General features: G+C 71.8%; 56 protein-coding genes and 1 pseudogene (1 of these 57 only partly in view). 24 read left to right on the plus strand and 33 right to left on the minus strand.

What is annotated here, in order from left to right:
- Positions 1-160: the end of a class I SAM-dependent methyltransferase gene (locus QSK37_RS44150; protein WP_285633808.1), read on the plus strand. 557 nt of this gene lie to the left of the window's left edge; 160 of the gene's 717 nt are visible here — the last part of the coding sequence; the start codon falls outside the window, past its left edge; its stop codon occupies positions 158-160.
- Complete coding sequence (locus tag QSK37_RS44155; protein ID WP_349498041.1) at positions 157-1,707, plus strand: hydroxysqualene dehydroxylase; 1,551 nt, start codon at positions 157-159, stop codon at positions 1,705-1,707. Before QSK37_RS44150 ends, QSK37_RS44155 begins: the two co-directional genes overlap by 4 nt.
- Here QSK37_RS44155 and QSK37_RS44160 read toward each other — a convergent pair.
- The 3 genes from QSK37_RS44160 to QSK37_RS44170 are packed head-to-tail and all read right to left on the minus strand — an operon-like array spanning position 1,680 to position 4,081.
- Positions 1,680-2,672: a Rieske (2Fe-2S) protein gene (locus QSK37_RS44160; protein WP_285633810.1), complete on the minus strand. Its 993-nt coding sequence runs from the start codon at positions 2,670-2,672 to the stop codon at positions 1,680-1,682. The genes QSK37_RS44155 and QSK37_RS44160 overlap by 28 nt on opposite strands.
- A gap of 60 nt (positions 2,673-2,732) precedes the next feature.
- Positions 2,733-3,341 (minus strand): hypothetical protein, encoded by a 609-nt coding sequence (locus QSK37_RS44165; protein WP_285633813.1) that lies wholly within the window; start codon positions 3,339-3,341, stop codon positions 2,733-2,735.
- The gene (locus QSK37_RS44170) at positions 3,338-4,081 is read right to left on the minus strand and encodes a hypothetical protein (RefSeq protein ID WP_285633816.1); all 744 of its coding nucleotides are present in this window, start codon (positions 4,079-4,081) and stop codon (positions 3,338-3,340) included. Before QSK37_RS44170 ends, QSK37_RS44165 begins: the two co-directional genes overlap by 4 nt.
- Before the next feature lie 142 nt (positions 4,082-4,223).
- Here QSK37_RS44170 and QSK37_RS44175 point away from each other — a divergent pair, with 142 nt between their 5' ends.
- From QSK37_RS44175 to QSK37_RS44185, 3 genes are all read left to right on the plus strand, one after another.
- Positions 4,224-5,672, plus strand: a complete 1,449-nt coding sequence (locus QSK37_RS44175; RefSeq protein WP_285633819.1) for a hypothetical protein — start codon at positions 4,224-4,226, stop codon at positions 5,670-5,672.
- Between the two features lie 204 nt (positions 5,673-5,876).
- Complete coding sequence (locus QSK37_RS44180; protein WP_285634110.1) at positions 5,877-6,761, plus strand: AraC-like ligand-binding domain-containing protein; 885 nt, start codon at positions 5,877-5,879, stop codon at positions 6,759-6,761.
- A gap of 265 nt (positions 6,762-7,026) precedes the next feature.
- Positions 7,027-9,726: a LuxR C-terminal-related transcriptional regulator gene (locus tag QSK37_RS44185; RefSeq protein WP_285633822.1), complete on the plus strand. Its 2,700-nt coding sequence runs from the start codon at positions 7,027-7,029 to the stop codon at positions 9,724-9,726.
- A gap of 481 nt (positions 9,727-10,207) precedes the next feature.
- On the opposite strand, the gene QSK37_RS44190 is transcribed toward QSK37_RS44185, so the two are convergent.
- Complete coding sequence (locus QSK37_RS44190; protein WP_285633825.1) at positions 10,208-11,869, minus strand: glycoside hydrolase family 99-like domain-containing protein; 1,662 nt, start codon at positions 11,867-11,869, stop codon at positions 10,208-10,210.
- A gap of 164 nt (positions 11,870-12,033) precedes the next feature.
- Between QSK37_RS44190 and QSK37_RS44195 the strand changes: the two genes are divergently transcribed.
- On the plus strand, positions 12,034-12,465 hold the full coding sequence (locus QSK37_RS44195) for a hypothetical protein (RefSeq protein ID WP_285633828.1): 432 nt from the start codon (positions 12,034-12,036) through the stop codon (positions 12,463-12,465).
- Here the strand turns inward: QSK37_RS44195 and QSK37_RS44200 are convergent.
- Positions 12,376-15,126 carry an ATP-binding protein gene (locus QSK37_RS44200; protein ID WP_285633831.1) on the minus strand — a complete coding sequence of 917 codons (2,751 nt, stop codon included), beginning with the start codon at positions 15,124-15,126 and terminating at the stop codon, positions 12,376-12,378. The genes QSK37_RS44195 and QSK37_RS44200 overlap by 90 nt on opposite strands.
- Before the next feature lie 157 nt (positions 15,127-15,283).
- Between QSK37_RS44200 and QSK37_RS44205 the strand changes: the two genes are divergently transcribed.
- Complete coding sequence (locus tag QSK37_RS44205; RefSeq protein ID WP_285633834.1) at positions 15,284-15,475, plus strand: hypothetical protein; 192 nt, start codon at positions 15,284-15,286, stop codon at positions 15,473-15,475.
- Here QSK37_RS44205 and QSK37_RS44210 read toward each other — a convergent pair.
- The 11 genes from QSK37_RS44210 to QSK37_RS44260 all read right to left on the minus strand — a co-directional run bounded on the left by QSK37_RS44210 (position 15,459) and on the right by QSK37_RS44260 (position 31,931).
- A complete protein-coding gene (locus QSK37_RS44210) occupies positions 15,459-15,851 on the minus strand; it encodes a PPOX class F420-dependent oxidoreductase (RefSeq protein WP_285633837.1) in 393 nt (130 codons plus the stop codon). The genes QSK37_RS44205 and QSK37_RS44210 overlap by 17 nt on opposite strands.
- 44 nt (positions 15,852-15,895) lie before the next feature.
- Complete coding sequence (locus tag QSK37_RS44215; RefSeq protein ID WP_285633840.1) at positions 15,896-19,018, minus strand: glycoside hydrolase family 2 TIM barrel-domain containing protein; 3,123 nt, start codon at positions 19,016-19,018, stop codon at positions 15,896-15,898.
- A 117-nt stretch (positions 19,019-19,135) separates the two neighbouring features.
- Positions 19,136-19,576 (minus strand): DUF6010 family protein, encoded by a 441-nt coding sequence (locus QSK37_RS44220; RefSeq protein WP_285633843.1) that lies wholly within the window; start codon positions 19,574-19,576, stop codon positions 19,136-19,138.
- A gap of 153 nt (positions 19,577-19,729) precedes the next feature.
- Positions 19,730-22,324: a rifamycin-inactivating phosphotransferase gene (gene rph / locus QSK37_RS44225; protein ID WP_432705664.1), complete on the minus strand. Its 2,595-nt coding sequence runs from the start codon at positions 22,322-22,324 to the stop codon at positions 19,730-19,732.
- A gap of 128 nt (positions 22,325-22,452) precedes the next feature.
- Complete coding sequence (locus QSK37_RS44230; protein ID WP_285633846.1) at positions 22,453-23,574, minus strand: glycosyltransferase; 1,122 nt, start codon at positions 23,572-23,574, stop codon at positions 22,453-22,455.
- Complete coding sequence (locus tag QSK37_RS44235; RefSeq protein WP_285633849.1) at positions 23,567-26,422, minus strand: bifunctional glycosyltransferase/CDP-glycerol:glycerophosphate glycerophosphotransferase; 2,856 nt, start codon at positions 26,420-26,422, stop codon at positions 23,567-23,569. The genes QSK37_RS44230 and QSK37_RS44235 overlap by 8 nt, the downstream gene beginning before the upstream one ends.
- Positions 26,423-26,616: 194 nt before the next feature.
- Entirely contained in the window at positions 26,617-27,030 is a 414-nt protein-coding gene (locus QSK37_RS44240; protein WP_285633852.1) for a BlaI/MecI/CopY family transcriptional regulator, read from the minus strand.
- 209 nt (positions 27,031-27,239) lie between these two features.
- Positions 27,240-28,217 (minus strand): lysylphosphatidylglycerol synthase transmembrane domain-containing protein, encoded by a 978-nt coding sequence (locus tag QSK37_RS44245; RefSeq protein WP_285633855.1) that lies wholly within the window; start codon positions 28,215-28,217, stop codon positions 27,240-27,242.
- 141 nt (positions 28,218-28,358) lie between these two features.
- Positions 28,359-29,621, minus strand: a complete 1,263-nt coding sequence (locus QSK37_RS44250) for a cytochrome P450 family protein (protein ID WP_285633858.1) — start codon at positions 29,619-29,621, stop codon at positions 28,359-28,361.
- Between the two features lie 28 nt (positions 29,622-29,649).
- Entirely contained in the window at positions 29,650-31,038 is a 1,389-nt protein-coding gene (locus tag QSK37_RS44255; RefSeq protein WP_285633861.1) for an FAD-dependent oxidoreductase, read from the minus strand.
- A gap of 41 nt (positions 31,039-31,079) precedes the next feature.
- On the minus strand, positions 31,080-31,931 hold the full coding sequence (locus QSK37_RS44260; protein WP_285633864.1) for an SAM-dependent methyltransferase: 852 nt from the start codon (positions 31,929-31,931) through the stop codon (positions 31,080-31,082).
- A gap of 245 nt (positions 31,932-32,176) precedes the next feature.
- Between QSK37_RS44260 and QSK37_RS44265 the strand changes: the two genes are divergently transcribed.
- The 3 genes from QSK37_RS44265 to QSK37_RS44275 all read left to right on the plus strand — a co-directional run bounded on the left by QSK37_RS44265 (position 32,177) and on the right by QSK37_RS44275 (position 35,700).
- Entirely contained in the window at positions 32,177-34,597 is a 2,421-nt protein-coding gene (locus QSK37_RS44265; protein WP_285633867.1) for an ATP-binding protein, read from the plus strand.
- A gap of 99 nt (positions 34,598-34,696) precedes the next feature.
- Positions 34,697-35,056, plus strand: coding sequence for an STAS domain-containing protein (locus QSK37_RS44270; RefSeq protein WP_285633870.1), 360 nt, complete (start codon positions 34,697-34,699; stop codon positions 35,054-35,056).
- Between the two features lie 29 nt (positions 35,057-35,085).
- Entirely contained in the window at positions 35,086-35,700 is a 615-nt protein-coding gene (locus QSK37_RS44275; RefSeq protein WP_285633874.1) for an Rv1733c family protein, read from the plus strand.
- Positions 35,701-35,714: 14 nt separating this feature from the next.
- On the opposite strand, the gene QSK37_RS44280 is transcribed toward QSK37_RS44275, so the two are convergent.
- Positions 35,715-36,923, minus strand: a complete 1,209-nt coding sequence (locus QSK37_RS44280) for an FAD-dependent monooxygenase (RefSeq protein ID WP_285633876.1) — start codon at positions 36,921-36,923, stop codon at positions 35,715-35,717.
- Between the two features lie 168 nt (positions 36,924-37,091).
- Here QSK37_RS44280 and QSK37_RS44285 point away from each other — a divergent pair, with 168 nt between their 5' ends.
- Complete coding sequence (locus tag QSK37_RS44285; protein WP_285633879.1) at positions 37,092-38,039, plus strand: TetR/AcrR family transcriptional regulator C-terminal domain-containing protein; 948 nt, start codon at positions 37,092-37,094, stop codon at positions 38,037-38,039.
- A gap of 12 nt (positions 38,040-38,051) precedes the next feature.
- Here QSK37_RS44285 and QSK37_RS44290 read toward each other — a convergent pair whose 3' ends face one another.
- Positions 38,052-38,267: a hypothetical protein gene (locus tag QSK37_RS44290; RefSeq protein ID WP_285573244.1), complete on the minus strand. Its 216-nt coding sequence runs from the start codon at positions 38,265-38,267 to the stop codon at positions 38,052-38,054.
- A 155-nt stretch (positions 38,268-38,422) separates the two neighbouring features.
- On the opposite strand from QSK37_RS44290, the gene QSK37_RS44295 reads away from it, so the two are divergent.
- A complete protein-coding gene (locus QSK37_RS44295; RefSeq protein WP_285633882.1) occupies positions 38,423-41,215 on the plus strand; it encodes an ABC transporter substrate-binding protein in 2,793 nt (930 codons plus the stop codon).
- Positions 41,216-41,329: 114 nt separating this feature from the next.
- Here the strand turns inward: QSK37_RS44295 and QSK37_RS44300 are convergent, their stop codons facing one another.
- Positions 41,330-41,815: an LURP-one-related/scramblase family protein gene (locus tag QSK37_RS44300; protein WP_432705665.1), complete on the minus strand. Its 486-nt coding sequence runs from the start codon at positions 41,813-41,815 to the stop codon at positions 41,330-41,332.
- A gap of 198 nt (positions 41,816-42,013) precedes the next feature.
- On the opposite strand from QSK37_RS44300, the gene QSK37_RS44305 reads away from it, so the two are divergent.
- The 3 genes from QSK37_RS44305 to phoA all read left to right on the plus strand — a co-directional run bounded on the left by QSK37_RS44305 (position 42,014) and on the right by phoA (position 45,598).
- The gene (locus tag QSK37_RS44305; protein ID WP_285633884.1) at positions 42,014-43,633 is read left to right on the plus strand and encodes a CehA/McbA family metallohydrolase; all 1,620 of its coding nucleotides are present in this window, start codon (positions 42,014-42,016) and stop codon (positions 43,631-43,633) included.
- Positions 43,634-43,713: 80 nt separating this feature from the next.
- On the plus strand, positions 43,714-44,112 hold the full coding sequence (locus tag QSK37_RS44310) for a hypothetical protein (RefSeq protein ID WP_285633887.1): 399 nt from the start codon (positions 43,714-43,716) through the stop codon (positions 44,110-44,112).
- Positions 44,113-44,239: 127 nt separating this feature from the next.
- Positions 44,240-45,598, plus strand: a complete 1,359-nt coding sequence (gene phoA, locus QSK37_RS44315) for an alkaline phosphatase (protein WP_285633889.1) — start codon at positions 44,240-44,242, stop codon at positions 45,596-45,598.
- 15 nt (positions 45,599-45,613) lie between these two features.
- Here the strand turns inward: phoA and QSK37_RS44320 are convergent, their stop codons facing one another.
- The 5 genes from QSK37_RS44320 to QSK37_RS44340 form a co-directional block, all read right to left on the minus strand.
- Positions 45,614-45,991: a MerR family transcriptional regulator gene (locus QSK37_RS44320; protein WP_285573223.1), complete on the minus strand. Its 378-nt coding sequence runs from the start codon at positions 45,989-45,991 to the stop codon at positions 45,614-45,616.
- A 65-nt stretch (positions 45,992-46,056) separates the two neighbouring features.
- Positions 46,057-47,550 (minus strand): purple acid phosphatase family protein, encoded by a 1,494-nt coding sequence (locus QSK37_RS44325; protein WP_285633890.1) that lies wholly within the window; start codon positions 47,548-47,550, stop codon positions 46,057-46,059.
- 264 nt (positions 47,551-47,814) lie between these two features.
- Positions 47,815-48,015 (minus strand): hypothetical protein, encoded by a 201-nt coding sequence (locus QSK37_RS44330; protein ID WP_285633891.1) that lies wholly within the window; start codon positions 48,013-48,015, stop codon positions 47,815-47,817.
- 103 nt (positions 48,016-48,118) lie between these two features.
- Positions 48,119-49,891: a beta-glucuronidase gene (uidA, locus tag QSK37_RS44335; RefSeq protein WP_285633892.1), complete on the minus strand. Its 1,773-nt coding sequence runs from the start codon at positions 49,889-49,891 to the stop codon at positions 48,119-48,121.
- A 43-nt stretch (positions 49,892-49,934) separates the two neighbouring features.
- Positions 49,935-51,173 carry an MFS transporter gene (locus QSK37_RS44340; RefSeq protein WP_285633893.1) on the minus strand — a complete coding sequence of 413 codons (1,239 nt, stop codon included), beginning with the start codon at positions 51,171-51,173 and terminating at the stop codon, positions 49,935-49,937.
- Positions 51,174-51,337: 164 nt separating this feature from the next.
- Between QSK37_RS44340 and QSK37_RS44345 the strand changes: the two genes are divergently transcribed.
- A complete protein-coding gene (locus QSK37_RS44345) occupies positions 51,338-52,141 on the plus strand; it encodes a class I SAM-dependent methyltransferase (RefSeq protein WP_285633894.1) in 804 nt (267 codons plus the stop codon).
- Positions 52,142-52,313: 172 nt separating this feature from the next.
- Here QSK37_RS44345 and QSK37_RS44350 read toward each other — a convergent pair.
- A pseudogene (locus tag QSK37_RS44350) lies at positions 52,314-53,738 on the minus strand (IS1182 family transposase).
- Between the two features lie 222 nt (positions 53,739-53,960).
- Between QSK37_RS44350 and QSK37_RS44355 the strand changes: the two are divergent.
- Positions 53,961-54,719, plus strand: a complete 759-nt coding sequence (locus QSK37_RS44355) for a hypothetical protein (RefSeq protein ID WP_285633895.1) — start codon at positions 53,961-53,963, stop codon at positions 54,717-54,719.
- A gap of 78 nt (positions 54,720-54,797) precedes the next feature.
- On the opposite strand, the gene QSK37_RS44360 is transcribed toward QSK37_RS44355, so the two are convergent.
- Positions 54,798-55,964, minus strand: a complete 1,167-nt coding sequence (locus tag QSK37_RS44360) for an ROK family transcriptional regulator (RefSeq protein ID WP_285633896.1) — start codon at positions 55,962-55,964, stop codon at positions 54,798-54,800.
- Between the two features lie 147 nt (positions 55,965-56,111).
- Between QSK37_RS44360 and QSK37_RS44365 the strand changes: the two genes are divergently transcribed.
- The 4 genes from QSK37_RS44365 to QSK37_RS44380 all read left to right on the plus strand — a co-directional run bounded on the left by QSK37_RS44365 (position 56,112) and on the right by QSK37_RS44380 (position 63,769).
- Complete coding sequence (locus QSK37_RS44365; RefSeq protein WP_285633897.1) at positions 56,112-59,414, plus strand: glycoside hydrolase family 97 N-terminal domain-containing protein; 3,303 nt, start codon at positions 56,112-56,114, stop codon at positions 59,412-59,414.
- A 370-nt stretch (positions 59,415-59,784) separates the two neighbouring features.
- Complete coding sequence (locus tag QSK37_RS44370; RefSeq protein WP_285633898.1) at positions 59,785-60,600, plus strand: hypothetical protein; 816 nt, start codon at positions 59,785-59,787, stop codon at positions 60,598-60,600.
- Entirely contained in the window at positions 60,597-61,517 is a 921-nt protein-coding gene (locus tag QSK37_RS44375; protein WP_285633899.1) for a hypothetical protein, read from the plus strand. The genes QSK37_RS44370 and QSK37_RS44375 overlap by 4 nt, the downstream gene beginning before the upstream one ends.
- A gap of 104 nt (positions 61,518-61,621) precedes the next feature.
- Positions 61,622-63,769 carry a hypothetical protein gene (locus QSK37_RS44380; protein ID WP_285633900.1) on the plus strand — a complete coding sequence of 716 codons (2,148 nt, stop codon included), beginning with the start codon at positions 61,622-61,624 and terminating at the stop codon, positions 63,767-63,769.
- A 1,142-nt stretch (positions 63,770-64,911) separates the two neighbouring features.
- On the opposite strand, the gene QSK37_RS44385 is transcribed toward QSK37_RS44380, so the two are convergent.
- The 3 genes from QSK37_RS44385 to QSK37_RS44395 are packed head-to-tail and all read right to left on the minus strand — an operon-like array spanning position 64,912 to position 69,889.
- On the minus strand, positions 64,912-65,958 hold the full coding sequence (locus QSK37_RS44385) for a hypothetical protein (RefSeq protein WP_285633901.1): 1,047 nt from the start codon (positions 65,956-65,958) through the stop codon (positions 64,912-64,914).
- 32 nt (positions 65,959-65,990) lie between these two features.
- Entirely contained in the window at positions 65,991-69,674 is a 3,684-nt protein-coding gene (gene fxsT / locus QSK37_RS44390; RefSeq protein WP_285633902.1) for an FxSxx-COOH system tetratricopeptide repeat protein, read from the minus strand.
- A complete protein-coding gene (locus QSK37_RS44395; protein WP_285633903.1) occupies positions 69,671-69,889 on the minus strand; it encodes a hypothetical protein in 219 nt (72 codons plus the stop codon). The genes fxsT and QSK37_RS44395 overlap by 4 nt, the downstream gene beginning before the upstream one ends.
- A 130-nt stretch (positions 69,890-70,019) precedes the next feature.
- Here QSK37_RS44395 and QSK37_RS44400 point away from each other — a divergent pair, with 130 nt between their 5' ends.
- Entirely contained in the window at positions 70,020-71,210 is a 1,191-nt protein-coding gene (locus tag QSK37_RS44400; RefSeq protein ID WP_285633904.1) for an FxsB family cyclophane-forming radical SAM/SPASM peptide maturase, read from the plus strand.
- On the opposite strand, the gene QSK37_RS44405 is transcribed toward QSK37_RS44400, so the two are convergent.
- From QSK37_RS44405 to QSK37_RS44420, 4 genes are all read right to left on the minus strand, one after another.
- Positions 71,200-76,086: a DNA repair ATPase gene (locus tag QSK37_RS44405; protein ID WP_285633906.1), complete on the minus strand. Its 4,887-nt coding sequence runs from the start codon at positions 76,084-76,086 to the stop codon at positions 71,200-71,202. The genes QSK37_RS44400 and QSK37_RS44405 overlap by 11 nt on opposite strands.
- A complete protein-coding gene (locus tag QSK37_RS44410) occupies positions 76,083-78,089 on the minus strand; it encodes a flotillin family protein (protein ID WP_285633908.1) in 2,007 nt (668 codons plus the stop codon). Before QSK37_RS44410 ends, QSK37_RS44405 begins: the two co-directional genes overlap by 4 nt.
- A 33-nt stretch (positions 78,090-78,122) precedes the next feature.
- Complete coding sequence (locus QSK37_RS44415) at positions 78,123-78,701, minus strand: hypothetical protein (protein WP_285633910.1); 579 nt, start codon at positions 78,699-78,701, stop codon at positions 78,123-78,125.
- Between the two features lie 150 nt (positions 78,702-78,851).
- Complete coding sequence (locus tag QSK37_RS44420; protein ID WP_285633912.1) at positions 78,852-79,340, minus strand: pyridoxamine 5'-phosphate oxidase family protein; 489 nt, start codon at positions 79,338-79,340, stop codon at positions 78,852-78,854.
- A 129-nt stretch (positions 79,341-79,469) separates the two neighbouring features.
- Here QSK37_RS44420 and QSK37_RS44425 point away from each other — a divergent pair, with 129 nt between their 5' ends.
- Both QSK37_RS44425 and QSK37_RS44430 read left to right on the plus strand, forming a co-directional pair.
- Positions 79,470-80,531 carry a hypothetical protein gene (locus tag QSK37_RS44425; protein WP_285633914.1) on the plus strand — a complete coding sequence of 354 codons (1,062 nt, stop codon included), beginning with the start codon at positions 79,470-79,472 and terminating at the stop codon, positions 80,529-80,531.
- Between the two features lie 308 nt (positions 80,532-80,839).
- The gene (locus tag QSK37_RS44430) at positions 80,840-81,169 is read left to right on the plus strand and encodes a hypothetical protein (protein ID WP_285633915.1); all 330 of its coding nucleotides are present in this window, start codon (positions 80,840-80,842) and stop codon (positions 81,167-81,169) included.
- Positions 81,170-81,305 lie beyond the last annotated feature (136 nt).

An 81,305-nucleotide genomic window follows, 5' to 3' on the forward strand; every position in this document is an offset into this window, starting at 1 on the left:
CTACCTGTGGCGGAGCGCGCTGGACTTCGACCGGCCGCCGGAGTTCGCCGAGCGCCTGCGCCGCGCCGGCTTCACGGACGTACACGCCGCCACCATGACCGGCTGGCAGCGGGGCATCGTGCACGCGTTCGGCGGCCGGCGACCGGGCCCGGCGTCGTGACCGCCGGGCGCGCGCCGGGCGCCGACCGCCGCCGGGTGCACCATCCGCCGCCGCCCGGCGTGCCGGACGCCGGCCGGCTGTCCCGGCGGCCGCGTGCCGTGGTCGTCGGCGGGGGCATCGCCGGGCTCACGGCCGGCGTCGCCCTGGCCGAGCGCGGCGTCACCGTCGACCTGTACGAGCGGGAGAGCCATCTCGGGGGCCGCGCGGGCGGCTGGGACGCCGCGCTGCCGGACGGCACCCGCGTCGGCATGGGCCGCGGTTTCCACGCCTACTTCCGGCAGTACTACAACCTGCGGACGCTGCTGCGCCGCGCCGACCCGGGGCTCGACCGGCTCACCGCCGTGCCGGACTACCCGCTCGTCGACGCGGAGGGCCGTACCGACACCTTCCGCGGCCTGCCCCGCACCCCGCCGTGGAACGCCCTGCTCTTCGCGCTCCGCAGCCCGACCTTCCGGCCGCGCGACCTGCTGCGCCTGAACGCCCGCGCCGCGTTGCCGCTGATCGGGGTCAGCGTCCCCGGCACGTACGAGCGGCTGGACCACCTGGACGCCGAGACCTTCCTCGCCCGGCTGCGGTTTCCGCCGGCAGCGCGCCACCTGGCCTTCGAGGTGTTCTCCCGCAGCTTCTTCGCACCGCCCGGCCGGCTGTCGGCGGCCGAGCTCGCGGTCATGTTCCACCTGTACTTCCTCGGCTCGGCCGAGGGGCTGCTGTTCGACGTGCCCGGTGTGCCGCCGCCCGAGCTGTGGACGCCGCTCGGCGAGCACCTCACCTCCCTCGGCGGCCGCGTGCACCCGGGTACGCCGGTCACGGCCGTACGGCCCGGCGAGTCCGGGTTCGCGGTGGACGCCGCGGGCGGCACCGTGGACGCCGACGCCGACGCCGTCGTCCTCGCCCTCGACCTGCCGGGCCTGCGCGACCTGGTCGCCGCCTCACCGGGGCTCGGCACCCCGGCCTGGCGGCGGCGGATCGCCGCCCAGCGGACGGCGCCGCCGTTCCTCGTCCGCCGTCTCTGGCTGGACCGGCCCGTCGCCGCCGACCGTCCCGCGTTCCTGGCGACCGGCGGGCTGCCGCCGCTCGACAACGTCAGCGTGCTCGAACGCTACGACCGGCAGGCGGCGGCGTGGGCCGCCACCGCCGGCGGATCCGTGGTCGAGTTGCACGCGTACGCGGTAACGGGCTCACGGGAGGATGCCGCGGAGCGGCTGCTCGACCGCCTGCACGAGCTCTACCCGGAGACGGCGGCCGCCAAGGTGCTCGGCGAGTTCAGCGAGTGGCGCGCCGACTGCCCGCTGTTCGCGCCCGGCACGTTCGCGGACCGGCCCGCCGTGGCCGGACCGGTCCCCGGCCTCGTACTGGCCGGCGACGGCATCCGCGTCGACCTGCCCGTGGCCCTGATGGAACGCGCCGCCACGACCGGCTGGCAGGCCGCCAACCTGCTGCTGTCGGACTGGGGCGTGGCCGGCCATCCGCTGACGACCGTGCCGCTGCACGGGCGGCTGCCCCTCCCCCGGCCGCGGTCTCAGAGCGTTCCGGAGCGCAGCGCGTAGCGGCGTTCGGCGTAGGCCAGGTCGTCGCGCCACAGGCGGGCGGCGGCCCGGCTCATGGCCGGGCGGATCAGCGGGGCCATGGCGCGGGCGGCCGCGAAGCCCGGCCGGCCGGACGTGGCGACCACCGCCTCGACCACCGCCGTACGCGGGCGGCCGTCGCGGCCCGGCCCCAGGGGCGTCGCGTGGGTCTCCACCACGCTTCCCTCACCCTCGCCCTCGACGATGCGCATCAGGACGGTGCGAGGGTCCGGGCAGAGGAACTCCGCGAGCACCGGGACGCCCAGCCACGGCCCGACCCGGAAGGTCACCCGCACCAGGAAACGGTCGTCCGTCTCGTCCGGCGTGGACTCGACTCGCAACCGGGTGAAGGAGTACGGGTGGAACCAGGCGCCGTGCCAGGGGTCGAGGCGGTTCGCCACCACGTCGCCCGGTTCGCAGACGCCGACCATGCGGGCGACCGCCCCCACGCCGCCGGCCGGGCGCGGCCGGGCGGCGGCCACCGGCACGTCGAGCGGGGTCTCGCCGCCGGCCCGGTCGTGGCGTACCCACACGAGCACGCCGTCGTCGTACGCGGGCAGGGTGCGCCACTCCTCGGTGCCCTCGGTGGGCAGCCGCAGGCCGTGCCACCGGCACGTCAGGCAACCGTCGATGACGCGCCCCTCGGCGAGCCGCGCGCCGAGATGCGGGCACGCGCCCGGACCGGCCACCGGCCGCCCCGTACGGTCACGCCACAGGACGACCTCGCGTCCCGCGACCTTCGTGCCGAGCGGCCGGTCGGCGCGCACGACCCGGCTCGACGCCACGACGAACCAGTTGCCCGACGGCCGTGCCTGGGCACGCTTCAGCGCCGCCGTGATCAGCGCCGGGTCGGCGTCGTCCGCGGTCGGTGTCTGCGCCGACCACCGCCCACGGGGCACGGTGCGCAGCGGCCACCGTCCGGGACGCAGGGGCTGGTCGTCGGCCATCGGTCCACGCTCTCTCTCGGCGGATTGCCCACAAGGTCACTCTGCCCCGTACGGACCGTTTCAACGGGGTTGCGACTGCCGGCTTCGCGCCCGCCCCACGCGCCGTCCGGCCAGCGGGTCGCGGAGCATCAGGGTGGAGCCGTCCGTGAAGTCGACGCGGATGATCTGCACCGGCGGCACGCTGCGGCCGGCGTACGGGGCCGAGTAGCCGAGCACGGAGCCGGACGGCTGCTCGGCGAACGTCTGGAACAGCGGTTCGCCGGGGGCCGGGGTGTGGAAGAGCCTGGTCGTGTAGATCACGGCGACCCGGTGACTGGTCAGGACCAGGCGCGCCTCGCCGCGGCTGTGCGCGAGGTGGTCGCCGAGCCGGACGGCCTGCTGCTCCGCGTGCGCGGCCTCCACGACGAAGGCCACGGTCGGATCGTCGGTCCAGTGGTCCGGCTCGACGTCCGCCGGCAGCGGCCAGCGGCACCGCCCGAGGTCGAGTTCGGGCACCGGGCCGAGGGGCTCGTACGGGAGCCGGAAGTCGGTCCCGATCCGGGCCGCGACGTACCCGCGGATCGGGGCGCAGCCGAACAGCAGCCGCTCGCCCGGCCGGATCCAGTGCTTGGGCAGCTCACGCTCGACGATCTCGTCGTCCTTGTCGTGGCCGCGCTGTACCGGGGTCATCGGCCGCTGACCAGGACCGCGAGATGCTCGACCATCGCCGGGTCGGCGGTGGGCAGCAGGAAGTCCAGGCCCGAGCCGTCGGCCAGCACCACGCGCAGGCAGGGCACGGTGCGGCGCCCCTGGGCCCGGGTGTCCGGCCCGACGCTGACGATCCGCTCGCGGGCGAACTCCTGGACCGGCGACCACTCGGGCAGGGCGAGCGGCTCGCCCTCGATGTTGTCGCCGTACCGCTCCCGGGAGTCGGCGAGGATCCGCCCGATGTCCCGTCCGGTCTCGACCAGGCCCTTGCCGAATCCCGCCGCCCGCCTCGCGAGCGACCGGTTCTCCTTCTTCTTCGGCGGGTCCGGGGGCGGCGCGACGGCGAGCACGCCCAGGCGGTGGGCGGTGAGCGCCCACAGGCGCCGGCCGCTCGTGCCCGGCGTGCCGAATTCCGTCGCGGCCCGGTGGGCCAGGCAGCCGGGCGCGGGCCCGAAGACGATCAGGTCGGGCGGCGGCGGCCGGTCGCCGCTCTCCCCGCCCTCGTCGTCGCCGAGCATGACCTCGACGCCGTCGAGCAGGAAACCGCCGAAGCCTTCCGCGCCCCGCCGCAACAGGCTCTTGCGGGGCTTGCCGTACGGGTCATGGCCCAGCAGGTCGAAGTAGAAGACCCGGCGGTACGCCGCCCAGAGCAGCTGTTCGTCCGGCCGGCAGAACCGGTGCCGTGCGGCGGTGGCCGCGCCCAGCGGTTCGGACATCGCCATGCCGCCCACAGTAGCCGGAATGATCACGGCGGCTTGCGACGGTCGCACGGACGTTGAAGTGTTTTGTTGCTCATGGTGGCTTTTGCGAATTAAGGCGCTCATCATACGGATGCCCTCTCGTTTCTCCCCGCCAGGAGGCACCGTGCAGCGTCCCTTGTTCCGCCGCGCCAGACGCACGTTGATCTGGTTCGCCGCGCTCGTCCTGACCGTTTCCGTCAGCGCACCGGCCGGCGCCGCGCCGCGCACGGCGGCGCCCGCGGCCACGACGCACCGGATCCTGTTCGACAACACCAAGGCCGAGACGGCCGGGAACGCCGACTGGATCATCAGCACCAGTCAGCCCGACCCGCTGCAGCAGGACGCGTCACCGCAGGCCGAGACCGACTGGACGGGCGCGCTGTCCTCCTGGGGAGTGGCGCTGCAGAAGACCGGCCAGTACACCCTCGACACGCTCCCGGCCGGCAACACGATCACGTACGGCAACACGTCGAGCGCGCTGGACCTGTCGCACTTCGACGCGTTCGTGCTGCCCGAGCCCAACGTCCCGCTCACCGCCGCGGAAAAGACCGCGGTCATGCGTTTCGTGCAGAACGGCGGCGGGCTCTTCCTCATCTCCGACCACACCGGCAGTGACCGCAACAACGACGGCTGGGACTCCCCCAAGATCCTGAATGACCTGCTGACGAACAACGGCGTCGACGACACCGACCCGTTCGGGTTCTCGATCGACAGCCTGAACATCACCACCGACGACCCGGTGGCGATCCACGACGGCTCCAACTCGATCCTGAACGGCCCGTTCGGCACGGTCACCGGGAGCATCCTGCGGAACGGCACCACCTTCACGCTCCACCCGGCCGACAACCCGAACGTGCGCGGCCTGGTCTGGCTGACCAGCGCGAACCCGTCGGGCACCACCGGGGCGTTCCTGGTCAGCAGCACGTTCGGCAGCGGGCGGGTCGCCATCTGGGGCGACAGCTCCACCATCGACGACGGCACCGGCCAGTCGGGCAACACCCTGTACGACGGCTGGAACGACCCCGAGGGGACCGACGCGGCCATCGCCCTGAACACGACCGCGTGGCTCGCCGGTTCCGGCGGCGGCACGTCCGGCGGCGGAGACGGAACCCAGCTGCTCGGCAACCCCGGCTTCGAGACCGGGAGCGCGGCGCCCTGGACCCAGACCGCCAACGTCGTCTACAGCGGCACGAAGGAACCGGCACGCTCCGGATCGTGGGACGCCTGGCTCGACGGGTACGGCACGACGACCACCGACACCCTCGGCCAGCAGGTCACCATCCCCGCCACCGCCCGCTCGGCGACCCTCTCGTACTGGCTCCACGTGGACACCGCCGAGACCGGCACCACGGCGTACGACACGCTGAAGGTCCAGTTGCTGAACTCGTCCGGTGCCGTCCTGGCGACTCTCGCCACCTACTCCAACCTCGACCACGTGAGCGGATACGTCCAGCACAGCGTCAGCCTGAACGCCTACGTGGGCCAGACGGTCACGGTGCGGTTCACCGGCGCCGAGGACTACCAGAAACAGACCTCGTTCGTCCTCGACGACACCGCCCTCACGACGTCCTGAGACGTACGCGTGTCCCCGAGCCGCCCCCTCCGGGCTCGGGGACACGACGGCTCAGGAGTGCAGGGCGTCGTGCAGGAACGCCGAGGCGACCGGATCGGCCGCCGGTTCTTCGGCTTCGACTGGTGTGGACGAGGGCGATTCGTCCTTCATTCAGGTTGACACCCCTCCACGTCAACGGTTCTACTGAGGACCGTGTCCACTGTTATGGAGACCAAAGCGACTCCTTCCACAGCAGTCAACGCCGCGCCGTTCCGGACACACGTGGACTCCGCCCGCGTCGGCCCGATGTCCGTGGCCCGGATCCGCGGCGTCTTCCCTCAGACGGCGTACGAGATGCGCCGGGTCGTCTCCGCCGAGCGCGGCCGATTCGCGGTGGCGCTGTATCGGAGCGGCACGGCGCACGTGGCGCAGGACGACCGCCGCTTCCAGGCCGGCCGCGGCGACCTCGTCGTCCTCGACACCGGCAGGCCGCATGAGCTCTCGATGGCCGGCGCCTGCGACATCGTCATGATCGAGCTGCCGCACGGCATGCTCGGCGCGAACGCCGACCTCGTCGGCCGCCACGTCGCCACCCCCCGGCGGTGCGACCACGGGGCCTGGGCGGTCCTCGCCGCCTTCCTGTCCGGCCTGGCCGATCGCATCGACGGCCTCGTCGGCATGCCGGACATCCACCTGGCGGACGCGCTGGTCTCCCTGATCGTCGCGGCCTTCGCGGAGCCGGCGCCGGAATCGGCGGAGGCCGGCGACGCCATGACCGACCAGATCCTCGCCCACACCCTGGCGAACCTCAGCGACCCGGCCCTGTCCGTCGATTCCGTCGCCCGGCGCCACGGCATCTCCCCGCGCTACCTCCACCAGCTGTTCCAGCGGCGCGACCTCACCTTCGCCGCCTGGGTCAGGCACGAACGACTCATCCGCATCCGCCGGGACCTCATGGATCCCGCGCTCGCCACCCGGACCACCGCGGTGATCGCCGCTCACTGGGGGATCCATGACCACGGGCATCTCAGCCGGGCGCTGAAGAAGGAGTTCGGACTGACCGCGGCCGAGTTCCGCCTCATGGCACGGGCCGACCGGCACAACGCGTGACCTGCCTGGTCGCGGTGCACGGAATGGCGACCCACGGGGATCACGGTGTCCGTCCTCTGCCTGGCGACGCCCGGCTGGATGCTCGCGAAGACGAGCGCCTGACGGCCGCGGTGAGCGGCGCGGTTCTGGCTTCCTTGGAACGAGCGACCCGGCTCGCACGGCCGCATAGTGTCACGGCCGGATCAGTCCACGGGGAAGCAGGGGATCACCTGGTCGGCGGAGGCGCCGTTCGGGTCGGCTACCGCTCGGGGATTCCCGCCGGCAGGTGGGGCGCTTCGAGCTGACCGTGCACGCCGACGGCGAGGCGCGGCTGGACCACCGGGATCCGGCCAGGGCGCGGGCGTGGAGCGGGCGGATCGAGCCCGCCGTCTGGCGGCGGCTCGTCGAGGCGCTGGACCCGTCCGGATTCGCGGACGTCGAAACCGGACCGATCCCTCCGGACAGCGCACTGCGGGAGCTCGCCGTCGATCCGGGCGGCACACTGACGGTCGGCTGGAACGCGGCCGTACCGCCGGCGCTGGGCACCGCCTTCCGGATTCTCGACGCGCTCGTACGGCAGGTCAGCGGCGGCGCGCTGCGGTCCACCGCCGACGCGCTCCCGCCGGTCGTGCACCGGCGCGTGCCCGAACTCCGGCGGCGCGCCACGTCCGCCGGGGCGGCGGCGTTCGGCACCGTCGGCGGGCGGCCCGCGTACGCGATCCTCGACGGCGACGGTGACGGCGCGGTCTTCTCCGGGCACGACCGGACGGCCCTGTCCACCGGTGGCCAGGCTCCGCCGCGAGCCCCGGCCCTGACGAGCGGGGACGGCGACCTCCTCGCGACGGCCGGCGACGACGGGGCGATCAGGGTGTACGACGCGCGTACCGGCCGGCCGCCGCACGCCCGCGCCGGTCATGACGGCCCGGTGACCGCGGTGGCGGCGGCCGCGTTCGCCGGCCGGCGGGTGGTGCTGTCGGCCGGGGACGACGGCGACGTACGGATGTGGGACGCCGAGACCGCCGACGACCTCGGGTCCGTCTCCCTCGGGGACGCCGGGGTGACCGGCCTCTGGCACGCCCGCGTCGCGGGCCGCGCCCTGGTCTGCGCGGGCGCCGACGACGGCGTCATCCGGGTGTGGAGCGCCGATGACCGCGACGTCATCGGCACGCTGCGCGGTCACTCCGGCCGGGTCGGCGCGCTCGCCATGGACGGCGACCTGCTGGCGTCGGGTGGCGCGGACGGGACCGTACGGCTGTGGGAGCTGCCCGCCGGACGGGAGCTCCACGCGCTGACCGGGCACGACGACAGCGTCACCGGCGTGGCGCTGACCAGGGCAGGGGACCGTACGCTCGCCGGCTCCTGCTCACTCGACGGAACCGTCCGCACCTGGGACGCGCGCACCGGCGAACCGCTGGCCGCCTGGCCCGCGCGGAGCGACTGGCTCGCCGCCATCGCCTTCTCCGGCACCGACGACGGACCGGCCGTCGTGACCGCCGCGACCGACGGCGGCGTACGCCTGTGGGCGGCACTGACCGGCGATCCGATCGCCGTGCTCGCCGACGGACCCGCCCCGAGCGCCGTGGCCTGCGGTCGCCGCCTGGTCGCGGCCGGCCGCAAGGACGGTTCGCTGCGCCTCTGGAGCGACGGGACCCTCGCTCGTACGATCCCCGCTTCCGGCGGAGCGGTCACCGCGATCGCGTTCGGGCCCGGCGGCCTCATCTGCGGTACGGACGAGGGCGCGGTGCGGGTGCACGATCTCGACAGTGGCGAGGAGGTTCGGACTCTGACGCCGCACACCGCGCCGGTGTTCGCCCTGGCGTTCGCCGGCGACCTCCTGGTGTCCGGCGGCGCGGACGCCACCGTACGGACCTGGGACGCGCGGTCCGGCGTCCCCCGCGACCGGATGCTCGGCCACACCGGACCGGTCGCGGCCGTGGCGACGGGCGACGCCGGCGGGCGCACCGTGCTCGCCTCCGCCGGATACGACCGGGTCGTCCGGACGTGGGACGCCGCGTCCGGCCGGCCGCCGCTCGCCCTTCACGGCCACCTGGCCCCGGTGTACGCGCTGGCGTTCGGCGGCGGCCTGCTCGCCACGGCGGGGTACGACGGTGTCGTACCCCCCAAGCCGATCGCTCCCGAACTTCCTTCAAGCTGGTCATCCTTCAGATTTCCCGCCCTGAAGACCAAGCACTTTCAGGGGCTTGAAAGTGATGTGAGCAAGCGCGGCGAATCGCTATGCGCTCTCGTCGGGCGCGCGGGCGGGGTGATGGACTTCCCGGGCGCAATCCCCATCGTGCAGTGCTCAGAGCACGTGCCCGGATCCAGGCCGCATTTCCAGGTTGTTCGAAAAGTTCGACCCGCGTGCGGCGCGGGTGACAGGCTTCTCATCGCCCTTCTCGTCACCTCTGAAGGCGTCATGGTCACATCTCCGGTCGGCTGTCACGACGACCTCGGGCTCGACGACTACCGGCGCATCGTGAACGTCATGGACACCGTCGCCGGCGCGACGAGCCACACTGACCTGCGCGATCGCCTGCTGCGCTCGCTGGCACGGGAGTTCGGCTGGACCGGCGCGTACCTGCTCGACGGCGACACGGCGTCCCGGCCCGCCGCCGGATCGGCCGGCACCGCGCTGCGGATCCGCGTGGCGGCGAACCCCGGCATCACCGCGACGATCGTCGTGCCCCTGGCCGGCGGACGCGACGCCGGACCACGAGAGCGCACGGTCGCCGACCGGCTCGGCCGGTTGCTGGCCCCGTCCTTCCGCGCCCACTTCACGGCCCACCCGCGCCCGGGCGCCGAGTGGTCCCTGACCGAACGCGAATGCCAGATCGCCGAACTCGTCGCCGCCGGAATGACCAACCGCGAGCTGGCGGAGCGCCTGCACGTCACCGTCGACACGGTGAAGAAGCACCTCACCAGCGTGCTGAGAAAGACGGGCTGCACCAGCCGCACCTGCCTGGCCGTCCTATGGCGCCGCACTTGAGCCGGACCTTCGGCCAGCGTTGGCGCGGCGTCGTATGCCGCGCCCATCGGAGTGCCCTGACCTGGAGACCGGTCCGGCGCGACCGATCGCCCGTGCTCGTACGACCTTCGCCACCGTCACCGGTCGGAGACCGCCCGGAACCGGCCGCGGGCGGCGGGCCGGGAGGCGAAGCGTCCACGGTACGCCGCCGCGCGGCAGGGGACCCGGTTCCGGGCGGCCTCTCACTCAGACTCAGAAGTCGCGGTTGCGCATGGCGTGCCTCCCTCCCGACCAGGGTTCCTTGCCCGGAGGGTCTCCCTGACCTCACTCGAGAAGCGCCGCCGCGCGGCAGGAGATCGGGCTCCGGGCAGCCTCTCGCTCAGACTCAGGCGTCGCGGTTGCGCATGGCGTGCCTCCCCTCCCGAACAGGGTTCCTTGCTCGGAGGGTCTCTCCCGATGTCATACCAAGAGCGACATTTCAAGAAATCTCGTAAGCCGGCGGTCAGGAGGCGCAGCCCGAGCCGAGCAGGTGCAGTTTCGCCTGAATGGCAGCGAGATAGGCACAGCCGTCCCGCTTGTTCGGCTCGATGTGGCCGCCCTCGTGCCACTCGTTCCACGCGTACACCAGGACGAAATTGTCGACGGCCGGGGGCCGCGCCGAGGCGTCGATGTCGGCCTGGACGTTCGCCAGCAGGGTGCCGAAGCGGTCGATCGAGTGGTCGTCGTACCAGTGGAAGGACGCTTCGAGCTGCTGCTCGGTCGCGTTCGCGCCGGGGTCGGCGATGGCGATGCCGTCCCGCGGCCGGTCGTCGAAGCCCGAGGAGGCGCAGCGCATGAGCGTACCGGGGAAGTTCGCGAAGTACGCGCGCTGGTTGTCGGCGTAGTGCTGGAAGGACCGGGACGTGTCGTACTGTCCCTGGCACTGGGTGCCGTCGAAGCCGCTTGCACCCGCCGGCACGCCGAGGTCGGCGTTGAGGGTGATCAGCAGGTCCTCGCCGTACTCGTTCCGCGCCTCGGTGCGGAGCGCGTCGGTGAACCGCTTGGTCGCCTCCGCGTCGACGGACGTCGCGGTGCCGTCACCGATCCCCCGGGTGTCGCAGACCTGGATCATGGGGCGGCCGTCGTTGGCGCGCAGGTAGTTCGGCTGCCCGAGATACTCGTCCGCGATGGTCTTGGCGGCCTTGTCGATCTGGTCCTCCGGCAGGTGCAGGGACACGTCGCCGTTCGACCACGGATGCAGGCAGGGCATGACGCTGAAGTCCATGCTCGACCGGTTGGCGGCCTTGAGGAACGCCTTCAGCCCGTCGATGTACTGCTCGGCGCCGCCTCCGGCGGGATTCCAGTACCAGTAGAAGGTGAAGTAGGACAGCCCGGCGGACGACGCGGCGGAGATCTGCTTCTCCAGCGTGGCCGGCTGGGAGTCGTCGTAGTAGCCGATCGACGGTTCCAGGTCCGAGAAGTCGGTCTGGGGCCAGTGCCACCGGTTGACCGGGACGCCGGAGCCGGCGAAGTCCCGTACGCCGCCCCACCAGTCCCCGTCGCGCCCGTAGACGGACTTGACGTGCGCCATGAGGTCCTGGTTGCCGTCGGCGTCGAAGCTGCCGAAGTAGATCGCGCCCACCTGGTCGTAGGTCGGGTACACGTAGCCGAGCGGCCCGTCGGTGCGGTAGCCCTTCGCCGTGAACGCGGCGCGCTGCGCCTCGGGCACGACGCGCCATTCCGATCCGTTCGACATCCGCCACAGCTCGTCCGTGCCCGGCTGCTGCGAGGCGGCGGCGTAGCCGACGATCCCCTCGCAGTCATAGCCTCCGGACTGGTCGAGCGTGTCGCACTCCTGCTTGGAGGCGCTCAGCAGGTACGTCGGCTTCGCCAGAACACGGATCCGGTAGATCGGCTGCGAGCCGCTGAAGGGCTGGGCCCGCAGGTAGCCCAGCCGGGTGTGCTGGAGGCTCATTCCGCTGCTCGCGGCGCTGTTCGCCTCGGCCTCGTTCAGCGTCCAGAACCAGCCGGCGTTCCCCGCGGTGCGCAGCTCCAGCAGCGGCACCGGACGGGTCACCTTGCCCTGCTGGTCCGCCGCGTACGCCCGGTCTCCGGGACGTACGACGACGACCGCGACGGCGACAAGCAGCGCCAGCGCGACGACGGCCCGGCGTATGTACGGCACGAAAGTCCCCCTGCCGAAGGAGAGGCCCCAAAAGACAGTCCGACAGACTGACACGCCAATTACAGAAAGGTCAATTAGCCAAAAGTGGAAGATCTACCACCAATTTCTGCCAATCACCAGGCACTCTTCCGTTCTCGACGCGGGTGTCCGCTAAGTTCCTCTCTGTGGCCGGAAAGACGACGCCCCAGCAGAGAAGAGCGCGGTGGCTCGCGCCGGTCATCGTCTGGGGTTCGCTGTCGGTCGGCGGCCTCATCGTCCTGGCGCCCCCGCTCTGGACGTACGCGCTCGGCGAACCCACGGTCGCGAGGGTCGAGTCCTGCGAGACGTCGGTCCACGTCGACCAGCACGGCAACGGCCACGACGAGACGACCTGCCACGGCTCGTGGACGGCCGGCGGCGCACGGCGGTCGGGCACCATCGATGGCGCACACCGGGGCCTGGTCCACCAGGACGTCCGCGTCCGCGCCCGCGGCGACAGCGCGGCCACCACGAGCACCGTCGGCAGGTCACTCGCGGCCTGCGGCATCGCGGCCGTCATCGGTGTCGTCGCCCACATCGCCTGCTACCGCGCCCTCGCCGGCGGGGCGCGGCGGTGAGGGTGCCTCGCCGGAGGAAGGCGGACGCCCGGGCTCGGTGAGGACGAGGAAACGGAAGCCCTCCCAGGCGTACCCGTCCAGATGCCGGAAGTCGCCCCGGATGACGTCGTCCGGCAGCCGCGCGAGCCACCGGAACCGGTTCTTGTCCGACCGGCCGAAGCACCCGGGGATGTGCGGCGTCCTCGTCTCGGTGCCGGGCGGAACGTCGCCGGCGTCCGGCCGGACGCCGAGTGCCTCCAGGGAGTCGCTCGCCCGGTCCAGGGCCCGGCGCGCCCGGGTGAGGTCGCCGACCGCCAGCAGGCCCCGGCCGAGCGCCCGGGTCGCGTACGCCAGGCGCAGCGGCTCGCCCTGCCGCTCGAAGAGATTCATGGCCCGCGTCGCGCATCGGACGACGGCGCGGCCGTAACAGGCCGGGCAGATGCTCAGGTACAGCACGCTGAGGTCGAGCAGTGCCACGGCCTGTCCGTGGTGGTCGTCCCGCTCCCGGGCCAGCCGGAGGGCGTGGCAGAGGTGCCAGATCCCGCAGCCGCCGTACCACACCGGATTCCAGCCCAGCAGGACGAGCGCGAGGTTGATCCGGGCCTGCGTCAGGCCGCCGGCGTCCTGAAGGTGTTCGAACACCTCGATGGCCCGTACGAGCGACGCGGCCGCCTCCTCGTACTCCTCCCGCATCCGCAGCGCGTCGCCCAGCGCGCAGAGCGACTGGGCGGCGCCGAGCAGGTCGCCGGCGTCCGAGCAGATGCGCAGGTCGTTCCGGTGGCACTCGACGGCCCTGGCGTAGTCGCCGAGGTTGAAGTACACGAGGCCGAGGTCGTGCCAGGCGTTCCCCTCCGCCGGGCGGTCCGGCGCCAGGTCGAGCGCCCGCCGCAGCTGCCGCTCCGCCTCCTCGTACCGCCCGGCGGCCCGGCAGGCGTTGCCGAGCGACAGCGCGGCCGGCGATACGCGCTCGGGCTCCAGGTGCCCGGCGGCGTCGAGGGCCAGGCGGGCGCAGGCGACCCACTCGTCGGTGTGGCGACGGAACTCCAGGTAACGGGCGAGCCTGACGGCCGGCTCGTACGCCCGGCGCCACAGTCGCGCCTCGTGGGCGGCCGCGACGGCGGCGGCGACGTTGCGGTGTTCGGCGTCGAACCAGTCCAGCGCCTCGGCTCGGGAGGCGAACCGGTTGGCGTGGAAGAGGCGGAGCGTGCCGGGGGCGGCGAACCGCCGGTCGGCGTCGGTGGCGGCGCTCTCGTAGTGCTCCAGCAGCCGGTCCAGCGCGCCGCGATACCCTCCGGCGTCGGCGCGGGCGTGTTCGGTCGCGTAGAGGCGGACGAGGTCGTGCATGTCCCACCGGCGACCCGGATGTCCCCGGATCAGGTGGAGACGGGTCAGGTCGGCCAGGAGCCGTTCGGCCTCCGGCGGCGTCCGGTCGAGGACCACGGCGGCGGTGTCCGGCCCGAAGTCCGGGCCGGGGACCACGCCGAGCAGGTCGAAGGCCCGGCTCTGCTCCTCGCCGAGGCGCGCGTAGGACAGGTCGAACGCCGCGCGGACGCCGAGGGCACGGCCCTGCTCGTCGACGTCGTCGTACCGCAGCCGGTCGAGCCGGTCCCGTGCCTCGCCCAGCGCGGCGACCTCGGCGGACAGCGACCGGTGCGGGTCGTCGAGGAGCAGCGCCGCGACGATCCGCAACGCCAGCGGCAGCCGCCCGCACAGCTCGGCGAGCCGCTCCGCGTCCCCCGGGCCCGCGGCCACCCGGTCGTCGCCCGGAACGGTACGCCGCAGCGCCCGGTCGAGCAGGCGCACCGACTCCTCGGCGTCGAGCGGCGTCAGGCCGACCCGGTGTGCCGCGAGGCTGGAGAGCGTGTTGCGCGACGTGACGATCACGTGGTGCGGCGGGTCCGGGAGCAACGGCGAGACCTGGCCGGCGGACGCGACGTTGTCCAGCACGATCAGCAGCGGGCTGCCCGCCGAACCGGCGAGCGCGGTCCGCCACCGCCCGACGGGCTCGGGCGGGGCGTCGCCGGGCTCCGGCTCTGCCACGCCGAGCATGCGCAACAGGCGTTCGGCGGCGCTTTCGGCCTCCAGCGGCCGGCCCTGGCCGAAGCCTCCTAAGTCGAGGAAGAGGATCCCCCCGGAGAAGCGGCCGGCCCGGTGCGCGGCACGCACCGCGAGCGCGGTCTTGCCCACGCCGCCCATGCCGGTGACCGCCGTGACCGTGCCGTCCGTGCTCCGCAGGCGCTCCGCCAGCTCCGCCAGGGCGGCGGCACGGCCGGTGAAGCCCGCCGGGTCGGGCGGCAGCGTCATCGGCCGCGGTGCGGAGCCGCCGGTGGCGCGGACCGTCCTCGTCCTGCGGGGCCGGCCGCCGCGGTTCGCCCGCTTCTCCTCGCGTGCCCGCGCGAGCGCGTTCTTCCAGCCGTCGGGGAAGTGCGCCGACGGGTCACCCCCACGCTCGCGCACCTCCTGCCGGAGGTAACCCACGATCTGGGAGAACGCGCGCTCGGATCGCTCCGAGGGGATGTTCGTCCCGGTCAGCCAGCCGTGGATGGTCGCGTCGCTGGTCGTGACGGGCGGCTTCTGGGCGCGGCAGTGGCGGACGAGACGGTCGAGCGTCGGGCGGCCCGCCGCATGGTGCAACGACCTCAGCTCGGCGGAGAAGCGCTCCACCGCACCGCCCGTGCCCATCGGCTCCCCTCGCCCGGAAAACCGGAGATCTCCCGTCCGGCCAGGGTAGTCGGGGCCGTCGCGCCTGACGATGGATCGCCGGAAACCCTTCGGACGTGGCATTCAGTAGGTCCCCGGCGGGCGAGAGTTCCCGCCTCATTCCCAGGGAGGTCTCCCGATGCTCGCACTGCTCCGTCACGTGTACGCGGCGGGCGGCGCCGCCGGCGTGCTCTACGCGCTGACGGTCGCCGTCACCGCCATCACCTCCGTCGCCGCCCCCACGCCGCGGCGCCGCAAGGACGCCCGTACGACGCTCCGGCTGCTCCTGCCCCACGGCGCCACGCGCCGGCGAGTCACCCCGTCCCGGTGACGGACTCCGGCTCGATGACGAAGATGACGCGGACCTGGTCGCGGCCGCCGTACCAGGGGTAGGGCCGGCCGAGGTACCGCTGGGCGAGCTCCTCGATGTGGGCGGCCGCGCCCTCGGTGGTGACCTCCAGCACGCGGCCGCGGATCTGGACGTAGCGCGACGGCCGGTCCGGGTCCGCGACGGCCACGGCGACCCGCGGGTCACGCTCGATGTTCCGGGTCTTCACGTGAGTCTGGACGCTGTTGATCAGAACGTGCTCGCCGTCGGTGTCGACCCAGGTCTGGGTCACCTGCGGCGAGCCGTCGGGCATCGTCGTGGCGAGGTAGCAGGTGCTCGGCCGCCGCAGCAGCGTGCGCAGATCGTCGTTGAGCTTCACGGCCGGTCACTCTGGCCGAGCCGGGTGGACCGGCGCAAGCGCGGTCAGTCTCCCGGGAAGCGGAGTTCGGCGATCTGCAGGAAGCCGTCCGGCGTGCCGGGGGCGCGGCTCGCCAGGTCCAGTCGCACGCTCGTCGTACGGACCGGGTCGAAGGTGATCTCGGTCGGCTGGTTCGAGCCGGTCGCCCACGTGATGCTCAGGTTCCGCACCGGGACGTACCGGCCGTCGCGCAGGTACGACACGGCGACCGACGCCGGCAGCGCGCAACCGGCGCCGACGGTGAAGTACGGCGTGACGCCGCCGAGCGTGCGGGTCTTCGGCCAGGTCACCGACACCCACTCGCGCGGATGCGCCAGGCTGTACGCCGGCAGCAGGGCCGTGGCGGGCTTGTTGTAGTAGTTCGACCAGCCGCCCGACTCCGTGTCGCCGTCCAGCATGGCGGCCGGGAGTGTGCCGGGCGCGCCGGAGTAGCTCGCGTCCGCGGTCACCGTCGGGGCGGCGGCCGGAGCGGCCCGCACCGGCACGGGCGCCGCGACGGTCACGCCGGGTGTGCCGCCGGTGGCGTGGATGACCGTGGACGCCGGGTGCAGGCCGGCGCCGGTGACCGTCACCGTGATCGGGCCCGGTGCGGTCCCGGACCGTACGATCGCCAGCGCCTTGCCGTTGAACGCGGCGCGGACCGGCGCCTTGTAGTTCTCCGCGCTCTCCTCCTGCCCGTTGTCCAGCCCGGCCAGCGAGCCGCCGGTCACGGTGAAGCGCAGCGAGTCGTCCGCGCCGGGCACGGTCACGCCGTGCGCGTCGACGACGTCCGCGGTGACGTACGACAGCGACCGGCCGTCCGCGTCGATCGTCCGGCGGTCCGGTGACAGGCGGACCGTGTACGGCGCGCCCGCCGTCTTCAGCACGTCGGTCGCCACGACCTTCCCGTCGCGGGTGGCGACCGCCTTCAGCGTGCCCGGCTCGAACGGGACGTCCCAGGTCAGGTGCAGCTTGCCCGCGCTGCCGTTCGGGCTGGTGTAGCTGCCCGGGTACGGCCCCGAGGTCACGGTCTTGTCGTCGTGGGTCGCCTCCGTCGTCTCCAGGTACCCCCGGCCGTCCGTGGTGGTCTTGTGGTCGAACCGGCGGGTGCCCAGCGACCGGCCGTTGAGGAACAGCTCCACGGTGTCGGCGTTGGAGTACGCCCACACCTGTACGGGGTCGCCGCGCCGGTGGTCGGTCCAGTTCATCGGCAGCAGGTGGACCATGGGCGCGGTCGTCCACTGGCTCCTGAACAGGTAGTACATGTCCTTGGGGAAGCCGGCGGTGTCCACCGCACCGAAGAAGGAGGCCTTGACCGGGAACACGTTGTACGGCGTGGGCTCGCCGATGTAGTCCATGCCCGACCACAGGAACTCCCCGGCGTACCAGGCGCGGTCGCGGTCCTTCTTCAGCCCGTACTCCCCGCTCATCGTCCACGAGGCGAGGTTGTTGTCGTAGGAGGAGGCCCCGCGTTTGCCCGGCGTGTGGTTCTCGCCGGTGTTGAGCTGCTGGGGGTCCTGGTAGACGCCGCGCGTGGAGGTCTCCGAGGACGACTCGGACTCGAAGAAGAACTTGTCCGGATAGCGGGCGTGCAGCCCGTCGATCGAGGCCGCGGTGTTGTAGTTGAGGCCGATGCCGTCGAGCATCCGCAGGATCTGGTCCTGGGCCGATCCGGGCGCCGGCACGCTGCGGTACTTGTCCGACCCCATGACGATCGGCCGGGTCGTGTCGACCGCCCGGACGTCGGCGATGAGCCGCCGCGCGATCGGCACGCCGACCGTGACGGAGGTCGAGTCGGGGATCTCGTTGCCGATCGACCACATCACGACGGCCGGTGAGTTCTTGGCCGCGTTCACCATCTCGGTGATGTCGGCGTCGCTGTTCGCGTCGAAGAACCGGCCGTAGTCGTACTTCACCTTCGGTGTGTGCCAGGTGTCGAACGCCTCGACCATCATCACGATGCCGAGTTCCTCGCAGACCCGCACCATCGCCGGCGACGGCGGGTTGTGCGAGGTGCGGAAGGCGTTGACGCCCATGCTCTTCATGATCTTCATCTGCCGGTACAGGGCGTCCTCGGTGACGGCCGCGCCGAGCGCGCCTCCGTCGTGGTGCAGGTCGACGCCCTGCAGCTTCATCCGCTGGCCGTTGAGGGAGAAACCGCCGTCCGGGCTGAAGGCGGACCAGCGGACGCCGAAGCGGGTCGTGGTCGTGTCCACGGTCCGGCCCGCCACGACGACGTCGGTGCGCAGCGTGTAGAGGTACGGGCGGGCGGTGGACCAGAGTTCGGGGTGATCGACGCGCAGGTCCGCCGCCGCGGTCCCCGCCGTCACGCCGGAGGCTCCCCGGGCGACCGTACGGCCGCGGGCGTCCCGTACGGTCGCGACGACCTGCGTGTCCGCGGTCGCGCCGGCGACGTCCGTACGGGCGTGGACGTTCGCGTAGCCCGCCTTCACGGTGTTCGCCAGGTCCGGCGTGGTGACGAAGACGCCGTGCCGCTGGACGTGGACCGGCGCGGTGACGGTGAGGTGGACGTCACGGTAGATGCCGCTGCCGGAGTACCAGCGGCTGCTGGGGAGCTGGTTGCGCACCTCGACCGCGAGCACGTTCGGCGTCGTCCCGTCGGTGTGCGCCAGGTCGGTCAGGTCCACGTCGAACCCGGTGTAGCCGTACGCGTGGGCGCCGACCTGCCGGCCGTTGAAGTAGATGACCGAGTCCATGTAGACGCCGTCGAACTCCGCGGAGATCCGCCGGCCGGCCATCGAGGAGGGCAGCGTGAAGGTCTTGCGGTACCAGCCGAGCCCGCCCTGCAGGAAGCCGGTGCCGGCGTTGGTGCCGCCGTCGGGCGTCGGGTCGCGCTCGATGCTCCAGTCGTGCGGGAGGTTCACCCGGCGCCACGAGGAGTCGTCGTAGCCCGGATCGGCGGCGTGCGCGTAGGCGCCGGTGGGGTCGGTGACGCCTTCCGGGTTGACGAGGGCGAACCGCCAGTCCTGGTCGAAGTCCACGCTCCGCCCGGTGCCGGCCACGTGTTCGGTGACGGCGGATCGCGGAGGTGGCGCGGCGGCCTGCGCCCTGGCGGGGAGGGCGGCGAGGACGAGCGACACGGCCACGAGCAGCCGGGTGGCGAAGGCGGCGCGGAAGGTTCCGGACATCGGTGCCCTTCGGGTGCAGAAGGCGACCTTTGTTCGATATTCCGAACAAAGACTCGCATTACGGACACCCGACGATCCGTCAGGTCAGGGCGATCAGTCAAGAGCCCAAATTGGGCATTACGATCGGGCCATCTGCTCCCGAATCCCCGCCGGGCGCTTCGTGCGACGGAACAGCTCACGCGGCGACCGGCCGCCGCCGAAGCACCACAGGGCGATGACCGGGTCGCAGATCGCGCAGCCCAGCGACGAGTCATGGGCGAACGGCAGGATGGGGTGGCCGTTGAGATGATGGACGACGTCCCAGGCGGTGTGCAGCAGCCAGCCGATGCCGACGAACGTCCACGACTCAAGGCCGCGATAGGCGACATAGACGAGCAGCGCGCCGAACGCGAGCTCCCAGGCGCCCAGACCGCCGCCGCTGAAATAGGTCGCGCCGGCTCCGGCGATCATGAGCGCGTTGACGCGCAGCCGGTGCGGTTCGCGGATGAGGGACATCAGCAGGGCGTACGCGACGCCGATGCCGACCGGCGCGATGAACCGCAGGTAGTCCAATGTCATTTTCCAATGCCGTGAGAATTCAGCGCGGAACCGGTGCGCGGAGGGCACCTCCGCGCACCGGAAACCCAAGCTACGCAGGCCGCAGGACCGCCTCCAGCGGCGTGAGTGACACGTCCCAACGGAAAATCGCCAACGGCGGGTTGCGCTCGGGGTTCAGTCGAGGATCTCGACGTATCCGTCGGTGCCGTGAACGCGGATCCGCTGCCCGTCCCGGATCAGCCGGGTGGCCTGCTCCACGCCCACCACGGCCGGCAGGCCGTACTCCCGCGCGATCACCGCCCCGTGCGTCATCAGGCCGCCCACCTCCGTCACCAGCCCGGCGACGGCGACGAACAGAGGACTCCAGCTGGGATCGGTGTACGCGGTGACGAGGATGTCGCCCTCCTCAAGGTCGGCCTGCGCCATGTCCAGGATGACTCGGGCACGGCCCTCGACGGTCCCGGCCGAGACCGGGAGGCCGGCCAGCGCGCCGGGCGGGGCGTCGTCACGCCGATACCGGCCGGCGATGACCTCGCCGTCCGACGTGATGACCCGGGGCGGTGTGAGCGCCTCGTACGACCGGAACGCCTCCCGCCTCTCCCGGATGAGTCCGGCGTCCGCGTCGCCCGTTCGCGCGACTTCCCGCAACTCCTGGAACCGGAGGAAGAAGATGTCCTCTCTCTCCCGCAGGACGCCGGACCGGACGAGGCGATCGGCCTCCCGCAGCAACGCCTGCTTGTAGATGAAGTAGCGGCTGACCATGTCGTACTTGGGGTACTCCCGGTATCCGGCGAAGGTGCGGACACGGTCGATCATCCGCTTGGTCTCCTCGGCCTTCTCGTCCCCGTCGGGCAGTGCGCGCAACCGCGTCAGCAGTTCCTGTTCTTTCTGTCGCGCCTCTTGGAGTCCTTGTTCGAAGCGTCGCCTGCCGGCGCCCGGCTCGAAGTTCTTGGCGTTGCCGAGAATGGTGGGGACGAGCGTGGCGGGATGCTCGCTCCAGCGCGTCCTGGTGATGTCGATCTCGCCCGCGCAGCGCATGCCGTACTCGTCGAGGTAGCCCCGGATGGCGTCACGCGCCTCCCGTCCGCCGGGCAACCCGGCCAGTTCGTCCAGGAAGCCGTCGCCCTCCCGGCCTTCGTCCACCACACGCTGCAGGAACGCCATGACGTCCGGGTGCGGCCGGACCGTGTCCGCGACGTCGAGGAGCGCCAGCCCCATCTCCGACGTGACGTTGTGGGGGACGGACTGCGTGAGCACGTCGGCCGCGTTCTTCTCGCCCAGCCACGTCTCCAGGTGGTCATTGAGCCACCAGCTCGCCTCCATCCCCGCCATGATCGCCGGGAGGCTCTGTGGATCGGACCGGACGCGCTTCAGCTCCGCGATGTCGGCCAGGATGAAGTCGAACAGCGCCGGCCCGGACAGATCCTCGATCTCGCGCCGCAGGGTGGCGACGGACTCCTGACTCTGCCGGATCAGGCGGGTGACGATGGCCGGATCGGTCTCGATCGGGGCGGGTGGGTCACCGGCGGGTGCGGCGCCGGAATCCTCGTCCTCCGGAAGCGTGCGGACGAAGCCGCGGTCGACGACGGTTCGCAGCGCGTCCCGGATCAACGGGTCGGACCTCCCCAGAGTGTCGATGAGGCGTACGCGACCCGCGTTCGTCGCCAGCACGGGGGCCACGTCGACGAACAACCGGCCGCCCGCCTCGGGCATCGGATGTGGGGTCGTCAGCTGCCACACGGAGAGTCCCAGCGGCTTCATCGCGTCGGTCATCATCTGCTGGTGACCGACGGAGACGTAGACGTGGTTCTCCTGGTCCTCGGTCGTCGGGATGGGGAACAGGGTGGTGATCGGCCGGCTCTGGACGATGTGGAAGTCGTCGCCTGCCCGGCACCATTCGATGTCCTGGGGGCGGCCGAAGTGCGCTTCGATGCGCCGGCCCAGCCGCACCAGGCGCACGACCTGCGCGTCCGTGAGAGCCGGCTGCGTCTGCCTCCGCGGTTCGATCGGCGTGTCCTGAACACCGCCTCCGGGCGACGCCTGGACGGACCGCTCCTTGGTGGCGACCGTCGTGGTGACGACCTGGTCGTCACGCACCGTGTAGACGTCCCCGGCGACCAGACCGGAGACCAGCGCCTCCCCGAGCCCCCACCCGGCCTCGACGGTGGCGGTCTTCCGGTCCGAGGTCACGGGATCCGCGGTGAACAGCATCCCGGCCGCGTCCGGGAACACCATCTGCTGCACGACCACGGCCATCCGCACTTTCCGGTGATCGAAGCCATTACGGCACCGGTAGGTCACGGCCCGCTCGGTGAACAGCGAGGCCCAGCACCGCCGGACGTGGCGAAGGATCTCCGTCAGGCCCACGATGTTCAGGTAGGAGTCCTGCTGGCCGGCGAAGGAGGCGGTCGGCAGGTCCTCGGCCGTCGCGCTGGAACGCACCGCGTAGGAGGCGTGCTCCCCGAGCCGGGTGAGCGACTCGCTGATCGCCGCCACGAGATCGTCGGGCATCGCGACGTCTTCGACGACGCGGCGTATCTCGGCGCTCAGGGTGCGGATCGCCTCGCGGTCGTCCGGTTCCACGCGCGCCAGAAGGTCGAGCTGAGCGTCGATCGACGGCGCCTCGGCCATGATCCGCTGGAAGGCGTCCGTCGTGACGCAGAAGCCGTCCGGCACGCGGACGCCATCGATTCGCGAGAGCTCGCCGAGGTGTGCCCCCTTTCCGCCGACGTCCGCGACATTCGTCGCGTCGATCTTCTCGAAGCCCATCACGTAGGCCAATTCCGTTGCTCCTTGCGTCGATTCGGTTCGCAACGGCGGCAGTATGGAGCAATTTTTGGCGCCTCATGAGGCGCACTTATCTGCTATAAAGTGAAACTGGGGGGAGCGGCCGAGATTCAGCCGGTCCGGCCGTCCACGAGCGCGAAGGCCCGTTCCCAGCGGTCGACGATCGTGTCGGGGGCATACCTGCGGACCGAGACGCGCGCCGCGTCTCCCAGCGTGTCACGGAGTCGCCGATCGTCCATCAGCCGCTCCAGGGCGGCGGCGAACTCCATCACGTTCCCCGGCGTCACGACCAGCCCGTCCCGCCCGTCGGTGAGCAGTTCCCGCACGCCCGGCGCGCAGTCGAAGGCGACCGTGGGCAGCCCGTACGCCATCGCCTCGATGATCGACATGGGGAAGCCCTCCTCCCGTGAGGAGAGCGCGAAGATCGAGGCGCCGGTCAGCGCGCTCTCCAGGTCGGAGGTCGAGCCGGGGAACTCCACACTGGCGTCCAGGCCGAGCGCGGCCGCGCCGCGCCGCAGCGCGTCCTCCTCGGGGCCCGTCCCGTACAGGCGCAACCGCCAGGACGGGTGGCGCGCGGCCACCTCCGCCCAGGCCTCGAGCAGCATGTCCTGCCCCTTCTCGAAGGACAGCCGCCCGAGCCGTACGACCACCGGCTCGGTGCGCGGGGACGGCGACGCCGGTTCGACGTGGAGCGGGTTGGGCATGGCGGCGGCCCCCGACATGTCGTCGAACGCCCAGGCGTCCGCGTCGGCGCGGGTGAGCGCGAGGAACAGGTCCGCCCCGGCGAAGTGGCGTTTCACCCGCCGGTACCGCGACGACCGCCGCGTCGCCGCGTACGACTCATGGCTCATGCCGATGACCGGCATCCCCGCGGTGTCGGCACGCGCGACCCATTCCATCGCCCAGACCTGCGCCGCGATGACGACGCCGCCCGGCCGGGCGGTGCGCAGCAGCGCGCTCAGACGCGCGGCGCCCTGGCGGACCGTGGCCCGGTGGGCGAGCCGGGACACCGGCCCGCGGCGCGGCCCCGGCCGGCGTTCGTGCAGGACGGTGACGGCGTACCGCGGGTCCCGGCCGTAGTCGTGGGACCGCTCCGCGTGCGTCACGCCGACGAGGTGGACGCGGTGGCCGCGGTCGGCGAACAGGTGGGCGATGTGGTGCGCCCACCGCTGGAGGCCGCCGAGCTCCTCGACGTTGTTGCAGACGATGAAGATGTCGCGGGACTCAGTCACGGCCGCCTCCGGTGAAGAAACGCTCGACGATGGCCTTGGCCGCGGTGCCGGTGTCGTACTCGCCGAAGCGCTCGGTGAACAGCCGGCGCCGGTCGGCGTGGTCCCGGTGCACGCGGTCGAGGTCGGCCAGCGCGGCGAACAGCCCGTCCTCGTCGGCGACGATCGGCCCCGGTGCGTGAGCGGCCAGGTCGAAGTACGCGCCGCGCCGCAGGGCGTAGTCGTCGCCGTCGGGCGTGTAGAAGATCATCGGGCGGTCGCGGAGCGCGTAGTCGAACATGACCGACGAATAGTCGGTGACCAGCGCGTCGGCGAGCAGCAGCAACGGCGTGACGTCGTGGACTCCGCCGACGTCGACGACGGTGCCGCGCAGGCCGGGCGGCACCACCGCCGTGCTCAGGTAGTGCGCGCGGATGAGGAGCACGTGCGAGTCGCCGAGTTCGCGCGCGAAGCGTTCGAGGTCGAACGGCGCCTCGAACCGTGCGACCGGCCGCCCCTCCTCGTCGGCACGGAACGTCGGCGCGTACAGCACGACCGTACGGGCGTCACCGTCGAGCCCCAGGCGGCGGCGCAGCTCGGCCAGTTCCTCCGGGTCGCCGCCGCTCACGAGCGGATCGTTGCGCGGGTACCCGGCCCGCAGGGGCGGTGCGGTCACGCCGAGGCCTCCGGCCAGCGTCCGCACGTCGTGCTCGGACCGTACGACGAAGTGGTCGAACCGGCCGGCCATGGTGCGCCGCCGTACGTGCTCGGCTCTGGTGCCCTGCTTGACGGACGGCTCGTCGAAGCCCATGCGTTTGTACGCCGAGCCGTGCCAGGTCTGGATGTAGGTGGTCTGACGGCGCTTGGTGAGCCCGGCGGGGAAACCCTGGTTGTCGACCCAGAACTCGGCGCGGGCCAGCGCGCGGTAGTACGCCCACGACCCGCGCTTGACCAGGACGGCGTCCTTGGGGAAGCCCCGCCTGCTCTGGTCGTAGGACCAGATCGCACGGTATGACGTACCGCGCCGGCGCAGTTCGAGGTGAACGTACTTCGGGTTGTCGGAGTACTGGGCTCCGAGGTGGCTCTCGAAGACGACGGTGCCCTTCCTGACCGGCAGCCGCACGAGCACGCGGTTGAACACGGCGATCTTCGTCGCGCGGCCGGTGAGCCGCCTGCGCAGCGCCTTCTCGGCGCGTATGAGGCTCCGCCAGAACCGCACTCCCAGTCCGGTGCGGGCGACGTCACGGATCAGCGGCAGGACGGCGCGGGCGGGAAGGCTGCGTCCGACGATGCGGAACGCCAGCTCTCCGGAGTCGGCGACGTACGCCTCCAGGCGGTCACCGACGATCCGGGTCAGCCGGGGCCGTACCGGCACCTCGACGCCCTTGTGGGCGGTGCCGGTCGAGGTCAGGCGGACCACGACGGTCTCCTCACCGACGTCGACGCACAGCCAGAGCCCCCAGGTCTGGTCCACCAGCCCGATCGGCCGGATCCGGCGGACCGGCGCGAACCTCGCCTGCCAGCCGATCCGGTCGCCCTCGTGGCGCAACGTCACCGGAACGCGGAACGCTCGGCCCTTCCTGCGGCGGTCCCGGATCTCCAGCCTGCCGGTGAGCTCCGTGGCGGCGCCGATCCGCCCCAGAGGATTGATGAAGTCGCCCGTGAGGGACAGCTCGTGCCCCTCCGTCCTCATGGCCGTCAGCCGGCCGCCGAGCCGGAGGTGCTCGAGCGGCACGGAGTGGATGCCCAGGTCGGTGACGTCGAGGATGCGACGGCCCGGCGCGGTGTCGAGGAAGGCCTCGGACCAGTAGATCAGACCGTCGCGTTCGACCGGCGCGATCGACAGCGTCGGGGGCACATCCCTCCTCGGCGCGCGGTCCGCGGCGGCGATCGCCCCGTCCAGGTCACCCTGCCCGACGAGGAAGCCGGCGATCGCGGCCATCGGGTTGCACTCCTCGAACACCGCGGTGTCCATCGTCGCCAGGTATCCCTGGGCGAGTTCGAGGAAGGCCTCGCGGTAGTCCGGGTCGCGGCTGCGGAGCTCGCGCAGGTAGAGCAGCAGGTCGTGGTTGACGAACTTGACGTTCTTGTGCTTCGCGAGCTCCTCGGCGCCACGGATCCGGAAGGTGGCGTCGATCCGCCGGTGGATCTCCAGCCGGTCGGCGAAGTTGCGCAGTTCGGCGCGGCGGTGCGTGATCGACAGCGTCTCTCCGCGCGGGACGATGAGCCAGTTGTAGACCCGGTGCGGAATGATCGCGATCTTTCGCGCGCTGACGTAGGCCTGCGCGCTGAACAGCAGGTCCTCGTAGTGCAGGCGGTCGACGAACAGCAGCCCCTCGCGTTCGAGGAAGTCGCGCCGGTAGCACTTGTTGGTCGAGAGGGTGTCGTACAGCAGGTCGGGCTCGTCCAGGATGTTCGTCACGACGCGCGACTCGCGGTAGAGCGACGGGTACCAGTTCTGCTCGCGCTCCGGCAGCACCCGGACGCAGCGGCCGGAGACCAGTTCGGCCCCGGTCTCCTCGGCGGTGCTCACGAGGTTCCGGCACGCGTGCGGATCGAGGGTGTCGTCGCTGTCGAGGAACATCACGTAGCGGCCGCGCGCCTGCTCCATCCCGGCGTTGCGGGGGCGTCCGCACCCGCCGGAGTTCTCGGGCAGAGTGATCACGCGGACGCGGTCCGGCCGCCCGGCGGCGAGCCGCGCCGCCACTCGTGGGGTCGCGTCCGTGCTGGCGTCGTCGACGATGACGACCTCCACGCCCGCCAGCGACTGCGCCAGCACCGAGCGGACCGCGCGGGCCAGGCGCCCCGCGTCGTTATAGACGATCACGATGACCGTGACGTCGGGTTCTCTTACCGGAAGGCTCACACTCATCGCCCTGACCGTGAGGAGATATCTACTATTTCGGTAGTACGACCGCGACAGTAGGAGGGCGTGGGTTACCGGAAGGCAAAGGTGTGCTTACCTATGCGGGAGCACGCGTCGGCGCGACGACGATGAGGGATACGCGCACACACCGGACCCGCCCGGCGGCGAACCGGGCGTCGATCAGGCCGAGGGGCCGCCCCTCAGGCGTCCTCGCCGCCGCGCAGCAGCCGCTGCAGAAGCGCCTCGTCCTCCGGGCTCAGCGACGACACGAACCTCGCCAGCACTCCCGCGTGGTCGTGGCGGCGACTCAGCAGATCGGTCATCGCCCGCGCGGTGTGGGAGGCCTCGTCGACGGTGGGGAGGTAGGAGTACCCCTTCTTCACCGGGCGGCGAGACACCAGCCCTTTTCGGTGCATACGCGCCAGAGTGGACATCACCGTCGTGTAGGCGAGCCGGTCGTCCAGCCGGTCCCGCACCTCGGCGGGCGTCATCGCCCGCCCGGCCGTCCAGAGCACGGCCAGCACCTCGTCCTCGAGCATCCCGGGCTGACGCCTGGCGCCACCGCCGGAGGACCGCCCGACGGAGGGCTCGCGCGCAGGGGACTCGGCACTCATTCCGCCGAGCGTACTCTCCGGTAGTACTACCGCGATAGTGAACCCGCTCGCCGCAGCTCAGCGCCGCATTCGCCATATTCGCCGCACCGTCCGACCACCACGATGACGCGGCGCAGGCGACGCCGCACAGGTGGGGCCGATACATCTGACTGAAGGACGAGGACATCGACCGCGCGCTCCGGGTCGAAGCCCCCGGACGGATCACGGCATCAGATGACGCGGCGGCGCAGCAGCACGGCGAAGGTGCACGCGGCGGGTGGCAGCGGCAGCCAGACCGTGATCATCCGATAGCCGAGGACGGTCGCGACGGCGGCCGTCGAGGAGACGCCCGCGGCGACGAGTCCCGCGACCAGGGCCACGTCCAGGCCTCCGATGGCGCCGGGCGACGGGACCACCGCCGTCAGCGAGGACATGCCGAGGTAGACGACCAGCACCGTCCCGGCGCCGATCGATGCCTGGAGGCCGCGCAGCAGCGAGAACAGGATGAACGCGTGGAAGAGCGGCAGAGTCAGCGAGCCGAGCCAGAGCGCGGCGGCCCGGCCCGGATGGCGCAGGACCTCGCCCAGCTCGCGCATCTCCCGTACGAGCCGCCGCGCCGCCGAGGCCACCCGTCGAGCGCGTCGCCGCAGCCGCCGCCTCGATCCGCGCAGCGCGACCAGGGCCCCGGCCGACAGCACGGCCGCTCCGACGGCCGCGAACGCGACCGGCCCATGTGACGACGGCGGGACGATGGTCCGTACGTCCGGCCGCGGCAGGTGGACGCCCACGCGGACCAGCGTCGACGGGGCGACCGCGACGGCGGCCGCCAGCAGCACGACGTGGGTGATCCCGGTGGCCAGGGAGTTCAGTCCCACCGCGCCCACGGCGGCGCCGCGGCTGATCCCCTGTCGCTGCAGGAAACGCACGTTGACCGCCATCGCCCCCGAGCCGGCGGGCAGCAGGTGGTTGGCGAAGGACGCCGCGAACTGGACGGCGAGCACCCGCCCGAGCGGCGGGCGCACCGGGATGGTGCCGAGCAGCGACACCGCGCCGGCGAGCCACATCGCCACGGTGGCGAGCACCGCGAGTACGAGCCACTCCCCGTCCGCCCCGGCCAGGCTGTCCCCGCCGGCGTCGACGGCCGTACGATGCGCGACGCCCAGCACGACCACCGCCAGTGCGGCGCCGGCGCCCAGCAGCACTTTCACGGCGGGCCGCCGGAGAGGCTCCCCGGCCCACACGCCATCGGGATCCGCGGACCGCCGGGACCGTCGCCTCACACCAGCCCCAATCCGCTCGAACCGATCAACTACCGCGATAGTACTTGCAGTCCGGCAGGAGGTTCGTGCTCAGCCGAGGTTCCGCGGTACGCCGTAGCGGTGCCGGCCGGCGGCGGCCGGGGTGAAACGTACGGGCAGCGCGGTCAGGGCGCGGTGGAACGGGCCGGGCCGCCAGGTCGCCTCGCCGCCCGGGAACGCCAGCCTCAGACCGGGCAGGCCGTCGAGCAGCTTCTCGATGGCGACCGTCGCGATGAGGAGCGCCGGCCGCTTCGCCGGGCAGCCGTGCGGGCCCGCACCCCAGGCGAGGTGCGCCCGGTTGCCGACGCGTGATCCCGACGTGGTGTACGGGTCGGTGTTCGCGGCGGAGTAACCGATCACCACCGGCTGGTGCGCGGGCAGGATCGTCCCGCGGAACTCCACGTCGTGCCGGGGATAGGTGAAGCCGAAGTTCGCGATCGGCGGGTCGGTCCACAGCAGTTCGTCCAGCGCGTCCTCGATGAGCAGGTTGCCGCCCCAGACGTCGCCGGCCACCTCCTCGCTGGCCAGCAGCAGGTGGACGCCGTTGGCGATGAGGTTCTGCTGCGGTTCGGCCCCGGCGCCCATGAGGAGGAGCACCTGGTGCAGCGCCTCCTCGTCGGACAGCCCCGCCGGGTCCGCCAGGATCTGGGAGGTCAGATCCTGGCCCGGCCGGCGCCGTTTCAGCGCGATCAGCTCGGCGACGCCCCGGCTGAGCTCGGCGTTGGCCTTCTCCGCGTCGACGCCGTCGAAGATGCCCTTGTACCCGCGGGCCAGCCGCTCGCTGAGGGCGGGCGGACAGCCGAGGAGCCGGTTGAAGAGCAGCAGCGGCAGGGGCCGGGCGAACTGGGCCAGCAGGTCGGCCTCACCCGCGGCGGCGAACCCGGCGATGAGCTCCTCGGCGATGTCGCCCACCTGCTCACGCAGCGAGGACGGGTCGATGAGATCCAGCGCGTGGGTGACCGCCTGCCGCAGCCGCGTGTGCACCGGGTCGTCCGTGTACATGCAGTTCGGCCGGTACATCATCAGCGGCAGCACCGGGCAGTCCGGCGGGATGTGCCGCTGCCACTGGCGCGGGTCCTTGGGGAAGGTCACCGGATCGCGCAGCACCTCGAGTGCGGCCTCGTAACCGATGATGAGGGTCGCCGGCACGCCGGGCGCCAGTTCGACCGGCACGGCCTCGCCGTACTCCCGCATCCGCGCGTAGGCCCACGCGGGGTCCGAGGCGAAGGCCTGGTCGTACAGCCGTACCCGCTCGAGCTGCTCGGCGGGCGCGGGCGGCGGAGCATGGCCGGCTCGGCGGGGCGCGGTGTCCATGGTGGTTCCTTCGATCTGATCGGCGAGGTCAGTGTGCGGCCGGGGTCCGCGCCCGGGTGGCGCGTACGGCGCGGAGCAGCAGACCGGGCCGGATGAGGGTGTTCGGGTGCGCCCGCATGTGCGTGACCTGGAGGAAGCGGTGGTTGATGTCCGCGTCGGTCACCGAGGCCCTCAGGATCAGGTCGCTGATGCGGTGCGCGACCCGGAAGCCGCGCGGGTACGGGCCGTCGACGTGCGGCAGCCCGAGGTCGTTGGTCGTCGAGGTCTGCCAGGCGGCGTCGACGACGATCCGCACCAGGTCGAAGTAGCCACGTGCCGGCGCCGAGATCGTGGGTCCCGACCGCAGGTAGGCCGACAGGCAGGAGGCGTGCAGCGCGGCCGAGGACATGCCCTGGCCGTACACGGGGTTGAACGAGGCGACCGCGTCGCCCACGGCCACGAGCCCGGCCGGCAGCCGCCGCGACGCGTGGAAGTCGCGGCGCCGGGAGTCGGCCTGCCGGTAGGTCGCGACCGGACCGATCATCGGGCATCTCTCGGCCACGCTCGAGAAGATCTCCGGGAGCCGCCGGCAGCGCGCGCGGAAGTCCTCCGGGTCCCGTGTCGGGTGGTCGTCGGCGAATCCGGACAGCAGCATCGACCAGCGGCCGTCCTCCACCGCGGTCAGCACGCTGACTCCCGGGCGCTGCCCTGAGCCCGGCAGGACGACCGCCTGGACGGTGGAGGCGCCGGGCCGGGCGTCGTCGCGCCGGAACTGCGCGGTGGCGTAGCCGAGGTCGATGCCGACCCGCTGCATCGGCGGCCGGGACCAGCCGGCCTGTTCCAGCCAGTCGCCGAGCCGGCTGGAGCGGCCCATCGCGTCGACGACGAGGTCGGCCGGCAGGTCCGTGACCCGGTCGGCCGGATCGCCATCGGCGGTGTACCGCACGCCGGTGACCCGGTCCCCGCTGAATGTCAGCCCACGGGCCCGTGCCGGGACGAGCCGGACGTTGCGGAGGGCGAGGGCACGGGCGCGTACGCGGCTCTCCAGGAACGGCCGGCCGGCGCTGAGGATGTCGCCGTCCGCCGGCACCTTGAGGTTGCCGTCGACGTACATGCGGATGGCGTCGCTCTTCGACAGCACCGCGCCGTCGGCGAGCATGCTGTGGGAGAACCCGGGGAACCAGCGGTCCAGCTGCACCCGCCCGCCGTCCAGCAGGACGTGCACCTGCGTGCTCTGCGGCACCCCGGGCCTGGTCCGGCCCGGGTCCTGGTCGTCGCGTTCCAGGATGATCACTTCGGCGGCGTGGTCGCTGAGGACGCGTGCCGCGAGCAGCCCGGCGATGCTGCCGCCCAGCACGACGGCGCGTCGCAGCAGGACCCTGGTGTCGGCCGGCGGCCGTGCGGCTCCCAGTTCGCGGAAACGGCGGACCGGTCTCATAGGCGTTCGTTCTCCGATGTGTGGCTGGTCGTGGTGCGAGGTCAGGCTGAGGGGGCGTCCGGCTTGCGGGCGACACCGCCGAGCTGCCAGACGCGTTCGGCCACCCGGTGCGGCACGGCGAGGTCCGGCCGCCAGGACGGCAGCCAGGTCAGACCGGGTTCGGCGAGGGAGAAGTCGCCGAAGAAGCCGGTGATGCGCTCGCGCTCGCGCGCCGTGGCCGAGGACACGATGGACCGGTAGACGTCCATGACGCGTCCGACCTGCCCCGGGCGCGTCTCCGGGCACGCGTGGGAGATGACGAGGTGGCTGCCGGGGGCCAGTGCGTCACGGATCGTCCGCACGATCTCCTCCGGGCGGTCGGCGTCGGAGAGGAACTGCAGGACCGGGGTGAGCAGCACCGCGACCGGCTCGTCCAGATCGATGAGCCGGGTGAACTCCGGGTGGCCCAGGATCCCGGCCGGGTCGCGCAGATCGGCGCCCACGACCCGGACGCGGTCGTTCTCGGCGAGCATCGCCTGACCGTGGGCCACGACGATCGGATCGTTGTCCACATAGAGCACGCGGGCGCCCGCGTCGTCGCGCTGGGCGATGTGGTGGGCGTTCTCGGCGGCCGGCAGGCCGAACCCGATGTCGACGAACTGGGTGACGCCGCACTCACGGACCAGGTACTGGACGGCCCGGCGGGCGAACCGGCGGTTCTCGACGATGACCTGCCGGATCCGCGGGTCGGCGGCGAGCGCCGCCGCCGCTCGTTCGCGGTCGACGCGGAAGTTGTCCTTGCCGCCCAGCAGGCAGTCCACGACGCGGGCGATCGATGGGGCCGCCCACGTCACCGTGGGCCGGGGGGCGCGGATCGGCCCGTCGGCACGCCGGAGCGGTGTCTCACCGCTCATGGGCGGCAGGTGGTCGCGGACGGTGCCGCCGGAACGTGATGCACCCGGGAATGGTGTCGCCGCACGGGTCCACGGGGCATCCGTCGATGTACGGAGTCCGGTACGTAATCCCCCATACCGGGGTCTCCCGCCGACGGTGAAACGGATTGCCGACTCGGCCACGGGACGGCGGCGGAATCACTACCATTCAGGTGATCATGTGACGTACGCACACCCGCGGCGGGGCGCGAAGACGGGCGGATCGAGTGACGGAACGCACGGCGGACGGCTGGCGCGACGGCTACGTCCCGGCCGAGCTCAACGGCTTCGTCGGCCGCCGGGAGCTGCTCTCCTCGGCGAAGGCGCGCCTGTCCGACCCGCGCGTCCGGCTGCTGTCCCTGACCGGCGCCGGCGGTACGGGCAAGACCCGGCTCGCGATGCGGCTGGCGAACGACGCCCGCCGCGCCCACCCCGACGGCGTGTGGTGGGTCGACCTCGCCTCCCACACCGACCCGGCCTCGGTCGGACGGGTCATGCTGGACGCGCTGCCCGTCGACGACGTGTCGGCCCGGGAGCCCGGAGACGTCCTGGTCGCGGCGCTGAGCAGACGGGCGGCCCTGCTCGTGCTCGACAACTGCGAGCACCTCATCGGGACCCTTGCGCCCCTCGTCGTCCGCCTCCTGCGCGGCTGCCCCGACCTGCGGATCATCGCGACCAGCAGGGTGCCGCTCCGCTGCGAGGGCGAGCATCTGGTCGACGTGCCGCCGCTGAGCGTTCCGGCCGACCCCGACCGCGCGGTGGTGACCGAGTACGAGGCCGTACGGCTGTTCGAGACGCGGGCCTCCGCCGCGCGCGCGGACTTCGCGATCACGCCGCGGAGCGCGGCCGACGTCGCGCGCCTGGTGCGGATGCTGGACGGCATCCCGCTCGCCATCGAGCTCGCGGCGCCGCTGGTGCGCGTGATGTCCGTCGCGGAGATCGTGTCGATGCTGTCGGTGTTCCGGCTGCGCACGCTGTCGGAGGGCGTGAACGCCCCGACCCGCCACCGGACCCTCTGGGACAGCTTCGAGTGGAGCTACCAGCTGTGCTCGCCGGCCGAACGGCTGCTGTGGGTCCGGCTGGCGGTGTTCGCGGGCGGCTTCACGATGGACGCCGCGGTGGCCGTCGCCGCCGGCGGCGAGCTGGAGGCGGGGCAGGTGCCGATGGTCCTCGGCGAGCTGGCCGCCAAGAGCATCATCGTCGCCGACACCGACTCCATCCCGACCCGGTACGCCATGCTCGCGACCGTGCGCGAGTACGGCCTGACACGCCTCGGCTCGCGCACCGGGGACCTGCCGGAGCCGGAGAGCCGGCCCGCGCCGCCGTCCGACGACGAGATCGAGGCGCACCGCCGGCTCAGCGCGCACTTCCTCGATCGCGCCGAATGGTGCAGCCGGCACTGGTACGGACCGGACGAGGCCCGGTACCTGTCGGAGGCGCGCCAGGACCTGCCGAACCACCGGGCCGTTCTCGACCGGTGCGCCGCCGCGACGACGCGGGAGGACGCCGAGGTCGGCGCGCGGCTCGCCGTCGCGCTGACCGAGATGCGGCTGTGGTTCTTCGGCGGAACGCTCGGCGAGGGGATGCGCGCCCTGACGCGGGCCGAGGAGGCCCTGGCCGCCAACGCGGCGGCCGCCCCCCTCCGGCTGACCGCGCTCTCGCACGCGGGCTGGATCGCGCTGTGCCTGGGCGACGAAATCAGCACCGAGTCCCTGCTGCGCCGCTGCCGGGCGCTGGCATCGGAGGTGTCCGGAGCAGACGAGGCGGCGTTCGCGCTCGCCGTCCACCGCTACTTCATCGCATCGACGGCCCTGATCCTCCACGGCGACTCGACGGCGCTCCCGCTGTGGGCCGGCGTACGCGACGAGCTGGCCGCGATGAACGACACACGTGTGCTGCCCATGGCCGAGATGTTCCACGCCATCGCCGCCGCGTTCACCGCGCCCGCGCCGGACGCCTTCGCCGTCACCGAGCGGCACCTCGCCGACGCGCGCGCCCACGGCGCGCCCTGTGCGACCGCCTGGGCCGAGTGGGCCCGCGCCCTGGCCGAGCTCCGTCACGGCGACGCGGGGTCCGCCGTCGCGCTGTTCCGGTCCGCGCTGCGCTCCCAGTGGGACATCGGGGAACGCTGGGGCGCGGTCTGGTCCATGGAGTCGCTCGCGTGGTGCGCGATGGCCCGCGGCCACCACGAGGAGGCGGCCCTGCTCCTGGGCGCCGCGCGGAACATGCAGGAGACGCTCGGCGTGGCCATCCACCGGCTGCGGCCCTGGGCCGAGGCGCACTCCGCCTGCGCCGAACAGGCCCGGCTGGCGCTCGGCGAGGCGTACGACGTCACCGAGAGCTACGGCGCGGAGATGGAGCTCGGTGCCGCGGTCGACCTGGCGCTGGGCCAGCCGTCCACGCCCCGGTCCGACGCTCCGGCCCGGCGGCGGTCGGTGAACCGGCTGCTCAGCGACAAACAGCGCGCCGTGGCCGAGCTGATCGCCGAGGGGAAGACGGACAAGCAGATCGCCTCGGTGCTGTTCCTCAGCCCCCGTACCGTCCAGTCCCACGTGAGCGCCATCCTCCGCAAGCTGGGGTTCACCAGCCGGGCCGAGATCGCGGCGTGGGTGGTCGAGCAGCAGAGCGGCGCGGCTCCGCGCTCCTGACGACGACCGGGCGCACTTCGTTAAGGATCGGGGCACGGCCGTGAAGGATCCGTTCGCGCCCGTACCCCTCCGGATCGGACGCGCCTAGCGTCGCCCGTCATGGACGATCCTCGTACGGCCCGCCCCGAGGTCACGCTGGTCACGGTGACCGGGACGATCGATATCTTCACCGCGCCGCGGCTGCGCGAGTCCGTGCTCGCGCGGATCGACGTGGGCGCGGTCCATCTCCTGGTGGACCTGGAGAGGGCCGTGTTCGCCGACCCCACGGCCGCGGCCCTCCTCATCGGGTTCTGGTGGCGTGTGCGGGCCCGTGGCGGCCGGCTGTCGCTCGCCGGCGCGCCGGCGGCGATCCGGGACGTCTTCCAGGCCGGCCGCATCTCCCCTGGCGTCACGTTCCACACGTCGGTGGAAGAAGCCCTCCGTGAGTACCGTCCGGTCGGCGTGGGCGCCGCGTCGTGACCGTGCCGGGCCGTCGTCCCCCTCGGAGGGTGTGGACGCCGAGGCCGGCCCGGGCCCGCGCGTTCTGGCGCCCGGCGGCGCGGCGGCTCGGGCTGGACCGCAACCCGATGCGGCGGCCCGCCGACCGGGCCGACACGGCGGCCGCGGTCGGGTTGGCGACGGTGTTCCTCCTCCTCGTCCCGCTGGTCGTCATGGGAGTCGGTCACCACCTGGAGACCTCCTGGCGGTGGGCGGAGCGGACGGAGACGGCCCGCCATCGCGTCACCGCGACGCTCCTGCGCGACGCGGAGCCACCGGTCGGGCGGCTCGGCACGGCCGTTCCGAAGGTGCCGGTCCCGGCCCGCTGGGCGGCGCCGGACGGTTCGGCGCGGTTCGGCGACCTTCGGGTGCCCTCGGGGGAGAAGGCCGGTGGCACCGCCGCCGTCTGGATCGACGGCGAGGGCCGGTCCGTCGATCCGCCGCTGCGGCGGTCGCAGCTCGCCGGGCAGAAGGCCATCGTCTCGGGGTTCGCGCTCGCCGCGCTGTCGTTCGCCCTCATCGGCGCCCGGCAGGCGGTACGGCACGTCCTGGACCGGCGGCGGATGGCCTGCTGGGAGGAGGAGTGGTCGGCCGTCGAACCTCGCTGGACGAGGCGGCGCCGCTGAGGGTCCGGTCCGTCCTACCGCACGGCGAGCGGGCGGTAGTCGGGCAGCGTGATGTTCCCCGCCTTGGCGAACTGCGCGGCGATCAGCGAGCGCATCGGCCACCGGGTCATCGAGCGCATCGACGCGGCCCGCATGCGGATGGCCAGAGCGCTGGACGGCGCGAACCCCGAGGCGCCGCCCGGGGGCAGCTTCTGCGCCTCGGTGACGTACGGGCGCATGATCTCGTCGTAGCGCGCGAACGCGGCACGGTGGTCGCCGGTCGTGGCGAGCTCGCCGGCCAGCACGTACGCGCCGACCAGGGCAAGGCTGGTGCCCAGCCCGGTGAGCGGCGTCGGGCAGTGGCCGGCGTCGCCGATGAGCGCCACCCGCCCGCGCGACCAGCCGTCCAGGTGCACCTGCCCCATCGACTCGAAGAAGAAGTCGGACGCGGTCTCCATCCCCCGCAGCAGGCGCGGCACCTCCCAGCCCGTGACGCCGGCGAAGCGGCTCGCCACCAGGGCCCGCTGGGCGCCGAGGTCGCTCCGGTCGTACACGAGCGGCGGGGACCGGAAGGCGAGGGCGGCCTTGACCTCGCCGGGGAGCCGTCCCGGGCGCGCCGACGCGACGAGCCCGCCCGGCGCGTTGAACATCTTGTACCAGCCGCCGAGCTCCATGGCGTCGGTCGTCGTGAACCAGGCGTTGTAGACGTCCAGCGGGCGGACGCAGTCCGACTCGGGGGCGAAGGCCAGCGCGCGCACCACGGAGTGCGTACCGTCCGCACCGACGACCAGGCCGAACCGGCGCGAGTGCGCCTTCTCGAACGTCACGGTGACGCCGTCGTCGTCCTGGTCGAGGCCGATGATCGTGTCATCGAAGACGTACTCGGTGTCCGGCAGCGTCGCCTCGTACAGCACGCGCGCCAGGTCGCCGCGCAGGATCTCGATCTCGGAGATGATCCCCTCACCGCCGAAGGCGTCGACCGGCATGGTCGCCTTGACCCGGCCCTTCGCGTCGACGAGGGCCATGCCCTCCTGGTCGACGGCCACCGCGCGCGCCTGGTCCATCAGTCCCATGCGGGCGACCACCTCACGGCCCGCGCCGCGCAGGTCCACGGTCTGCCCTCCCGGGCGCGGGCCCGGGGCGCGCTCCACGACCGTGACCGTGAAGCCCGCGGCGCGTAGCCAGTACGCCAGCGCCGCTCCGGCGATACCGCCGCCGGAAACGAGTATCTCGGTGTTTCGCATGACTGGAATGTACGGTGTACATATCGCGCCTTGCAAGGCTGTGACCAGTGAACTTTCAAGTAGTGCACTAGTGCTCTAGGAGCACTCGCCGCTCGCGGAGCGGCGCGGTCACGGGTGTCGGCGCAGCGTGGCGGCTAGGGTGAGTGCACTAGTGCGGAGGTGGTTCCGGTGGAACGGGGAACGTCGCGTTCGGGCCAGATCGTGGCCGAGCTGCGGCACCGGATCGTGACGGGCGAGCTGGCGCCGGGCGATCGCGTGCCCTCCACCCGGGAGATCACCCGGCGGTGGGGCGTCGCGATGGCGACCGCCACGAAGGCGCTCACGCAGCTCCGCCACGAGGGCCTGGTCCGCGCGGTGCCCGGCGTCGGCACGGTCGTGGCGACCGGCACGGGTTCCGCGCCGCGGCCCGCCGCCGCGCGGCCGGGCGGGCCGCGCCCGCGCCAGAGGCGCGGGGACGAGCAGGCGGCGTCCACGCGGATCGTCGCGGCCGCGATCGCCGTCGCCGACGCGGAGGGGCTCACCTCGGTCTCGATGCGCCGCGTCGCCGCCGAACTCGGCATGGCGACGATGTCGCTGTACCGGTACGTCACCGACAAGGACGACCTGCTGGCGCAGATGATGGACGCGGCCTTCGCCGAGCAGCCCCTTCCCGACGAACCGCCGGAGGGCTGGCGCGACCGGCTGGAGCTCGCCGCCCGGACGCTGTGGGCGATGTTCCGCCGTCACCCCTGGCTCGCGCCCGCCCTCTCGGTGACCCGGCCGCAGCCGTTGCCCAACGCCCTCCCGTTCACCGAGTGGATGCTGGGCTCCCTGGCGGACCGGCTCGACGTGCAGACGATCCTGACCATCCACCTCACCCTGTTCAACTGGGTGCGGGCCACCGCGATCAGCATGGAGGCCGAAGCGGAGGCCGAGGCTCTCAGCGGCCTGGACGCCGAAGAGTGGATGGACGGCCAGGAACCGGCGCTGCGGGAGATCTTCGCCACCGGCCGGTTCCCGCTGTTCGAACGGCTCAACACGGAGGGGTACGACTTCGACCTCGACGGCCTCTTCGAGTTCGGCCTGCAACGGCTCCTGGACGGCCTCGCCGTCTTCGTCGGCGAGGCGCCGCGCTGACGTCGGACGCGGTCAGCGGCGCAACTCGATGACCTCGACGAGGCTCTCGACGTCGACGTGGGCGAGCGCTGCCTCCGCCGACCGGTAGTACCCCTGCCCGAGGCCCGGAGTCCCGGGGCCGAGCAGCACCCGGCGCCACGAGACGCGGATCCACTGCTGCGGGCCATGACCACGATCGAGACGGATCACCTCGACACGCCGCCCGTACCGATCGACCATGACACTCACCGGGACAGCGTACGTGACCTGCGCGAACACCGGTGACGGGCGGCTCGGGCACGGCGCCGCCCCGGGCGGGGCCGGCCAAGCGCGTAGCAGTCATACCGCCACACGGTGGACAATGGGCGTTCCCCACGCGCACCAACCGTTCACCGGAGGCGACCATGCCGGGTTCCCGACCACTACGGCCGGACGATCCGGAGCGGCTGGGCGACTACCGGCTGATCGGCCTGCTCGGTGAGGGCGGGCAGGGCGTCGTCTATCTCGGCGAGCGGCTCGACGACGGCGATGCCTCCGACGGCGAGTCCTCCGGGGACGCGTCACGGGAACGGTTCGCGATCAAGCTGCTGCGGACCCACCTGAGCGGTGACGAGCGGGCGCGGCGCTACTTCGCCCGCGAGCTCTCCGCCGCGCAGCGGATCGACCCCTCGTTCACCGCCCGGATCGTCGAGGCCGACGTCGAGGGCCGTGCCCCGTACATCGTCAGCGAGTACGTCGAGGGCCGCCCGCTGTCGGACACCGTACGGGAGCAGGGCCCGCTGGCCGGCGCCGAACTGCACGCCCTCGCGGTCGGCACGCTGCGCGCGCTCGCCGCCATCCACCAGGCCAACGTCGTGCACCGGGACTTCAAGCCGAGCAACGTGCTGCTCAGCGCCGACCGGCCCCGCGTGATCGACTTCGGCATCGCGCGGGCGCTCGACTCGACGATGTCGATGACGAGCGGCGTCGTGGGCACGCCCGCGTACATGGCGCCCGAGCAGCTGAACGGGCACCGGCTCACCCCGGCGGTGGACGTGTTCGCGTGGGGCGCGACCATGGTCTTCGCCGCGACCGGCCGGTCGCCGTTCGGCCAGGACTCGATCCCGGCGATGATGAACCGGATCCTCACCGCCGACCCGGACATCGGCGCCATCGCGAGCCCGCTGCGCGAGCTGGTCTGGTACTGCCTGTACAAGGACCCGGCGCACCGCCCCACCGTGCCCCAGCTCCTGGCCGGCCTCGAGGAGAACACCTCGGCGGCGGGCACCTTCGCGCCCACACCGACACCGCAGCCGGCCGCACTGCCCGCGCCGGCGTCACCGTGGGGCGCCGGACCCGGCCAGTGGGAGGGCGGCTGGCAGAGCCTTCCGCCTGCCGCGCCGCCGCCCACCCAGCCTCCGTGGGGTGCTCCGCCGCACGACACGACGCCGCCTCCCGGCGTGCGGAAGAACCGCCGCTGGCTGCCGGCGGTCGCCGCGTCCGCCGGCGTCGTGCTGGTGGCCGCCGCCTCGGTCGCGATCGTCCAGCTCACCCGTAAAGGTGATCACCCGTCGCCCGGGCCGACGGGCAAGGCCGGCGTCGCGGCGGCCGCCGACGCGGCGCTCACCAAGGTGGTCAACCCCTCGACCGCCAAGGGCGGGACGCTGAGGCTGACGCAGCCCTCCGACTTCGACTCGCTCGACCCCGGCGACATGTACCTCGCCGGGTCGTGGAACATCAGCCGGCTGTACGCGCGGTCGCTCCTCACCTACCGGGCCGGGGCCGGCGCCGCGGGGTTGCGCCCGGTGCCCGACCTGGCGAACGGCCCCGGCCAGCCGAGCGATGACCTGAAGACCTGGACGTACAAGCTGCGTTCCGGCGTGAAGTTCGAGGACGGCACGCCGGTCACGGCCAAGGACGTGCGGTACGCGGTCGCGCGGACGTTCGCGACGGACGTGTTCTTCCTCGGCCCGCAGTACTTCCGCGAGATGCTCGACGCCGGATCGTACGCCGGGCCGTACAAGGACAAGAACCTGGACGACTTCGACGGCGTCACCACGCCCGACGACCAGACGGTGGTCTTCCACCTGAAGAAGCCGTTCGCCGACTTCGACTACCTGGCCGCCCTCCCGCAGACGGCGCCGGTGCCGGGGACCAAGGACACCGGCGCGCAGTACAAGAACCATCCGGTGTCCACCGGGCCGTACAAGTTCGAGTCGTACTCGCCGGGGAAGTCGCTGTCGCTGGTCCGCGACCCGGCGTGGGGTTCCGACGGCATCCGCACGCAGCTGCCGGACCGGATCGAGGTCCAGTTCGGCCTGGCCGCGGACGCCGTCGACCAGCAGCTCCTGGGCGGGCAGGCCGACCTGAACCCGAGCGGCGTCGGGCTGGCCGACGCGGCGCGGGCCAAGGCGTTCACCGACCCGAGCCTGAAGAAGAACACCGACTCGCTGACCAGCGGATACCTGCGTTACATCGCGCTGTCGACCAAGGTCGCCCCGTTCGACAACGTGCACTGCCGGCGCGCCGTGCAGTACGCGGTGGACCGCACCGCGGTGCAGACCGCGGACGGCGGGCCGCAGGGCGCCGAGGTCGCGACGAACATGGCGCCGCCGGTTCTCGTGGGCCGGCAGCGGTTCGACCAGTACCCGGCGAGCGCCGACAAGGTGCGGGAGGAGCTGACGGCGTGCGGTAAGCCGTCGGGGTTCACCACCACGCTGGCGATCCGGCAGGGCCGGCCGAAGGACCTGGCGGTCGCCGGCGCGGTGCAGCAGTCGCTCGGACGGGCCGGCATCGAGGTCAAGGTCCAGCAGTACGACGCCGCGCGGTTCTTCACCGACTACGCGGGCAAGCCGTCGTACGTCCATGGACACGACATCGGCATGATCCTGTCGGTCTGGGGCCCTGACTTCCCGACCGCGACCGGTTTCTTCCCGCTGGTGGTGGACGGCCGGCAGATCCTGTCGAGCGGCAACAACAACCTGGCCGAGCTGAACGACTCGACGGTCAACGGGCTGCTCGACCAGGCGGACCAGGCCAGGGACCAGAGCACGCGCGAGGGCCTCACCGCGCGGATCGACCAGGCGGTGATGGCCACGGCCGCGATCGTGCCGCTCGTGTACGACAAGGTGGTTCTGTACCGCGGCACACGGCTGACCAACGCCGCGGTCAGCCCGGTGTACGTCGGCTACGACCTGGCCACCACCGGCGTCGGCTGACCTGCCCGGCGGTTTACCCGCGGGTTCGCTGGTCGCGCTCGCCTCCTCACTCACTCCACGGACGGCTCGTACCTCACCGGCCGCTCCGCTCGCTCGTCGGCTCGCCGCTCCGGGTCAGTCGTCGTCCTTTTCGCGGTCCGCCGCGGCGAGTTCGTCGACGGCGACGGCCACGGCGAGGACCAGGGGTACGTCCGGGTGGCCGATCTCGATGCCGTAGGTGTCCCGGATCCGGAACCACTTGCGCGAGGTCGTGGCGACGGTGCCCTCGTCGCTCTCGATCTCGTAGTTCTTCTCGATGAGGTCGCCGGTCGCCGTCCACTCCTGCCCGTCCGCGAGCTCGATCTCCATCGAGTGCCGGAGCGGGCTGAACAGCTTCTTGCGAACCTTGGCCACCGTCTCGCCCTCGCGTTCGACGACCATCGTGTCGCGGATGCTGACCATCTTCTTGCGGATGACGGCCAGGACCTCACCGTCCGGCCCCTTGAGCTCGAAGGTCTGGCGGAGCCGCAGCGCCTTGCCGTCGACCAGGAAAACCCGCTGTCCCGCCTCGTCCTCGACCCAGAAGTCGTCGCCGATGCTGAAGACGCGTTCGCGCATCATGAACTTCACGCCGCCTGCATCCCCGGAATGAAGTCGGGCAAACCGGCGACCACGCCGGGGCATGGGAAACCGGCGCATTCGTCACGTACGCGATCGGCCCGGGACATCGAACGATCATCTGACGTTCGGCGCACTGGCCGAGCATTCAGGGGCTTATGCCGCGTTACGTGCGGTTTGACCGACTTAATGAGGACCACCATGTGCCTTGACGGAGCTTGTGAGCACGACGCGGCCGCCCGGCCCGCGACCGGTGACCGCGACGGCGGCGGCGCGCTCGACCGGCGGCGGCTGCTGGTGGCGGCCGCGACCGGAGCCGCGCTCACCCTCGCCCCGGTCTCCTTCATCCAGGGGCGCGCCGCCGCCGGCACGCCGAAGGGCACGCCCGACGGTGGCGACGTCACGCGTACCGTCACCGGGCACCTCGACACCGGCGCCGCCGACTTCGTCTACCTGCCGGTCCAGGTGCCGAAGGGCGTGCGGAAGATCGCCGTCGAGTACTCCTACGACAAGCCGTCCGTACCGGCCGGCACGCCCGGCAACTCCTGCGACATCGGCGTCTTCGACCAGCGCGGCACCAAGCTCGGCGGCAAGGGCTTCCGCGGCTGGTCCGGCGGCGCCCGCACCGCGTTCGAGATCAGCGCCACGGAGGCCACGCCCGGCTACCTGCCCGGCCCGGTCGAGGCCGGTACGTGGAACATCGTGCTCGGGCCGTACCAGGTCGCACCCCAGGGCATGAACTACCAGGTCAAGATCACTCTCACGTACGGCGCGGACGGCGCGCCCTTCACGCCGAACCACCCGCCGACGAAGGCCAAGGGCCGCGGCCGCGCCTGGTACCGGGGCGACGGCCACCTGCACACCGTGCATTCCGACGGCAAGCGTCTCCCCGCCGAGGTGGCCGCCGGGGCGCGGCAGGCCGGGCTGGACTTCATGGTCTCCACCGACCACAACACCTCCTCCGCGCACGCGGTCTGGGGCGAGTACGCGGGCCAGGACCTGCTCATCATCACCGGCGAGGAGGTCACCACCCGGAACGGCCACTGGCTGGCGCTCGGCCTGCCCGCCGGCGAGTGGATCGACTGGCGTTACCGCTCGCGCGACGACGCCTTCGGCCGGTTCGCCCGCCAGGTGCACCGCTCCGGCGGCCTCGTGGTGCCCGCGCACCCGTACTGCCCGTACATCGCCTCCCAGTGGAAGTTCGGCTACGCCGACGCCGACGCGGTCGAGGTGTGGAACGGCCCGTGGACCTACGACGACGAGTCCGCGGTGGACACCTGGGACGCCGGGCTCGCCGAGGCGGTGCGCACGGGCGGTCGCTGGCTGCCCGCGATGGGCAACAGCGACGCCCACAGCGAGCCGCAGGTCATCGGGCTGCCGCACAACGTCGTGTACGCCGACGACCTGACCACGGACGCGATCGTCAGCGGGATCCGCGCCGGCCGTAACTGGATCGCCGAGTCGTCGTCGGTGAGCCTGACGTTCACCGCGTCCGGCGCCGGCCGGGAGGCGGGCATCGCCGAGACGCTGACCGCCCGCGCCGACGCGCCGGTGGACGTACGGCTGGAGGTGGCCGGCGTGCCGAACGGCACCGTACGGTTCATCACCGATGAGGGCCAGATGCACCAGGAGTCCCTGCCGGCCTCCGGCACCGGCACCGTGGTGTGGCGCACCACGACGTCGCTCGCGGCGTACGTGCGGGCCGAGGTACGCCACCCGATGGCCGACGGCAGCCCCGGCAAGGGCAACACGATGGGACCCGCCCTGGTCTGGGGCCCGATGGCCGCGCTCACGAACCCGATCTTCCTCAAGCGGGCCTGACGCCCTCGCCGGCCGCCTGCTCGTCGCAGGCGGCCGGCGGCGGAGGATGACCTCCGCCGAGACGGTGATGTCCTCGGGTGATGTCCTCGGTCGTCGTCGAGGCGTCGCGGACGCCGATGCGCATGGCGCGCTCGCCGTGCCGTACGGCGCCGCCCGCCCGGCACGGCGCGGTCGGCCTGAACGGCGGCGATGACCGCGTCGGCGGTCCGGTCGTCGCCGAACGTACGCGGACCTGGTCCCACCACGGCCGCCGATCTGGACTAGGCGCTACCGGCGGACCCCACCTGCGGGTCCGACTGCCGGCTCGCCACCGCCATCTTCGCCGAGCGCACCGCCGCGACGGAGTGACCGTCGCGGCCGGCAGCGCGTTCGCCGTCACGCCCGGCACCGTGGCCGACCGGATCCGGGTCCCGCTCCACGTGTCACGCCGGCCCACGAAGCCGGACGAAGACGCCACTCCGTACGACGACCGCGCGTGAGCGGGCGAGCACACGACCAGGTCCTTTTGCCTCTACTTTACCGGCCCTTTACCCATTCACGGGCTGGCGGCCATCGGGCACTGATGACGTTCTCGCAACATCCGTTCCCCGCAGAGGAGAACTCTTCATGACCGCATCGTCGAGGCTGATCCGCCGAGGCGCCGTCGCCGCCGTCGCCCTCGGGGCACTGACGGCGGCGGCACTCCCGACGTTCGCCTCCGATGGCGACAAGACCACCGCGGTCCGCGCCGCGGTCAAGGGCGGGAAGGCCCGCAACGTCATCCTGTTGATCGGCGACGGCATGGGTGACTCGGAGATCACGATCGCCCGCAACTACGCCAAGGGCGCGGCCGGCCGACTGGCGATGGACACGCTCCCGCTGACGGGTGCGTACACCACGTACTCGGTGAACAAGACCGACCCGAGCAAGCCGGACTACGTCACCGACTCGGCCGCCAGCGGCAGCGGATGGTCGACCGGCCACAAGACCTACAACGGCGCGATCTCCGTCACCCCGGACGGCAAGGCGCAGCCGACCGTACTGGAGCTCGCCAAGAAGGCCGGTTTCCGCACCGGCGACGTCACGACGGCCGAGCTCGGCGACGCGACTCCGGCCGTCCAGGCCGCGCACGTCGAGGACCGGTCCTGCGAGGGGCCGGCCGACATGGCCAAGTGCCCGAAGCAGGACAAGGTCAACGGTGGTCCCGGCTCGATCTCCGAACAGCAGGTGCAGACCGGAGCCGACATCTACCTCGGCGGTGGCCGGTCCCGGTTCGCCCAGACGGTCAAGGCGGGGCCGTACCAGGGGAAGACCGTCATCGACCAGGCGAAGGCCACCGGCTACAACGTCGTCACCGACAGCGCGGGACTGTCCGCCGCGAAGCCGGACCGCAAGCTCCTGGGCCTGTTCGCCGACGGCAACCTGCCGCTGGAGCAGACCGGTCCCCTGGCCAAGGTCGGCGGCACCGAGCCGTCCCGCTGCGCGCCGAACGGTGAGTTCACCGGCCCGCACCTGACCGCCATGGCGGACAAGGCGCTCCAGCTCCTCGACGCCCAGACCAGGCACGCCAAGAAGGGCTTCTTCCTGCAGATCGAGGGCGCGTCGATCGACAAGCAGGACCACGCCGCCAACCCGTGCGGTCAGATCGGCGAGCACGTGGAGTTCGACAACGCGGTGAAGTCCGCGCTCGACTACGCGCGCCACCACGCCGACACGCTGGTCGTGGTCACCGCCGACCACGGTCACACCAGCCAGATCATCCCGCTGGAGGCCGACAGCCCGGGCCAGACCGCCACGCTGATCACCGCCGACGGCGCCCCAATGAAGATCAACTACGCGACCACGAAGCCGGGCGTCTCCCAGGAGCACACCGGCACCGAGGTGCGCATCGCCGCTCAGGGCCCGCAGGCGGCCAACGTGGTCGGTGTCACCGACCAGACCGACCTGTTCCACACGCTGAGCCGCGCCCTCGGCGTCGGCCGCTGACCTCGGCCGGGCCGGTCATCCAGCGGGAAGGCCGGCCCGGCCGGACGCCGTCTCGATGACCTCGTCCAGCACCTCACGGGAGCGGACGAGGTCGCCGATCATCCGGTCGATGCGGTCGCGCTCGGCGGTCAGGTCGGCGACGAGACGGGGCGTCGCGAGCGCGGACGGCCCGCCGTCGGCGTCGCGCATGCAGGGCAGCAACTCGGCGATCTTGGTGCTGTGCAGGCCCGCGGCGAACAGCTCCTGGATGAGGACGACCCGGTCGACCGCGTGGTCCGGGTAGTCGCGGTGGCCGCCGGGGGTACGTCCGGCCACGAGCAGCCCCTGCTCCTCGTAGTAGCGCAGCGAACGCTCGCTCACACCGGTACGCCCGGCGAGTTCCCCGATCCGCATGTGCACCTCGCGGGTTCCAGCTGACGCGTTGATGGCGGGTTCCACCGTATCCGCCCGCCGCCCGGTCAGCCGCGCGGTGACCGCCCCCGCGGTCGGCGCAGGCCGGACAGGTCGTGTCTCACGACGGTGTTGCGGTCGGCGACCGTGTTGCCGAAGGCGAACTGGGGCCAGTAGCCCAGGATCTCCTGTCGGCTGCGCTCGCTCCACGCTCGGGCCTGCTCGCCGCGCGACTTGTGGAAGTTCAGCGCGTACCCCTCGGTGTGCAGGCGCAGCAGGGAGAACCCGCCCGGATACTCCTTGACCGCGGCGACCTCCTGCAGCGTCACCCCCGGGGCGGCAGGGCTGACCGTCCGGTGGTTGCGGTGCGTGTGGCCCGCATGGTGGAGGAAGACGCCCGGAGTACGCGCGTAGGTGTCGAGGATGGAGGCCGCCTGGTCCGCGTCGAGCGCGTTGCTCGGGCTGGTCGGGAACGCCGACTCCTCCACGACGAGCGGGTGGTGCCCGAACACCAGCGTCGGCTGGTCCCGGTGCGCGGCGAGGTCGGCGCGGAACCACGACAGCTGCTCCGCCGACAGCGCCCCGGCGTCGCCCCCGCCGCCCGGCTTGTCGTAGGTGTCCAGCCCGATGACGTGCAGGCCCGACAGGTCGGCGGAGAAGTACGTCGGCTCGTCACCGGGGAAGTAGGCGTCGTGGAAGCAGTCGTTGCCCTGCCACTGCCCGGCACGGCACGCGGCGTACGGGTCTCCGGTGTGCGCCCGGTCGTGGTTGCCGCGCACGACGAACCAGTCCTCGCGGTACCGGCCGAACCGGCGCAGGAAGTGCCCGGCCCGGCCGAGGTCGGCCGGCACCGCCTCGGCGGAGATGTCACCGGCCGCCAGCAGGTACGCCGGGCCGAGCCGCGCGACGTCCTCGATCAGCGACTCGATCATGATCTCCGGGTACGGCGGCAGCCCCGGCAGCTGCGAGATGCCGGGGTACTGTGGCTGGCCACCGACCAGACCGGCCACGGTCTCGCCCAGGTGCAGGTCGTTGCACAGCACGATGGAGAACAGGAACCGGCCGGGCGGCGGCTGCGGCGTGGTGAAGGAGAAGGGACCGTTCGTGCCGAGGCCGTAGTCCGAGGTGCCGACGGCGTTGCCCGCGATGAGGGTGAACGGTGTCGGCGCGGCGCGCCGGCCGTTCGACCGCGCCTCATAGTAGTACGTGCGGCCCGGCTCCAGGCCGGTCAGCTCGACGTGGTGGTACGGCGTGTGGGACGAGATCCCGCCCGCGACGTGGTTCAGCCGGGAGGGGTGGGTGCCGTACCGGACCTCTCCGTCGGCGGGCGCGGGCACCATGCGGCCCAGGCCGTCGTCGGTGCCGGCCTCCCCGGTGTACCAGGTGATCACCGCCCGGTCCTCGGTGAGCGTGACGAGCTCCAGATCGACCGGGACCGCCGTGGCCCTGCCGGTCGCCCGGGTCTCGGCGCGGGCGAGGCCGGTCGCCGCCAGCGGCGACGCGGCGGCGGCGATCGCGGACCAGCGGAGCAGGTCGCGGCGGGTGAAGTCACAGCCAGGCATGAGCCGGACGGTACGCCGCCACGGTGCCGAAGTCTCCGGCATGACCTGGCGCGCGGGTATCCGTCCGGTAAAGGGTGGACGTCACGGCAGCCCAGGCCGGACGCCGGTGTCCGCACCCGGCCACGGCGCCCGGGGCGGTGGTGCGCCCCGTCACGCCGTCCGGTCGATCGGCCCCCGTGCCACCGAGCCGTCCGGAGCGAAGCCGAACCTCTCCAGCAGGTCCGCCTCGTGGCCCTGCCCGTCGGCCCGGAGCCGCTCGATGAGTCACCGCGCCGCGGACGGCTCGCCGGAGTGCACCAGCGCCCGCAGCCGCTCCGTGTCGCCGGCCTCGGCCGGCAGGTCGACCGGCTTGCGCGACGCGGCCTCCTGTCTCCCCGCCGCCAGCAGTAGTCCTCCGGCCCACTGCCGGACGAGCCGGTCTCCGCCGGGGAGAAACGGCGTCAGGTGATCCAGCGCTTCTTCCACCCTGCCCGCCCCGGTCAGCAGCAATGCGTACCGGCGCGCGGCGGGATGATCGCCGTCGTCGCAACGACGCCGACGATCGCAGGGGCGGATGAGCGTCGCCGAGTCATTGAGGGGAGTCCGTGCCCCTCCAGCGGCGGCGCAGGGCGAAGGCCGCGGACTTCGGGCGGCGGTCGCGAGTGAAGACGCCCTTCTTGTTGCCGTCCACCCGGTTCACGCCGTATCCGGTGGCGAAGTCGGCGAAGTTCCAGACGTGCTCGCCGACGACCGAGTCGATCCGGTCGAACACCCGGTGGAAGGTCTCCAGGAGTTCCACCTGGTAGTCCTCGGTCCAGGTGCCCGCCGTGACCGAGCGCACGCCGGCGACGGCGTCCGCGCCGTACTCGGTGACGATGATCGGCTTGCCGTGCCGCCGTACCCACTCCCGGAGCTCGGCCTCCAGCTCGCGCTCGGCGGTGGCCAGGTCGCCCGTGTCGACGTACCAGCCGTTGTAGCGGTTGAGGCAGATGACGTCGAACAGGTCGCTGATGACGTCCCGGTCCGGGGGCAGCTGGACCTGGGCGAAGCAGACCGGCCGGCTCGGGTCGGCGGCGCGCGCCGCCGCGACGAGCGGCTCGAAGTACGGACGTGCCTCGGGCCGGGCGGAGTCCGGTTCGTTGGCGATGCTCCACATGACCACGCTGGGGTGGTTCTTGTCGCGGGCCACGAGTTCGCGGATCGCGTGCAGGTGCGCCGCCCGCGTGGTGTCGTCGACGGCGGCGAAGATGTGCTCCGGGTCGCCCGGCACCAGCGTGTGGGCGATCTCGAAGTTGAGCCCGACGGCCGGCGTCTCGTCGATGATCACCACGCCGTGCCGGTCGGCGTACTCCAGCACCTCCTCGGCGTACGGGTAGTGGGAGGTGCGGAAGGAGTTCGCGCCGATCCACCTCAGCAGCGCGAAGTCGTGCACCATGAGCACGTCGTCGTGGCCCTTGCCGCGCACCGCGCCGTCCTCGTGCTTGCCGAAGCCGCGGAAGCGGAACGGCTCCCCGTTGATCAGGAACCGGTCGCCGTCCACCCGTACGTCGCGCAGGCCCACCGGCAGGACGTACTCGTCGGGGTCGGCGCCGGCCGTACGGACCTCCAGGTGGTGCAGGTGGCCGTGGCCGGGCCGCCACAGCTTCGCGTCCGCGACCTCCAGCGTGCCCTCGGCGGCCGCGGCCCGCGCGCGCTCGGTGCCGTCGGCGTCGCGCAGCACCACCTCGGCCACCCGTCCGCCGGCGACGTCGACGCGGTAGCGCACCTGGGCGTCGGCGCCGGTCACCTCCGTGGTGACGGTGATGTCCTCGACGTACTCGGGGGGCGTCGTGTACAGCCAGACCGTACGGTGCAGGCCCGCGTAGTTGAAGAAGTCGTGGAAGTACCGCTGGCGGCGGCGTCCGTCCGGCAGGACGTCGACGATGCCGGGCGGGATGGAGGTCAGGTGCAGCCGGTTGTCGACCACGACGGTGACCCGTGCGGTCTCGCCGGACCGTACGTGCGCGGTGACGTCGCACTCGAACGGCGTGTAGCCGCCCTCGTGCCGCCCGACCTCGACGTCGTTCCACCAGACGACGGCGCGGTGGGCGGCCGCGTCGAAGCGCAGCACGACGCGGCGCCCGTCCCACCGGGCCGGCACGCGTACGTGCCGCTGGTACCAGACGTCGCCGACGTGGTCGTGGGCCTCGCGGGTGGCGGGCACGTCGTTGTAGCTGGCGGGCACGGGCATCTCCACCGCGCCGGGCAGGTCACCGCGCCACCACTCCTCGGCGCGCCCCCGGTCGGCGGGGTCGAAGGCGAAGGCCCAGAGCCCGTCGAGGCGGACGCGTTCGCGGCTGGAGGTGTCCTGGGGACGGAGCACGGGTGCCTCCGGGCATGGTTCGGGCCGGGTCCGGCACCCGAATCTAACCCACGGGCTCCTCCACGCTCGGCGTCGCGCGGCGCGTCCGCGTGCCGGTGGTGGCGAACGGCGAGTAGTGCGGCACCCAGCGCAGCAGGGCGATCGCGGCCAGGACGCCGACCACGCCCATCGTCTCGATCCCGGCGGCGAGACTGCCGAGCCCGGCGGCGGCCGAGACGACCAGCGGCCCGGCGGCCGTACCGGAGTCCGAGCACAGCCGCCACACGCCGAGGAACTGCGAGCGGGTCCGCGGCGGCGCGACGTCGGCGCCGAGGGTCATCAGGAGCCCGCTGCCGATGCCGTTGCCGAACCCCATGAGCATGGCGACCACCGCCAGCGTCACCAGTCCGTGGGTGAGCGGCAGCACGGCCTGGGTCGCCCCGAGGACCAGCATCGACGGGATCGCGATCCACAGGCGGCCCGCGCTGTCCATCACCTTGCCCGACGGGTAGAAGGTCATGGTGTCCACGAGCCCGGCCAGCCCGAAGACGACGCTCGTCGTGGACGGGCTCAGGCCGAGGTGGTCGGCCCACAGCGGCAGGACCGTCTGCCGGGTGGCGCGCACGGAGGCCACGAGCAGCACGGCCAGCCCGAGCGTCAGGAAGACCCGCCGGTGCCGCACCACGACCGAGCGTACGGACACCGGGTCGCGCCGCGGCCCGTGCGCCGTCGCGGGGCCGGCCACGTCGGGCACGAGGAGCACGACGAGCCCGGCCGCGATCGCGCAGGCCAGCGCCAGCCAGTAGATGTCGCGCACCGGACGGCCGTGCACCACCGCGGCGCCGATGAACGGCCCGGCGAACGCGCCGACGCGCGTCATGCCGCCCAGCGTGGACAGCGCCCGCGCGCGCAGTCGCTCGGGTACGACCTCGGTGAGGTACGCCTGCCGGGCGAGGATGAAGACGGCGTTGGTGGCCCCGGTGGCGGCGACGCCGACCGCCAGTTGCCAGAGCGTGTCGGCCAGGGCGCAGCCGAGCAGGGTGACGATGGCGACCCCGGCGGCGATGAGCATCGCCCGGCGGTCGCCCACGCGGGCGGCGAGCGCCCCGGCGGGCACGTCCCCCAGGATCTGGCCCACGCCCAGCAGCGCGAGCACCAGCCCGGCCATCCCCACGGAGGCGCCGAGACCCCGCCCGCTCAACGCGATCATCGGGATGAGCGCGCCCATGCCGATCTCGAAGATGAGCGTCGGGAGGAACACCGCCGGTGCGACCCTGAGCAGGGAGACCGGTCGGGAACTCACCTGGCGGGGCCTCGCTTCTCTCTCACCGGTCGGGCGGCACGGCACTGCCCTGACATGCTATTACGCGGCTCCTGACCAGATGCGGACGGTCCCGGTCAGGACGGCATCGGTCCACGCGCGTGATGATCGGCGTGCGAGACGACCATCCTCGATAATCGACGACCGTGGATGCCGATCATGCGGCCGCGGACGAACTGCGGCGCCTGCGCGGCGGGTTCGACGCGGCGGCCGAGGACTACCAGCGCACCCGGCCGGTCTGCCCGCCTCGGCTGTTCGACGACCTGGTCGAGCAGGCCGGGCTCGAACCGGGAGACCGGGTCGTCGAGATCGGCTGCGGCACGGGGCAGGCGACCGTGCCGCTCGCCCGGCGCGGACTGGCCGTCACCGCCGTCGAGCCGGGCACCGAACTGGCGGCCGTCGCCCGGCGGCGCCTGGCCGGGTTCCCCGCCACCGAAGTGGTGACCTCCTCGTTCGAGGACTGGCGGCCGGGAGGCGCCCCGGTCGACGCGGTCGTGGCCGTCAACTCCCTGCACTGGGTCGACCCGGCACTTCGCTACGCCAAGCCCCACGACCTGCTGCGTCCAGGGGGCGCCCTGGCCGTCGCGGGCTGCCTGTGGGCACGGCCCACGGACGCCGACCCCTTCTGGACGGAGGTGCAGGAGGACTACCAGGCCGTGGGTTTCGAGGGCGACCCGCCGCCGCCACCGGAGCGGATCGGCCCGCGCCACCTCCCGCCGGAGGCGGAGCGCCTCTTCGAAGAGGTGGCGAGCCTGCGCTACCCCTTCGAGGTCGTCTACCGCGCCGACGACTACGTCGCCAATCTCGCCACCCAGTCGGGCACGAACGCACTCGGCGAACCCCGCCGCACCGAGTTCCTGACCCGCGTACGGCACCGCCTGGAGTCGCTCGGCGATCCACATCTGACCGCGACGTTCGTCGGCCTGCTGACCGTCGGACGCCGGAGGTGACCGGGGAGGCGCGGGCTAGGAGCGTGGGTCGGTAACGGACAAGCCGCCGAGCGGTCGTGATCGACTGTCCGGCCGTTCGGGGTCTTGTGGTGGTGACGGGGCGGGTCCAGGGCGGCAGCGACAATGTCCGGTGTTGTCCCAGGGGCGGGTGGCAGTCCTGCCGCCGGGGCCGTCAGGCTCGGGCTGCGGGCAGCCCGGCGGTTCCGGCGTGCCGGAAGATCTTGCGGAGGTTGTGGCAGGCGGCCAGTAGCCGCCATTCGCCGCGGGCTCCGGCCTCGCCGCGCAGCAGGAGTTCCCGGCCGTCCTGGCAGGTCATGATCTGGCCGAATACGGGTTCGACGATGGCTTTTCGGCGGGCATAGGCGGCCCGTCCGGGTTTGGTCCGCAGCTTGCGGGCCATGCGCTCCTTCGGTGCCGCGTCGGTCGGGATGCGTCCGCGCGGTGCCGCCGGGACCTGCTGGTCGTGGGCGAGGCGGCCGGTGGCCATAAGGTGTCGGTGCCGTGCTCGGCCTTGCGCGCAGCGGCGGCTTGAAGGTTTGCCTCGGAGCAGTACCCTGCGTCGACCAGGGCCTGACGTGCATGGATGCCGGTGTTGGTGGCGGACTGGTCCAGCATCGTCGTGTAGTTCAGCGCGTCCGACGGGTTCGTGGTGACGTCGGCGGCGGTGATGATCTGGTGGGCGTCGTCCACGACGGCTTGGGCGTTGTAGGCCTGGATGTAGGCGCCGTCGCCATTTTCATGATCCGCGACTGCGGGTCGGTGAAGTTGGCCTGGGCCTTGTCCTTCGGGCGGGCCGTAGCCTGCGCCTGGCGGCCGGCGGCCTCGACAGCCCCAGGGTCGTCGTCGCCGGACCGGTCCTGACGGCGGCGTTCTTTGTCCTCGGCGTGTTTGCGCGCCTTGGCGGCGGCCTCGGCCTCGATCTGCGCGCGAGCGGCCTGCAACCTGGCCAGGCGCTTCTCCCGCCGGTCCAGCTCGGCCGACAGGTCGGCGTCCTTGCCGTTCACGCCGAAGCGCTCGTCCTCGGCGGCGTCGACGGCTGCGGCGTCGGCCAGCAGCGCAGCGGCGGCGGCTTCGAGCTGGGCGATCTCGGCTTCGACGCGTTCCTCCTTGTCCACCAACCGGACGTAGCTCATCGCCTTGTGCTTGGAGGCGGCCGCTTCCAACTTGGTGCCGTCCAGCGCGGCCCGGCCCATCTTCACCATGCCCAGCTTCTGCGCCAGGTGCAGCGACTGGGTGAAGATCCCGGCCAGGACTCCAGATGCCGGGCGCGGAACCGGGATATCGACGGGTAGTCCGGGTCGGCCCCAGCGGCCAGGTAGCGGAACGCCACGTCGTCTATGCACTTGCGCTCTATCGCCCGCGACGAGCGCACCCCGGTGGTGTAGCCGTAGATCAGCAGCCGTACCATCAGCCGCGGGTCATACGGCGGGAATCCGCGCTTCTCGGTGTAGGCCGCCAGGACCGGACCGAGGTTCAGGACCTCGTCGACCAGCTCGGCCACGAACCGGGCCAGATGCCCTTCGGGCAGCCATTCATCAAGCGACGGCGGCAGCAACAGCATCTGATCCGGTGCAAGCGCCCGGAACGTCTTCTTCACCGGCGGCGCGGCCCTCGGCTCCACTCCCGCCGGATCCACCTCGAACAGGCCATCCCCGCCAGACATAACAAGATCTTCTTATGCAAAAGATCGCACGAACGGCTGGTGGGGTTGGCGTGCCGACCAACGCTCGTAGCTTCCTAGGCGCCCGATCTACGACAGCAATCGGCGACCGTGAAAAGGTAGGTTGTGCCCGCTGACGCCTGTGCGAGGCTTGCCCGCGTGACGACCTACTACTGGGACTCGGTTTCCCTCGACGCGTCGGAGTTGGAGGCCGCCCGCGCGGAGTTGGTGAAGTCCTCCAGCGGCGCCGCGTTCGTCGACGCCTTCCTCAAGCTCCTGCGAAGCGGGCAGCGGGTGCCCGTCAGCGTCGCCCTCGCGCGGTTCCAGTATGCGGAGGCTGAAAGCAGGTGGGGCGGCGGCAATCCATGCGAGCCGTACGAAGCGGAGATCCTGGAGCGGGCCCGCTGGGTCCTGCGGCAGCCTCCGCTGACGGCCGCGGAAAGCGGCGCCGGGAGAGACGGGGCCGATCACGCCAGTGCGCTGCTGGCCATGACGAATCTGGCGCAGCCGGAGGACGCCGAGCTCATCGCCGACGTGATGGAACGGACAACCGACCCCGAGGTGCTGTCGAACGCGAGCGGCGCGGCGACGAAGCCGCTCGAACAGGCCGACACGCCGAACCCCAGGCTGATCCAAGTCATCGGCCGCATCGCCATGGACGACTCGCGGGACGTCCGAACCCGGGCCGAAGTGATGGAGACGCTGAGGTTCGCGCAATGTGCCGAAGGCGCCGAGATCGTCATGCGGCTCACCGAGTCCGACGATATCCAGCTTCAAGTCAGCGCCGCATCGGTCCTCGCCGCGGCCCATCTGGCGACCCACCGTGAGGTGGTGGAACGCCTCATGGCTGCGTGGCCGCAGGACACGCCTGGCGCATACTACCCGCGCATGTTGCTGGATGAAGCCGACGAGGAGTAGGGCCGGGCAGGGTACGACCCCGGAGCCATGGACCGCCAAGCCACTCTTCAGCGGGGTCGGCATTACTGACCCACGCTCCTAGGCGGCGGACTCCGTGGCGGCGAGGGTCAGCGCTCCGATCAGGCCCGCTCGGGGGCCCAGCGAGGAGGTGCGGACCTGGACGCGGTCGCTGATCGCGGGCTGGGCGAAGCGGCGCAGGGACTCGCGGATCCCTTCCAGGAGAGCGTCGCCCGCGGTGGCGAGTTCGCCGCCGATGATGAGCATCGCGGGGTCCAGGGCGTTGCACAGGTCGGACAGGACCCGTCCGATCCGGCGTCCCGCATCGGTGATGATCCGGGCCGCGACCGGGTTGCCGGCCAGGGCGGCCAGGGAGAGGTCGTCGGGCCATTCGGTTCGTTCGGGAAGCGGCAGGCCCGCCGCGACGAGTTGCCGCCACACCTCGCCGATCGACACCACCGACTCGAGGCAGCCGCGCTGCCCGCACCGGCACTGCGCACCGCCCTCCTGGATCAGCGTGTGCCCGATCTCCCCCGACGCGCCGTACGCTCCGGTGTAGCGCCGGCCCGCGAGGATCAGCCCGGCCCCGATGCCGTGGGAGGCCTTGACGTAGATCAGGTCGGACGCGTTCCGCCCGGTCCCGTGGGTGTGCTCGGCCAGCGCGGCGAGCTCGGCGTCGTTGGCGATCAGCACCTCGCCGCCGAGGCGGGCGGTCAGCTCCTGCCGGGGACGGACTCCGGTCCAGCCCGCGAGGATCGTGGCCGACTGGATCCGGCCGGTCGCCTGGTTGACCGGTCCCGGGATCCCCGCCGCCGTCCGCAGCACCGAGCCGGCCGGGACTCCCGTCCGGTCCAGGAGGTCGGCGACCAGGACCGCCGCCTGGTCGAGCGCGTTGCCGGCCGAGGCCTCCACGTCGAGGCGCATCCTGGCCTCGGCGACGATCTCCTGCGTGGTCGTGGCGAGCGCCGCCGCGATGTGCGTGTGCCCGAAGTCGATCCCGACGAGGTGTCCCGGCGGGCGGCGGGGGGACAGCCGCGACGACGGCCGGCCGCGTCCCGTCTGGCCGTCGGCCGCGTGTTCCCGCACCAGCCCTTCGGCCAGCAGCCCCCGGACGATCCCCGCGACCGTGCTCGGCGCGAGCCCGGTCCGGCGGCTCAGCTCCTGCCGGGTCGCGGGGAAGGACTGGTTCAGCGCGTCGAGGATCGTGCGCCTGCTGCGTTCGATCCGCTGGTTCGGTGGGGTGGCCACGGGCCGAGCGTACCTAATTACGATGCTTAGCACCCTAATTAGGTTGTATTAAGAATATTGACCAGAGTCTTTCCGTGTATCTACGATCACGAAGCTTGTCGTGGAGTGTTCTCCGCCACTCCACCCCCTCCACACGAAGAGGCATGTATGAAGCGTGATGGCACGGAGTGGCGAAGAAGACGGGTGGGACTGCTCGCGATGACGGCGGCCCTCCTGGTCTCAGGAGGAGTCGTGGCGCCTCAGGTGCAGGCCCAGACCCGGGCCGAGAAGCCCGCCGCGCCCAGCGGTCTCGTCGAGGTCGCCGGGAAGGGCGCTCAGGTCGTCGACTCGCCGGACGGCGACCTGCGGGTCGCGGTCACCTCCGACGGCGGACGTCTCACGTACAGCGTGAGGAAGCGCGACAGGGTCCTCGTCGGCGCCTCCGGACTCGGCGTGGATCTGGCGGGACGCCCCAGCCTCACCCAGGGCATGTCGATCAAGTCCGTCGAACGACACACGATCGACGAGACGTGGAAGCCCGTATGGGGAACCTCCAGCACGGTCCGGAACCACGCGCGCGAGCTCACCGTCCACGCGGTCCAGGCCGGCACCGGGTTCGAGCTCGACCTGGTGTTCCGGGTCTTCGACGACGGGGTCGGCTTCCGTTACCACTTCCCCGGCCAGCCCGGGTTGGGCGCCTACACCGTCACCGCCGAGCAGACCGAGTTCGCTCTGGATCCCGGCGCGAGGAGCTGGTCGATCGCCGCGGGCACGACCTGGAGCGCCGACGAGCAGCACTATCGCGACCTGCCCCTGTCCGCTGTCGCCACGGCCCAGACGCCCATCACCGCCTCACCCGCCGCCGACGCCTATGTGGTGGTGCACGAGGCCGACCTGACCGACTACCCCAGCATGACGCTGAAAGCGGTGCCGGGGCAGCCCGGCCGGTTCTCCAGCGACCTGATCTCCCTCCCCGACGGCACCAAGGCCAAGCTGAACGGCGAGTTCGCCACGCCCTGGCGCACCCTGACCGTGGGCGACCGACCCGGCGACCTGGGTGAGTCCCATCTGACCGAGAACCTCAACGACCCGTGCGCGATCTGCGACGACACGTCCTGGATCAAGCCCGCGACGTACACGGGCGTCTGGTGGGAACTCCAGCGGCGGGAGACCACCTGGAACGCCGGGCCCAAGCACGGCGCGACCACCGCGCGGGTCAAGCAGTACATCGACCTGGCCAAGCAGGCGGGTGCCAAATTCGTCCTCGCCGAGGGCTGGAACACCAACTCCGGCGGAGCCTGGACGGGCCAGGACTTCCTGACCCCGCAGGCCGACTTCGACCTTCCCGAGGTGCTCCGGTACGCCAAGGCCAACGGCGTGGGGTTCATCGCGCACAACGAGACCCGGGGCGATGTCGACTACTACGACCAGAACATGGAGAAGATCTTCTCCCGGTACGAGGAACTCGGCATTCACGGGATCAAGACCGGCTACGCCACCAAGTTCGTGCTCGGCGGGGTCAACCGCAGCCACTACGACCAGGAGGCCGTCCGCCACTTCCAGCGGGTGATCGACACGGCGGCCCGGCACCACATCATGGTCGACGCCCATGAGGCGATCAAACCCACCGGCCTGGCGCGCACCTACCCGAACATGATGACGGGTGAAGGCGTCGCGGGCATGGAGCAGCAGAACTACATGGGCGTCAACGGCAACCCGCCCGCGCAGGCCACGATTCTCCCATTCACCCGGTACATGGGAGGGCCCGCCGACTACACGCCCGGCGTCCTGAACGTCACCTGGGACCCGGCCCACCTCGGGACCCGCGTCCAGACCACCTCGGCCGCGCAGCTCGCGCTGTACCCGACGTTCTTCAGCCCCCTGCAGATGCTCGCCGACACCCCCGAGAACTACGCCGCCCACCCCGGCTTCGCCTTCCTCAAGGACATGCCCACCACCTGGGACGAGACCCGCGTCCTGGACAGCGCCATCGGGGACTACACGACGACGGCCCGGCGGAAGGGCGACACCTGGTACCTCGGCGCGATCACCGACGAGAACGACCGGACCCTCCAGGTGCCGCTGTCCTTCCTCTCGCACGGCACCTTCGTGGCGGAGATCTACGCCGATGCCCAGGAGACCACCTGGAAGGGCGACCCGCTGCCCGTCGAGATCCGCAGGACGCTGGTCAAACCGTCCACCCGGTTGTCCATGTCGCTGGTCGCCGCCGGCGGCCAGGCGGTCAAGCTCAGGCCCGCGACCGCCGCGGATCTGGCGGACCTGCCCTGGTACGCCGCGCCGCGTGCCGGTTACGGCACCACCCAGGCCGTACTGGACCCGGCCACCCAGCAGCTGACCGTGAAGGTCCCGCTCACCAACGGCGGCAGCACCGTGGCCGCGTTCGAGGCCCAGGTGTTCCTCGACGGCCGCCCCGCCGGCGAGGCGCGGCGCGTCCGCGTCGCGGGCGGCGGAACCCGGACCGTCGAGTGGACGCTCCCCGCCGCGGAGGTGCCGGACCGGGACTTCCGGGTCGCGGTGGGCGCGCCCGGCGGCGAACACGGCAAGCCGGTGCCGGTGGAACAGACCCGTTCGGTGCTCGACCTCGTCCGGGAACTGCACAAGTCCGGCGAAGTGACGTCGTCCGCGCTGGCGCGCCTTCAGCCCGCGATCAACAGGGCCGAGACCACGCTCCGCCAGGGCGACCCGACGGGCCGTCTCCTGGCCCTCCAGGACGTACGGCTCGCCCTCTACGACCTGCCCCTCACCGACGTGACCGCGCCGGCCCGTACCGCCATCGACTACCGGCTCGCCCCTCGGCTCGGCGCACCGCAGGGGCTCTTCTCTCTCGCGTTGAAGGTGCGGCAGGCCACCGACACGGGGGCCGTCGACTCCGCGCTGTCCGGCAGGCTCGCCTCCGAGGTCAAGGCCGCCGTCGCGGCGGCGGTCGCGAAGAACCCCGGGGACATGCGGGAGGCCCTGGGCCGGTTCACGACCCTGGTCGAGGCCGGACCGGTCACCCCGGACGCCGCGGCCGACCTGCTGGCCGCCGGCCGGATGCTCGCCACCGCGCCCCGTACGATCGAGGCGGAGTCCGCCCAGCTCCTCGGCGCGGCGTGCCGGCGCACCGACCACACCGGCTACACCGGTACGGGCTTCGTGGCCTGCCTGAAGACCAAGGACAGCGGCGTACGGTTCACCGCCCCGGTCCCCGCCGACGGCGTCTACACCGTCCGCCTCCGCTACGCCAATGCCATGGGCGCGACCCAGACCATGTCCCTCACCAGCGGCACGCGAACCGTCCAACTCGGGCTGCCGAACCTGGCCACCTGGGACGTCTGGTCGGACCACCAGGTCAGCCTCCCCCTGAGCCAGGCCGCCCCGCTGAACTTCGTGTTCGGCCCGAACGACGACGGCAACGTCAACCTCGACTCCATCACCCTCGAACCCGACCCAGGCGTCATCCGCCGGTAGCCATGCCGGTCATGCGGTAGCGCCGCCGTCCCGGGTGCCGGTAGATCTCCACGAGATCTACCGGCACCCGGCTTCGTGGTCAGGCGCCGAGGTGCCGCGCGGCGGAGTGGATCCTCATGGCGGGCGCCGGACGCCCAGCGCACGCCATTCCCACCCTCATTAAGGACATGCCGAAATCGACATTTAATTACACGCGGCGAGTCCGGTCCTCATGAGCTCCATGCGTCCAACCGAGGGACGCCCGCCTATTGCGAATAGCGGCAGCGGCAAAACCCCGACCGGGGATCCGATGGAGATTCCGTTAAGCTTCTTATCTCTCCGCTTCTTCGACGTTATCGTGGTTTGGGGTCGGCAAAGGGGGAGTCCTCACATGTTGCGGCAGACCAGGTGGTTGACGGTCGCCGCGCTGCTGGGAGCCGCGGTCTGCGGCCCGGCCGTCTCCCCCGCCCACGCCGATCCCGCCGGAGACGCCCAGACGCTTTACTGCGCGAAACCGGGAAACAAGCGTCCGCTTGTGGACACCGCGGTGGCGCTGGGCCTGGCCGGCCGGGGAACTCATGACAAGCCGCTTAAGGTCAACGGCCGCGATTACGCGGTCAAGGACTGGCGGCAGGCCTTCCCCCTCGATTTCGGCCGTGCCTGTGCCGCGCTCGTCGCGGTCCGGAAATTGCCGGAGACCTCGAGCGGCTGGACCGGCGAGCTGGTCAAGACGGTGATCGGGCTGATCCCCGTCGGGGTCGGCGCGCTGCTCGCGCTCGGCTCCGGCATGCTGACCACACGGAAGGCGAGCGCGGAGAGGGCGGCGGGAGAGCTGCACGCCGCGGCGACGGCCTACGAGCGGGCCTGCCGCGACTGCCTGATCGGCTGGCGCCGAGGCCAGGGGCGGTCGCTCGAAGCGGCCATGGACGCACCGCTCAGCGGGCTGCTGGCCGACCTCCAGCGCCGCAAGAGCCGTCATCCCCGATGGAGACTCGAACGGCTGATCACGGCGATCAGAATCCTCGACCGGGACATCCGCGAGGCCGACTGGCCGACCGAGCCCGCGCGGCTGAGACAGGACGCGCAGCGGCTCCTGGACCGGCTGGAGGCACGGCACGCCGACGCCATGGAGGTCGTCTCCCGGCTGGACCGCCCCTGGCGGTGGTACGGCCCGGTGCGGACCGAGCACGACGAGACACCGCCATGAGCCACCCCGACGAGCGCGTCAATCCCTTCTGCCGGGACGAGGGGCACACCATGCCCAACCCGCCGCTGAAGTGCCTCCATCCCGAGAGCTGCACGTGCCACGTCGACGTCGACCATGCCGGCGAGAGCTACGAGCTCTTCCGGACCGCGCTGAACGGCGTCGGGACGCTCCAGCAGACCGGCCTTTTCGTCGCGGTGGGCGGCCCCACCGGCTGCGGCAAGACCTCGCTGGTCAACCGGTGCGCCGTCTGGGCCCAGCGACACCTGGAGGACAAGGGCGTCAAGACCCTTCCGCTCAACTTCAGCGGCCTCGAACGCGACGGGCAGACCATCGACCGGCGCGTCCGCAAGGTGGGCACCAGGATGTACCGGGCGGTCTCGCGCAACCAGCAGCTCGTCGAGGGCGACCTCCCGCAGATCGACTGGACGGCCGACCTGGAGGAGCTCACGTTCACGCTGAGCACGACCATGAAGCCCGAGACCGCTCTGATCGTCGTCGCCCCACCGGCCGAGCGGTCCTCCGAGGTCGCCGAATACTGGGCGGCGACGCAGCGGAAGATGCTGGTGTTCTCCGAATCGGCCGACGAAAGCCTCCAGCGACGCAAGAACGAATGGAAGATCAATGAAGTGGCGCAGCCGATCTACTTGAGGACCGGACCGCTACGACCAGGCGACGGCGCCGTCTTCCGCAATGCCAGAATCAATGTTCCGGGCCTGAAGAAAACCTTTCCCGATCTGGCACCCGACGCCATTGACGCACTCACTGGAGGTCAAGAGTTGTCCATCGGATTTGTGCAGACGTTGCTATGGAAGATCTACGAACATTATAAGAGTAATCCGTGGCCGACCGGAGATATAGTAACACTGGATGACTTGACGAGCTTCATAGCGGGCGAGCTGGAGGGGCGGGCGGGATAGTTGTGATGAATGCCCCTAATGCGCGCCAAGAACAGCTAATTGACGACAATCCCTTCCCTCGACCCTCAGCCGATCCCTGGGCGCTCGGCGTCGACGTGGTCAGCGTGCCGACGCCGGCGATCGACGAGGCGATGCGGCTGCTCGACGCCCACCTCGCCGAAGACGGCACCGAGGGTGTCGTGCTGGCGGTCTCCGGCGACTACGGCACCGGAAAGACCCACCTGGCGACCCAGTTACTCCGCAAGGTGCGCTCATCGCACGGCGACGACGCACGCTACGCCTATGTGGGCGCGCAGGAGGGCGGGTTTCACACTCTTTATCGCGGCAACTATCTTGCAACTTTCAATCGCGACGACGTGATCCGCCATATCCGCGAATATTACGCCCACATCGTGGCCGACTCGCTGGAGAATACCGGATTCCCTCCTGAGGTCACTCGTCGCCTGCGCGAGCTGGAGATCGATCCACAGCATTTCGTCACGCAGTTCAATCTGGCCGAGAGCACCTTCCTGCAACGACTCAACGCGGATCTGGCGAAGGTCACCCGGAATGAGGAGTACGGCACCGCCCTCATGCTCCTGCTCCGCAACGACCTGGCCGATCAGGTCTGGGAGTGGCTGCGAGGAGAGGAGCCCGATCCCCTGCTCCGCGAGCGGGGCATCACCAGCCGGATCGACGACGAGCCACGTGCGCTCGAGGCGATGGGCGTGCTGGCGCTCCTCTACCGCGGCCGCTCGCGCCACTTCGTCCTCGTCTTCGACGAACTGGAGAAGGTGCTTCCGAGTTCGAGCCGTCCCCCCGCGGAGACCATCGCGGCGTTCCGCGCGCTGACCGACCTCGCGACGCGCCAGGGGATCTTCCTCGTGCTCTGCGGCCTGCCGGAGTTCCTGGAGGCGATCGGCCAGAACAACGCCGAACACGCCATCACGGCGACGATCTCCACCGACGACGGCCTGTCGGCGGAACAGGTGCTCGACTACATCGACAAGAGCATGGCCGCCACGCGCTACGGGCCGGGGCTGGGTCCCTTCAGCGCGGAGATCATCCAGTTCATCTACCTGCTCACCGGGGGCAACGCTCGCCGGATCATCCAGATCTGCCAGTCGTGCTACCGCATGTCGCTCGACACCGGCCGGGTCGACCGATTGATGGTCCGCCGGGCGGCGAAAGGCAAGTCCGAGGTCGTCGACGAACGTACGGTCCGCAAGCAGATCGCCACCGAGCTGCAGAAACAGGCTCGCGAGTACCACACCGACCACCCGGTCGGCGGCGAGGACGGCCCCCGCGCCCCCTACTGGGTCCCCGTCTACGACACGGGGTGCGCGATCTTCCTCACCGACTCGGTCCTGGACGAGGCCGACGCCCAGCGGTTGATCGCCAACGCCAGGGCGGTCCGTACGACGGCTCCCCGCAGCAGGACCGCGCTCATCGTCAACGGCTTCCTGGCCGACCCGGTGCGCCGGGACCTGGAGGAGAGTTTCTCCGAGCCGCCTCTCATCTTCGCCAGGGAGCGGTTCTCCGAAGACTTCGAGTCGCTCCTGCGCCGGTTGACCGGGCCGCTGGAGGCCGCCGAGGGCGAGACGGCCGTGATCCGGGCCAACATCAGCCGGCTCGCGGCGGCGCAGACCAACGCGCAGCGCTATCTGGAGGAGCTCGCGCTCCAGGTCGAGTCGATGCGCGACACCACCGAACGCCAGTACGCCGCCCTGGCCCGCGATCTGCAGGACCTCGATCCGCGCCGCCGCCACCGGCCGCTGCCCGAGCACGTTGAAGTGATCTTCACGGAGGTGGTCACCGAACTGAAGGCGCTGACCGGCCTGGACGCCGCCCTCGGCGAGCTGTTCGGCGCCGAGTCGCCGGGGAGCGTGAGCGGCGTCCTGCTGCGGCTGCACAGCAGCGAGGCCGTGCGCACGGTCGGCGTCGCGAAGCTCACCGAGGCGTTGATCGCGGCCTTCCGTACCGCGGTCGAGGACTGGTACGGGCAGCTGGACGGTGCGACGCCCAGCGCGCGGCAGCTCGAACGGCTGGCCGTCTTCTGCCGCGCCTTCGACACGGTGCTGGAGGAGCTGCCGGTCTACCAGCTGAACACGCTCAACGACCTGCTCGCGCGACCCTCATCGCGGACCGCGGTCATCGAGCAACGCACCCGGTCTCGTCGGCAGGCCGACATGTACGTGCTGCTCAGCGAGCTCGGGCACCGCGTCCGGCAGGCCTTCTCGGCCACCGGCCCCGGCGGGCTCCACGGCCGCTGAGGGGACGAGCCGGGCGTACGCCGTGTTGCTCACGAGATAGAGCAGGTTGATGACCAGGATGGCGGGGGCGACCACGGCCACCGTCCCGGCGAACGCGGGTTCGAGGAGCAACGCCAGCACGATCGCCGTGATGCCGTTCTGCTGCGCCAGTGCCAGGTACACCATGTCGCCGCTGCTCTGCGAACGTGTCAGCGGAAGGCTGACGACCGCCTGGGCGCCGAACGCCGCGAGCCCCAGGACGAGCCCGGCTCCGGGCGAGATCCCGAGCGAGAGGATCAGGCCGAGCAGACCCGTGGCCAGGACGAAGGCGAGATCGACGGCCCGGTCCAGCAGCCGGCCGACGGCGCGCGGCCGGCCGGGGATGACCGGCCGCACCGCCAGGCCGACGAGGGCCACGGCCAGCACCCACACCTGCCAGATCGCGACGGCGACCGTGCCGGCGAGCAGGAGACAGGTGACCGCCAGCCGGGGCCACGGACGGAACCGCCGGACCCACCGGTAGGCCAGGAACACCGCGCCGGCCAGCAGCACGTTGCCCAGAAGGTCGAGGGCGAAGGACCCGGGTCCGCCGAGGTTCAGCGCGGCGGCCGACCCGCCGTGCCGCGCCGACAGCGCCAGCGCCCCGACATAGATCGTGAGGAGCGTCGTGACGGGGTCGTCGAAGGACGCCCACGCGAGGAGCAGGCCACGTCCGCGCGCGGAGAGCCGGGAGGAGCCGCCGAGGGCCACCACCGACAGCGGGTCGATCTGCGCCACGGCGATGCCGAGCACCAGCGAGCCGGGCCTGGGGAAGAACGCGAGCATGACGGCGCTGATCAACGCGGCTTTCAACAGGACGCCCACCGTGACGGCGAGCACGACCGTACGCAGGTCGCCGCGCAGGTGCTCGAGGTCGATGGCGTGCGTGCTGCCGTAGAGGCCCAGCGCGAGAAGCCCCGTCACCACCGCCGGGTAGTAACCGCTGTTGAGCAGCGCCCCGACATGTCCGAAGTATCCGCCTGCGAGAGCGCCTAATCCGACTATTACGAGCATTAACGCAAATCGCTTCGCCATGGCGCCGGACACTTCCCGCGAGCAGGGGACAAAGACAATGACGACGCTGTCGTTTCGAGTGTAGAATATTGTCAGACCGACGGCAATTGTTACTGTCCGAAACTCGCCCCGGCGCCGACAAGGCCGGCCACGAGTTCGCCCATTCTCCGGTCGGCCTGACTCACGCGCTTCTGGTTGACGGTCACCCCGACGAGGTAGTCGCGGGGGCCGAGGCGGTAGTAGTAGACGGCGCCCTGTTCGACGTCCAGCACGATGCGCAGCATCCGGCCGCGAACCGCCTGCCGGGCGAGTTGGCTCAGCTGCCGGGTGAACGTGACGAACCCCTCGGCCGTGCGCCGGTAGAGCGTCCGCATCGCCGGAGGCGGCAGATGCGCCGGCCGCAGCGCGACGACCTGCTCGTGGTCGAGGAGGTCCGCCTCCGCGACGATGTCTCCCGACCGGCAGTGCGCGAGGTAGACGAGTTCGTCCGGTCTGAGCAGGTCGGGCAGCCGGCCACCCAGCGTGGACAGCGGCGAGCTCCGTCGCTGGACCGCGGATCGGAAGGTCTCGTCGTTCGCCGGTTCGTCCGCCGACGGCGCGTTCGCCGCCGGCATGGTGCTCTTCCAGCCGCCGGGGTTCTGGGACGGGATCCCGAGCCGGTCGCGGAGCCCGTCGACGATGCCGCTGACGAACACATCGGCGTCGCGGACGAGACCGACCTGCGGCAACACCCGGGCCGTCCGGCCCTTCACGGCGGCGGCGGCTCCGAAGACGATCGCCAGGACGTAGTTCTTCGGCGTGACCGACATGCAGAACATGGCCCCGCGCTCCGCGTGCAGCACCATGCGGATCAGCCGGCCCGTCTCGAGGTCGTTCAGCTGCTGGTCCAGGGCGGTCATCATGAAGGCGAGCTGCTGCCCGGCCGCCTGGTAGAAGTGGCGCCGGTCCGGCGACGCGTCGGAGCCGGCCGAGAAGAGCTCCCCGTCGTCGAGCACGTCCACGGCGAACTCATAGACGCCGTGGTCGTACTTGGCCAGGTAGTGCGGACCTCCCTGCCGGCATACGTAGTCGTGAAAAGTGCTGACCGTAACCTGCTCGATGCTGCGGCTGCCCGTCCATTCATGGACACTCGCACGAGTTGTGCGAAGCTCCCCCATTGCCGCCTCCTTCGAAAACCCGCTTTTCCCCATCAGATGATTGGAATGTCCACATAAATGGCGGAAGTAATGCTCGCTTCGGTCAGGCCCTCAGCCGTCTCGAGCGCCGCGGCGGCGACCTCGGTATAGGGGTGTTCGTCCCCCAGATAGTCGAGCAGGTCCGCGGCGGTCGCCTCGTGCAGTCGCAGCGCCTCGTCGGCCCGGCCGAGACCCGTCAGCGCCCGTGCCTCGTGCAGCGCGGCCACCATCGCCCACGGATGCTGCTCGCCGAGCGCGGCGACGAGCCGCTGTCTCGCCTCCCGCACCGTCGCGAGGGTGTTCTCGGGCGCCTCCATCGTGCCCTCGAACAGGCCGAGGTCGAGCCGGCACAGCTGGACGAAGGGATGGCCGGGGCCGTACACGCCGACGAGGTCGTCGAGGAGCCGCCGGCCCAGCCGCGAGGCCCCCAGGTGATCGCCGGCCTCGTCGAGCTCGATCGCCAGGCTCAGCTCGGCGGCCAGGGTGCTGGGATGGCCGGCGCCCAGGACCGCGCGGAACCCGCGCACGGCCCTCCGGATCTTCTCGTCCGCGGCGTCCACCCCCCGCTGCCGGTCGACGATCGCGAGGCTCCTCAGCAGGTCCATCTCGCTGAGCCGGTCGGGCGTCTTCTGGTCACGCGCCTGGCCGAGGCTCATGACGAGCAGGCGCCGCGCCTCGTCCTTGCGCCCGTTCGCGAACTTGTAATCGCCGACCCGGCGGGCGATGCGCAACGCGATCGGGTCGGTCTCCCCGAACTCGGCCACCTGCTGCCGCCACGCGCGTACGGCCGTGTCCTCGGCGAGCTGGTGCTGTCCGGTGAGGAAGGCGGCCTCGGCGAGGTTGTTACGGGCGATGGTCGTGTCGCGGTGGCCGTCGCCGAGGAGCAGGCGGGTCTCCTCGTACACGCCCTCGATCTCGCCCAGCGCCTGGCCGAACTGTCCCAGGCCGCGCCGGTCTCCGGTGCGGCCGCGGCCCGCGGTCAGTGCCCAGTAGCGGCCCGCCGCGTCCGCTCCGCGCAGGATCGTCAGCGCCTGCTCGCTCGCCCGCAGGGCGTCGTCGAACCGGCCGAGGTCACGGCGGAGGTTGGCGACCTGGACGAGCAGGCGCCCCTTGAGCAGGTCGTCCGGCCAGGCCGGCAGCAGCTCCTCGACCATCGGGAGCATGAGGCTCCAGCTCCCCCGGTCGCCGGTGACGTACTGGAATCGCACCTGCTCGACGAGCCAGCGGCGAGCGTGGGCGTCGAGGCTCTCGGCGGCCCCGGACGGGCCCAGATGCCGGTGGAGCTCGGAGAACACCTCCCCGTGGAGGCTCACCGGGCCGTCGGCCTCGACGGGCACGATGTCCGCGAGGGCGCCGATCGTCTGCCCCTGCCGCTCGGCCGCCTGCTCCGGGGAGAGGCGGTCCCGGATGAGCTCCTGCACCCTCCGGTGCAGCAGGATCCGCGGGTCGCGGCTCCACTGGACGTCGGCCAGGCCGAAGCGCACGCAGAGCCGCAGCAGCTGGTCCAGCACCATGCTGTCGGCGGCGACGAGCTCGCCGGCCTCCGGACCGGCCGCGACGGCGAGCCGGTCGAGGAACGGCGCCGACGCCAAGAGCCGGTGGCTCGCGCCCTCGGGCGCGAGCCAGGCGCAGAGTTCGAGCAGCCGGGCCGCGAGGCACCCGAGCGGGCCGTCCTCCATCGACTCGAACGTCACGTCCAGGCAGGCCGCGGTCGGCTCCGTCCCGGGCGTCCTCATCCGCTGGGCGACGCGTGCCTTGAACTCCGCCACCGCCCACGCCGTCGCGCCGTCGGTGTCGAGCGCCCTGATGGCCAGCAGGTAGTCGACCGCCTCGCGGATCCACGCCGCCGCCAGCCTCAGCGCGAGCGGCAGGCCCTCGACGATGCCGACGACGGTCTCGGCGTGCTCGTCCGACAGCCCGTCGATCCGCTCGCGCAGGAAACGCCGTCCCGGGCCGGTGTCGACCGGCCCGAGGCGGTCGGCGGCGTCCCCGGCCGTACGGCTGGTGATGAGCACGTGGCCGGGACCGCCGGACGGGATGAGGTCCTCCAGCGCGGCCAGGTCGTCGGCGTCGTCGTAGACGAGCAGCCAGTTGTCCTGCCCGGAGGAGCGCAGCGCGGTGACGACGGCCGCCGCGGGGTCGCCCTCCGGGGCCACCCGCAGCCGCGCGGCCAGGGCGTTCAGGTCGAGCCGTGCGAGCTCCGGCGTGCGCGCCGAGACCCACCAGATGATCCCGTAGTCCTCGCCGAAGGCCCGGATGTAGTGCTCGACCATGGCGGTCTTGCCGATGCCCGGCGGGCCGCCGAGGACGTGCGGCTCGCAGCCGTCGACGTCGCGCATCAGCCGGTCGCGCAGCGCGGCCAGGTCTCCGTCGCGCCCGACGAACGGGCCGTCGTCGGGCAGGACGTGGTTGGCGACCGCGCCGTCCGGGGGCGGGTCGAGCGGATACGCGGGGACGAAGCCGACGGGCGGCGAGGGCAGGCCGCCGGCGACGAGGCCGAGCCGGCCTTGTAAGAGCCGGATCGCCTCGCGTTGCTCCCGGCCGGCGAGGTTCAGCGTGAGCGGCGTGTCCGGGAGCCGCTCGGCGACGTCGTCGGACACGCAGAGCACGAGGGCGGGGTCCGTGCCGTGCCGCGCGTCGGCGAGCGCCGGCAGCAGGTGGGCCGAGGCGATCACGACGACCCGGCCCGTGACCGGCTCGCCCTCCGCGGCCAGCGTGACGTCGGCGCCGAGGCCGCGCAGCTGCGCCTGGACCCAGTCGGCCCAGCGGCGGTCGGCCCGGTCGTGGACGACCGTGAACCGCTCGGTCTCGCGGGCTTCGTCCAGGCCGACGGCGATGCGGTAGTTCGCCCGCAGCGCGGCCGGCAGCTCGGCGTGACCGGTGACGACGCCGCCGGAGAGCCGCTCGGTCAGCCGGCCGTACGCCCGCACCACCTCGCTGTCCGGCTCCTCCGCCAGGGTCGCGAGGATGGAGCGGCCGGCCTGCCGGGACAGGAACGGGACGGTGAGGACCTCTTTGCCGGTGCCGGGCGGTGCCTCGAACAGCTGGGTGAGGAGGTCCGCGTCGACCTGGGCGATCTCCGGCCCGGTGGTGCGGGGACCGGCCCGCAGTGGCAGCAGGTCGATCCCGGCCGCGGCCTGCGCCTGGATCGCCTCGGCGAGGTTCGCCGCCTGAAGGGCGGCCAGGCGGCCCGGCCCGAAGGCCACGACGGCGACGTCGCTGCCCCGGGCGATGACGTCGATGATGTCGGCGTTCGGCTCGGTGGGCGCGTCGACGAGGATGTAGCCGTAGGGCAGGTCCTCCATCGCGTCGCGCAGCCGCTGGACGATGACGTCGATCGGTTCCGCCCAGGGCAGCCCCGGCAGCGACTCACCTCGCCCGGGGCCGAGGGGCGTGACCAGGTCGACCGGGCCGGCGTCTCCGGGAGGCTGGAACCGTTCGGGCCGCCACGTGCCGGGGTCCTGTCCGGTCAGCCGGTCGAGGAGCGCGCCGAGCGCGGCGACCTCGGGCGGCTCACCGACGCTGAAGGGCTTGAAGTAGCCGCGATCGGTGGGGCGCTCGCCGCTCCAGTCGACGACGAGGACGCGCTCACGCGCTCCGGCCAGGATCATGGCGGTGTTCGCGACGGCCGCGGTGCGGCCGAGCCCCCGCGCCGCCGAGGTGAACGTCACGCACCGGGTCGAGCGACGGCCGGTCACGCCGTGCCGCCTGCCCTCGTGCCGCGCTCCGTCCGGCGCGAGCCTTCGAGGACCGTGTCATTGATGAAACTGGCGTATCCCGGCGTGCCCTCGTCGCCCTCGCGGCGTCTCCGGGTCAGCGCCCAGCCCATGACCGACTCGTCCTGTTGTAGGTCCGGAGCCTCCAGATCGACCCCCGAGAGGTCCACCAGAGCCGGCTGCCCGTTTCCCCGCATGCCTCCACCGCCCGCGCCCAGAACCGACTTCTATAATAGACACCGCTTTTTACATGGTCCCCCACTAAAGTGGTTTGTAAAGCGTCACTCGACACTATCGACCCCCTAGACCCGGCGTAGGCTCCGGTTCATGATCAACGGACTTATTGGCCGCAATCGGCCGATCAAGAAGCCGACCCCCTTCCGTCAGTTCATTCTCAAGGTGCACAGTCGGTGCAATCTCGCCTGCACCTACTGCTATCTGTACACGATGGCCGATCAGCGCTGGCGGCATCGGCCACCCGTCATGTCCGCCCGAATCGCGGACTTAGCCGCGGCCCGGATCGCCGAGCACGTGCGGTCGCACGACCTGACCGACATCGCGGTCGTCCTGCACGGCGGAGAACCGCTCCTGGCCGGCCCCGATCGGCTTCGCCACGTCGTGACGGCCGTGCGCGGCGCGGTGGGCGACGCCGCGACGGTCGACTTCTCCCTCCAGAGCAACGGGACCCTGCTCGACCGCCGCTTCCTGACCCTGTTCGACGAGCTGGGGATCCGCGTCGGAGTCAGCCTGGACGGCGACGCGGCCGCCCACGACCGCGCCCGGCGCAGGCCGCGAGGCGGCAGTCACGCCCAGGTCACGCGAGGGCTGGACGCGCTGACGGGCCCGGAGTTCGGTCACCTGTTCTCCGGGCTGCTGTGCGTCATCGACCTGGCCAACGACCCGATCGCGACCTACGAGGCGCTGCTGGCCTTCTCGCCGCCCGCGATCGACCTGCTGCTGCCGCACGCCAACTGGAGCAACCCGCCGGCCGGACCGGCGGGCGCGTACGCGGCCTGGCTGATCCCCATCTTCGACCGCTGGTTCCACGCACCGGTGCGCGAGACGCGGATCCGGCTGTTCGAGGAGATCATCAATGTGCTTCTCGGCGGCGCGTCGGCCGTCGAGGGGATCGGGACGAGCCCCGCCGCGATGATCGTCGTGGAGACCGACGGGCAGATCGAGCAGTCGGATATCCTCGCCGCGGCTTTCGACGGCGCCGCGTACCTCGGCCTGGACGTCGGCGATGACGATTTCGATGCCGCGCTCCGACATCCTGCCACCATCGCCCGCCAATTAGGCATGACCGGAATACCCGGGGAGTGCCGCGAGTGCCGCTGGGCGGCCGTATGCGCGGGCGGACATTATTCCCATCGTTATCAGGACCAAAAAGGGTTCGACCATCGTTCGGTTTACTGTGCCGACCTTTTCGCGTTGTTCGACCACATCCGTACGGCACTGGTCGCCGCACTCGCGGCGCGCGCCGCCGCCTCCCCTCCGGCGCTGACCGTCATCCCGTAGGCGGACGGTCGGACCGGCCGGTGCGGGCGATGGCGGTCTCCACTCCGGCGATCCGGTCGGCGAGCAGGCCGAGGGCGCCGACCGCCCGGCTCATCGGGTCGTCCTCCTCGCCGCCCAGCGCCCGGGCCCGTACGAACGCCGCCTTCACCTCCGCCCAGCGCTCGCTCTGCTCGGCGGTCAGCGTGCCGCGCAGCTCGCCGAGTTTCAGCAGGTTCGCCTCGGCTCCGGAGGCCAGCGTCTGCGCCTCGCCGAGGTAGTGGTCGTCGACGACCGCCTCCAGCTCCGCGTCGTTCATCGCCGGCACGATGCGTTCGGCCAGCTTGTTCATGTTCCGGTAGGAGCCCTGCAGCTGGAACGGCGGCTCGGTCCGCGACGCGTCGTTCTGCGCCGCCGAGGCGATGTAGGCCCGGTTGCACGCGAGCACCACCCGCTGCACCCTCAGCAGCTTGCGCAGCACGGCGGTGATCTGCTCGACCTCGGTCGCGGAGTACGGGTGGACGAGCCGGTCGGGCATCGCCGTGGAGTCGCCGCGCGCGAGGCGTACGAACAGCTCGACGTCGGCGCGGTCGCGGGTGGACAGCGGGGCGAGCACGGGGTTGGAGGTCAGGGCGTTCTCCACGTAGCTGAGCGCGAACAGCTCCTCGCGCCCGGACAGCACGTCGCCGAGGTTCCACACGTCGGCGCGGTTGGCCAGCATGTCCGGGACGCGGAACCGCCGGCCCGACTCGGTGAACGGGTTGCCCGCCATGCACACCGCGAACCGCTTGCCGCGCAGGTCGTACGTGCGGGTGCGGCCCTCCCAGACGCCCTCGATGCGGCGCTGGGCGTCGCACAGCGAGATGAACCGCTGCAGCAGCTCCGGCGACGTGTGCTGGATGTCGTCGAGGTAGAGCAGCACGTTGTTGCCCATCTCCAGCGCGAAGGAGATCTTCTCGACCTCCTGGCGCGCGGTGGCGTTCGGCGCCTCGGCCGGGTCCAGCGAGGTGACCGACTGGCCGAGCGCCGGCCCGTTGATCTTGACGAACATCAGGCCGAGCCGCCCCGCGACGTACTCCATCAGCGTCGTCTTGCCGTACCCGGGCGGTGAGATGAGCATCAGCAGGCCCATCTGGTCGGTGCGCTTGGCGTCGCCCGCCGCGCCGAGCTGCTTGGCCAGGTTGTCGCCGATCAGCGGCAGGTAGACCTCGTCCAGCAGGGCGTTGCGCACGAACCCGCTCATCACCTTCGGCCGGTACTCCTCCAACCGCAGCCGCGACCGCTCGGCCGCGACCAGCTCCCCGCGTCGCTTCTGGTACGCCCGGTAGGCGGGCACGCGTTCGGCGCGGAACCGGCGGGTACGGGTCAGCACCTCATCGAGGCGGAGTTCCAGCCGCCGGCCGGTGACGCGCGGGTGCGTGCCGAGCAGGCCCTCGACGGTCGCGGTCAGCGGCGCGGAGGACTCATAGCGCGGCAGCGGCCCGCACAGCTCGATCGCCACCGCCTCGGCCAGATCGCCGGCGGGCGAGGCGTCCGACGCCACGTACGCGCTCAGCCAGGCCTCGACGAGCTGCCGCCGTGCCGCCAGGTCGTCGCCCAGATCGCGCAGGTCGGCCTCGAACCCCGGATCGCCGCCGAGCGCCCGCCGGAACCCGTCCAGGAGGGCGCGGGCGCCCGCGCCGGTGACGAAGCCCTCCGGCGCGGCGGCCAGCTCCTCGAACAGGTACTCCCCCGCGAGGTCGTGCGGCCCGGCGTCGAGGGCGGAGGCCGCGATGGCCGCGGTCAGTTCGGCGCGCAGCCCCGCGACCGCCGCCGCGTCGCCGAACGCGGCACGCGCGCGGGCGAGGGACCGGGCCCGCGCGGCCCAGGACGTACGGTCCTCCTTCGCGGCGCCGTGCGCCCAGAACAGCTGGGCGGCCGCACGCGCGGCCGGTGGGTAGCGCAGCAGCCCGGCGTCGTCGTGCAGCCGCAGCAGCGCCGCCACGATCAGAGCGGCGTCGCGGTCGTGGACGCCGCGTTCGTAGCCCTCGTCGTACCGGGTCTCGGCGGCGCGCCGCACCTCGGCGAACAGGCCGTCGGCGGACTCGGCCGCGCGCCGCAGCGCGCCGAGCGAGGGGCCGGTGAGCAGGTCCGCGGCGAGGTACTCGGCGCGGTAGACCTCAGGCGTCTCGGAGACCAGCGACTGGTCCCAGTACGGCCGGGTCGCCGCGAAGTCCGGGTCGCGCACCGGCTGCCGGTAGTCGGTCGCGGTCACCGCGTACGCCAGGCCGCCCTCGTACGGCACGAGGGTCAGGTCGAGGGGCTGGGTGTTGACCGCGAACCGGTGCCGGCCGAGGCGGATCGCCTGCCCGCCGCCCTCGTACAGGTCGACGCGGTCGCGCAGGACCCGGCCGGCGTCCTGCCGGGCGGCCTTGAGCCGTCCGGCGAGTTCCTCCGCGCGCACCGCGTCGCCGAGGTCCCGCAGTTGATCGGCGACGCCGCGGACCTTGGCCACCATCGGGTCGGCGGCGAAGTAGGTGTTGATCTCGTCGAGGGAGTCCAGTTCGGCGACGCGCCGCTGGATCCCGGTCAGGACGCGTTCGGCCGACTCGGCGAGCCGGTCCGCCCGCCGTACCTGCTCGTCGACGAGTGCCTGCTTGCGCGTGGAGAACGCCTCGTAGACCTCCTCGCGCCGGGCGGACAGCCGCGCGACGAAGTCGTCGAACTCGGCGAACCGCGACTCCAGGTTCTCCAGCTGGAGCATCATGCGGCCGAGCTGGTCGTCGCAGTGCGCGGGAGAGTCGGCCATCGCCAGGGCCGCGGTCACGGCCTGGCCGAGCAGCGCGAACTCCGCCGCGAACGCGGCCCGGCCCTCAGCGTCGAGCAGTTCGCGGCGGCGGGCGGTCAGGCTCGCCTGAGCCTGGTTGATCTCGGCGAGCGCCTCGCCGATCCGCTCCAGGATGGAGGTGCGGACGCGGGCGTCGGCGACGTCGAGCGATCCGACGACCTCGGTGAGCGTCTCCAGGCCGTGGGTCTGCTCGGCGAGCCGTTCCCGTACGGGATCGGCCTCGGCCGCGGTCGCGATCGCCTCGGCGTCGGCGGCGATCCGGCCGATCCGCTCGTGGTAGCCGGTGAAGGCGTCCGGCCCCTGGAGGAACGCCACGGCGCGACCGCCCGTCGCGGTGAGTTCGTCGCCGAGCCGCCCGGCCAGCGCGTCGATCCCCGCCGTGTCCGCGTACCGCATCTCGCGCAGCGTCTCGAGCCGCCCCTGCGAGCGGCGCAGCTCGGCGAGCCGGCTCACCCACGCGTCGGCGGTGGCCGGCGACTCGCCTCTCGTCTGCCGGATCAGGGTGGTGATCCGCTCCTCGGCCTCGGCGAGCGCGCCGGACGCCTGCGCGGTGAGCCGCTGGACGTTCTCGTACTCCTCCAGGACCTGCTCGGCGGCGGCGCGCACACCGTCGAGCGGCTCGCGCAGGCCCTGCTCGCCGAACCAGAAGTAGCGGTCCGCGGCCCGGTCACAGGCCGCGATCAACGCCTCGAGCACCGCCTCCGACGGCTCGCTCTCGGCCACCGTACGGGCGATCGAGAGGGCGTCGGAGATGCCGCGGACCAGGTCGGCGTTGCCGACGCGCTCCAGCGGCCCGGTGCCGACCGGCTGCGCCGCCGCGTACGTGTCCGACACGTAGGGGGTCTGCCACACCTGCATCTGGTGCACCCGGGTGGGCTCGGCCGAGTCGGCGCGGAACGAGACCAGCGTGCCGTCGTCGAACAGCGAGTAGCCGTGGCACGTGATCGGGGTGGCGACCTCCTTGCGGATCACGTTGTACGGCAGCAGGAGGTACCGGCCGGCCTCGCGGGCGTGGAAGACGTAGAGCGCGTCCTCGCCGTTCGGGGACCGGATGACGCGCTCGTACTCCAGCCGGTCGGTCTCGGTGTCGAAGGTCTTGGCCGTCCCGGTGACCAGGTAGTAGCCGCCGGGGAAGATGATCCCCTGGTCCTCCGGGAGCCGGCGGCACGCCTGGCCGATGCCGTCGAGCCGTACGACGGACCGGGTGCGGGTGTTGAAGACCAGGTGCCGCCGGTCCTCCTCCTTGTACGGCCGCACGCGCAGCAGGATCAGCGCGCCGACGCGGGCGTACTCCACCTCGGCGTCGGCGAGGCTCTGCAGCGGCTCGGCGACCGGCTCGCGGTAGACGCCCTCCCCGGTCTCGGTGTTGTTCTCCAGCTTGACGGTCAGGTCGCCCCCGACGGTCTCGACGAAGATCTCGTCCTCGATCGAGATGTGGGGGTGCCGGCCCAGGACGTGGTCGTCGCGGGTCGTCTCGGTCCAGGTGAAGTCGTGCGACGGCGGGAAGACGTGGTCCGGCTCGCCCAGGTTGTCCTGGTAGACGACGGTGCCGTCCGTCCCGGTCTTCCATCGGAGCACGCGGGTGTCGTGCTCGGCCTCCAGGCCGGTCTGGAAGACGGCCAGGAGCTTGCCCTCGACGTGGCGGAGCTGGAGCAGCCGGCTGTCGCGGTAGTAGCGGTACAGCTCCGTGAAGTCGCGTTCGAACTGCGGGTCGCGCAGCAGGTCCGACTCGGCGGCCTCGAACCGGAACTTCTCGCCGTCCCGGACGAACCGGTGCACCGCGAACACGTCGTCCACCGACGTCTCCGGGCGGAGCCCGATGAACACGTTGTACCCGAACAGCAGCAGCTCGCCGACGGCGGCGATGTCGCGGGGCACGCAGTTGTTCTCGGTGCGGATCCGCTCGGCGCCGACGAGCCGCAGCTCGGCGCCGCCGAAGGTCTCCACGCGCCGGGCGTTCAGCGTCTCGGCCCGGCCCGCCAGCGCTTCGGCCTGCTCGCCGAGCCGGGCGCGGAGCACCTCGTAGGTGCCCGCGTCCAGCTTCGGCTCAGGCTTCTCCTCTCCTACCGTCACTGGTCGATGACGGCGACGGAGGAGACGGCGGCGTCGGCGACACCGAGGCGTTCGGCGTGGTCGAGCAGTTCCTGCGCCTTGGCGCCGTCCGACCCGCCGCCCCGGATCCGCTGCATGAGCAGGGCGGACAGGGTGAGGTTCTTCACGTCGTCCGTGCTGACCGAGCCGAGCAGCCGGGTGAGGTCCTCGGGGAAGCTGCGGTCGCCGTTCAGCCACGGCCCGGCGAGGCCGCGCGCCACGCCGGAGTGCTCGACGAACCCGTCCATGCTCTTGCCGACGCCGATCGCGCCGACGACCTTGTCGAAGAACGTGCTCTCGCCGCCGACGATGTCGATGTCGGCCTTCTCCAACGCGGACGCCAGTACCGTCGCCTGCTCGCCGGCGACCTCCCGCTGGACGTCCAGGCCGGCCAGGCGGATCTCCTTCTCCGCCTCCAGCCGCAGGCGGTACTCCTCGTGCCCCCGCGTCGCGTCGTCCATCGCGGCCATGCCGGCGGCCTTGTCGGTGAGGCCCTCCGCCTCGGCCTTGAGCTTCTCGCGGATGCCGTCGGCGGCGGCGAGGGCCTTCTGCCGGTCGACGGCGGCCTCGGCGTTGCCGACCTTCTCGATGGCCTCGGCGTCCCGCTCGCGCACCTGCACCTCGGCCAGGCCCTCCGCCGCGGCCTCGGCCTGGACGCCCTCGGCCAGCCGGATCTTGGCCTGCGCGTCGAGCTCGGCGGTCTTCTGCCGCGCCTCGGCGAGCAGCAGCTCCTGGCGGGCCTGGAACTTGGCCGCCTCCTCGGCGGCCTCGGCCGCCTTGATGCCCTTGACGAGGTTCTCCTGCGCCTCCGCCTCGGCCTGGATGACCAGGGCCTGGCGCGTGCGCTCGGCCTCCTCGACGACGCGGAGCTTCTTGATGTTCTCCTCCTGCTCGGCGACCGTCTTCTCCACCGCGATGCGCTCGCGGATGACGTCGGCGATCTCCCGCTTCTCCGCCTCGACCTCCTTGTCCTTGGCGATCCGGGACAGCTCGGTCTCGCGCTCGCGGGCGATCACCTCGAGCAGGCGGTCCTTCTCGATGCGCTCGCTCTCCACCGCGATGACGCGTTCGCGGTTCTTCTCCGCGACGGCGATCTCCCGGTTGCGGTTCTCCTGCTGGATGCCGAGCTGCTCGTCGGTACGGATGTGCGCGCTCTGGGAGGTCAGCCGCTCCTCGGCCTGCACCTTGGCGATCTCGGCCTCCTCGCGGGCCCGGACCGTCTCGATCTCGCGCTTCTTCTTGACCTCGGCCTCGGCCTGCCGGCGTTCGAGCTCGAGGATCGCCTCACGCGCGTCGACGTTCTGCCGCGTGATCTCCTTCTGCTCGTTGCGCTGGTACTCGTTGGTGCGCACGTGCTCGATCGCGGTCAGCTCGGTGATCTTGCGGATGCCCTGCGCGTCGAGGATGTTCGTCGGGTTGAGGCTGTCCAGCGGCGTCTGCTCGAGGTGGTCGATGGCCGCGTCCTCGAGGTGGTAGCCGTTCAGGTCGGTGCCGATGATCTGCACGATCTGGTCGCGGAACTCGTGCCGGTGGGTGTACAGGTCGACGAAGTCCATCTGCTTGCCGACGGTCTTCAGCGCCTCGGAGAACTTGGCGTTGAACAGCGTCTGGAGCGTCTCCTCGTGGCTGGCGCGCGCCGTGCCGATGGCCTGGGCGACCTGGATGACGTCCTCGACGGTCTTGTTGACCCGGACGAAGAACGTGATGCGGATGTCGGCGCGGATGTTGTCCCGGCAGATCAGGCCCTCGGCGCCCGAACGCTCGATCTCGATGGTCTTCACCGAGATGTCCATCACCTCGGCCTTGTGCAGGATCGGCAGCACGATCGCGCCGGTGAACGTGACGTGCACCTTCTTGATCTTCGAAACGATCAGCACGCGCCCCTGCTCCACCTTGCGGAACAGCCGGAGCATCACGATGACACCGGCGAGCACGAGCAGAATCGCGGCGACCAGCACGCCGAGCCCGACGAACAGCGAATCCATCAGTGGTCCTTCATCGCGGGAGTGAGAATTGAATCAGCGAGGTGAACGGTGGGGGTCGAGCTCCGCGTCATACGGCATCACCCAGAAGAACTCGCCCTCGGCGTCGTAGTCGAAGATCAGTGCGGTACTACCTGCTTTGAGGGCGGGTTCGTCGTCCCGGTTCCGCTGTTGCCGCACCTGAATGACGGCGGCCGAGCCGTCGGCGGCGCGCACGACGGCCTGACCGAAACGGAGATCCACCCGGCCGGTGCTGATCACGCACATCCGGCCGACGAAGTCACGCCGGGTGGGCACCGCCTCTTCGGCGATCATGCGCCGCAGCGGTCGCATCAGCAGGCGGGTGAGCAGGGCGGACAGCAGCACGGAGCCGACCAGCACGCCGGTGGACGGCAACACGCCCGACACGTCGCCCCGGCGCAGCAGCACGGCTCCGGCCAGGCACGCGAACCAGGCGACCGCCACGAACAACGACACCAGAACGGCTACGGCGGCGCCGGCCAGCGCGTCCAGCGCCCCGCACGCGACCAGCGCCCAGTAGGCGAGCACCACGAGGAGGAAAAGGCCCGGAACGACCGCCGGAAAATCCAATGCCACCCGTAGGAATTCCGTCATCTCTCGCGCCTCCCCCGGCATGCCTGTCGTTGTTGCCGACCAGGCTTCCCGGCGCTCCGAAGCGGAACTCTACGCCTTAAAAAGGCCGTGGAAATGTGATCTATGCAACATGGGACGAGCGGAACCGGATCTTCGGAAAGACTCGGGTCGTCAGGCGTCCCAGGGGACCGAGGCGCTGGTCCAATGGGTGAGGCCGGCGAGGTCCGCCTCGGTGGTGACGTGGCGCGGCGGGGTGGCGAACGTCGCGTACGGGCGCAGGCGCAGCACGACCCGTTCCTCCCGCCGGGCCATCTCCTCGACCTCGGCGCGGGAGTCCTCGCTCAGCGGACGGCCCGCCATGACGCCCATGATCTTGAAGAACAGGTCGGCGCCGGCCTGCGGGTCGTCGTCCACGACCGCGTCGCAGTAGACGTTGAGGTAGGTCGGCGGCCACTTCTCGTCCAGGACGCACAGCGAGACCTTCGGGTCGCGGCGCACCGCCGCGGCCTTCGCCCGCGCCCGCATGGTGGAGACGAGGATCTCGTCGCCCTCCACGACGTAGTACAGCGCCGACATCGCGGGTCCGTCGTTCTTGCGGGAGTAGCCGAAGATCGCCGTACGGTGGTCACGGACGAACCTGCGTCGCTCTTCCGGTGTCATGTCCTCCAGTCTGCGCCACCTGCTCCAGGCGTCCCAGGGCATCGCGTACTCCGCGGAATGCGTTGAGCGACGCGACGGCACGCCGTACGCTCATTGATCACCGGCTAATCCGGCAGTGGGGAAACCACCATGGGACTGACGGTCTCCGATGTGATCACGTCCGCGCCGAGCACGTGGGGTGCCGCGAACGCGGCGAGTGCCGCCATCGTCTACCCGCTCGCCGCCTTCGTCGCGGTGCCGCTCGCCACGGTCGTGTCGGATCCCGCGCAGATGTGGCACGCGGGCCAGCGGTACGGCGAGGTCGCCGACCGCCTCCGGACGGCGAGTTCGGAGGTCTCGCAGGCCGTGGAACGGCACGCCTCCGCGGACCACTGGAAGGAGAAGGGCAAGGACGCCTTCATCGCCAACCGGGTCAAGCCCTACCAGGACACCCTCGGCGCGGCCGCGGACATGTACGACAACGTACGGGACACGCTCTGGGGCTGCGCGGTCGGCTACACGGTGGCGGGCATGGCGTCGGCGGTCATCGGGTCCGCGCTCCTCAACTTCGTGGCGGCCAAGCTCGCCGCCGCGGTCGTGCCCGCGGTGGACGTCGCCGCGGAGTACGTGGCGAACAGGTTGATGGTCCAGGCCGCTCAGACGGTCCGGGTGCTGATCAAGGGCCTGGCCGCGATCAATGGCGTGGCCATTAAGATCATCGGCGACGTCTCCAGCGTGAAGCTGCTCCTCGCGACCGGGGCCGGCTCGCTGATGAGCGGCACCTACATCGGCGCCGCGGCGGCGCCGAGTTTCGAGAGCACCCAGACCACGCTCACCTGGCCCCGGCGGCTGGCGTCCGGCGAGGCCGTGCCCGCCGGCTACCACGCCCCCAGCGCGGCCGACGAGAACGCGATCAGGAACATCGAGCCCGCGTCGCTCACCGCGCTGAGCAAGGATCTGGACCGCAACGCCGCCAAGACGCTCGCCGGCGCGTACGACCACGCGCAGGGGAACGACGTGGGCTACCCCGGCTTCGGCCTGGTCGGTCTCCACCTGGCGCACGCGCACAGCGTCATGCGCGAGCACGCCGCACAGCAGCTCGCGGCCTGCCGCGACGAACCGGGAACGTGGCTGCCGGGGCTGCGGTCGAACTCCGGCGTCTGGGTCTGCGCCGACCAGGCGAGCGCGGACGCCGCCAAGCACGTCAAGTGACGCGGCCGGTGTGACGGGGGTCAGAACAGCGGGTAAGGACCCGGTCGGCGGACGCCCTTATGTATCGCGCCGGTTTTCCGCCTCTTCGTGCCGTCGACGGGGCGCGCACCGGGCCTGCTACCTGGTCATATTCTAGATTCGCGGCAGAACCATTAGTTGGCGTAACTGTTGATGCCGCGACGCTTTTTTGCGGGATATAGCGGACCGCAATTCTCGGCCTTGGATTGAATATTCGTTGGGCTTGCCATTCCGTCGCGCGCGGGTATGGAGCGATTGGTCAGTACGGACCACATCGTCAGGGGGGATCCATGAAAGCGACTCGCTCCACTGTGGCGGGCCTTCTCGTCGGGCCGGCCGTCGTCGTGGGGGCGCTGGCGGGCGCCGCGCAGGCGGCGACTCCCGCGGGCCACGCCTCCGCCGCACCGGCGGCCCACGCCGGGATGCCGGGCTGGGACCACGACCACGGCTGGGACCACGAGCACGGCCAGGACCGCTGGGGCCACAACCGCGACCCGCGCTGGGACCCGCGCAACGGCAACCACTACGACCCCCGCTGGGGCTACTACCGGCACGACCCGCGCTGGGGCTACTACCGCTACGACCCGAGAGTCGGCCGGTACCACTGGGACCACCGCTGAGTGACGCGGTGACGCGGTGACGCGGTGACGCGGTGACGCGGTGACGCGGTGACGCGGTGACGCGGTGACGCGGTGACGCGGTGACGCGGTGACGCGGTGACGCGGTGACGCGGTGACGCGGTGACGCGGTGACGCG

Source organism: Actinoallomurus iriomotensis, assembly GCF_030269445.1.
In the GTDB taxonomy this organism is placed as follows: domain Bacteria; phylum Actinomycetota; class Actinomycetes; order Streptosporangiales; family Streptosporangiaceae; genus Actinoallomurus; species Actinoallomurus iriomotensis.

What these genes read in the sequence shown, in the direction of transcription:
- QSK37_RS44220 (WP_285633843.1), bottom strand. Translation starts at nt 19,576, where the DNA reads ATGACATTGGACTACCTGCGGTTCATCGCGCCGGTCGGCATCGGCGTC.
- QSK37_RS44280 (WP_285633876.1), bottom strand. Translation starts at nt 36,923, where the DNA reads ATGCGAAACACCGAGATACTCGTTTCCGGCGGCGGTATCGCCGGAGCG.
- phoA (WP_285633889.1), top strand. Translation starts at nt 44,240, where the DNA reads ATGACCGCATCGTCGAGGCTGATCCGCCGAGGCGCCGTCGCCGCCGTC.
- QSK37_RS44170 (WP_285633816.1), bottom strand. Translation starts at nt 4,081, where the DNA reads ATGGCGATGTCCGAACCGCTGGGCGCGGCCACCGCCGCACGGCACCGG.
- QSK37_RS44180 (WP_285634110.1), top strand. Translation starts at nt 5,877, where the DNA reads ATGGAGACCAAAGCGACTCCTTCCACAGCAGTCAACGCCGCGCCGTTC.
- QSK37_RS44310 (WP_285633887.1), top strand. Translation starts at nt 43,714, where the DNA reads ATGTCCTCGGTCGTCGTCGAGGCGTCGCGGACGCCGATGCGCATGGCG.
- rph (WP_432705664.1), bottom strand. Translation starts at nt 22,324, where the DNA reads ATGGGCTTCGAGAAGATCGACGCGACGAATGTCGCGGACGTCGGCGGA.
- QSK37_RS44370 (WP_285633898.1), top strand. Translation starts at nt 59,785, where the DNA reads ATGTTGCGGCAGACCAGGTGGTTGACGGTCGCCGCGCTGCTGGGAGCC.
- QSK37_RS44305 (WP_285633884.1), top strand. Translation starts at nt 42,014, where the DNA reads ATGTGCCTTGACGGAGCTTGTGAGCACGACGCGGCCGCCCGGCCCGCG.
- QSK37_RS44375 (WP_285633899.1), top strand. Translation starts at nt 60,597, where the DNA reads ATGAGCCACCCCGACGAGCGCGTCAATCCCTTCTGCCGGGACGAGGGG.
- QSK37_RS44420 (WP_285633912.1), bottom strand. Translation starts at nt 79,340, where the DNA reads ATGACACCGGAAGAGCGACGCAGGTTCGTCCGTGACCACCGTACGGCG.
- QSK37_RS44160 (WP_285633810.1), bottom strand. Translation starts at nt 2,672, where the DNA reads ATGGCCGACGACCAGCCCCTGCGTCCCGGACGGTGGCCGCTGCGCACC.
- QSK37_RS44255 (WP_285633861.1), bottom strand. Translation starts at nt 31,038, where the DNA reads ATGAGACCGGTCCGCCGTTTCCGCGAACTGGGAGCCGCACGGCCGCCG.
- QSK37_RS44260 (WP_285633864.1), bottom strand. Translation starts at nt 31,931, where the DNA reads ATGAGCGGTGAGACACCGCTCCGGCGTGCCGACGGGCCGATCCGCGCC.
- QSK37_RS44365 (WP_285633897.1), top strand. Translation starts at nt 56,112, where the DNA reads ATGAAGCGTGATGGCACGGAGTGGCGAAGAAGACGGGTGGGACTGCTC.
- QSK37_RS44320 (WP_285573223.1), bottom strand. Translation starts at nt 45,991, where the DNA reads ATGCGGATCGGGGAACTCGCCGGGCGTACCGGTGTGAGCGAGCGTTCG.
- QSK37_RS44215 (WP_285633840.1), bottom strand. Translation starts at nt 19,018, where the DNA reads ATGTCCGGAACCTTCCGCGCCGCCTTCGCCACCCGGCTGCTCGTGGCC.
- QSK37_RS44240 (WP_285633852.1), bottom strand. Translation starts at nt 27,030, where the DNA reads ATGAGTGCCGAGTCCCCTGCGCGCGAGCCCTCCGTCGGGCGGTCCTCC.
- QSK37_RS44235 (WP_285633849.1), bottom strand. Translation starts at nt 26,422, where the DNA reads ATGAGTGTGAGCCTTCCGGTAAGAGAACCCGACGTCACGGTCATCGTG.
- QSK37_RS44165 (WP_285633813.1), bottom strand. Translation starts at nt 3,341, where the DNA reads ATGACCCCGGTACAGCGCGGCCACGACAAGGACGACGAGATCGTCGAG.
- QSK37_RS44295 (WP_285633882.1), top strand. Translation starts at nt 38,423, where the DNA reads ATGCCGGGTTCCCGACCACTACGGCCGGACGATCCGGAGCGGCTGGGC.
- QSK37_RS44400 (WP_285633904.1), top strand. Translation starts at nt 70,020, where the DNA reads ATGATCAACGGACTTATTGGCCGCAATCGGCCGATCAAGAAGCCGACC.
- QSK37_RS44205 (WP_285633834.1), top strand. Translation starts at nt 15,284, where the DNA reads ATGCTCGCACTGCTCCGTCACGTGTACGCGGCGGGCGGCGCCGCCGGC.
- QSK37_RS44410 (WP_285633908.1), bottom strand. Translation starts at nt 78,089, where the DNA reads ATGGATTCGCTGTTCGTCGGGCTCGGCGTGCTGGTCGCCGCGATTCTG.
- QSK37_RS44415 (WP_285633910.1), bottom strand. Translation starts at nt 78,701, where the DNA reads ATGACGGAATTCCTACGGGTGGCATTGGATTTTCCGGCGGTCGTTCCG.
- QSK37_RS44325 (WP_285633890.1), bottom strand. Translation starts at nt 47,550, where the DNA reads ATGCCTGGCTGTGACTTCACCCGCCGCGACCTGCTCCGCTGGTCCGCG.
- QSK37_RS44250 (WP_285633858.1), bottom strand. Translation starts at nt 29,621, where the DNA reads ATGGACACCGCGCCCCGCCGAGCCGGCCATGCTCCGCCGCCCGCGCCC.
- QSK37_RS44300 (WP_432705665.1), bottom strand. Translation starts at nt 41,815, where the DNA reads ATGATGCGCGAACGCGTCTTCAGCATCGGCGACGACTTCTGGGTCGAG.
- QSK37_RS44385 (WP_285633901.1), bottom strand. Translation starts at nt 65,958, where the DNA reads ATGGGGGAGCTTCGCACAACTCGTGCGAGTGTCCATGAATGGACGGGC.
- QSK37_RS44395 (WP_285633903.1), bottom strand. Translation starts at nt 69,889, where the DNA reads ATGCGGGGAAACGGGCAGCCGGCTCTGGTGGACCTCTCGGGGGTCGAT.
- QSK37_RS44270 (WP_285633870.1), top strand. Translation starts at nt 34,697, where the DNA reads ATGGACGATCCTCGTACGGCCCGCCCCGAGGTCACGCTGGTCACGGTG.
- QSK37_RS44200 (WP_285633831.1), bottom strand. Translation starts at nt 15,126, where the DNA reads ATGGGCACGGGCGGTGCGGTGGAGCGCTTCTCCGCCGAGCTGAGGTCG.
- QSK37_RS44425 (WP_285633914.1), top strand. Translation starts at nt 79,470, where the DNA reads ATGGGACTGACGGTCTCCGATGTGATCACGTCCGCGCCGAGCACGTGG.
- QSK37_RS44430 (WP_285633915.1), top strand. Translation starts at nt 80,840, where the DNA reads ATGAAAGCGACTCGCTCCACTGTGGCGGGCCTTCTCGTCGGGCCGGCC.